Genomic DNA, 115,343 nt, shown 5'->3' with positions numbered 1-115,343 from the left:
GAAGCACATGCTTTGGTATCCCGTGCAGTATGAGGGGCAGGAATGTTCCCAAAACATCTTCTACACGGGCGCTGCGCCGAACCAACAGATTGAACCGGCCGTTGAGTGGCTGTTCAAAAACAAAGGTAAAGAATTCTTCCTGGTCGGTTCTGACTACGTTTTCCCGAGAACTGCCAACACGATCATCAAAGCCCAAGTGGAAAAGCTGGGCGGCAAAGTTGTTGGTGAGGATTACATTCCCCTGGGCGGCACGGAAGTTACGCCCATCATCACCAAGATTCGCAGCGCTCTACCCAACGGTGGTGTAATCTTCAACTCCTTGAATGGTGACAGTAATGTTGCATTCTTCAAGCAGTTGCAAGGGGCTGGTTTGGGCCCTGACAAATATCCTTCAATGTCCGTGAGTATTGCGGAAGAAGAAGTGAAAGCGATCGGGGTGGAATACCTGGAAGGCCACTACGCCGCTTGGAACTATTTCATGTCGGTGGATTCTCCGGCGAACAAGAAATTCGTGGATGCATTCAAGGCTAAATATGGCCCCGATCGCGTTACGAATGACCCCATGGAAGCGGCCTACATTGCTGTTTATCTGTGGAAGCAAGCCGTCGAAAAGGCGAAGACCGCCGATGACCTGGAAAAAGTGCGGGCGGCTGCCTATGGCCAAACCTTCGATGCCCCAGAAGGCATGGTGACCATGAACGCTAACCATCACCTGTCGAAGGTGGTGCGGATTGGCGAAATTGAAAAGAGCGGTCAATTCAAGGTCGTGTTTTCAACGGATAAGGCGATCGAGCCGGTGCCCTGGAACCAATTTGTGGCTGAAACCAAGGGCTTCGCTTGCGACTGGTCGGATTCGAAGAAGGGCGGCAAGTACAAGATCTAAGCCATTTGATCTTTGTAACCCTGATGATGCTTGGCGGGCAATAGCCACTGCATAGGCATCGGTTCTACAGCAGCCAAGGGGCAGTCGGCCAAGTCGTCACTGCCCCTTTGTTGTTGAAGGACTACGGTAATGAGGTTTATTTCACCCGCACACTCAACCCAGTTCTTGAGATGCTTGATGCCATTTTTAGCGGAATTAGCATTGGCTCCGTGTTGCTCATTGCAGCATTAGGCCTGGCGATTGTGTTTGGGCTAATGGGTGTGATTAATATGGCCCACGGCGAGCTGATGATGCTCGGAGCCTACACAACGTTTTTGGTTCAGAATCTGTTCAAATCCTTCGGAGAGGGGGCGTTTGAAATTTATATTTTCCCAGCGCTGATTGCTGCTTTTATTGTGACAGCGATCGCGGGGGTAATTTTGGAACGGGGGGTGGTGCGATTTCTCTACGGTCGCCCTCTGGAAACCCTGTTGGCCACCTGGGGGGTGAGCCTGATGTTGCAGCAGTTTGTGCGCAGCATTAATTGGGTGATGGCGATCGGGCTGGTGCTGTTTTGTGCACTCTTTTTTGGGGCTTGGGGGCTGTTGGGTAAACGCACCAATTGGGTGGCCATCAAAACCCAGGCCCTGAGCATTTTGTTGCCGGTTTCAGCGGGGATTTCGCTCGCCGTGGGCAGCCTGTTAGCTCAACAATTTAAGTTAACGGTCACCAAGCCCTGGTTCGGAGCCCAAAACGTGGACGTGACGGCTCCCCGGTGGTTGCGGGGCGGGATTCCGATCGGGGATTCGCAATTACCTTCCACCCGATTGTTCATCATTGCCCTAACGATTCTTTGCCTCTTTGGCCTGTATTGGTTCCTGAATCGATCGCTCTGGGGCCTGCGCATCCGTGCCGTCACCCAAAATCGCAGCATGAGCGCCTGCTTGGGCATTGCCACCAACACCGTCGATTCCTTGACCTTTGCCCTCGGTTCCGGGCTGGCGGGAATTGCGGGCAGCGCGATCGCCCTGTTGGGTTCCGTGGGGCCCAACACCGGCCAAAACTACATCGTTGATACCTTCATGGTGGTGGTGGTGGGTGGTGTTGGCAAACTGGTTGGCTCGATCGTCGCCGCGTTGGCCATTGGTACTGCGAGTTTCCTGATTGGTTCCGGAACCCTGGCCGCTGTGTTCGAGAAGATTCCACCCCTTGCGGAGTTCTTCAACTTCTTTGCCACCGCCAGCATGGCTAAGGTGATGGTTTTTGCCGCCATCATCGTCTTTTTGCAAGTGCGTCCAGGCGGTCTTTTCCCCCAAAAGGGACGGACGGTCGAGTCCTAAACAGCAATCTGGGAAATGTTTTGCGGCTTATCCATTTCTCCAGATTGTGCGTTTTGCCAGCTTTGATTCTTTAGTTTCGATTCTTCAGTTTCGATTCTCAAATTCCAATTCGAGAATTGCAGCAATTGCTAACGACAATCCTCATTGCGGGATGTGAGTATGGGATCTTTACCTTCAACCCGAAAACAGCGATCAATTCCCCTCAGTTCGGAGGATTGGGCAGCCATTGTTCTCCTCATTGTGGCGCTTTTGATCCCACTGTTGCTGTCGGATTTTCGCCTGAACCTTCTGGGTCGCTATCTATCCTTGGCGATCGTGGCCTTGGGCATTGACCTGATCTGGGGCTATACGGGTCTGTTGAGCTTGGGGCATGGGGTGTTTTTTACCCTGGGTGGCTATGCCTTGGCCATGCACCTGAAGCTAGTACAAATTCCGCCCGATGCCACGGTGAAATTGCCAGAATTTATGTCCCTGTATGGGGTGACGGAACTACCTTGGTTTTGGCAACCGTTCTATAACTTTCCGGTAACTTTGGTTGGCATGGTTGCCGTTCCCATGGTTGCCGCTAGTATTCTGGGCTATTTGGTGTTTCGGAACCGAATTCGAGGCGTTTATTTCTCCATTCTGACCCAGGCGGCGACCATTGTTTTCTTCAACTTTTTCAATGGTCAGCAAAAGTTAATTAACGGTACCAATGGGTTGACCAATTTTGGGCAATTTCTGGGCTTTGATATTTCATCCCCAGGAACCCAAAAAATCATCTATTTCATCACGGTTGGTGGATTGGTGGTTGCCTATTTAGTCTGTCGTTGGCTCATTTCTGGCCGCTTTGGGCGACTCCTGATCGCCATTCGGGATGATGAACCTCGGGTGCGTTTTTCTGGCTACAACCCCACGGGTTTTAAGGTGGTGGTGTTTGCGGTTTCTGCGGCCCTGGCGGGGTTGGCAGGGGCATTATTTACCCTGCAATCGGGAATTGTGTCGCCCAAAACCATGGATATTCCCTTCTCGATCGAGATGGTGATTTGGGTGGCCGTCGGCGGGCGTGCCACGCTCCTGGGCGCAATTGTGGGAGCGGTGTTGGTGAACTTTGCCAAAAGCCTTTTGAGTGAACAATTCTCAGCAATTTGGCTCTTTTTCCAAGGGGGCTTGTTCCTACTGGTGGTGATGGTGTTGCCCGACGGCATTGTTGGTTGGCTCAAGACCTCTGGCATGGATTTAATCAACCGATTGATCGGTCGATCGCCCCAGCCGGTTGCTACCTATCCCAGCTTGGAAACCGATCCCGAAGTTCAATTTGAGCGCGAAGAATTGCAGGATAAATCATGACCCATTCTTTGGATCTGCCGACGGCGGCGGCTCAGCCAATCCTCGCCATTCAAAACCTGACCGTCAACTTTGATGGATTCAAGGCCCTGAATAACCTAACCTTCAGCATGGCCCCCGGCGAATTGCGGGTGGTGATTGGGCCCAACGGTGCAGGAAAAACCACGTTTTTGGACACAATCACGGGCAAGGTCAAGCCCACCCAAGGGGATGTGTTGTTTAAGGGCCGCAGTCTCAAAGGGCGCAGTGAATACGAAATTGCGCGCTTGGGTATTGGTCGCAAATTCCAAACGCCTCGGGTTTATCAAAACTTGACCGTGGCCCAAAATTTGGAACTGTCGGGCAATCCCCAAAAAGGCGTGCTCCATAGTTTGTTTCGGAAACCCCTGCGATCGGAACGACAGTCCGTTGCCCAGCTCTTGGAAACCCTAGGACTCACCAGCAAAGCCCAATTACCGGCGGCCCTGCTCTCCCATGGGGAAAAACAACGGCTAGAAATTGGCATGTTGGTTGCTCAATCGCCCGATCTTTTGTTGGTGGATGAACCGGCGGCCGGTTTAACCGATGAAGAAACCTACCAACTGGGAGAATTATTGATTTCTTTGGCAGAAGTTCATTCGATCATTGTGATTGAGCATGATATGGAATTTGTGCGGCAAATTGCCCGTACAGTGACGGTTTTACATGAGGGATCATTGCTGTTTGAAGGCACGATGGATGAAGTGCAAAGCGATGAACGGGTGATTGAAGTCTATTTGGGCAAAGAAGACGAGGACTAGGGATCTGGCAATTGCCCCTAGAAAAGACCCAAGTAATTGAGATGGAGGACTGGGGATGTTGAAGGTTTCGGGCTTGAATGTTTATTACGGTGAAAGTCATATTCTGCGCGATGTGGATATGACCGTTCGCGAAGGGGAAATGACTTGCTTAATTGGTCGGAATGGGGTGGGAAAAACGACGCTTCTGAAAACCATTGTGGGACTGCTGCCGCCTCGGAGCGGTGCGATCGCCCTGGCTGATTCTCCGATCGCCCATTTGTCTCCCGATCGCCGAGCAAAGTTGGGCATTGGCTATGTGCCCCAAGGTCGCGATATCATTCCCCGGCTGACGGTGCGGGAAAACCTGTTGTTGGGTTTGGAAGCTTGCCGAGGAACCGATCGCGCCGGAGCAAATGCCAAAGACTTAACGATTCCTGAAGAAATTTTTGATCTATTTCCGGTGTTGAAAACCATGCTGAATCGGATGGGGGGCGACCTGTCCGGCGGTCAACAACAGCAACTGGCGATCGGGCGGGCTTTGATGGGCAAACCGAAACTTTTGGTGCTGGATGAACCCACGGAAGGGATTCAACCCTCGATCGTGTTGCAGATTGAAGAAGCGGTGCAACATATCATTCGATCGACCGGCATTGCGGTGTTGTTAGTGGAACAGCACTTGCACTTTGTGCGCAAGGCTAATCACTACTACGCCATGCAAAAAGGCTCAATGGTGGCCTCCGGTGACACGAGCGAACTCAGCAACGAAACCATCCAACAATTCCTGGCGGTTTAGGGAATTGGTGTAGGGCGTGAATGCCGGATTTCGCCAGTCCTATTGCGCTCTCATCACGTTCTTATTGCGGGGACTTCCCTCAACTTTCCAAAATCTTGCTCCCGATCGCGATCGCATTCAATTGAAGCGGTAGGATCGGGAGGTTTTGAGTTGAGGAAACCTCCCGTGGCCTTGGTGCGTGTTCGTGAGCATGTCAATCCCCTCAGTCGCCATTATGATCGGGCGATCGAACCCCCCAATTGGTCGCAACTGTTTCGCCAACTCGATCGGCCCCTTCATCTCGACATTGGCTGTGCGAAGGGGCATTTCATCTTAGCCATGGGGGCCCAAGAGCCAACCTGGAACTTTTTGGGCCTCGAAATTCGCGAACCCTTGGTGCATCAAGCCAACCGCTGGGCCGAAGAACGCGGCCTCGAAAATGTGCGGTATTTGCCTTGTAATGCCAATCGCTCAATCCGCCCTCTGTTGGCATCCTTGCCCCCAGGAACTGTGCAGCGGGTAACGATTCAATTTCCCGATCCTTGGTTCAAAAAACGCCACCAAAAGCGCCGGGTCGTGCAACCCAGCTTGGTCAAGGATTTGGCGGAGTTTTTACCCTTGGGGGCACAGGTTTTTGTGCAATCAGACATCGAAGAAGTGGCGATCGAAATGCGCGATCGCTTCTGTGAACATGCGGCTTTTCGGCTCACCCATTCCCTTCCTTGGTTGACGCAAAATCCGTTACCGATTCCCACCGAACGGGAAAAATCGGTTTTGGATCAAGGCTTGCCGGTTTATCGGGCCTTGTTCGATCGCATTTGATGGCGAAATCTAGCAATTCACCGAATCGATCGAATTAATTTCACCGAATTAATTCCACCAAATCAATTTCACCGAATTAATTCCACCAAATCAATAGGGGCAGGTTCCCAGAACCCACCCCTACGGATTGCGCCGAACTGAGCGCCAAATTCAGTTTGAACTCCCTTGCATTCCAGTCGATCGCGATGCTAGGAAAAATCCTAGCCGCGATATTTACGGAAGGCGAGCGTTACGTTGTGACCACCAAAGCCAAAGGAATTTGACAGGGCCACTTCCACCGGCATTTCCCTTGCTTGATTGGGCACATAGTCCAAATCGCAAGCGGGGTCAGGATCATCCAGGTTAATGGTTGGCGGAACCTTGTTATGGACGATCGCCATGACCGTCGCCACTGCTTCAATTCCACCGGAGCCACCCAGGAGGTGGCCAGTCATGGACTTGGTAGAGCTAATGGCCACCTTGGAAGCCACGTCCTCACCCAAAGCCGCTTTGATGGCCGCTGTTTCCGTGGAATCGTTGGCGGGGGTGCTGGTTCCGTGGGCGTTGATGTAGTTCACTTGGTTGGGAGTGATGCCTGCATCCTTCATGGCCAAGCGAATGGCTCGGGCTGCGCCTTCCCCGCCGGGAACTGGAGCCGTCATGTGGTACGCATCGCAGGTCATCCCGTAGCCGATGATTTCCGCGTAAATTTTGGCTCCCCGGCTGAGGGCGTGATCCAGTTCTTCAAGCAACAGAATCCCGGCTCCTTCGCCCATGACGAAGCCGTCGCGTCCTTGGTCAAAGGGACGGCTGGCGCGGGTGGGATCATCGTTGCGGGTGGACATGGCCTTCATGGCTGCGAAGCCGGCCATCCCCAGCGGTGTGATGGCTGCTTCTGAGCCGCCGCACACGATCGCCTGGGCATAGCCTCGCTGCACGAGCCGGAACGCATCCCCGATCGAGTTGGATCCGGCCGCGCAAGCTGTCACCGTGCAAGAGTTTGGCCCCTTGGCCCCCAGTTGGATTGCCGTCAGACCAGCGGCCATGTTGGCAATCATGGTGGGAATCATGAAGGGGCTGCATCGATCGGGCCCACGATGGAGTAGCACTTCCACCTGGTCTTCGAGAACCTTCAGTCCCCCAATGCCGGTTCCGATTAACACCCCAACCTGCTCAGCGTTCAGGTCGTTGATCACGAACTGGGCATCTGCAACGGCTTGCTTACTGGCACAAACCGCGATTTGCGTGAACCGATCCATCCGCTTGGCATCTTTGCGATCGATGTATTGCAGCGGATCAAAGTCCTTCAGTTCGCCGGCAATTCGGCAGTCGTGGCGTGAGGCATCAAACAGCGTAACCGGCCCAATGCCGTTACGCCCCGCCATTAGCCCATCCCAATATTCACTGAGGGTGTTGCCAATGGGGGTAATTGCGCCCAGACCGGTGACGACAACGCGCCGACGGGGTTCGTCAGCGGGGGCCGCACCGGCAGCGCTTGCCACAGGGGTGTCAACGCGGTTGGAACTGGTCATGGTGATAACAGTCTGGAGGTCTGCAAACCCAGCACGAGAGGTCTACGAGCCGTCAGTGGGCGATCGGGCTGCAATAACTAAGATTGTTGAGCGAGGATATAGTCAACCGCTTCTTGCACGGTGGTGATTTTCTCAGCCGCTTCGTCAGGAATTTCGATATCAAATTCTTCTTCGAGGGCCATGACTAACTCAACGGTGTCCAGGGAGTCTGCACCCAGGTCGTTGCTAAAGCTAGCTTCCGGTACGACCTTTTCATCCTCAACGCTGAGCTGATCGGCTACGATTTTTTTAACTTTTTCGAAAATTAGAGCTGACATGATGACTCCTATTGGACAGCCCCCCAAGCCGCCCAGGTTCTAGTCTGACGGGGTGAGGGTTATCGTCGCACAACGGGGGTGCAATGATCGATCCGACAACAGATCTGAGCCGTTGAAAACTCTGAAAATGCTGCGATCGAGAAGGTGAGCGGGCGGGCCTTGCATCCGGCTCAGTCGGCTTGCGTCTGAATAGACCGCAGCGAGGCAGTCGGCTGGCTCGAAGATGACGATAACCAGGCCGCGACCAAGGGGCATCGAGACGGGTCACCGATGAGGGCGCATCTAAGCATTCCTTCATCTTATCGGAAAGCGGCCGTTGCGGGTGAGATTCTACGGGCGATTGCTCCCCGCAGTCCAATGCGAGTCGGTGGGCGGTTTGGGTTGACTTGGCGGGGCAGAAATTCTGGGGTGGGATCAAGGTACAGATACTGAAACCAAGCAACTGGCTCAGAATGGAACAGAATCCAAAAGATTTGCCCTAAACCCCAGTCACGCCCTTTAAACTCAGAACCATCAACGCCATGACAGCGCCATGACTGAGTTGCCATGCCTTAGTTGCCGCGATTCGGCTGCCACGATTCGGCTGCCGCGATTCGGTTGTCATGTGTTGTCACGTAATCGATGGCTCATGATTCGGCAGTGGCCACGATCGGCAATGACGTGATTGGCAATGAAGTGAATGGGCGTTTGATTAACCCTTGGGAGTAATTTAACGATGGTTGTTGCCCAGAGTGGAACACCGACGACATCGCGATCGACCGGTTCTTTTCCCGATCGCCAGCCGCTACAGGGTCGATCGGGCAAGCTGAAATATGCCTATTACCCGGGCTGTGTGGCCAAGGGGGCCTGTGGCGAGTTGCACCAATCCACCACCGCGATCGCCCGTGTTTTAGGCATTGAACTGGTGGAATTGACGGCGGCCGCCTGTTGTGGGTCAGGCACGTTCAAGGAAGAATCCCAACTGCTTGAAGATACGGTCAATGCTCGCAACATTGCCCTGGCTGAGGCCTTGGATTTACCGATGCTGACCCATTGCAGCACCTGCCAAGGGGTGATTGGCCATGTGGATGAGCGACTCAAAACCGCCCGCGATCGACAACCGGACTATTTCCAACAGGTGAATGGCCTGCTGTCGGATCAGGGTTGCTTGCCCTATCGGGGTTCCACGGAGGTGAAGCATTTGCTCTGGGCCCTGGTGGCCGACTATGGCATTGAAGCGATCGCCCAGCGGGTGACTCGCCAACTGGCCGGCCTCAACTGCGCCGCCTTTTATGGTTGCTATTTACTGCGGGCCCAGTCGTTCAATCGTTACGACAACGCCGACAACCCCCGATCGATGGAGCAAATTTTTGCGGCCTTGGGCGCTGGGGCGATCGACTACCGTGGGCGCACCCAATGCTGCGGTTGGCCCCTGGCCAGCTATGCCACTGAGGCCTCCTTCCAGTTGGCGGGAACCCACCTTGCCGAGGCGATCGCAGCGGGGGCCGACTGCCTGGTCACGCCCTGTCCCCTTTGTCATCTCAACCTCGATTCCCGACAACCGGAAGTGGCAAAAGTGACCGGGCGATCGCTCAACATCCCGGTGCTGCATCTGCCGCAACTGATTGGCCTGGCATTGGGCCTGGCCCCGCGCGATTTGGGCCTCGATCGCCACATTGTTTCCACGCGCCCAGTGCTCCAAAAGCTGGGTCTGGCTTAGGCATCAGCCCCCGGCGACGGGCGATCGACCCCGGCGGGAATCGGCCCCCAAATGACCCACAATGACTGGCCCCCGCCGTCAAGCTTGGTTTACCAACTTTAAATTTTTGCAACCTTCAAGGAAGCCACCAAAACTCGCAAGATACACTGAACGGTGATTTCAACGGATTCTCGGCACGATCGCCGTTTACTTCAAACCAAGGAATCGAAGGGAGTATTGCTTCAATGTCTCATTCGGTAAAAATTTACGACACCTGCATTGGCTGCACCCAATGCGTGCGCGCTTGCCCCACCGACGTGCTGGAGATGGTTCCCTGGGATGGCTGCAAGGCCGCTCAGATTGCTTCCTCGCCCCGCACCGAGGATTGCGTGGGTTGCAAGCGTTGCGAAACCGCTTGCCCCACCGACTTCTTGAGCATCCGTGTTTATCTGGGCGGCGAAACCACCCGCAGCATGGGCTTGGCTTACTAAGCCACGGCTTTTGATGTTGGTTGAAGTTGGCTTGGCTGAATTAGCACATCTTTGCTGGTTGGCTAAGTTGTCTTGCCGGGAGTCTCGATCGCATCCCCCGCTGGGGTGGTGAACTTGGGACAACGTTGCAGGAATTTTTTAGATGATTTTAAGAGTACGCACCCTTTGCGTACTCTTTACTTTGCTGAACTTTGCTGAAGTTTGGTGGTTTTAGAATTTTGGCAATTTCCAATTAAACCGTTTTAAACCGTTGTGGCGGCCATGTCGTAGTGAATTCCAGCGGCAGCCAGGCGATCGAGCGCTTCACCCAATCGGGGCAAATCGCAAATCAAGCTGACCCGCACATAGCCTTCGCCCCCCGGGCCAAAAGCATTCCCCGGCGTAAAAACAACGCCCGTTTGCTCCAACACCGAAAGGGCAAAATCCGTAGAAGTCAGACCCGGCGGGCAGGGAACCCACAGGTACATGGTGGCGCGGGTGGGCTTCAGAGACCAACCCAATTGGTTAAACCGCTCCACTAGGAAATCCCGGCGCGATCGATAGCGTGTTTGCACCTCCGTCAGGTAGGTATCAGGCATCGAAAGGGCGGTTTCCGCCGCCTTTTGCAGGGCTGAAAAGATGCCGTAGTCCAAATTGGTTTTCAGGGTGCGCAACCCCTGGACAATCTCCGTGTTCCCCACCACAAAACCAACCCGCCAGCCGGCCATGTTGTAGGTTTTCGAGAGGGTGTGGAATTCCACGCCAATTTCCTTTGCGCCCGGAATTTCCAGCAAGCTGGTGGGTTGATAGCCATCAAAGGCCAGCTCGGCATAGCAGAGATCGTGAACCAGCAGAATCTCGTGCTTGCGGGCAAAGGCCACGGCTTCCTCGTAAAACTCGCGGGGGGCGGTGGCGGCGGTGGGGTTGCTGGGGTAGTTAAAGTAGAGAATTTTGGCGCGATCGGCCACGTCGTCCGGGATGGAACCAAAATCAATCAGCCAATCCTGTTCTGCCTTGAGCATGATCGTGTACAGATCAGCGCCGGCCAGCAGGGGCCCCCGGAAGTGGGGAGGATAGGCAGGGCTAGGAACAAGAATGGTATCGCCCGGATTGATGTAGGCCAGCGCCAGGTGGGTTAGACCCTCCTTGGAACCCAACAGGGGCAGCGCTTCGCTGTCGGAATTGAGCTTTACGCCATAGCGCCGCTCATACCAATCGGTGATGGCGCGTCGAAAGCTGGCGTTGCCCTCAAAGGGGGGGTAACCGTGGCCGTTGGGATTGTCGAGGGCTTCTTTGGCGGCGGCAATGACCGGGGCGGGCGCGGGGCCGTCGGGGTTGCCCATGCCCAAATCAATCAAATCTAGGCCCTGTTCCCGGGCGCGGGCTTTCAGTTCGTCAAGGCGAGCAAAAACGTATTGTGGTAGGACGCGCAGGCGATCGGCTGGTTGAATTTTCATGGCTGAGTGACCTCCTCTCCGGTGTAGATGGGGGCCGCGGCGATCGGCCCGCCATCGGGGCTGAAGCTGCTGCGGCAGGGGGCGAGGGTTGACACCAGGGCCGCCATCACTTGGTCGGCACTCACGGGGAAGGGGAGGTGATGAATATCCGATCGCTCATGGCAGGCCAACTCTGCGGCCTGTTTCAAATCCTGAAGTGTCATTTGCCCAAGGCCCAGGTCTTCCAGGCAGCGCGGCAACCCGATCGCCTCGTAAAAACTCAGCAATTGGGCCCGGGCAGCGGCGGCCAACTGACTGCCTTGGATCATTTCTTCGAGCCGCAGTTGGGCCAAAATTCCGAGGGCCACCTTTTCGCCATGCAGCGTGCCGTGGCTGGCGCTGATGTGGGTGAGACCGTTGTGGATCGCATGGGCGGCCACGGTGCGACATTGGGCCCCGCCCAAACCGCCAATCACCCCGGCCATCAGCACGGAAGCATCAACCACTTCTTGCCACAGGGGGCCACCGGGTTGGGCGATCGCCTCGGCGGATTTTTGCAATAGCAAATCTCGCAGCACGCGGGCCGATTGAACGGCGGCAACGATCGTGGTTTGCTCAGAGCGCCCGCTGCTGATGGCGGCTTCATACCATTTGGCGATCGCGTCACCGATGCCCGCCACCAGGGTGCGAGTGGGGGCCGTCAGCACCAGTTGATAATCCAAAATCAGCAAATCGGGGCAGCGATCGAGCGTCACGTCATACAAAAACGCTCCCGATTCGGAATAAACATTCGAGAGGGCTGTCCAGGCGGCGCAAGTGGCCCCGGAACTGGGAATCGTGGCGATCGGGATTTTTAGTTGATGGGCCACCAGCTTGGCCGCATCCAGGGCCTTGCCGCCGCCGGTGCCGATGATGTAGTCCGCTCGATGGGTCTTGGCCGCCACGCGCAGGCGTTCCAGGCTGCTTTCACAGCAATCGGGCAAATAATTGGCGGCGGTGCTTTTAGCCCCGATTTGCTCCAAAATCGGTTGCAAAGGGGGTAGCAGGGCCGCCAGGGAGCGATCGCCCCCGATGATCAAGGGTCGCTTGCCCAACCGGGCCAGTTCTGCTCCTGCCTGGGCGATCGCACCCCAACCGCGTGTCACCCTGGCCGGGGCGATCGTTAAGGCTGGAATTGGCACGGTCACGGCAATAGGAGCAGTCGGCATGGCAGTCACCCACTACGATTAGGAATTGACCAGAAAGTACACTTTACTCTATGGCGGGAATAGACAGCGCACGATCATTTTTTGGCTGTCGTTGGCTGTTGTTGGCTGTCGCCAATGGTGACCTTATCGAATGTTGTTGCGATCCAATTTTCAACTCTGGCGGTGGCGGGCGATCGCGGCGCGCTGCTCAAGCCTTGGCCTGCTCTCTCTACTCTTAGGTTGCGTCAGTGACTTGCCCAAGGCACAGTTACCGAGCGTTACAGAACTGCCCAACGATCGGGACACCCTGATCGTGACCACGGACATTAATAATCAAGGCCCCGACCCATCACGGTTGGCATTTTATACGGCCGACTTACAAACGGGCTTGGTGGCTCGCTGGCTGCTGCAAAACGACGTGGAGATTGAGCAGCCCAACAAAAATCAAGCCCTAATTGAAAATGGCCCGCCCGTTTTGTTGCGCGATGGCAGCGGGTTGATCTATCAAGGCGTATTTTCCGGGCGATCGAGTCCCTTTTTGATTACGCCCCAAGGGGGAGTGCGATCGCTCACCGTTCCCCCCGCCGCCCAAAGCTCCAATGGCCGGCGGGCCTGGAGTGCCGATGGCCGTTGGTTGGCCTATGAACGAATTGAGTCGCGTGGTGAAGCCACTTTTTCGGAAATTTACTTACTCGATCGGCAAACGGGCCAACAGCGCCTTTGGCTCGCGAACGATGATGCCGATCGGGAAATTCGCTGGATGAGCTGGTCTCCCGATAGTCAGCGCCTGGCCGTTGCCCGCTATCAACTGGGGCAAGAGGCGGTGGATCTGACCCTGCTGGATTTGCAAAAGCCGCCCCAAGTGCTGATTCGGGAAGGAGAAACCACGCCTTTTCAAGTGCCCGAAGTCGCCATGTACGACTTCCAATGGTTACCGGATAGTCAGCGGCTGAGCTTTTTAAATCACCGCAACCCGGCCGTGCGCGGCAACGACGATCCGCTTGATGAATTTTTGAGTTTTCAGTGGCTGTTTCCCCAATCGTCCGGGGTGAAATCCCAGTCCTCAATTTGGATTTTAGATACTCGATCGCGCCAATTTCAGGAATTGCCGCTGGTGACCCAAGGGGAGCGCCTGGGGGATTTATCGGCCTATACCTGGTCACCGGACGGCCAACAACTGGCTTTGGTGGCCGGCTTTGCGGGCCCCTGTCGGCGGCTGGTGACCGCTGGTCAGGTCACCTGTAGTGACCATATCTATGTGGCGAGTGCGGATGGTCGGCGGCTGCGGCAGTTAACCCAGGTGGAGCAGTGGCCGAGCTATCGGGTGTTGTGGTTTTCTCCCCAACGTCCTGCGGGGCCATCATTCTGAGGGCAACTGATTTGAGCCTGATTTAGGCCTGATTTGAACTTGATTTGAGCCTGAGTTCTGCTTGATTTGAGCCTGATTTGTATCTTAGTGGCCTCAAATTCCGTGGAAGTGAACGAGCCAGCGAAAGAGCGACGGGAGAATGGCCTTTAAATTGGAGAAAGTATACATACACTGAGCCTAGCTTCCCGTGACTCCGCAGAATTCTGAGCCTTGGCAGTTCTCGATTGATCGGCTGCGTTCCCTCACTCGATATCGCTGCCAAACCGCTTGGCAGGGGTGGCGAGGGGAATTGCGCCTAGATTGGGCCTTGGATCCCGATCGGTGGTCGCGTTGGCCGCAGATGGCGGTGAATGATAAGGGCCACATCCCTGTGGCGGCGGGGCGATCGACCCTGTGGTTGGCCCAACGGATTGTGATTCCGGAATATTTGGCAGAACCCTACCCGATCGCGGGGCTGACGCTGCGACTGGCCTTGGGTTGGTGGGCGGAAGTGGCGGAAATTTATCTGAATGGGCAATTTGTCCAAGCGGGCGATCTCTTCGATCCGGCCTGTCGGCGGTTGCTGAGCGCGGCGGCGGAACCGGGCATGGCGTTTGATTTGGCGATTCGATTGGTGTCACCCGGCCATGATCAAGGGGCGCTGGTGAAGGCAGAGCTGATTTTTGAGACGGCTTCTTTGGTCGATCGCCTGGATCCGGGAACGCTGGCCGATGAGTTGGCGGTGGTGGCTCAGTTTGCCACTTTGGAATCGCCCGATCGCCCCGATCGCGCCAGTTTGGATCAGGCGATCCGTCAAATTCACTGGGCGGCCTTAGCCGATCGGGTGGCCTTTGAAGCCTCCCTGCAACGGGCCCGCCAAACCCTGGTGGCCGCCGGTTGGGCCGACTGGCTCAAGCAGCGACAAATTCACGCCGTGGGCCATGCTCACCTGGATATGGCTTGGCTCTGGCCCGTGGCGGATACCTGGGATGCGGCCGATCGCACCTTTCGATCGGTCTTGCAGTTGCAAACGGAATTTCCTGACCTCACCTTCACCCATTCCAGCCCGGCCCTGTTTGAGTGGTTGGCGGCCGATCGCCCGGCCCTGATGGCTCAAGTGCGCGATCGGGTTGCGGAAGGGCGGTGGGAACTGGCGGCGGGCCTGTGGATTGAGCCGGACTTGAACTGCATCAGCGGCGAATCGATCGCCCGCCAAATTCTTTACGGTCAACAATTTGCCCTGAACCATCAAGGCCAGTGGGTGGCGGATCAACCGGCCCGGATTGCCTGGTTGCCCGATACCTTTGGGTTCTGCTGGCAATTGCCGCAACTGTTGCGGTTAGGGGGCATTGATATTTTTGCCACCCAAAAACTGCGCTGGAACGACACCACCCGCTTTCCCCACGAGGCCATCACCTGGGAAAGCCCCGATGGGTCGCAAGTGTTGGGCTGGATGTTGCCGCCCATTGGCACGGACGCGGATCCCCTGGCGATCGCTCGGTATGCCGTCGATTGGGAACAGGCCACCGGCCAACCCACCAGCCTTTGGTTGCCGGGGCTGGGGGATCGAGGAGGCGGCCCCACCCGGGAAATGCTGGAGCAGTGGCAGCGTTGGTCTGCTTCTCCCCTATTCCCGCAGCTAGGGTTTGGACGGGTGACCGACTTGGGTGCAAAACTCGCCGCGATCGACACCTGGCCCCGCTGGCGCGATGAACTGTATCTGGAGTTTCATCGTGGTTGCTACACCACCCACTTGGATCAAAAGCTGGCCAACCGTCGCTGTGAAGGACTGCTGTATGAAGCGGAGCTTTGGTGGTCTTTGGCGGAAATGGCAGGGCTGGTGACTTCCGAGTTGGCCACCGCTGCTTTTGCAGACTTAGAGCAGGCCTGGAAACGGGTGCTGTTTAACCAATTCCATGACATTTTGCCCGGTACTTCGATCCCCGAAGTCTACGAAACCGTGAATGGGGATTGGCAGGTGGCGGAAGCCGGAGCCTTGGCCGGGCGCGATCGCGCATTAAGTCACTGGTGCGCTGCGATCGACCTGACCCAACCGCCCGTGGCCGGAGCTTCCCCCGTGGTGATTTTTAACAGCCTCAGTTGGGAGCGATCGGGCGTGGTGGAACTGGCGTTGCCCCCGGGATCTTGGCGAGCGGTGAGTGGCGATGGGCAACCGTTGTTAACTCAGCGATCGGGGCCCCGGGGCGATCAGTTGTTGGTGCAGGTGAATGACTGTCCCGGCGTGGGTTATCAATGCCTGTGGTTAGTGCCCGATGCCGAACCCACGATGGTGGATTTGCAACATTTACCCAGCGAGCCGCCGATTTTGCAAAATCCCTGGTTACGGGTCACGATCGATCCGATTACCGGCAACATCAGCAGTTTGTTTGACATCATCCAAAATTGCGAAATCTTGTCCGGCCCCGGCAACGAGCTGCAAGCCTTTCGGGACGCGGGGCAATATTGGGACGCTTGGAATATTGATCCCGCCTACGAAACCAACGCGCTGCCTCCGGCTCAACTGTTGGATTGGCGATGGGAAGAGTCCGGCCCCGTGCGCCAAGTTCTGCGAGTGCGGCGACAGGTGGGGCAATCGGTGATCACTCAAGATTACGTTCTGGAGTCCCGATCGCCCCTGTTGCAAATTCGCACTACCGCCCAATGGCAAGAAACCCAAGTGCTTTTAAAAGCCGCCTTTCCCCTCAGTGACGAACCGGATCTCGCCACCTATGAAATTCCTTGCGGGGCAATTGTTCGCCCCACCCGACCCAGCACCGCCGCCGAACAAGCAAAGTGGGAAGTGCCCGCCCTGCGCTGGGCTGACCTGGCCGCCCGGTTAATTGCGGATCATCCTGCTGTGCCTGGGCGATCGACCCCCGATGCGACCCCTGACGCGACCCCCGATCGGACTCCCCAAATTGCGGATCCCACGCCGCAGGATGTGGCGGCCTGGGGGGTGAGTTTATTAACCACGGGGCCCCATGGGTTTGATGCCAAGCCGGGGCAATTGCGCCTGAGTTTGTTGCGATCGCCCTGTTGGCCCGATCCCCACAGCGATCGGGGTACCTGGGAATTCACCTACGCAATCTATCCCCACTTGGGCGGCTGGCAAGGGGCCCAGACGGTGCAGCGATCGGCCGAGTTGCAATCACCGCTCTTGGCCTGTTGGGTTCCTGTGCCCGTCACTGAGGAGCCGCCATTAGCCGAAGCTGCGGCCGATTCGGCGATCGCGCCCCAGTTGCCCACCCAAGCCACCTTGCTCAACTTGGGCTGTGACTATGCCCAACTGATGGCCCTCACACGCCATCCCCAACGGGCCGATCGCTGGGTGTTGCGGCTTTATGAAAGTGTCGGCCGATCGGGTCAGTTGCACCTGACTAGCGATTTGCCCTTGACCTGGGGCGATCGGGTCAATTTGTTGGGCGATCCCCTGCCGGACTCCACCCCAACGCCCACAGCAACAACCCCAGCAGACCCCGCCAGCACAAAGGCGATCAAGCCCTGGCAAATTTGTTGCCTGGAACTCGATCGCCTCAACTAATCGCTCCCAATTGAACTTATTTCCCAGACTGGCTGGGAACCACGGTCTCCGTTAGCCGCCTAGGATTCCCTTGAAGATTCGTGAGCCTCGCCCTCCGGAGCCGCGCTGCGTGGCCGCGGTTTCGATGGCTTTTGGTCTCCGCTCCGTTGGGGCCGTGGTGTGGCGGGCCGAGTCCCTTCGGGTCGATCCCCCGGCGGGCGATCGTTCCGATTAAACCGGCGACCTCCGCCGCCCCGAGGCTTGTGGTTACCCGTCGGCTTGCGGGGTTTGCGGGGGGGCATTCGTCGGATGGATGTGCCCTGCACGATCGTCAGCACATCCCCTTCCCGCTTCACCTCCACATCCCAGAAATGGCCCACGGCTCGCTCACCCAGCACGCCCTTCAAGTGGATCTTGAACGCCTTCGCCTTGTCATCGGGGCGACGCGGCGCTTGCTGGATGCGCATGGTTACCGCCTCTTGGTCGGCCCGATGGAACATCACCTCGCCTCGGATCGAGAAAAATTCTTGATCCACCACGGCTGGTTCTAAAACCGGCTCATCGGATCCTTCCGGCGGCTTGCGGTGCAAGGTTTCCGGCTCCCAAACGCCCACCACTTGCAAATGCAGGTGATTTTCACGGGTGCGCGGATAAACCACCCACAGGTGTTCCTTATCGAGGTCGATGTGGTTTTTGACAAGGCTCATGACCCGGCCCAGCAACACCGCATCGATCTGGATATCGTTTTCCACCACCAAAGCACCCTTGGTTAGGCGCTCTTCGGAAGGCAGGTAGCGACCTCGCACCAGCCCGATCGCCCGGTATTGCATGGGGTCACTGGGGGGTGGAATGGGATGCAGTCGCAAACCAAGGGTGCTGTCCTCTTCCGAGATGGGAGCGGCTTCCTCCGGTTCCACGGGTTCCGGCGCGGCGGTCGGTTCGGGGGTGGCGGTTGGGTCTCGCCGCACGGGCTTGGAAATACTAACGATTTTGGCGGACTCTTTTTCCGATTTAGCGGCTTCCTTGCGAGGGGCTTCTTCGGCTTGAGCGGCGGGTGGATTGGGACGGACGGGGGGCGGGTTTGGCCGCTTGGGCCCGTTGTTCGGTGTGGATGACTCGGCCGCAGGCGGCTCAGACGGGGGACACATAAGACCTCCTTGCAGGGGACGGAGACAGGAGCGAGGAACAGAGATCAGTTCGGCGATCGGTCAGCGATCGGTCAGCCCGGCGATCGGTGCATCACGGTGCGCGTGGCGATGTGTATGACACTGGATCAGCGCGAATCAGAAATGCAAATCAAAAATGCAAATCAGGGCGATCGCGCCACAGCCATTGAAGATCATTTGGCAAAAATCATTTGGCAAAGATCCTTCAGGGCCGGGCCTCAGCCAGCTTCCCGAGATGAGCCGAGAAATGAGCCAAGAGACCTCAGACGAAACTGATTCGGAACTGATATTGACGGGGCCAACCCAGGACTCACCCAACCCCCTGGAATGGCATTTTCCAGAGACCAATCACCCCATGGGTTCATGGGGAACCTGAAGGATCCGGCTCAAGGGCCAAGACCCGGGGGCTGTCAATCTGCCTATTCTACTGAATGCATGGATAGCCCAAGGGAGTCAGAAGATTTTTCTGGTTTTTTGGGAGTTCGGGGAAGCGTTGCCGATTTGGACTTGACCTCAAACCCTGATTTCATCATCATTTGAGCGAAATTAGGGATCGATCGCCGCATGGGATTTGCTCGGTTGCCGAAGGGATCGGATCCAAGAATTCCTGTCGGTTTAGAGCGTGTGGATGTCAAAATGTCGGGTTACGGCCCCCCAAGAGACTCCCCAGCCCGGGGCGGCTCTTCCGTCAGGCAAACGAGGCAAAAACTGTGACGAATCAAAAGCAAAACCGTTGGCTCACGAGCGCTGTGCTGTTTTTGGCGCTACTCGCTTTTGTTGGACTGTCGGTGCTGCCCTTGTTGGGAGGCCTACGCCAAACCCCCAATTCTGCCGCCAGCCCGGGAACTAGCCCGGCCAGCTCGGAGCGCGATCGACTCATGAATGAGGCCAAGGGCTATGAGTTGGTGCTGCAACGGGAGCCGGACAATCAAACGGCCCTGCGGGGGCTGTTGGAAGCCAAGCTGAAAATGGGCGATCGCAAGGGGGCGATCGCGCCGTTGGCCAAGCTAGCGGAGCTGAACCCTTCCGAACCGGACTACGGCATTCTGTTAGCCCAAGCCCAGAAAGAGGCGGGGGACTTGGAAGCGGCGGCAGCCACCTACCGCACCCTGCTCGATCGCCAGCCCAACAGCCTCAAGGCCCTGCAAGGATTGGCCACCCTGTTGGTGGAACAGCAGCGCCCCCAAGCGGCCGTGGGTTTGGTGCAGGAGTCGTTGGATCAGGCGATCGCGGCCAATAAAAGCAAGCCCAACAGCGCCGATGTGGTATCAATTCGGCTGCTCTTGGGCGAGGTTTACGTCAAGTTAGAGCGGTATGACGACGCGATCGCTGCGTTTGACAAGGCCCTAGAGGGCAATCCCAAGGATTTTCGACCGGTTTTGGCCAAGGCGATCGTGCTGCGCAACCAAGGCAAGACTCAACAGGCTGAGGAATTGTTTGCAACGGCTGCGGGGTTAGCACCCGATCGATTCAAAGATCAAATTCGCAAGCTGGCGGCCACGGAACCCGGCGCTGAACCAACCCCCGCCGCCAGCCCCAGTCCGTCGCCCGCACAGCCCTAGGCTCTGGTTGTCATTGCCTGAAATCCAGTGAAAGCGGTCGATCGATGCGTAGCCTAACGGCCCCAGACAAGGGGCTTAAGCCCCTTGCCCCAACGATCCGCGCCAACCAACCGGCCTAAGCGCCGCCCGGGCCATCCAAGTCTGCGAAGTCAATTTTGCCATGTACATGGTTGTGGCGAGCGGGGGTTGATTCCTCGCCTTCCATGATGCCGTTGACGGTTTCCGTGAGGGCTTTGGGATCCATAAAGATCACCTTGGAGTTGGGGCTTTCGCTAATGCGCTGGCTAGCGTCCACATAGCGCTGAGCCACCAGGAATTTCACCATTTGCTCCAAGACCCCCTTGTTTTGGGGACGATCCTGCATAGCGGCCGAAATGAGCTGCACCGCTTGCACAATCCCTTCCGCCTCAGAAACGGCGGCCCGCTTGCGCCCTTCCGCTTCGGCAATGGCTGCATCGCGCTTTCCTTCTGCCTCTTGAACGGCGGCTTGACGCTCCCGTTCGGCAATTCGGGCCCGCTCCATGGCGCGATCGATCTCTTCAGGGCGCTTGATGTTTTGGATGGCCACCCGCAGCACCTTGATGCCCCACTCAGTGGTAATGGTATCGAGGCGCTCCAGCAGGTAATTATTCAATTCTTCAATTTTGGAGAAGGTCTCCTCTAGATCAATTTGGCCGAATCGGGCGCGTAATTCCGTCAAAACCAGGTTTCTGAGGGAATCATCTAGATTATCAACGTTGTAGTAGGCGGCTTTTAAGTTAACGATGCGCCAAGAAACGAGGGCATCTACCTCGATCGCCAAGCCGTCTTTGGTGATGACTTGCTGGGGGGCGATATCCAGGTCGCGTTCCCGCACGGTTTCGACAATCAGCGAATCCACGAACGGAATCACAAAGTTCAATCCCGGATCGAGCGTGCGTTGATAGCGACCGAGGCGCTCAACCAATGCTTTATTTCCCTGTTCAATCACCCGAGCGGAGCTGGCAAAATAGCCCAAGCCCACGGCGAGAGAAACGAGTAGCCCCAACACTGCATCCACTTTGATTCACTCCATGCTTAGGTGCGACCGTTGGTTGACGCTGCAACCAATGCCGATATTTGGTCTTGCCACTTTGGTTTTGCCACTCTTAGGGGCATTTGACAAGCGGCCGGGCCCCCTGTGTGGTTGGGGGATGACAGCGATCGCCCCAGAAATCTCCTGGAAGGATCAAAAAATGAATTCAAGATAACCCAAAAAAGATAGTCAAAAAATAATCGAAATTGCTGATTGCGGGGCTTTTCGTGACTCTTGCTGGCTGCTTCAGGAATAGCAGCTTCAGGAATTATGGTCGCCGCCCAGAGCAACATCCTCCAGAAGGGGGGTGGCCGTTGGCCAAATATGCGCTTCAGCCCGCTCGGCTCGCAATCGATCGAGGGTTTCCACAAAATCCCGAATGCCCTGAAATTGCTGATATACCGAGGCAAAGCGCACGTAGGCCACTTCGCTGAGCAATCGCAACCGATCAAGCACCAGTTCGCCTAATTCATTGGTTTTCACTTCCCGAATCGATCGCTGTTGGACTTCCGCTTCAATTTCGTCCACGATCGATTCCAACTGTTCTACGCCAATGCCAGTTTTTTCACAGGCGCGAATTAACCCCCGCAGTAGCTTTGAGCGATCGAACGATTCCCGCCGCCCGTCTCGCTTGACCACCGCGATCGGCACAAATTCCACCCGTTCGTAGGTTGTGAAGCGCCGTAAACAAGCCAAACACTCGCGCCGCCGCCGAATGCTTTGTCCGCCTTCCGCCGCCCGCGATTCAAGCACCCGACTATCCGTGTGATGGCAGAACGGACACCGCACAGGCATCACCCCTCATAACAGAACCCGAGTGACAAACCGTGCGATCGAGTTGCCCCACAGACCCTCCATCCAAACGATTCATCACTCGGGTTGAACGGTGATCATGGTCGATCGAGCCACCGAAGGGCTAGCTCCCAACCCTAGATTGGGCGATCGGGCCAACGATCCAAATATCAATACAGCCGATATGGCCAATACAGCCCCTGGCGCTAATGTCGCCAAGCCGAATGTCGGGAAGCTCAATATCGTGAGGCTCCGTGCAATCAAGCTCAACGCAGCCCATGCGGCCAAGCCTTGCCTACTTGCCAATCCGAGGAGGCTCGCGGAAGGCAATTGCAAAAAACAACGTCCCGATCGCCAACGCCAAAATCAAAATGTAGGCAACGCTTTCCATCGTTCATTTCCTAACAACTTTTCCTCAGTCTATCAAGCAAGGGTCGAAAACGTTCAGTTTCCAAAATCCCGTCAAATCAGGATTTACAACCTGCAACAATCTTCTGAAAAGGAACTTCCGAAAAAGAACTTTCGAAAAAACCTGGGGCTGGCACTGAAGACAAGCTGCCCAGGGCGATCGGCCCCACTGCCCAACACCCCCAAAACACAGCGGGAGAGCCTGGAATCCCAGACTCTCCCGTTAATTTTTGGGCTACCAAGGAGTCAGAGTCTGACCCTTAGCACCCCAAAGCTAGAGTGACCAAAGCCAAGCCCTAGACCGACTCCTTACGGGTGGTCAAGTCGCCCAGTTTTTGGAACGCACCAAACTCGATTTGTTCGCCCAGGTCAGCTTCAATCCCAGCAAACACGTCGCGGAACAGCGTCCGAGCACCGTGCCAGATGTGACCAAAGAAGAACAGCAGCGCAAACGAAGCATGGGCGAAGGTGAACCAACCGCGAGGGCTGGTGCGGAACACGCCATCTGCATCGGTGGTGTCGAACTCAAACGGTTCGCCCAACTGCGAACGGCGAGCCAACCGCTTCACATCCGCCGGGTTGGTGAAGGTTTGGCCGCCCAGCGCACCGCCGTAGACCTTAGCCGTGACACCGCTTTGCTCAACACTCAGCCTCGATTCTGCACGACGGAACGGAATGTCCGCACGCACCACACCATCCGCATCGGTCATCACAACCGGGAAGGTTTCGAAGAAGTTCGGCAGACGGCGCACGTTCAGTTCGCGACCTTCAGCATCGGTGAACACCGCGTGACCCAGCCACTTCTTGGCCATGCCGTCGCCGCTGTTCATCTTGCCGACGCGGAACAGACCGCCCTTGGCGGGGCTATTGCCCACGTAGTCATAGAAAGCCAGCTTTTCGGGAATTGCCGACCAAGCTTCATCCAAGCTCTTGCCAGCCGCCACATCGGTTTGAACGCGACGTTGGATTTCCTGTTGGAAGTAGCCGCTATCCCACTGATAACGGGTGGGGCCAAACAGTTCGATCGGGGTGGTGGCGTTGCCGTACCACATGGTGCCCGCAACCACGAAGGCCGAGAAGAACACCGCAGCGATACTGCTCGACAGCACGGTTTCGATGTTCCCCATCCGCAGGGCCTTGTAGAGGCGCTCGGGCGGACGGACGCTCAGATGGAACAGACCGGCAATAATCCCGACAATCCCCGCAGCGATGTGGTGGGCCACAATCCCGCCGGGGTTAAAGGGGTTAAAGCCATCGGGACCCCACTCGGGCGCAACGGGCTGGACATGGCCAGTGATGCCATAGGGGTCAGACACCCACATCCCTGGTCCAAACAGACCCGTGAGGTGGAATGCACCGAAACCAAAGCAGAGAAGACCAGACAAGAACAGGTGGATGCCGAACATCTTCGGCAAGTCGAGGGCGGGTTCGCCCGTGCGGGGATCGGTGAACAGTTCCAAATCCCAGAACACCCAGTGCCAAACGGCTGCCAAGAACAGCAGACCCGAAAGGACGATGTGGGCAGTTGCTACGCCTTCAAAGCTCCAGAAGCCGACGTTGGTGGCAGTTTCACCCGTGACGCTCCAGCCGCCCCACGATTCGGTCACGCCCAAACGCGCCATGAAGGGCAGCACGAACATGCCTTGCCGCCACATGGGGTTCAGAACGGGATCGCTCGGATCGAAGTTGGATAGCTCAAACAGCGCCATGGAACCGGCCCAGCCGGCCACAAGCGCTGTGTGCATTAGGTGTACGGCAATCAGTCGGCCTGGGTCATTCAGGACGACTGTATGCACTCGATACCAGGGTAGTCCCATTGACTACGGCCTCCTCAATCGTTGGTGATACAGCAGTGCAGTAAATCGATCGCCTGTTATGGAAGTCGCGATGCAGTTTCTCGAAAGAATCCGTTAAGGCAGTTATCTAAAAAAGTGTATAGAGTCCACATACCGATCGCAAGCAAACGGGGAGGCCGATCGCCCTGTGATGGCGGCAATGGGTGATTGGCAGGGGAATGCGCCAGCCGTTGTTGACGGTTGGGGATCGAGACCGTGGCGATCGGGGAAACCCTAGAACTGGCCGGCTTTTTGGGTTTGAAAGTGGGCTTGGGCCAGGCTCAGCCGTTCGATTACCTGGTCGGCGCTGATTAAACGGGTGAGCAGCACTTGCCCGATCGGCTGATTGAAGTTGCCGTCACCCGTGGTGGTCGGTTCGGGCTTGACCTCGATGGTGACGATGCTGGACTCGGCCCGATACAGCCAGAGCACTTCGTCCTGCTGGGTGATGGAGAGGTGGGTGCGTTCAATGCGGGGCCCGCGTCGCCAAGCGATGGTACTCCAGGGGCCATCGGTGCTCCAAACGCGCCCAACAACCCACCCGTCCGCAAGAAAGAAATATTTCCAAGATTCAGTGCTGTTCATGGCTGTCCCCGGGGAGGCGATCGCAAGTCCGCGCTCAACTTATCACCAATTCACGGCGGGTTGTTGACAGCATCGGGAGTGATTGTCGAGGCTTGGCAGCCGTTGGGCAAGGGGAGGGGAGCGGCGGCCACAACGCGATCGCCCAAGTCCGCTTGGCGGGCCCAAAGAGTTGCGCCGCTGGCGAGAGAACTGTTGGGATTGCTGCGGCCCAGGGTACAGATTTTGAGTTCCACCCAGGTCAGTCCCGGTGGCGGCCCAGAGGGGCGATCACCGGTTGGCGGGTTGGTGATCGGGGTGGCCGTTGGGGCGGCTGTTGTGGGGACGGGGGCGATCGGCAAGGAAATGCGCAGAATTTGAATGGTGCTGTTGGGGGGTAACCAACCAACCAGGGTGGTTCGATCGGGCCCGTATAACCCCAGGGCGGCAGCTTGGGGCTTGATTTGCAGCACCTCGCCCACGTTCAGAGCCATCGGGCTGGGTACGGGGCTGGGTGTGGTGTTGATCCCACTGGGCGAGGCGATCGGGGTGGGGCTAGGAGCCGGGGTATTGGGGGCATTGGCATCGACCAGTTGCCGCACCAGGGGCATGATCACCAGGGCCAACAGCCCACCGCCGAAAATGACTAGGGCCAACAGGCTGAACCAGCGGCCAACCCAGGGCGATCGAACCAGGGGCGATCGGCCCTCAGGGGGAATTGGCGAGGGTTCCACCGAGGGGGTCACCAGTTCCGTTTGGGGCATTTTGGCCACCACCGAGGGCAACAGGTCATCCCCTTGGAAACTATTGGGGTGATTGGGGTTGGCGGCGGGCGAAACCTCCAATTCTCGATCGAGCGGTGGACTAGGAACCATCACGGGGCGGCGCAGGCGGGCTGGATCCGGCACGAGCTGGCGCGTGGCTCCAATTTGCACCAGGCTGATGGTGGCGTTGTCGTGGCCATTGTGTTGATTGGCGAGGGCGATCATTTGGGCCACGGTTTGACCGGGATCCCCTTGGCCCCAACGCACCGGGAACTGGTCACGCCACGATCGCTCGATCAGGTCAAAATCGCTCACCCCATCGGAGCAGAGGACGATCGCGCAATCCTCGTCCAGCACCATGCGGCGTACGCTGGGATAAAGTTGCTCAGAATTGCCCATGCCCAAGGCCTGTACCAGGGCCCCGGCTGCGCTGATTTGCAACAAATCTCGATAGAACCCGAGACCCAAACGGGTTTCGCGGGTAGCCAGGTCATCATCCAAGGTCAAGGCATAGCAGCCCGTGGGCGTGATTTGATAAGCGCGGCTATCGCCCACATGGGCAATGTACAGCCATCGATCGATCACCAGGGCCAAAACCACCGTGGTGCCCATCCGTTGGCGCTCGGCTCGCCCCTCCTGCACATTACGTTGGGTAATGACGGCATTGGCCAGCCCGATCGCCCGCAGCAGGGTGGCATTCACCAACTCAGGACTCGGGGGGGCTTGGGCGGCGGCTTCCACAAAGGGCACTAGCTCGGTGGTGAGCTGTTCGATCGCCCAACGGGAAGCCACGTCCCCGCCCTCATGGCCCCCTAGCCCATCGCAGACGATCGCCAAGCCCAACCGCTGCCCTCGGGTCTGATCTTGGCTGAAGGGATAGCAAGCATCTTCATTGCGCGATCGGCTCGGCCCCGGGTCGCTCAGGCTGGCCACGGCCAGCTCCACGGGCGCATCCTGGGCCGCCACTTGGGTGATGAGCTGCTCCAAATTCGCCACCAGAGTCGGCGGATCGCAATTACCCAACGCCACCTGTTGCAACAGGGGCGACACCAAAGATTCCAAGGCCGGATGGGGCCGCAGCCGTTGCACCCACCAGCGCCCCCACTCGGCCCAACTGGGCGATCGCCCCGCATTGTCCTTCAGGGCCAGCAACCGCACCCAGCCGCTCCCCACCCGCAACCGCTCCGGCTCCAACAGGGTGGCCGTAACTCCCGCGTCTTGCAAGGGTTCCCAGAGCCGCGCCACTTGCCACAGCCAATTCAGTTGGCGCAGGGGTGTGGCCTTGGCCCATTGGTCAACTAACTTTGGCAGCAGGGATCCATCGGGGCCGATCGGGGCCCCTTCAAGCAACAAAATGGCTTCCCGGCTAAAGTTCGACTGTTTGACAACGCCGTAAATTTGGGGCACTTGGGGCCGATGCTCCACCAGCCGCAAATAGCTGAGAAGCAGGCGCGTCACCTCCCCAGGCACTTCGGGTACTTGGCCTGGCTTGCCGTCCAAAAAGCGCCGATCGCCCAAGTAGTAGTAGCGATTGGCGAGCCAAGTGCCGGGAGCCAGCGACCGCAGGTCGGATCCAATCCCGTAGAGGTATAGATGCAGCAGCGGAGCACCACAGGCAGCACAGACCTTGGCCGAGGCGGGATTCCCGTGACCGCAGTGGGAATTACTGCATTCGATCGACCCGATCGGCACCGTCATAGCTCCTCAATTGCTGCTCCCTAACGGGCCGTTAAGGGCGCAAACTCCGTCAGAATGCCATACATTGCCCAAATGGCCATCGGTCGCAGGTAGGTACTGGCCCGGAAGGTGTTTTGAGCCGTGATAGCCTCCGGCGTTCGGAATTGCAAGCCCCCGCTATAGATTTGGTTCACAACGGCGGCGGCCACTTCCATGGCTTCCTGCTGGTAGCCCATTTGCAACCAAAAGGCCGCTAGCCCAAAGTTAATTCCTGTCCAGACTTCTAGGGGGTGGGTGGCCTTCGGGTTTTCGGGGGAACCATCGGGCAACACGCCGTTAGCTACCCCCAGGTTAGGCAGGTCGTGGGGAATGTTCCACCCCAGTTCCCGGGCCCGATCGCTCCGACAGAAGGCGTTGAACTTGACGAAACAGGAGTCATAAACCGTTTCGATCGTCCTGCGAACGGCGGCGCTGTCCACCACATCCGGCAGCCCCAGCAATCGGGCATAGAACTGACCACAAAGCTGATCCGCCATCACCACGTCGGAACCGCTGCCGGTGTCGAGGCGATAGGATTGCCCGTTCCAGAGGGCCAGATGATAAACCGATCGGGCTTGGGTGAGCCAGTCTTGGTAGGTGGCTAGGGTGGCCGCCAAGCGGGGGCGATCGAGGGCGGCGCGGGCCCGGTCTGATTCATAGGTTAAATCATCCAAATCCGCTTCCAGCAGCACTTGCCCGATCGCGATCGCCGCTTCCAAGGCCGCAATCCACAGGCCGCCGCAGTAGGCACTCACGCCCACCAGTCGCCAATCATCAAAGGTTTGGTCGGGTGCGCCGGAGTTTTCGGGAATGCCGTCGCCGTCTTGGTCAAAGGTTTTTAGGTAAGCGAGCGATCGCTCCACCGAATCCCAGCAGTCCACCAAGAATTGCCGATCGCTGGCTCCCGTGAGTTGATAGTCCCGGTAGACCTGCAACACGAAATCGCAGGGTAAATCCTTCCACAGGTTGCAATCCTGATAGCTGGTGTAGTTGGTGGCTTCCCAGGGATGTTCGTTCGGTGCGCCCAAATCATGGGGGGTGGCATCGGCAATCTTCCGAACCGCCGCCGCCCGGTTATAGCCAATAATTCGAGGGGTGGCATCGGCCGTGGGAATTGCCCGCGCAAAGGCTCGCATCACGGACTTTTCCAGCTCGGGCCACAGCAACAGCAGCCCAAAGGAACCATAGAGCCGCACATCTAAACTTTCATACCAGCGGTAATCCAGACATTCGGCCACGGCGAATTGGCCCTTGGGATCTCGCTCATCGGCGGCACTCCAAACGGTGGCCCCGGCCGTCAGGTCGTATAGCTCATTGAGAAGGCCCATTTTGAACCAATCGGGCCAGTCGGGGCGATCGAGTACGGGTTTTTGCCAGGCAATGATCCCTTCGCGCCAGGCATCGTAATGCTTCAGGGCGGTGCGGGCGATCGACCAGGCCCCTTGACCATTGCGCCCGAAAAAGTCCGTGTAGCGCCGATAGTAGGTCACGCCGGCCTTGAATTCCGTGGTGGGAAAGTCCCAAGCCAAAATGAAGGGAATTTTGCGGGTTTTGCCGGGTCGGAGGGTGAAGCGAACGGCGATCGCCGCGCCAATCCGTTCACCGGCCTTGGCGGGCCGATCGTCGCTTTCGTCGGACAGGTCACCCGATCGGGAAAAATCGCGCCACAGATCCGAACCATCGCCGGCCGGATTCCAGCGGGTGTGGTGAAACACCTCCACCGCCGGGTTTTGCACCGTCATCAAGGCCCATTGGCCCATCCCTTCGGCCAAAGGGCGATCGCCCGGATCAATCAAGCCTTCTAAGTTCAGGAGCGTGCAGCCCACCCGCGAGAAATCTTCAATCCAGCGGTTAAAGTTCCCTTCGCTCTCGCCCCAACGGGGTTGATATTCATACTCGGGGCTGCCGTCGTCCCGCACCGTAATTTCGGGATTCTTGAGGGCATTGGTGAACCAACCCACCGTGTTTTCCCAACTGAGCAAAATACTGACTGTAATGGGGCGATCGGTGGGGTTGTGGGCCGTCCACTCAAACACCGCCACGGGATAGCTGGTTTCTTGGTAGTTGCCCGCCAAAATCGGTGAAAACTGTTCGCAGGTGAGGTGGGTCTGCAACACGTTTTCGTAGGTGAACCAACTGCGCGGGTAGAGCGCCGAGTAAGTGCCCGTTGAGCGCTCGGCCGTGGAAGCGGGATACCAAGCCCAATCCCCCAGACTGCCATCGGCGGGTGGTTCGCTGCTGAGGGCATAGGTTCGGGGTAAGTCGCCCTCTGCTTGCTCAAAAACCGCAAACTGACAGCCGGGCAGGTTGGCAAACACATGCTCCCCGCCGTCCATGTGCCAAAAGTTAAATTCACCCCGAGGCGATCGACCCAAGGAGCCGGCCCCAAACCCACCCAAGGGCGCACCATGCCAGGGGCCATCGTCCAAATTGCTGGCATAGCGGACGGTGTAAGGACGTTCCCAACCAAGGCCGATCGGGCGGCTCCAAGCGCATGGGGGGATCGACCCGGCGGAGGGGTGACCGGTGGGGGGCGCGATCGGGGTCGCGGGGGAATTGTTTGTGGGATTTGCCTGAACCATGCCCAGAATTCTAAGGTCTTTTGTTCGATCGCGCCTAGGACTTTGGTTGAAGATTCGACGGTTAATCAGCGTCTGACGCGAAGATCACTTGACGAGAAGATCACCCCGATCCCCACCCCCATGCCCGATCGCCCGGTGGCTCCCACCTTGTGTCTGAGGTCTGTTCTCCAGTACAACGGGGATGGATGATTCTGCAACCAACATTCACCCATTCCCGATCGTCGTTCAACCAATCGCTGTTCAATCGATCGCGGTTGAATGACAAGAAAAATTCGAGTCGCTTAGCACTCCAGTCAGAGTCAAGAATTCAGTTTAAGAACTCAATCCACTTTTGATGAGCTTGCTATGGAAAGCTGGGCCTATTTGCACTATGCCCTGGCGTTAGAGGCGCTGGATGCCCCGGAACACCTGGAAGACCAAGATCAGGGAACTGATCAGGTCACCGATCGGGCAACGGGGCAGCTCAATCGAATCACCTCGGGCCGAATGCTTCTGGGGGCGATCGCCCTTGGGGTGTTGTCTTGGCCGCTTCTGGCCGAAGGGGCCCAGGCCTATAACAGCCTGCGATTTGGCGATCGGGGCTTGGCGGTTCAAAATCTTCAGCAACTGCTCAAGGGGGCCGGGCTGGAAGTGCCGATTACCGCTGAGTTTGACAGCGCCACGGAACTGGCCCTGCGCAATTACCAACGGCGCACCGGCAAGCTCACCCCCACGGGCGTGCTCGATCGCACCAGCACCATGATGTTGATGGCGGCCAACGGTGCGCCCGCCCGCCAAACGCCCGCCCCCTACTTGGTGCGCGGCGACCAGGGCCCTTCGGTGCAAGTTCTGCAATGGCGACTGCGACAGGCCAGCACCTTTAACCTGCCCCTGTTGGTGACTGGAACCTTTGACGAAGCCACCCGCACCGCCCTGTTGACCTATCAGGCCCAGCACCGATTGCCAGGAACCGGCGTGTTGGACTTGGAAACCCAAGCCAAGCTTGATGCGGAAACAGTGGAGCCACGCAATCCTTGGCGATCAGACGGCCGCGGCGACACGGGCAACACGAACGATCGGGGGAATCAGCCGGGTGGTTGGCAGCCGGTGATTAACCGTCCGCGCCCCGTGGCTCCGGTAGTGCTGCCCCCGAGCGCTCGCCCCAGCTCCGAGGTGAACACAGGAAGTTATGGAACCCTGACCGCGCCGATCTATGGGGGCGAAACGAGCGATCGCGTGGCCACCCTCCAAGGCAAGCTGCGCACCCTGGGCTTCCAAAAATCGCGCACCAATACGGGCCATTTTGGCAAAGTCACCCAAACGGCCCTGGTTGCCTTCCAGCGATCGCGTCGCATTCCCGCCACCGGCTACGTGGATGCAACCACGGTCAATGCCCTGGCCACCGTGCCCGTTTCCGGCCGCCGAGGCTCTCCCTATTTGCCCGTGAAGCGCCATGTGCGCCGGGCCCGAAACTGGGTGCGACCCGCGACCGATTCCAGTTGGCAGCCTGTTTATAATCCCTGTTGCGTGCGAATCTGTGGCTCTGGCTATGGCGGCTGGCAGTGATTCAGTAGTGATTCTAATTGCAGTTGAGTCTGTGCCCCCGGTTGCGGACGCTTCGGATTGCTTAGGTTCGGATTCTTTGGATTCTTAGGTTTGGCAAATTATCTATGGAAAGTCTTGGCTATCCCCACTTGGCAGCGGCCTACCGGTCTGATTTCCTGGAACTCCCGTCCCTAGAAGCGGCCCTCAGTCGGGCGATCGCCTGGGAGCGGCTGTCGTCCCAAGGTTGGTTGCGCTTTTTGTCGCTGCTGTTGACCGTCAGCATTCTGGGCGCGGCGATCGGCCCGGCCCTGGCCGCTGAGCAGGCGGGTGAAACCCTCCGCAGTGATGGCGGTGGCGGCGGCGTGGGCGACGGCCCCGCCTTCGTCAATCCCGATCGCCCCGTCACCAAGCCCCTGCCACCCATCACCGTTCGCCCTTGCCCCACCTTCAAAACCATCAGCAGCTACGTTTACCGCCCCCCTTATCTTCGCAATAGCGGCGGATGGGGCGCAGGAGCCGGCCCCTGCTATAGCTGTGTGGGCGGTCGCAACGTTAACACCAGTCGTTTGCAACAGCGGCTGAAAGACTTGGGCTATTTCCGCTTTCGGGTCACGGGGTATTACGGCCCGATCACCGAAGCGGCGGTCAAGCGATTCCAACGGGACTCTGGCTTAGTTCCTGACGGAGTAGCCGGGCCGCGCACCAAGGCGGCTCTGGGTCTGCTGGGCTAGGTTTGACGCGATCGCCCTAACCCAAATCCCGCTCCAGGGCGATCGCCCATTGGGCCGCGATATCAATTTGGGTGAAGGGAATTTTCATGGCTGGGCCGCTGTCCTTGCGCACCAGCTCCAAAATCACCTGCTTGGCTTGAGTGGGATATTTCTCGGGGTTGATCGCCTGGCCATCGGCCATGAGCACCACGCCCTGCACTTGCTCCAGGGAAAGCCGTTGCACCTCGATCGGCCCCTTGCGGTTGGGAATGCCCCAAACCAATTCACGACCCTTTTGGCCCAAGACGGCGTAAATGTCGTATTTGGCGCGATCGAACCCTTTTGCCCAAATTTTGTAAGCCTCTAGCCGTTGGTATTCATTCCAACCGGCATAGGCGAGACCAATAAACAGCCCCAGGAGGGGCAGCCACATCAAACCATGTTCCATAGGGCCGTTGCGGGGGTGCGAATTGGATAATTTGGGAGATGATCTTGCTGATTTTACGGGTCTTGTGGATGTTGTGGATCGCCTAGGTTTGAGTACCTCATGATTTTGATCTAAGGCTGCAACTCAAAATTCTTATCAAAATTTCACTTGAACGAATTAAAAATTTCTGAACTTAATCAATATTAAGTGTTAAGCAAGTTAAAATGATTAACCTAAAATAAAAGTCTTAACTTATTTTCTGAACCATGCCTTATTCACTTTCTAAAGTAGCCAAGCTTAAAAAAATAGGTTCAAAATGGGAATTTCAGTCGGAGGCAAACCTCGAAGACTTCCTGTATTTATGCTTAGATAAAATGCTAGGTGTTACTCCATTAAAAAGACAGTTTCCTATTGGTGGTCAGTTCTGCGACATCTTGGCTGTAGATTCTGATAAAAGACTACTCATTGTGGAACTTAAAAATCAAGAAGACCGATATGTTGTCAATCAAGTATCTCGATATTACGACGCTTTACTAGAAGAGAAGCCGTTGGCTGATTTTGTTGACTACTCTAAGCCTATTAAAATCTTAATAATCTCCCCTGTCTTTCACAGAGATAATCTAATTGACAGAAAGTATAGTTGTTTAGATATTCATTTTTTAACATTTGATTTGTCTATAAAATCTGAAAGTCTCATATTCACTCTCCACAATTTAGAAAATAATGAGTCATCTTCGATCACTGTCTCATATGAGCAGGAATCACAGGAGCGGTTAGTTCAAGAACCACCAAGACGACTGTTGAAATTACTGACTGATGTTGCAGAAACTGAACGACAATTCATTTTGAATGCAAGAGAACAAATACTCGGATTTCATCACCAAATGAAGGAGATACCTATTGGCAATAATATTTTGTATGGCTCTAGTAAAACCAGACCTTGCGCTGAATTGAGATATGATGAAAGCCGCAAAACACCAGCCTTGTTTCTGTGGCTACCGCATGTTACATCAAGAACAATGGGTGCCAGAAAAATTATTGCTAGGATGAAGATCTGGACAGATTGGCTATCAGTAACTTCATTAGGGCATGTTCCAAAGGGGAACGGAAGGATGGTGAGTTATGAAGAATTGTGGCTGGGATCAGTTCGACCTCTGAATAAATTACTACCTCCTAATTATGGGGTGTATTCTGTTGAGAGATACTTTACCGATAAGGATTATCGAGAGCAGTTTGTCGAAAAAAGATATAAGGATCAAACTCTAAATCCGCACTATAAGTCAGGTTTGGCAATGCCCATAAAAGGATATCTCTCCTTAATTAAGAACGAAGAAGAAATATCATCCCTGCAAGACTTAATAAACTTGGCACTAGAAGCTTGGCTAGAGAAAATTTAGTACTAGGTGATCTATCTTTGCGCTAGATTGCCACTAGTTTTGCTGTTGTTGGGTTTCGTACCTCAACCCAACCTACAAGATCACTTCTGTTTCCCTTATCCTGAACTGACGTTTAAAACTGCTCTACCACGCACTGTCAAGGTGCTCATTAGGCGAGGTAATTGCTATGACTAATTAACTCAATTACCAGTTAATTTAGTTTAATTTAGTCCAATGTGAGCGTTAACCAATCGCCCACTTGCAACATCCTAGATTCTTTGTTGACAGAGGCAGAATTGGGGTCGATCGCCGGAACTTGGGTATTGATGGCCAATCGGTAGAAGTGATTAAAACGCGATCGCTCGGCCCAAGGTGGCAGGGTGATTTGGCGCTGGGCCATGAAGGTTTTTTGAAATTGAGCCGTGGGTTCGCCGGTTTGGCTGTTTCGGGTGGGGACAATGCAGCGTTGACAGGGATTCGTGCCCAGAAATGGCACTGCGCCAACTTGAAACGGGATCCCGTTGCCAGCGGTGCTGTAGAGCTGTTCTTCCCAAAAAGGCTCCACCTCGTCAATTTCCAGGTTGGTTCGCAGCCGATCGCGTAGTTCCGCGACGGTCAAATCTGGAAACCAACTGGCCACCGCTGCGATCGACCCTGTGCTAATCAAGGTGGGGCCCCAAGCGGCCGGATCATCGGGAAAGCCGGCCTCGTGGTTTTGGGCAATGGTGACCGGTTGCTGAAAATAGTCGCTGAACCAGGTGGCTAATGCTGCCCGATCGCGATCTAAATGGAAGGTGGCGGCGGGTTGAGAGCCTGCTTGTAAGCGCAGGGTGACGAGACGTTGGGCTAGGTCAAAGGTCGATCGAATTTGGTGAATGGCGGCGTTGCGTTTGCCGTTAATGAACTTGCCTTGGGCATCGAGCAGGGCAAATTCCCGATCGCCCACTAAGGATCCAGCCGCCGTCAGGGCAACCCGATCGACCGCGACACCATCCAAGGACTTGATCGGAAACAGGGTGATGCGGGCCAGCCTCGGGTAGGTGGACATGGGGGAATAGAGGGGGGATCGATGGGGCAACTGGCACTAGCTGGCCTGGGCAGACTGCTGATCGTAGCCGTAAAAATCGATCCGATAGTCAGCGATCTTGACCCCCGTTTGGGCCTCGATTTGGGCAATCAGCTCCGGTGGCAGGGTCACATGCACGTCAACAATTCGGCCGCTGTCTAAGCAGTTGATGTGGCTGTGGGGGTCGCTGATGTTGCCGTACAGACGACCATCAGCCCGATCAATACATTCCACAATGCCGTTACGGGCCAAGGCTTCCAGGTTTTGGTAAACCGAGGTGTGGCCAATGTCTTTGCCCCGCCGATTCAGTCGGTCATAAATTTCCCGTGCCGATAGGTGCTCCTGATCGTCCCATAGCAGTTCCAAGATGAAGCGGCGCTGGCGACTGACGCGCATTCCCAGGGTTTGGCAGCGTTCTAGGGCATCATCAAGCGATCGAATGGGTTTCACGGGCGGCTTCTCAGCAGAACGGGTTAGACAACTGGGTTTGAGGGCAGGTTCAGGGACGGGCGAGAGCGCGGACGGTCTCTTGACAGCGGCGGGCCGTTCGATGCCGGGGGTGGCTGTCAGGGGTGTAAACCGCTGGGGGATGGGCGATCGGGGCTGGCGTTGTTGCGAGCCTCTACCACATCAGGGGGCTATCTCATACCCGGACTGATTTGATTTTAGCGCACCTCTTGGAAACAAGGGTTTGGTGCGAATGGAATGCTCCCATGGACTGTCTGGGCGGTTCAGTCGATCGCGCTGCTGATTAAACCGCCCATTGAGCCAAATCACTGGTGGTTAAGACTCCAGGGCACTGCCTGCGGGGCCGATCGCCGCCACGGCCGTTTCCAGGGCGATCGCCGCGTGGGTCCAGTGGGTTCCCCCTTGGAAATAGGCCACATAGGGCGCGCGCAAGGGCCCATCGGCCGACAGCTCTGAGGTGCTGCCTTCAATGAAGGTGCCCCCAGCCATCACCACTTGGTCTTCATAACCGGGCATCACGGCCGGCACGGGATCCACGTAGGAATCGATCGGGGAAGCCTGTTGCACTGCCCGGCAAAAGGCAATTACCTTTTCGGCACTGCCCAGCTTCAAGGCCTGGATGATGTCGCTTTGGGCTGCGTCCGGAGCCGGATTCACCGGATAGCCCAGGTTGGCAAACACCCGCGCTGCTAGGTAATTGCACTTGAGCGCTTCTCCCACCATTTGGGGAGCCAAGAACAAACCCTGATAGAGCAGTCGGTGTTGGTCGAAGGCCGCCCCGCCCTCGGAACCAATGCCGGGAGCCGTTAACCGACAGGCCGCTTGCTCCACAAGATCAGCCCGGCCGGCCACATAGCCGCCAGCGGTGACGATCGTGCCGCCGGGGTTTTTGATCAAGGAGCCGGCCATCAGGTCTGCGCCCACGGCGGTCGGTTCGTTGTCTTCCACAAATTCGCCGTAGCAGTTGTCCACAAAGCAAATCGTGTTCGGATTCTGGGCCTTCACGATCGCCACGATCCGGCCAATGTCGGCAACGGAGAGACTGGGTCGCCAGTCATAGCCACAGGATCGCTGGATCGTGACCATCTTTGTTTCTGGACGGATTGCTTGGGCCAGGGCTTCCCAATCGATCGTCCCGGCCGGAGTCAAATCCAATTCCCGGTAGGTGATCCCAAAATCCATCAGGGATCCTTGACCGCTGCCCCGCTTGCCAATCACCTCTTCCAGGGTGTCGTAGGGTTTGCCGGCTACGGACAGCAGCTCATCGCCGGGCCGCAGCACCCCAAAGAGGGCACAGGCGATCGCGTGGGTTCCCGACACAATTTGCACTCGCACGATCGCGGCTTCGGCCTGGAGGGCCCGGGCCATGACTCGATCGAGCGTGTCCCGACCCAAATCATCGTGGCCATAGCCCGAAACCCCCGCAAAATGGTGGGCCCCCACTCGTTCCGCCCGAAACGCATCCAGCACACGCTTCAGTTTGACCTGCACCGCGCGATCGATTTGCCCGAATCGGGGCCCCAACTCCTCCACCGCTTGTTGCACCACCGCCGCCGCATCCACCGTGACACCGCCCTTGGTGGCCTGATCCATCTGAATCCCCATGACCGAACTAACCCCAAATGGCTTGAATTTTCGTAATTGCGCCCAAAAAATTGCCAAAATTAGGCAAGCTTTCCAAAATACCGCTCCGGTGCTCAATCAAGATCACCAACAACCCAAAATTGAGGGGCAAAGATGCACTGATCAAGGTCAAAACACGACCAATCTGAGCCGGTTGATCGCCCGTGATCCCCAATGTTTTCAGGGATTCCTGACTTAGACTGGCGTTGATCCCCGGCTTGATCGCGATCGAAAGGTTTCGCGATCCCAAAAATTCCCTAAACCCCCGATCGCGATCGAGCCGCCCCTCTGCGGCTGCTGCCGATTCCTAGATTTCGCAGCGCCAACCCACACTACCGCTGAATTTCGGTCAACCTGGATGCTCAGTCCATTGTGAAGAAATTCAAATAGGAAATGATACGCTGATTTAGCGCATCGATGACATAGGTAATTGAATGACTGCCGCAACGTCCGCACAGAACTTGCGCCCAGACTGGGGCGTAATTATCTTTATGACGGCGATGCACATCGCAGCCGTCGTGGCATTTCTGCCGCAAAACTTTAGCTGGGCAGCCGTTGGCCTGATGATCTTCCTCCACTGGGTGACGGGCGGCCTCGGAATTACCCTTGGGTGGCATCGCCTCGTCACCCACCGCAGTTTCGAGGTTCCCAAGTGGTTGGAGTACTTCTTCGTGTTCTGTGGAACGCTCTCCTCCCAAGGTGGCCCCATCTGGTGGGTTGGTTTGCACCGCCACCACCACCTGCATTCGGACACCGATCCGGATCATCATGATTCGACCAAGGGTTTCCTCTGGAGCCACATCGGTTGGATGATGTACGAAGTGCCCGCCGAAAGCGAAATTCCCCGCTTCACCAAGGATATCGGCGACGATCCTTTCTATAAATTCCTCGATCGTTACTTCCTGCTGCTGCAAATTCCCCTCGCCGCCATTCTGTACCTGATGGGTGGATGGTCGTTTGTGCTCTGGGGCATCTGCGTGCGGATGGTTTCCCTGTGGCATTGCACTTGGCTGGTGAACAGCGCCACCCACAAGTTTGGCTATCGCACCTTTGAAGACTCAGGCGATCGCTCCACCAACTGCTGGTGGGTGGCGCTCCTGACCTACGGCGAAGGCTGGCACAACAACCACCATGCCCATCAATACTCCGCTCGCCATGGTTTGGCTTGGTGGGAAATTGATGCCACTTGGATGACGATCCAACTGTTGCAGTTCTTGGGCTTGGCGAAGAACGTCAAGTTGGTGAAGGCGGAATCGTAACTTGGAGTGAGCGGCCGTTCAGCCCTGATCGCTTGACAACGGTTTGAGGAAAATTCTGATTCAATCCCAGCTTGGCCCCAAAAGCTTCAAAGCTTGATTCAAGAATTGTCTTTAGTCGTTTTAACTCAACGATCTTTAAAACCAGTTGATTAGCCCTCTTTCGCTGTACGGTTGAAAATCCCTACCATTCAATTGCAAATTGATCGACGGGTTGGTTTATTTCTGTCGAACTCAACCCGCGATTAAGCTTTCAGTCTTAAAGCAGTACCCATGGGAGTGCTGCTTTTTTGTTGCCCATGAATTGGGTTGACATGAATTGGGTTGACATGAATTGGGTTGATGGGTTGTTTTGTTCATGAGGCCACCCTCAAAGGAACTCAACCAGCCGCCATGAGATCGCCGGAGATGAATAGCGCTGAAAATCCATAGCGCTGGCTTCTCACTGCCCAATTGAAAAGAAGGGGTTTGGGGATGAGGGTTTCTTGCGGATTTGTGCAAAAGATCCAGCGAAGCCAGCCCCTCCAGAATCACCGTTCATGCAAAATCGGCTGGAAACTAACTGCCTGTGGCATAGCTCCCAACCGATTTACTTTTGAGTTGGCCTGGGTTATGGAGGGATCGTTACACCTACAAGTTGGGTAACGATTCCCTGAACCATGCCCGGGACAAGGGTTGTGGGCGAGACTTAATAGTCGAAGTCGCCGCCGCCCATACCAGCGCCAGCGCCAGCAGCTTCCTTCGGTTCGGGCTTGTCAACCACAATGCACTCGGTGGTCAGCACCATCGCCGCGATCGAGGCAGCGTTTTGCAGGGCCGAGCGGGTCACCTTGGCGGGGTCAACGATCCCGGCTTCAAACATGTCTACGTATTCGCCGCTCGAAGCGTTGTAGCCCACGTTGAAGTCTTTTTCCATCACGCGCTCAGCGATCACCGCGCCGTTTTGACCGGCGTTTTCAGCAATCCGCTTCAGGGGAGCCGTCAGGGCACGAGCCACGATCAGTGCGCCGGTTAGCTCTTCATCCTTCAGGTTGGCATTTGCCCAATCGGTCAGACTAGGAGCCAGGTGTGCCAGGGTTGTACCACCACCGGGCACGATGCCTTCTTCAACGGCCGCCTTGGTGGCGTTGATCGCATCTTCCAGACGCAGCTTGCGATCCTTCATTTCGGTTTCGGTGGCCGCGCCAACCTTCACCACTGCCACACCGCCAGCCAGCTTGGCCAGACGCTCTTGCAGTTTTTCCTTGTCGTAGGAAGATTCAGTTTCTTCCATTTGACGGCGGATTTGCTCGCAACGGGCCTTCACTTCGGCTTCGTTGCCATCGGCCACGATCGTGGTGGTGTCCTTGGTGATCGTGATCCGGCGGGCTTGACCCAGTTGCTCCAGCTTGGTGCTGTCGATCTTCAAGCCAGCATCTTCGGTGATCAGTTGACCGCCGGTCAGGATGGCGATGTCTTCCAGCATGGCCTTGCGGCGATCACCGAAGCCAGGAGCCTTCACAGCGGCCACGTTCAGCACGCCACGCAGACGGTTCACCACCAAGGTGGCCAGGGCTTCCTTCTCGATGTCTTCAGCGATGATCAGCAGGGGCTTGCCAGCGCGAGCGGCTTGCTCCAGGATCGGCACCAGGTCTTGCACCAGGGTGATTTTCTTGTCAGTCAGCAGGATGAAGGGGTTATCCAGCACTGCTTCCATCCGCTCGGTGTCGGTAGCAAAGTAGGGCGAGATATAACCCTTGTCGAAGCGCATCCCTTCGGTGACTTCCAGCTCAGTCGTCATCGACTTGCCTTCTTCCAGGGAGATCACGCCTTCTTTGCCCACTTTGCTCATGGCATCGGCGATCATTTGGCCAACTTCTTCGTCGTTGCCGGCGGAGATGGCTGCCACTTGCGAGATGGCTTTGGAGTCGTTTTCGGGGACTTGGCGAGCGTGGGCCTTGATTTGATCCACCAGGTAAGCGACGGCCTTTTCAGTACCGCGCTTCAGGGTGATGGCGTTGGCACCGGCGGCCACGTTGCGCAGACCTTCTTTAACGATCGCGTGGGCCAACACGGTGGCGGTGGTGGTTCCGTCGCCCGCTGCGTCGTTGGTTTTGGAAGCGGCTTGGCGAATCAGGGCCACGCCGGTGTTTTCCACGTGATCTTCCAGTTCAATTTCTTTGGCGATCGTCACACCATCGTTGATGATTTGAGGTGCGCCAAATTTCTTTTCGAGCACGACGTTGCGACCCTTGGGACCCAAGGTGACGGCCACGGCTTCCGCCAGGATGTCCATACCGCGCTCAAGGGCACGACGGGCGTTTTCGTTGTAGATAATCTTCTTAGCCATGATCTGCCTGTTGGAGATTGAAGAATGAGGAGTTTTGCGAAACCCAGGATTGGGCTGGTTAGTCCGGTGTAGCGATAGCCGGTTTGGCGATCGGCTTAACCGGGGCGATCGAGCCGAGGAACCGTCAACCCTTGAAGAGCAGCCCTTAAAGAGCAGCGGTCGATCGGGACGGCTCGGGCCATGGCTTAATTAGCCAACAACCGCCAGGATGTCTTTTTCAGAGAGCAGGACGTAATCTTCGCCGCCCAGCTTGATATCCGTGCCAGCGTACTTGGAGTAGAGAACTTTGTTACCAGTGCTGACTTCGGGAGCTTGGCGGCTACCATCATCGTTGCGCTTGCCAGGGCCCACAGCGACGACTTCGCCAACTTGGGGCTTTTCTTTGGCGTTATCGGGCAGGAGAATACCGCCAGCGGTCTTTTCTTCAGCGGCGGCGACTTTGACCAATACGCGATCGCCCAAAGGAGTCACGGTCGATACGCTCAACGATACGGCTGCCATACAGAATCTGTCTCCAGAGGTTTGAAGTGAAAAGCTAGACCAATGGTGAAGCGGATAGGCGAAAGGCTGAAAACCCATGGTTACGCAGTGCTAACTGCGCGGTGCTGACAGGGTGTCTGTCGCAGCCTGACCAACGGCTTTTAGCACTCTCTCCATCCGAGTGCTAATTTACTGGAGACCATGGGGCCTGACAACAGACCCCTCTGTACGGGTTTCCGAACTGGCAACCAGGGCGTAACTTGGAAAGATCTCGATCGCCCCGCCCAGTACGTCACCCGCCGCCCGGCACACCTTGCCAACCACCCTCAGCCCCACTGCATTGCCCCATGGCAACCCCATTGCACTCTTCCCTTGCGAACCCAGAGGCCGATCGACCCGATCTCGATCCCGATGCCTCAACCCCTTGCCCTGCCGAGGCCCAAACCAATTCCCCCACCGAGGAGGCCCGATCGCTCCTGCCCGTGGTGCGGACATTGGGAATCGATCGCATCGAACGCCACGTTTTCATTTGTGCCGACCAAACCAAACCCCTTTGCTGCCCCAAGGATGCCAGCCTAGAATCCTGGGACTATCTGAAGCGCCGATTGCGAGAACTGGGTCTTGACGGAACCGGCCCAGGCAACCCCTCAGGTTCAGAATTTTCCCCATCCTCCGTGGTTTTTCGGACAAAAGCGAACTGTTTGCGGGTTTGCACGGAAGGGCCAATCCTGCTGGTTTATCCCGAAGGCGTGTGGTACCGACGCGCCACTCCAGCCGCGATTGAGCAGATCATTCAGGAACATCTCATTGGTGGGCGTGTTGTGCAGTCCTTGGCTTTCTTTGAGCGATCTTTGCCCCAAATGGCTCCCTGAGCGGCGGAACTGGGCAGCCGTTGCACTCGGGAATCAGGACTGCCTAGCGAAATTACTGGTAGCACTCAACACCAGCATTGCCCTAAACTAGGAGGCAGGTTAAAAAAATACCCATCAATCCTGTCCGTAGCTGGTTAACTTGTCCAGCCGTGGTTGGTTTTTCGGATTTCCTGCCCGTGGCCCAACGACCACGACCCTAAGTTCATCCTAGTCGTATGATTGCGGCGCATTCCTGCGGCGGATTGCGACAAAGTTTTGGTGAAATGTTGGTGAAATGGCAGTGAAGTGGTTGTGAACAATTGCGGTGAATTTAATTTTCCCCTTAAATTCCCGACCCGTAGGCTATGCAGTTCCTTGGGCTATGCAGCTCCTTGAGCAGCTCATTCAACGGGACTGAAATTAACCTGAGTGATTAAAAAGGTAGGCGATCGCACTCGATCGTGCTAACTTCCGCTCTTCCTAAAGATCTTTTCGCTTCCTATGAGAAGAAGCAATCTTGGTATTCAAAAACGAATCTTACTCATCGATGACGATCCAAATCTGATTTTGCTCGTCAAAGATTATTTGGAATTTCACGGATATGTGGTGATTCCGGCGAGCAACGGTCGCGAGGCCCTGGAACAGCTTGAGCAAGATTTGCCAGATATGATCATTTGCGATGTGATGATGCCGGAAATGGATGGCTACAGCCTGGTGAAATCCGTGCGCCAAGACCCGCGAACGAACTGGATTCCGGTGCTGTTACTGTCGGCAAAGGGTCAAAGCCAGGATCGAATTAAGGGGCTGACCACGGGGGCCGATATCTACATGACCAAGCCCTTTGAACCGGAAGAATTGGTGGCCCAAGTCGAGTCTTCTTTGAAACAGGCTTCCCGGTTAATTCGTTATCAAGCCAAGGGAGATCGATCGCCCAAATTCAAAGTGCCAAAAGACGTGGAACTGACCCCCACGGAGTCGCGGGTGGTGCAGTTGGTGGCGCGGGGCATGGCGAATCGGGAAATTGCTGAATTGATGAGTGTCAGCCAACGCACGATCGAAAGTCACGTTAGCAATATGTTAGGCAAAACGGGACTCAGCAACCGCACAGAACTGGCACGCTGGGCGATCGAAACTCGAATGGCGTTATAACCAAAAACTTAAGGAAAACACTAAGCAAAAAAATAGATCAGCGATAGACAAAATGCTTAAGCAAAAAATAAGTGAACAGCTTAAGCCAACAACTCAAAAGCAAAACCTCAAACAATCAAAAGCAAAACCTCAAACAAAAACTCAAACGAAACCTTAATAAAAAAAGATGAGCGATCGCCTGAATTGGCTAAAATCGCTCATCGTAATTGATATTGATTGAGTGGTGAGTGATGGTCTAGCTACTAGCGCGACAGGCTTAATGCATTGGGTCAAAGTTGCGGAGCCAGTCGTGGTAACAAGGGGCTTAAGCCCCTTGCTGCTTAACGATCAGGTGACGGTAACAGCCATGTCATTTAACCCAGCGGATTAAGGCAGCCACGCTACTACAGCAATCTTGATTGATGGCTTTGGGCGGGCGATCAATCTGCAATGATCGAAAATCGCCAGCCCATTGGCCACCCGAAAAATCCTAGACCGCAGCCAGCTCGCGAGTGGCGGGGTTCTTGCTGTTGCGGATCCCTTCGATCGCGGTGGCATAATCCGGCGCATTGAACACTGCCGAACCGGCCACGATCGCGTTTGCACCCGCTTCGAGCACTTGCCAGGTGTTGTCCACCTTCAGGCCGCCATCCACCTCAATCCAAGGATCGAGACCGCGCTCATCGCACATTTGACGCAGCTTGCGAATCTTCGGCAACACACCGGGGATGAACTTCTGGCCGCCAAAACCGGGGTTGACGCTCATGATCAACACCAGGTCGCACAGTTCCAGCGTGTATTCAATCAATTCCAGCGGGGTCGAAGGATTCAACACCACACCAGCCTTTGCACCGGCTTCCTTGATTTGGGCGAGGGTGCGGTGCAGGTGGGGCGAAGCGTTGTGCTCTGCGTGAACCGTGATGTGGTCAGCGCCGGCCTTGGCGAACGCATCCACATATTTTTCCGGCTCGACGATCATCAGGTGGACATCGAGGGGCTTTTGGGTGTGAGGACGCACGGCTTCAACGATCAGCGGGCCGATCGTGATGTTCGGCACGAAGCGACCATCCATGACATCAACGTGGATCCAATCAGCACCGGCAGCATCTACGGCCCGAATTTCTTCACCCAGGCGGCTGAAATCGGCGGATAGAATGGAAGGGGCGACGACGATGGGCTTTTGGCTCATGGTGGGTGCGTCCTCTGGGGGCGGGCAAGGGTAGAAATTGTATTTGTTTTAACAGAATATGAACAATATTTGTTAAAACTTGCAGGTTTTTCAGGGTTTCTTGACGAGCGATCGCGCTACAACCCAAACAGTATCCCCGATCTATCCACGATCAAGACAGGATCAGGATCTGTTCGCCCAAGGTTCGTCCAAAATTTGCCCAAAATCTGTTCGTTGCCTTAATTGAGCCAGCAATTTGGTCAGCTTTCATCAGCTATCAGTGAGGAGTTATGGGTCGATCGCGCCATTTGTTTTCCCTCCAATTTGATCGCCTCGGCCAAGCCCTGATTCGGACTGGGCGCTTGGTGTTGTTAGGGGCGATCGGCTGCTCGATCGCCACGACCGCCAGCGCCACTTTGCCCGCCGTGCTGTTGCCGCTGTCCACAGGGCCCGATGGCATCGATTCCGATCGACTGCACCAAGCGCCCTACAACATCACCGGCCGCAAAATTGGCATTGGCCAAGTGGAAATTGGTCGGCCCGGTCGTTTTGGCTACGACAAAGCGGTGGGGAACGCGGATGACTTTCGAACTGCGGGCCTGTTGGTTTTGGAAGAGCGGCCAGGGCCCGATGAATATGTGGATGGCCATGCCCACAGTGTGGCGGGGGTGATGATTGGGCGATCGGGGAAATTGGCGCGGGGCGTGGCTCCTGGGGCCATGCTCTATTCCGCAGCCACGGGCCCATCCGAAGGCAATGGCCAAATTGGGGAATGTTTAGCTAGCCAGTCCGTGGCCCTGCAAAACCATGGCGATGTGCGAGCCATTAACTTCAGTTTTGGCGAACCCCTCAGCCAGGATCAGCGACTGAACGCCATGTTGGATGGCAATTCCCTGCTCACCCTTTGTGTGGATTGGTCGGCGCGGGCCCATGAAGTGCTGTATCTGATTGCGGGCAATCAGGGCGATGGGGGCATTTCAATTCCCACGGACACCTTCAACGGCATCAATGTGGCCTTTACCCGGCGGTTTCGGGGGCAGTTTTCCAAGTTGGATTTTGCCAACCTGGGGAACGTGGTCACGGGGGTTGGTCGGCATTTGGTGGGCTTCGAAAGCAATGCGGGGTTGCGGCGGTCGATCGGGCTGGTGGCTCCGGGGGCCGATGTGGGGCTGTATGAACTGAGCGGCCAGGTGATCTATGCCAGCGGCACGAGTTTTGCCACTCCCCATGTCACCGCCACCGTGGCCCTGCTTCAGGAATGGGCCGAGCGGCAAATTGCCGGAAAGCAAGCCCGTTGGAGCAAAGATGCCCGTCGCCACCAGGTGATGAAAGCGGTGCTGATGAATTCCGCAGACAAGGCCAAGGACGCGGGAGATGGCAACCGGTTGGGCATGACCCGGGATGTGTGGCGCGAAGACGAGAAAACCTGGCTCGATTCCGATGCCTCCAGCGATCCGACGATTCCGCTCGATGAACAAATCGGTGCGGGTCAACTAAATGCCTACCGGGCCTATCAACAGTTTGCACCGGGTCAATGGCAGCCGGGCGAGGCTGTGCCCTTGGTGGGCTGGGCGTTCCAATCCTTGGCCCTGAAGGATGACCAACCGGCCGTTCACGACTACCCGATCGCCCAACCGCTCCAGGGCGGCAGCTTTGCGGCCTTGACCCTCACTTGGAGCCGCCATGTGGAATTGCTCGATCGCAATAACAATGGCCGGTTCGATCGGGGGGAAGGTTTTGTGAACAAAGGTCTGAGTGATTTTGATCTGTACCTGATTCCGGAAGGGGAAACCGTGGCCACCACCACCAACCCCTGTCGATCGATCAGCTCCGTGGACAGCGTGGAGCATGTGTTTTGTGAAGTGCCCAAAACCGGCCGCTATCGGGTGCGCGTGGCCCTGAAGGAGGCGGCTGTGGGTCAAAGTGATGAGTATGCCCTCGCTTGGTGGACGAAGGGAGCCAACTAAATGCACCAGCCGCCCGAGGATGTGCCGCCCCTGATCGATCGCACCGAGTTGGGGGTGCGCGATCGGGATCTCGACCCGATCGGCTCCCGGCTGCGCCTGTATCTCTACTATGCGCCGATCGCCGGTTGGTTGCCGGCCTTGCTGGCCCTGCGGCGATCGGGTTTGGATGAGCGGGAATTTGTGGCGGCCAAGCGATCGGTGCAGTTGGCGATCGGCTGGGCGATCGGGCTAGCCGTGGGCAATACCGTCAGCGAACAGCTCGCTAACCCCAGCCTCAGTTTTTTATTGCTGCAAAGCGCCTGGACAAGCACCTATTGCCTGATTTGTGTGGGGCTGATGGTGTCCGTGTGGCGGCGGCGCTCCTGGGCGCTCGGGCCGGGCCGGGGGCGATCGGGCGATCGGCCGGATTCTGACTGAGATCGATTGGGTTGATGTGCAAAAAACGGTAGCCCAACTTCTGCCAACTTGACGATTTTTCGTACCTCTCAACCTGATGCAGCCACTTAAAGTTTAGGATGTTAATTAAGGTTCAAAAAAGCCGTATTGTGCGACCCTATAAATGGGATAGGTATTGTTTTGCGCTATCCTAATCTCAGCCACTTGCGAGAACAAAGGCTCACTCAAACAGCAACCTTTGTTCTCGCCAGTATTCTCTGAATCTTTAAACCGATCTCAATTGGTTGGAAATCCCATGGCTCAATTGGATAGCAATCAGATCGCAGCTTGTCAGAATCTCCAGGAATCCGTTGAAGCCATTGTGCATCTGGTTGAGCAAGAGTCCACACTCCAGAATCAAGATATTACGTCAGTTCATACATCTCTGCGTAAGGCGATCGCCCCGACCTTTGAAGTGGCCTTTGTGGGGGCTTTCAGCGCTGGCAAATCAATGCTGATTAACGCCTTGCTCGGTCGAGAATTGCTCTACAGTGCCGAAGGTCACGCCACCGGCATTGAATGTTATATCGCCTATGCACCGAGCGATCGCGAACGGGTTGTATTGACCTTTGCCAGTGCGGCTGAAATCCACGAAGAAGTGCAGGTTTTGTTAGAGCGTCTGGGGGTTTCTTCTACAATTGATTTGAACCGAGAAGAGACGGTTTCAACCATTCTCACTGCTTGTGAAAAGATGGTTGAAAAAGAAGGCGGTGAATCTAAGTCTGAACGGGCTAAACAGGCAAAAGCGCTCAAGTTACTGATTGAAGGCTGGTGGGCTAATCGCGATCGCATTCATCCCACCAGCAACACCACCTACTCAATGGAGCAGTTCAATTTCACTAACCTCAAAGATGCTGCGGCCTATGCTCGCCGGGGTAGCAACAGCGCTGTGCTCAAACGGGTGGAATATTACTGCTATCATCCTTTGTTGGAAGATGGTAACGTCCTGGTTGATTTGCCAGGGATTGATGCACCAGTTAAAAAGGATGCCGCCCTCACCTACAGCAAAATTAGCAATGAAGATACATCCGCTGTGGTTGCAGTGCTGAAGCCAGCCGCAGCGGGTGACATGACGAAAGAGGAAACCGAACTCCTGGAAGCGATGCGCAGCAATTCGGGAATTCGCGATCGGGTCTTTTTTGTTTTCAATCGCATTGATGAAACTTGGTACAACGTTCAACTGCGGCAACGCCTAGAGTCTCTGATTTCCAGTCAGTTTCGAGATGGACAGCGGCTCTATAAAACCAGTGGGCTGCTGGGGTTCTATGGCAGCCAACTCCGAGAAACCAGTGCGGGCGATCGCTTCGGCCTCGACAGCATTTTTGCCAGCAGCATCAAAAGTGCAGAAATTGCCGAAGAAACACCGCAGTTTGTCTATGAATTCAATCGCTATTGCTCCAGTTCTGGCAAATTACCGGCCAATCGTTTTCGGATCTCGGTTAATAACTATGAAAGCCAAAACGAAAACTATGTTCGGATTTTGGGTGAATATGGTTCACCCCTGGTGGATCAACTGATTCATGACAGTGGCATTGAAGTATTTCGAGAGGGCATCACGCGCTATTTAACGGAAGAAAAGCGGCCGCAACTTTTCTCGACTTTGGCCAATGATTTACAGCCCCTTTGCGTGGCCCTGCGTCGGTTGTATAGCGATCGCTACCGAGAACTCGATAGCCAGCCCACGGAACTCGAAGGCATTAAAAGCAATCGGCTCGATCGACTCAACACCGATCTGAAGCGCCTAGCCGAAAATTTTGCAGATCATTTAAAGCGTGAAGTTAACGAGATTGTCACCAATCAATGTGTCAGCTTTGAAGACGATTTCCGCAATTTGCAGGTGCGGATGCAAGGACGGATGGGAGAGCTGCTGAATGGATTTTCCGTCAAGCAAGCTTATCAGCGAGCTACGTTGGCTCATCCACGCAATTCCACCGCTCCTTTGTTAGCAATTTTGGTTGAGGCGTTCTATTACTTAGCCAATGAACTAGAAGAAGTGCTAACTGCGGAAATTGATCGGGTGATTCGTCGGCTCTTTTCATTGTTGATGGATCGAATCCGCCATCAGGATTATTATCGGGAGCTATGCCGATTGGTGGGGGATGATGCGGGGCTAGAAGATCGATTGAAGGCGATCGAACAATCCGTGCAATTAGCCCTTCGCAGCGAGGCGAGCACTGAGTGCGATCGCTATGTGCGCGAAAGTCCCGATTTCTATCAGGAAGGCTCGGTTTCGCTCTATCAGTTTCGGGAAGTGTTGCGCCAAACTTCTGTGGGCTATGACTTTTTGCCAATGGTGGAAGCAGAACCCGCCATTCGCCAATTGTTAGAACTCGACTTTGCCCCCAAGGTCAAGCGCACCGTGACAAGCACCTTTCGCCAAGCGGTGAGCCAAACTCTGAAGTCGCAACTGTTGCCTGTGGCGGTGGAATACGAAGAGGTGATTTTGCAGCAATACACGATCGCCCGTAACCATTTGGAAAAAACGATCGAGAAGGAAGCCCAAGAGCAACTGGAGCAACTGGCTGAACAAAAAGCTGCTTTGCAGGAGCAAATTGCGACTTATAACCAAGCGGTGGAGGCGATCGATTCCTGTTTGCAATCCATGGGGTGCGATCGCTACCAACTCCCGATCGTTGAGTTGGTAAACTAGCCCCAACCGTGTTTGGCAGCAAGGGGCTTGAGCATCTTGTCTAGTGACAGAAATCAAGATTTTTGAGGCATTTTTGAATGACTGAGCCAATTGTTTATCGTCTTGATGCCGAGGATGTCATTCGATCGGATGATGGCAACTTGCCCTTTGTGGAAATTTCGACTTGCTTGGCTACGGATATGACTGCCAACTTGGAAGAAACCTACGATGAGGACTTAGAAAAGGCTGCTTTTTCGGATGGTTTTCCCTGTAGGGTTTTGCGTCCTGGTCAAAAACAATGGCTGTCAGGGAAGGTGCGTTTCTTTCTGGAAATTGAGCTTGATCCAGATCAAGAAGAAGAGATTACTAACCCCGAAGGATCCAACTCGACGTTGGATGAGCTACGTAAGCTGGCTGGGGAATAGGGTAGAAGTAGAACTGTAATCTTCAAGAGGTTATTCATCATGGATTTTTCTAAAATGCAAGAACTTTTGTCCAACGAAGTGGTCACGATGGAGTATGGCTACTATATCAATAATCGTCCCACTAGCCAGATCTCAGAAATTCAAAAAATTATCAATGATCGCCTTGGTGGGGATCTTAGAATTTTGTTCTCAGAAGAAGGAATGAAATGCCAAGTTTTAAGACTAGGCGCACCAAAATGGAAATCTGGACGACTGCGGCTAACATTGCTTTTTGAGCCAGATGAACCAGACGAAGTAGAGTCCTTGACTGGCAACCCTGATCAGCCTCTAGATGAAATTCGTAGATTGGCTGATGGATAAAGTTGATCCGGAGTCTTATCCTTAGTCAGGACTTGTTAAAACTATGCCCCAGGAATTTACATCTCTCAAACCACATGAAGTGATCTCATGCGAAATGAGATATCAAATTGGCTTAAAAAACCCAACCTCTACAGTTCAAGAATTCCTACAGGTTATTGCCAATGCACTGCAACACTATTCCGGCTATAACATATCCACTATTGAGTGGAACTCCAACCGCCGTTTATGGTTTTCTACAGAAGGCATCAGGGGAGAAGCTCTGCGATATGGAAAAAAAGGGTGGCAGTCGGGGCGGTTGAGGTTGTCGATCGAGTTTTGTCCTGATGAACCGGAGCCAGAACCAGAACCAGAAACGCCAGAATTGCCCTTATTAGAAGCCAGCATTGAACCGGCTGATTCTCCGTTAGATGAAATTCGGCGATTGGCAGAGGAATAGCAATGGCCAAAACACCTCGCACTAAAATTGACTCGTAGCGTGACAGTTACGAATTTGATTAATCTGTAAGTTGAGTTGTGGTGCAAAATTCAGCGCCAAAAAGATTCGTAAGAATCTAATTCTCTTGGCACTATATTTGGAGGTAGTCAGAGTGGAGAATCATCAATTAATGAAGCTAGGTGAGGTGATCTCCATCTCTACTGCTCAACACATCAGTATAACCAATGAAACCTGCACAGTTAAAGAGTTCATGAGAGGACTCTCTAGTGTGGTTGAGAATTATGTAAGGGGTTATGGCAACTATCGTTGGACTGAAGGGCGGGGGCAGTGGTTCACTGAAGAAGGCGTTGAAGGACAAGTGTTGAGGTTTGGGCAAAATGAGTGGGAGTCAGGAACTTTGCGATTAAGGATCGAGTTTTGTCCCGATGAACCAGAGCCAGAACTAGAAACGCCAGAATTGCCCTTATTAGAAGCCAGCATTGAACCGGCTGACTCTCCGTTAGATGAAATTCGGCGATTGGCAGAGGAATAGCAAATGGCCAAAACTCCCCGCATCAAAATCGATCCAGCCGTTCGACAATTTGTACTCGATCGCGACAATCACCAATGCCAAAGTTGCGGCTGCCGCGATCGCCTAGAAATTGACCACATCAAATCTCTTGCCGCTGGTGGCTCCAACGACATTAGTAACTTGCAAACCCTTTGTCGCAGTTGCAATGCCCGCAAGCGCGATCGCTTTGATTCGCGGTTCGATCGCCGGTTTAATTGGTAATAATTGCCATACTCCAATCACGGCGATCGGGCCCAGAGGATTGATCACAGGTCATGCGGATTTTGCTTGTGGAGGATGACGATCGGATCTTGCAGCCCCTGGCCGAGGCCCTGCGCGATCGCCACTACACCGTAGACCTGGCCAGCGATGGGCGATCGGGGCTGGAGTTGGCCCAATCCCTGGACTATGACTTGCTGATTTTGGATTGGATGCTGCCCCAACTCAGCGGGGTGGAACTCTGTCGGCAACTGCGAGCCGCTGGGCAAACCGTGCCGATCGTGCTGCTGACCGGGCGAGACACCAGCCGCGACAAGGTGGATGGTCTCGATGCGGGGGCCGATGATTATGTGGTGAAGCCCTTTGACTTGTCGGAATTTTTGGCGCGGGTGCGGGCCCTGTTGCGGCGGGGAACCGTGGCCACCAATCCGGTGCTGAGTTGGGGGGCGTTGGCGCTGGATCCGCGATCGTGCGAAGTCACCTACCGCCACCAGCCGATCGCCCTGTCACCGAAGGAATATGCCCTGTTGGAATTGTTCTTGCGCCATCCGGGCCGCACGTTCGATCGCGCCAGCATTCTCGATAACCTGTGGAACTTTGACGAGCCACCCACCGAAGAAGCGATCACCGCCCACATCCGCCGCCTGCGCCAAAAACTAACCGAAGCAGGCGCACCCAAAACAGCAATCGAAACGCGCTATGGCATGGGCTACCGACTTCATCCACAACTGCCGGAACTGGACGCGGGTTCTTAAGCGATCGCGCCCTGGAACTGCCCTGGCGGCCACGGAAGCCACCCAGTTTCGGGCCCTGCGACGGCGGTTGTTGCTGTCGTTTTTGGCGGTGATGACGACGGTGGTGGGGCTGGGGTCGATCGTGGCGATCGAGTTTTTGATCTATAGCCTCTATCAGCAGGTCGATCGACAGCTTTTGGTGTTGGCTCAAGCGGCCGGCCACAGTTTGAAGGCGATCGAGGAAGCCCACGAAGAGCAATTTGACGACGACAGCGACGACAGCGACGAGGACGATCGGCAGCAAGCAAAAGAGCGAGCAAAGCAGGAAAGAAAAGCCAAAAAAGAGCAAGCAAAGCAAGTGCAAAAAGAGCGAGCAAGAGAGCAAGAATCAGATGATGAAGACGACGATCAAGATGAGTATGAGGATGAAGATCAGGACAAAAATCAAGCGAATCAAAATCAGGCAAGAACCCTTAATACCGATCGCCCCAATGCTGCCAACTTTTTAGACGATCGCTTTTTTGAAGAACGGGAAGAACTGCGGCCGCGCCTGGATAACGATGGGGATTTGGATATTCCCTGGCAAAGTTTGCAGCAACTGGATCAGGGGGTGGAGTGGTTTGATGCGCGGGGCAAATTGTTGGCTCGCCAAGGTCGGATATTTCCCACCTGGCCCCTGGCCCCGATCGCTCATCCCCAAGGGGCGATCGCCCAAGATCAACAACTCCGCACTCTGACCACGCCGTTCTATGACGGGGAAAAGCAGCCCCCCAAACTCCGGGGCTATGTGCGGGTGACGGAATCGATCGACCCGATCAACAGCGCCATCCAGCAATTGGGAACGGGCCTGGCGATCGGCTCGGGCCTGGCGATCGGGCTGAGTACGATCGGGGGTCTGTGGCTGACCAGGCAATCCTTGCGGCCGATCGAAGCCAGCTTTCGGAAACTGCGGCAATTCACCGCCGATGCCTCCCATGAGTTGCGCGGGCCGCTGACGGCCATTCGCACCTCGGTGGAAGTGATGCAATCCCATCCCGAACGGATTGACCCGGCGGATGTGGCCAAGCTGGCGGCGATTCACAACGCCACCGGCCAAATGACTCAACTGGTGGAAGACCTATTGCTGTTGGCGCGTCAGGACACCCCCGGAGCTGCTGCCCACCCACGCCAATCGATCGACCTGCCCGAATTGCTGGAGTCTTTGATCGAAACCTACGCCGATCGGGCCGCCGTGCAGCAACTGGAGCTGACCGGTGAGCTGGCCCCCGCCGTTGTGTTGGGCGAGCCGCTGTTGCTGTGGCGGCTGTTTGGCAACCTTTTGGATAACGCCCTCAAATACACGCCAGCGGGCGGCCGGGTGCGGGTGGTGATTCTCCCGATCGGGCGCGATCGGCAAGTGCGGGTCGAAATTCACGACACGGGCATCGGCATCGCCCCGGCGGATTTGCCCCAAGTGTTCGATCGGCTCTGGCGGGCCGATCGGGTGCGATCGCACCGGGAAGGCGGTTCGGGGCTGGGCCTGTCGATCGCCCAGGCGATCGCCCGATCGCACCAGGGCCAAATCACCGTCCGCAGCCAACTGAACCAAGGCAGTTGCTTCACCGTCACCTTGCCGGTTGTTGTATCGAGCAGCCAAACTCAATTGCCCTAGCCCTGATGAGTCATTTTCACGATTAGTTAGTGGACGGAAATCAGACTGGCTGGGTCATGGCTGGTTGTCACTTTTTTGTCATCTTCTCTCCCTAGGCTGAAACCGTGATGACTTTAAAGTAGCTCCCACCACACATCATGAGCACCAACCTGAATCAGTCCAACGCATCCTTCAGTAGCCCTTTTACGATCGGTCAAGTTATTACAGGAACCGTGGCTGGATTTGTAGATCAAGGGGATGACTTTCTGCTGAATACTCCTAATGGTCAATGGCGCATTGATCCTGAAGATGTGCGAGCCGATCGCCTTGGTTTGAATCCTGGCGAAACCGTTCAAGTTCAGGTGTGGGACTGGGAATCGGATAATCCCCAAGAAATTGACACCCGCGCGATCGCCCGAACCAACGGAACTCCTGTTTTAGGTCAACTTTCCGCCACCGCCACCACGATTTCTCAAACCGATCGGCTGCAGAGCTTCACCAGTCGGCCGGGTTTGCAATGGGATCAACTCACCGGTCAGTGGTTTAGCCCCCAAGGCTACCTCACTCAGTTTCCCGATGTAGCCCGCAGCAACATTCCCGCCCTCAAGCATTTCGTGAACAATGGAGCCGTTGAAGGGCGTGCTCAAAATCTGTTCAACGAGCAATTCTATCTAGACCAAAATCCCGATGTTCGTCTGGCACGACAAGCAGGAACCGTGCGATCGGGCTGGGAACATTTTGTCTTCAATGGAGCTGCTGAAGGACGGTTGCCAGCTCCCAATGCAACCCCAGATTTAGTAAAGAGTATGGCTAACACCTTTCAACGGCTTCAAGTGGGTTTTTAGGTCAACCAGATCCCTTGTTCAGTCATTCGAGCACCATGGACTCAATTGAACTATCTCAGGCTTGCCATAGATGGTTCTTGAGTTTGATTCTCAAATCTGTTGCCTGAACTTCACATCACTGGAGAAATTCCATGTTTAACCTTAAGCAGCCTTTGCTTTTCCTCGCCCTAGGTAGCGTTGCACCTTTGATCATCATGACAGGTTCTGCCTTGGCCGAATCTCGCTCAGAGCCTTTGATTCAAATCACGCTGATTGGGGGGCAATCTATACCGGATCAAGGACGGCAAAATCAAAGGATTGAGGCATGGAATCGCTCCAAGGATGATGATAATGACTGGGATGATGACCCCATCATTCGCATTTCGGGCCGGGTGATTCGCTTTGGCGAGCGGGACGAAAATGAGTGGATTGTGGAGGCCAATGGCCGGCGATATCGCGTGGATGCGGGGCCGCGTTGGTGGCGCGATTTACCTGTTTCCGTGGGCGATCAGCTCACCGTTGAAGGCGAGTTGGATGATGGTGAATTGGATGCATTTTGGGTGCAATTAGCCAACGGAGAAACGGTGCAATTGCGAGGGCGATCGGGGCCGCCGCCTTGGGCGGGTGGTCGCCGTCGATCGCGCTAATAACCTTCTTCAAGAGAGACCCACAATCCCAACTCTGTGGCTGTCATGAGTTTGTCGTTTTTGTTGGTTACGGTTTAGGTAATCGCTGAAAACGCGAGTTTTGCAATCCCGATCGCCCAGCCGCTACCTCTCTTGGAGAATGTTCATGTCCTTGCTTCCCTTGGCTCGCTCATCTTCTGCACCGGCAAGAGTCCTGACCCGGGGGCGTTTGACCCTGGCCTTGGTTGCCGCCCTCAGCATTGTGACCAGCGCCGGTTGCAGTTCCCAAACCGCTGCCAACCCTGCGGCCAGCCCCGCCGAGTCGGCCGCCGCTAGCCCCGTTGCCAGTCCCGTTGAACCGGCCGCCAGCCCTGCCCCTAGTCCGGCGGCCGGCGGTGACCTCAGCGCATTGACCGCCGTGGTAACCAAAACCCGGGCGGCGGTGGAAGCAGGAGACGCAGCCAAGGCCAAAACGGAATTTGAGCAATTTGAAACCGCTTGGAAGCCCGTTGAAGATGGGATTAAGGAAAAAAATCCCAAGGCCTATGAGGCGATCGAGGAAGCGATGGACGGTGTGAGCGGGCAACTGGGCGGCAATTTGGATAAAGCCAAAGCCCTGACGGCTCTGAGCAGTTTGGAAGGGGCGATCGGGCAGGCGAAATAGGGCAAAATCAGCCAATTTCCTTGATTTTGATTGCTGGTGTTGTTGCTTGCAGATCAGGCCTGAACCGATCGCGTGATTTGCCAGGTTCAGGCAACTTGTTTCTAGAGGCTCGATCGCCCATGTTCAAAAATTTCCAAACATTCCAGAAATACCAACGCAAATATCATCGATTTCTGGCTCCCATTTTGCTGTTGCCCCTGATCTTGACGGTGATTACGGGCATGTTGGCCACCTTGGTGGAAGAATGGCATCTGCCCGGAATTAAACGCAGCCTCTTGATGGATATTCATACGGGTGAAATTTTCCATCTGGAAGCGATTTATCCTCTCTTGGATGGGTTGGGTTTGTTGGCTTTAATCCTGACGGGTATCTCGATGTTGGGATGGTTTAAACCAAAGCGCAGCCCAAAGCCGCTGGAATAGGCTAAGGGATCGTCGGGTTGCTTCTTGATGTCAGCACCCATCACCCGAAATTTATGACCGATCGCTCTCCTCAACAGCTTCCTAGCCTCAATCTAGATCACCTGCTGAATCGTCGATTTCACGGCACACCCTGGCAAGCTTTCTGGCAGGAATTTTTGGGCAACAGTGGCCACTTCCTGATTCTGAAAATTTTGTCTGATATCGCCAAAGATGGCTGGCATGCCTCCATCAATGACATTGCAGATTGGTCCTTGATTGGGGCTTTTACTGTGCAATCTTGGTTTCTCAGCCAACGCAAGATTCATCCATTTTGGGGCAACTTAATTGGCCCTAGTTGCTACACGCTGGTTGATTTACCGTTGGATGGTTGGGAATTTTTTGAAAATCCCAGTCATTGGATGCTTTGGGGGTTTTGCTCGTTGGTGGCCATTGCCCAGGGACTCAGGTTGGCCTGGAAGCCTGCTATCACTCGATATCTATTGCCCCTGGAAAGCATTGCCCGCACGGTGATGGTGTGGGTTGCCTATTTGATTACGACGGCGGCGTTGCACCAAGAGCCGGTGACGTTGACTTATATTCAAATCTTTTTTACGGGCGCAAGCCACGAATTTCTATTTTCAGCGCTGGTGTTTTTGGGGGTGTTGTTGGGGTTGCAATCGCTGCAACTGGCTCAGCAACAGCAACAAACTCAGGAAACTGCGGCCATTTTGCGCAATTTGGCCCAATGGGGCATGGGCAATCATGTGGTGACTTCAGCGATCGCCAATCCGTCGGCCCTGACCTTTCAGCGGGTGGAACGGGCGATCGTGTTTATGGATATTCGGGGGTTCACGACTTGGTGTGAGGCGGCGCGGCCGGAGCGGGTGGCGCAGGTGCTGAATTGTTACTACCAAGTGGTGGAACCGGTGGCGACGGTGCATCGGCCGCTGCGGGTCACGTTCACGGCGGATGAGGTGATGGTGATTTATGCAGATTTGCCCCAGGCGATGCGAGCGGCGGTGGCGATGCAGCGGGCGGCGCGATCGGTACTGTCGGCGGAAGGGTTGGGGGCGGGCTGTGGATTGCACTACGGCCCGGTGGTGGAAGGGTTGTTTGGTAGCGACGGGGTGCGCACTTACACGGCGATCGGGGACACGGTGAACACGGCCAAGCGGATTGAGGGAGCCACGCCTGCCCATCAACTTTATCTATCGGATGCGGCCTATCAACAACTCCCGATCGAGCTACAGATTCACTGCCAAGCATTGCCGTCGATTCAGGCGAAGGGCAAGCGTGTTCCTGTGGCGTTGTGGCACTGGCAGGGCCGCTTGGCTGATTTTGAGGGTTAATTAGGCGGGGCGATGGGCATTCGGGGCGGTGCTGTTTTCCACATCAATTCGATTTCTTCGGGAGTGAGTTGATAGGCTTGGTTCACCAAGTCCGAAAGCCGCTGTTCTCGTCGCAAAATTTCTGCATTGCGCTGTTGAATTGGGGTTGCATAATCGCTATAGGCAAGGTCAATTGATTTAACTTGCTTGGGGCCGATCGCGGTTCCTTTGGGGCAGCGTTTTTTCAGTTCAGCGCGAAATTCGTCGAGGCTGAGTTGGGCAAAGTCGGCTAATTTCTGGCCGGGTTTTTCGATGTTGAATTCAAAGGCAAGCCAGCCCATTACGTCGCGGGTTGCTTCTTGGTTGGCTTGGGTGAGTTCGATCAATTCGCTAACGAGATCTTCGGCTTCGTGGCGGATTGGTTCGGTAGGCGGGGCGATCGGTAATTTCTCCATCAAGAACCCAGCCGGTGTTAAAGCCTCATCTTTCATATGTGGTAAATATTGCCAGTTGTGCCACCAAATTACAGGAGAACACAGAGTTGCCAATAAGAACTTGGAGTCTGTTGGGATAATAAAACATTTATTATTTGTCAAATTGCCGGAATTATCCCAACAAAAAGAAGGATGATATTGTATTTCTTGATAAATTATCTTAGGTTCGTCAAAAATAGAAATATAGGAAATGGGATCTTGTATCTCATACCACTTGTATGATCCAGTCTTACGACCTTGCCATTTTCCCTGAGTTTGTGTATTCCAACCTTTCGGACAAGGCTCTAATTTATGCTTGTACTTAGCGAGATAATGAGAAATTCCAGGATATTCTTCAATATTGATTCCACGTCTAGTCAATATTAGCCATAAGTTTTCCCAACTCGGATACCAACGTTCAATATCTTGACCTCGTAAGTAGGGCTTGATGATTTCTGAGCATTTGGGATCTTCAGCAATCAGTTTTTGGCGCGTTTGATCGTCAATTAAAAAGGCTTCGTTAAAGCCCGTCTTAATTCCGTAATAGGGCTTGGTTCCTGCGAAATCGACGAGGGGAACACCAACGCTGCGGATTTTTTGCATTAGCGCATCGACCTGCGGATTTTCCAGACTCCAGGCCGCTTCAGACAGGCGCGATCGGGGGATTTCATAGCCCTCCCGCTCCACAAATTGCGCCAAATTGAGGCCCTCTAGCTGCTCCCGAGGAACCGCACAAACCAGCACCATTTGAGACTCATTCTGTACCCCAGATCCTAACAAGGGGCTTAAGCCCCTTGCTGCCAACGAGTCCGGTGATTGAGTAGTTAACGATCCCGACGCATCGGCATCTGGCAAATTTAGAGCAGCTTTTTGCAACACGATAATGCAAGGAAACGTGTCCGCATCGCGAAAAATTGGTGCATGGCCAAAATCGATAATTTGTTCAAAAATGGTTTGTTCTGCAAAGAACTTGCGTAACGGTTCGCCATAGCCCGATCGCAACCATTTGTTAGTGACAATGTAAGACAACATCCCACCCGGTTTCAGCAGCTTTACCCCGCGTTCATAGAAATAAACATAGAGATCCGCTACCCCGTCATAACAGGCATAATGGGTTTGCAAATAGGGCTTAAAGGGCGATAGCAACTCCTGGCGCACATAGGGCGGATTGCCCAACACCACATCAAAGCCCCCATCGGCCATCACTTCTGGAAATGCCCTTTCCCAATCAAACGCTCTGGGATCAACTGCCCGATCGGCAACAATTGAATTGCCTGCTTTGATGTTGTCATCCAAATTGGTGAGCGCTTGCCCCTTTTCAGCCGTTTGTAACCATAGGGAAAGCTTTGTGATTTCGACCGATTCGGAAGACAAATCAACCCCATAAAGGTTTTGATTGAGAATTGCTTTGTTCAGGTCAAAAATTTCCCGAATTCCGCCTTGTAAGTTAGCAATTTCCGTGTTGATTTTTTCGTATTGCCGCGCCAAAAAGTTAAAGGCCGCAATGAGAAAAGCGCCCGATCCACAGGCCGGATCCAAAACGCGAATGGTTTTGAGTTCTTCGCGCCAAGCTTTCAAATAAGCCAGTTCGGCTGCTTGTCGTTGCTTGGTGTTGCGTTCAGGAATGGCATCTAACTGAAGCCGATCGCGCAGCAATGCCGATCGCTTGGATAAATAGCCACCTAAGGCTGTTTCCACCATGTATTGCGTCACCCAAGTTGGGGTGTAAAAAACACCTTGGGTTTTGCGTTTTCCTTGCTTGACGTTGTAGGTTTCACCGGCCGCCAGCGATCGCAATTCCTCTAGATCTGTGACCGATTGCTCAAAAATTCGCCCCAGAACATCAACTGAAACTTCTGTGTCAAAGTCATAGGCCGTCAGGTTTTTGAGCCTGGTGCAAAGCCAATCGGGAACCTCAATCTCTTGATCAACGATCGGATCAAGCTTAAAAAGACCGCCGTTGTAGCCCGAAATGGGGGGTTGATCGTTGCCTTGGTCAACCCACCGAAAAATGGCTTTGAATCGCTGCCAAATGCTCGATCGGTTGTAAGGGTCATGAAAATCATGGGCCTCTTTGAGGCATTTGGCTGGCAATAGCTTTCGATCTTCGCAAAAGGCAATGAACAGGATTCGATCGAGCACTTTTTGGGCCGCTTCAATAAACTCCGCCTGTCGATCGCTCCAATCTTTGCTATACCGACCCTTAAAAAACTGCACCAACTGTTGGCGCACATCTTTGTAGTCTTGGTAGAGCTTTTCGGTGATCGCTTCTTCGGCTTCGTTGGACTCTGCCAACAACTCATCCAGCCGCGAGCGATCGCCCTCATGGGCGCTGGCGGGCAAAAAGTTTTCCCGACAAAGCAGAAAATAAAAGCGTTTGAATGCTTCCAAATCTGCTAAATCTTCTAAGAAAAATTGCTCACAGCAAGCAGGTGTTTTGTTGGTGTGATAAAGCCGCAATTCGCGATAGTTGGAAACAATTACCCAGCGACAACCCATGGTGTAGTTGGCATAGCGCCAGCCCTGTTCCACCGGGGATTCTTGTCCTTTGTGGCGTGTGTCGAGATCGGTTTTGGTTCCTTTCAGTTCAATGGGGGCCACCACACGGCCGGTGAGCTTTTGTTTGCCGCCGGAACCCGTAACCGCAGAAAACAGCCCGATCGCCCCATCCGCAAAGCCGCCACCGCCATCGATATGCTTTTCGGCGTGCAATTCCCAATGTTGTCCTTGGCCACCCACAATGCTGCGATAGCCCAAGGCATCCCGGAAAATATCGCCCAGGAAATCGCCATGCAACGAGGTTTCTTTGACGGCTTTTAAAGAGTTGCTTTTGAGCACTGTTGCCCAATTTTTAACGGGAGCATGGCGCGCCTCCAAATCTGCTGGAAATTCAAACGCTTTGAGGGCAGTTTGTAGGGTTTTGCCATGAAACAAAGCGGGAAAGGTGACGCGCACAACTCAAACTCCTAACTCCAACGGGCCAGAACAACCCTTTGTTCTAACCTATGACTAACTTTAGCTCACTTGAACGAAAGAACTGAAGCGAAAAACCTGAGCTGAGTTGCACCACAGCCTTTACTGGAAATAATTGGCACGCCATATCGCAGATGCCATGGAGCAATGATTCGGTGGGCACTGCCCACCCTACAGGCTAAGTTGAGTTGCCCGAAGTTGAATGGCTAGGCCTTGGGGCGAAACAGGGCAAAAACGGAGGTGTAACCGTGAATAAAGGTTGTGCCACCCACGGGGCCAATTTCACCGTTGCAGAAAAAGCCCGCCACGGGCATCAGACCCAAATATTTTTGCAACAGGCAGGAATCAAAATTGGCTTTGTTATAAAGCCCTTGGCCACGGCCCACACAGGCAAACATCAAGGCCCCGATCGGGTCGGGCTGTTCCGATGGGCGATCGCGCAAATACCGTTCCAACAGGGCGCGTAGGTCTTCGGCGGAGGTGTCCGCGTCTCGCAAATGAAACTGAATCCGTTGGCCCCGGCGGATTCGATCGCCGATCGCGATCGCGCCGCCGCTGGGATCCACCCCCAACAGGTTGCGAATCAGGAAATCGCCGGGTTCTAGGGTTTGGCGAAAGGCATCGCGGGCCAAACCCACAAAGAGGGAATATTGCGCCAGTTCGCGATCCTTGTCGCTGAGTTCCTCAATTAGTTGCCGCAGGGCCTTGAGGGGGGCTTGGGGTTTGTCGGCGATCGTGTCTTTGTCCATCTGAATCGACACTTGCATCACGATGTTGCGCTCGCATTCCGTGACCCACAGGGGCTGACCGATCGGGCGGCAGCCTTGAGCCACAATCGGCTCAATCACCACATCGCCGCTGAGGGCCACCCCCACCGCGCCCGATCGATAGGCCCGATAGTCCGCAAAGAGTTGCTTGGTTTCCCGAAAGGAGTCCCCGCTGGCCAAGCCGCCCACGGTCACGGAGCCAGGATAGGCATAGTCCAGCCCTTGCAGCAGGTCGTTCATTTGCACCAACCCCGGATCCGCAAAGACCAAAAAGTTAGGGTTCGTGGCGGGGTCTGCCCCGATCGCCTCAATCCAGGGTTGGGGCGGCCCATCCAAATCGGGCAGGGCCTCGCGATCGATGTGAAAGGTTTGGATGGTGACGTTGGGTAACCAAGCGGCCATCACGCAGAGGGCCGGATCATCTTCCACCTCTTCCACCTGTTGCGGATCCAGGTTGCCCACAACGCCGCTGCCCCCACAGCCCGCCATGGCCCGAGCAGGCAGGCGATCGCGCAGCAGGGGCATCAGCCGCGCATATTCGCTGCTAAAGGCCGATGAAATGAAGACCAGCAACAAATCTGGCGGTTGCCCCAAGGTGGCCAAAACACGCTGGCTGACCTCATCAATGGCCGCTTCTAGGGATGGTTGCTTGGAAACGGCGCTGACCCATTTCATTTGGTCACTCATGGGGGTTGTCCTCCTGCGGGCGCGGGTCGATCGCTCGGATCGAGTCGGATCAAGATCCTAACCCGGGAGCCTCTGGCCAAGGGCGATCGTGCAGCGAACTGTTGCAAATGAAGTGAGGAGCTATTTGGATTTACACGGAGGTGGTTTCCCGGACTAATTTGTCCCAACCCAACTCCTTCAGTGCGCCGTTACGACGCAAGGGGCGCGTCACCAATTCCAAAATGTCGCGAGTGCTGCCGAAGCCGTGAATTTGGGCAAAGGTAAACTCCACCGACCACTTGGTATTAATGCCGCGTGCTTCCAAGGGATTGGCGTGGGCCATGCCGGTAATCACCAAATCCGGCTGCAAATCATAGATGCGCTGAATTTGATTGTAGTTGTCCGGCTTTTCAACAATTCGGGGCAATTCCACCCCCATTTCCTGACAGGTTTTGGTTAACAAATCCAGCTCGGCTCCTTGGTAGCGCTTGTCCATGTAGGGAATGCCAATTTCCGGCACGGTTGCTCCACAACGAATCAGGAACCGCGCCATGGAAACTTCGAGCAAATTGTCACCCATGAAGAAAATCGACTTGCCGCGAATTAGTTGCACGTAGTCTTCCACGCTCTGCCAAATTTGTGCTTCCCGCTCGGCCAGTCCTTGGGGTTCAATGCCCAACACAGCACAGATTTTTTCGATCCAAGCGCGAGTGCCATCGGGCCCGATCGGAAAGGGTGCACCAATCAATTTGCACTTGCGCCGCCGCATGAAGGCCGTGGCCGTGCGCGAGAGGAATGGATTCACCCCGGATGCGTAGTAGCCTTCGGCCAAAGCGGGCAATTCTGTGTAGCGTTTGGCGGGCAACCAGCCGGCTAATTTAATCCCTTGGCGCTTCAGTTCGAGGGTCAATTGCGTGACGACCGGGTCAGGCACTGAGCCAAACAACACCAGCGGTTGATGGTTCACATAGCCCGCTTCGTCTTCCTGGATTTCTTCTTTCTTTTTGCCAAAGTTCAGCAACTTTTGAATGGCGTTGCGATCGTCTGCGGCGGCGGGCGTTTGTTGGGTGGCATCGGGACAGCGCTGCACCATGGCTGCCAGCACCGTATCTTCCCCTTGGGTAAAGGCATAATCCAGCCCATTGGCGCGGGCCACCACGATCGGGATGCCGATTTCTGCTTCCAGTTTGGGAGCGATTCCTTCCAGATCCATCTTGATGATTTCGGTGGTGCAAGTGCCAATCCAAACAATCACCGACGGGTTGCGATCGCGCTTGATATCTTCACAGAGTCGCTTCAGTTCTGCATAATCATTCAACTGAGCGGAAATATCCCCTTCTTCGAGTTCCGCCATGGCATAGCGTGGCTCGGCAAAAATCATCACACCCATGGCATTTTGCAAGAAATAGCCACAAGTTTTCGTGCCAATCACTAAGAAGAAACTATCTTCGATTTTTTGATACAGCCAAGCGACGCAACTGATCGGGCAAAAAGTGTGATAATTGCCCGTTTCGCAGTCGAATTGGAGGGCGGGGGTGTTGGGTTCGATCGTGGCGGTCATTGGCTGTTCCTCACAGGTAAAACGGTTGAGTGTTGGGGGATGAATCGGAGGGGCGTATGGCTGTACGTCCTGATCCAGAAGTTTGACTGCAACCCGCTACCCTGACCGCGATCGAACCCTGAATTTCGCTGAACTTAAAAGGTCGATCGCTCCCAAATGGGAATCAGCTCAGCATCGCGGGTGCGGCCATTGCAGTCGGTTTCCTCAAGCTGTTCGATCGGGGGTTGGGCAAACTCGATCGGCGCAGGATCGCTGGCGGGTAACAGGATGGCGGGACGGTTGCGGCGTTCGCGGGCGGCGGCCTTGGCGGCTAGCTCCAATTCCCGATCGGGGTCAAAGTCCAGCCCCAGCGCTTCGATCACCCGATCGGGATCGCTGCTGAGATCCACCAACAGCGGCATCAACTCCGTCACTCGTGGTTCCAGCACCGTCGCCGTCGCCAACAAAAAACTCGACAGGGGGCGGCGGTGGCCCAACTCGCTTTCTGTCCAAATGGCCATGCGGGCTAACCAGGAACGGTTATCGCGGTAATAGTCCAGCCACTTTTGACGGAGCGATCGGCGCAACTGTTCAACGTTCATAGGGCGGAAGATCGGTGGACTTTGGAGATATCAAACCTCGATCGAGCCTACCTGATTAATCCCTATCCGGGCGCAGCGGTTGCGGGGGAATTGTGGGGCCTTGGGCGGAGGGCGCACAGTGGTGCGCCCCTACGTTTTGCCCTGTTTTGGCCGATCGCCCAACCGATCGCCCGTCGTTGGGGGGCAAAGGGCTGAAGCCCCTTGTCTGGACTGGGGTTCCGCCCTTACACCATCATCAATTCGGGTTCGGGTTCCGTTGTCTTCGGTTCTTGCGGATTCAGATAGAAGTCCGACAGCATCGAGAACAACTCCCGATCGGGCGATCCATCGGGAACCACGCCTTCCGGCATCGCCAACAGTTGATCGGCAATGTTCAGGTAATAGTCACAAACCGGCAGCAACGACGGGTCAGACTCCGCCATCTCAAACAGCGTTTTGCCCTTCACCCGCGACACGCGAATATCTTCAATCAGCGGCAAAATTTCCAGCACCGGCATCGGCACGGCGCTGACATATTTATCAATCAGATCCCGCTTGGAAGTCCGGTTGCCAATCAAGCCCGCCAGCCGCAGCTTGTGCGTCCGCGCCTTTTCGCGCACCGAAGCCGCAATCCGATTGGCCGCAAACAGCGCATCAAAGCCGTTGTCCGTGACGATCACGCAGTAGTCCGCATAGTTCAAGGGAGCCGCAAAGCCACCGCAAACCACATCGCCCAGCACGTCAAACAAAATCACGTCGTACTCATCAAAGGCGTTCAGCTCCCGCAGCAGCTTCACCGTTTCGCCCACCACGTAGCCCCCGCAGCCTGCACCGGCTGGCGGCCCACCCGCTTCCACGCAATGCACACCGCCATAACCCTTGTGGATCACGTCATCGGGCCAAACGTCTTCGTAGTGATAGCTCTTGGCTTGCAGGGTGTCGATGATCGTGGGGATCAGATAGCCCGTGAGCGTGAAGGTGCTGTCGTGCTTCGGATCGCAGCCAATTTGCAGCACTTTTTTGCCACGACGGGCGAGGGCAACGGAGATGTTGCAACTGGTGGTGGATTTGCCGATGCCACCTTTGCCATAGACAGCGAGTTTCACGGGGGGAGTCCTCTGGGGAAATCTGGTTGGAACAGGACTAGAGCAGGAATGCAACGGGAATTTAGTCTCGGTCAAGCTCAATCAATCTCGGTCAAGCTCGATCAAGCTCAGTCAGGCGGGGTCAATCTCGCTTAGTCTTCGCCAATCTCGGTGAGCTGCCCGAGTCCTGAACCGGCAGACCGAGCGCGATCGAAATGAGCGAGATGGCAAAAATCAAAACCGGAGCATTGAAGCCTGAGCAGAGGGGCCGATCGGGAATGGGATTAATCGCGAATGAAGCTCAGCGGTAACGAAAATCGGGAATGCAGCCAAAAAACTGAGTTGGGGGTGGGCAGCCCTGGAGCGATCGCGGTTGGTTGCCCCACCGATGGCATTATCAGCAGATTTTTCCCGAAAGGAAAGCAAGGCTAATTTTGTCCGGCCGCGCCAGCAGCCTAAGAGCTGACCCTAAACTCAAAAAAGGATTTTAAAGCCTATCAAAATTAAATAAATGCGTTTTTAAGCCAAATTAATCAAATTTAGGGTCTAATTTATATAAAAATAAAAACAAAACCAAAACATAACTTCCTAGACCAGCCCGGCCCTTAACTCAAAACTTGCTCGACTCCCTCATCAGTTTGGGCTTTCCCAAAGGCGGATCCGAGGGCGATCGCACCCCAAAACAGTCGGGCGATCGGGAAATTTGGCGCTGTTTGTTAAGAATTCAATCAAAGCGGGGAGGGTTGGCAGAAAACCAGGCGACGGGATCGATCGATCAGCTCACCCTTAGCAGCGATCCCCGATCGGGAGTTGCGCCCACTCGTCAAGGAAGCCAGAATCGATCGGCCGCTGGCGAGTGGTTTGTGGCAAATTGGTGGCAGCATCGAGCCAGTTGTGTTACGCCATCTGGTGTTGCCCAATGGTGCAACGGCCCAAAACGCCTGCTGTTTTTGAAATCTCTCCGAGTCCTGTTGTTGCCGAGGGTTGCCCGTTATGTCTTTTGAGGTGTTGTTGATCCTGATCCTGGCGCTGATTTTTCTGTTGCAGTGGCTTGATGGACTCGATCGCGATCGACGCAAGGCAATTGAAGTGCGCCAAAAGGCTGAAGCGGATCTCCTCAATATGTTGATGTTGCGTAAATCCTTGGCAGATTTGTTGAAAAAATTGGCGGCGAACCCTGGCGACATGGGCTTGCAACAACAGGTTTTAGCCTCGATGCGAGTGCAGGAGGATGCCAAAGGAACCGGCCTGGGTTATGGCTCCCTGTTGGCGCTTTTTGAGGCGAACTCCGGTGATAAAACCCTGCGCAAAACGGTGCTAGAGGCGGGCCGAATTCACTACGGCAAGATTGCGGGCGGGGTGGCTTCGTTGGATGATGAACGCCGAGTCATGAACGATATTGCCGTTCGATCGTAGGAATGATCACACAGGTGCTGAAGGTTGCTCCTCCGGGCGATCGCGGGGTGAGTTTTCCCCTTGGAGATGTGGCAACAGCTTTTGGCAGTAATGTTTTTAAAGTTTGTTTTTAGGATTCGCCCAGTAGCTAGTAGGGTGGGCATCGCCCACCACCCTCTAGCCCAAGTAGTATCCAGCCCCAAAGTCACAACTCCCCTCTCCCCAGTAGTGACCGGATTCATTGGGTGATGCGTCGTAGGTGGGCAGTGCCCACCCTACAGGCTGAACTCATTCTTGGAACTGCCTCGGGCATCAGCCTTGAAAGTTTTGTTTGGGAAACTGTTTCTTCGATTCGCAAGCCGGGAAACCTGGTCTGAGCTGTTTATGGTTTTGTCAAACCCTGCCCTTAAATTGCCCGCTGCGATCGCCCTTGTCTGCGTTTTGACCGGTTGCGCCCAAAGCAAAGTGGCCCAATGCAAACAATTGGTGACCATTGCCAACTTGGCCAACGAAACGGCCCGGGAAGCCGCCACAGGCAAACCGGAGGCCATGCGCCGTGCTGCTGAATCGTTTGATCGAGCTGCCCAGGATTTGGGCAAGTTACCGCTCAGTGACACGCAATTAAAAGACCATCGATCGCGCTTGGCGGATATTTACACCGACACCAGTCGCAGCACCCGTGAATTTTTGAACGCCATTCAGCAAAAGGATCGCAACCTGGCTGAAATTGCGGTGCAATCGCTGGAACAGTCCGCCAACAATGAGCGCAACCTGATCCAAACCATTAATCAAACCTGTCAGGTGGCTGAATCTGCCGCCAGCAATCCGACCCAGCCGAGTCCCCCAGCGCCGTGAGATCCGTTCACCGCTGATTACTGCTGATCACCGCTAATTCCCGCTGAGACAACCCACAAAGCGCGGTTTTCTGGAGGTTGATCGTGGGGCCATCAGTCTCGCGATCGACCCTTGCATTAGAACCAGTCGTCCTCATCGTCCCAATTGTCGTTGTAGGTCGATCTCCGATCTCGCGGTTGGTTGCTACCGCCAAGGTTGTTGTTGCGGGCTTCCCGTCGATCGCCCGATCGCCCTGACCCATCTCGGGGGGTGGGCCGGCTGGGGCGATCGCTGGGGCCGCCATAGCCGCCGCCATAGCCCAAATCGTAGGGATCGCGCGATGCCGGGCGGCTGGGTTCCCGGCGGCGATCGCCCTGGCCGTTGGGTTCATTCCACCCGCGATCGCCTCGGCCCGGGTCGCCGCCTCGGCCCAGGTCGCCGCCCCGGCCGTAATTGCTGCGGCCATAGTCGTTGCGACCGTAATCATTCCGACCGTAGTTGTAGTCCCGATCATAGCGATCGCCGCCACCCAACACCGCGTCGCGTCCATCCTGGAAGGTGCGCCGAATGGAACCAAAGAAGTTGTCGTCATCTTCCTCGGCATAGCGATCGCGCACGTCCCGATTCAGGTTGTAGATCGCGTCTTGCAAGTCAGCCTGGGTGCGATCGATCTCGATGTCGTCGCTGGCGGCGATCGCCTCGCGCAGGGCCTTGACGGTTTTCTCGATCGCCCGCCGATGCACCTCCACAAACTGCATCCCAAAATCGAGGGTCGCCTCCCGCAGTTGCCGCTCCGCTTGGAAGGTGAGGGCTTCGGCCCGGTTGCGTTTTTCCACCCGATCGCGCTGCGATCGATCCTGGTCGGCGAACTGCTGGGCCTCCTCGATCGCCTTTTGCACCTCCGTCTCGTTCAGGGTCGAAGCATCCTGGATAATCACACTTTGCTCGCGGCCCGTGGTCATATCCAGCGCCGTCACCTGCAAAATGCCGTTCGCATCGATGTCAAAGGCCACCCGCACTTGGGGCACACCGCGCGGCGCGGGCGGCAAGCCCTTGAGGATAAATTTCCCCAGGGATTTGTTGTTGGCCGCCATTTCCCGCTCCCCTTGCAGGATATGGATTTCAACCTGGGTTTGGTTGTTTTCGCTGGTGGAAAACATGTCCGATCGCCGCACGGGAATCGTCGTGTTACGGGGAATCAGCTTTTTCATCACGCCGCCGGAGGTTTCCAGACCCAAGGACAGGGGAGTCACGTCCAGCAGCAAAATATCTTTGACCTCGCCGCCCAGGATCCCCGCCTGGATCGCCGCGCCCACGGCCACCACCTCATCGGGGTTGACGTTTTGGCTCGGTTCCTTGCCCACGAGCGATCGCACCACGTCCTGCACAAAGGGAATCCGCGTGGAGCCGCCTACCAACACCACTTCATCGATTTGGGACGGCCGCAAGCCCGCATCCACAAAGGCCCGCTTCAGGGGCGCGCGGATTCGTTCGATCAAGTCCGTGCAAAGGCCTTCAAACTGCGATCGGGTCAGGCGCGTTTCCAAATGCTTCGGCCCATCCTCCGTGGCGGTGATGAAGGGCAAATTAATTTCCGTCGCGCCCACGCCGGATAGCTCGATTTTGGCCTTTTCCGCCGCTTCCGTTAGTCGCTGCAAGGATTGGCGATCGCGCCGCAGATCCAGCCCCTCGGTTTCTAGGAACTGCTCCGCCAGCCAATCGACAATTTTGCGATCGAAATCATTCCCGCCCAACTGTGTATCGCCGCTGGTGGCCTTCACCTCAAAGACCCCATCGCCCACTTCCAGCAGGGACACATCAAACGTGCCGCCCCCCAGGTCAAACACCAACACCGTTTGGCTACTGGCGCGATCGAGACCGTAGGCCAGCGCCGCCGCCGTCGGTTCATTAATAATCCGCTTCACATCCAGCCCGGCAATCCGTCCCGCATCGCGCGTGGCCTGCCGCTGGGAATCGTTGAAATAGGCCGGAACCGTAATCACCGCGCCGGTCACGGGCTGGCCCAAATAGCGCTCGGCTTCGTCGGCCAGCTTCCGCAAAATCATCGCTGACAGTTCTTCCGCCGGAAAGTCGCGCTGCAACTTGGGGCACACCACCCGCACATTCCCCTCCTCATTGCGCCGAATCGTGTAGGGCACGCGCTTTGAAGAAGGCGATAGCTCATCGTATTTGCGGCCAATGAACCGCTTCAGACCATAAAAAGTGTTTTGCGGATTCAACACCGTTTGGCGGCGAGCCAGTTGCCCCACCACCTTTTCGCCATCTTTGTTGAACCCAACGACGGATGGGGTGGTTCTCATCCCTTCGGCATTGGCAATGACGACGGGTTTCCCGCCTTCCATGACGGCCACGACGGAGTTGGTCGTACCGAGATCGATGCCAACGACTTTTCCCATTGCTTGGTTGCTTGTCTCTTGTTGCGGCTGCGAGTGGCTGAGGGGGCGATCGGGAGGGCCGTTCAGCCGAGTTGGATGAATGAACCAGCCCAATGACTGGCGCTTGAGGTTGAGGGGCCCAGACAAGGGGCTTAAGCCCCTTGCCCCCCGGATCTCAAGGAATTTGCGGGGGACAGATTCAGCGCCCGATCGCGCGTTAAGAATCTTGTCGGCTTCATTCTATCCTGTGGCTTCCCATCCACCGAACCGAGGCGCGATCGAAACCGGGATCAACCTTGGCCAAAATCCTTTGCCAAAATGGAGACTGTTAGGCCGCAATGCCAGGAGCGTCGCCCCATGCTGCCATCCTTCCTAGAATCATTGCCCAACGCTGACGAACTCCCCGATTCTTGCGATATTCCCGTGGATAACGAAGACCAGAATTTTATTCCCAACGTCCTCTTGTTCCTGCTGGAATACATTTGGAAGCATCGGGAAGACTGGTTTTTTGCGGTTGATATGGGGGTTTACCACGCCACGGGGCCTCATCCGAAAGTGCCGGTGATTCCCGATGGCTTTTTGAGCCTGGGGGTCGATCGCCGCAAGAATGGTAAACCGCGCCGTAGCTACATCACCTGGACGGAAAACAACATCCCACCGATTTTGACTTTGGAGGTGGTTTCCTACACACCGGGTGAAGAGTATGACGAAAAAATGGCAATTTACGCCCGACTGGGGGTGTTGTATTACGTGATCTACAATCCCGAATTTTGGCGGCGGGATGGTCACTTGCCCTTAGAGGTTTACAAGCTGGTGGAGGGAACCTATCAACTTCAGGTGGGTGAACCCTGCTGGATGCCGGAAATTGGCTTGGGAATTGGGCGCGATCGGTTGGTGGATGACCCGTTCGATCGGGAAGTCCTGACTTGGTGCGACGCTCAGGGCCGACGCTATCGCAGCGAGGCGGAGGTGGAGCGCGATCGGGCGGCCGCCGAACGCCAACGGGCCGCAACCGAGGCCCAGCGAGCGGAACAGGCCCAGCAACGAGCCGATCGCCTGGCGGAGCGGCTGCGGGAGTTGGGCATTGATCCGGATGCGATCGAGTCGGATTGATGGGGTTATGGCGGGTCTGGGGTGATCCAATCCGTGAGCGATCGCCCCAGGTAGGCTTCCAAAAAGGCGCGGGCGGCGGCGGGTTCGATCGCTTCTAGGGCGGCCACGATGGCTGGAATTGCGTCGGCTTGGGGGTCTTGGGTTTCGTTGAACCAATAATGCACGGTCGATCGGGCAATGCCCATGGTGACGGCGAGCCGGTTTTGGCTGATGCCGTAGTCTTGCAAGGTTTGTTTGAGTGCTTTTCCTGCTCGCGCCATGCCCCCAATGGTCTCAAAGGGGGGCTGATGGGCGCAATGATGAGATGGTTGCGAAACGGTTGATTTGTTCTCCCATGCACCGTGTGGATTGATCGCCACCCAACCGATGGTTATCGTTTGATTGAAACGCGATCGGTACGGCAATTTCACGAAAAACCGTAGGGTGCATGGGAGCAATCTCAAATTGTCATGAAATGTGCGGCTTGATCTCCCATGCACCGTGGATTGTGGCAACACAATCGATCGAAGATTCTCGGTTTGTTGCGGTTATTTGCGGTGCATGGGAGGGGTGGGGGAAATGATCGTTTCACGCCAAACGTTCTCCCATGCACCCTACGGTTCTTGGATTAGGGCTTGGAAGCGGGGATCTTGGCGGATGGGGGCGAAGGCGCTGTTGGTTTTGGCCCAATCCCGAGCTTGGGAGTTTAGCTTGATTGCTTGTCGTAGGTGGTCGATCGCTTTATCCACTTGACCTTGTTTGACATAACAGACAGCTTTGCCATACCAAGGGTAGTGGGAGTCGGGTTTGAATTGGATGGCTTTGTCGTAGCTGGCGATCGCCTCTTCATACCGCCCAAGCTCGTTGAGCGCAACGCCTCGGCTGTGCCAGGCAACGTGGTCGTCGGGTTTGAATTGGATGGCTTTGTCGCAGCTGGCGATCGCCTCTTCATACCGCCCAAGCTCGTTTAGCGCAAGGCCTCGGTTGTGCCAGGCAATGTGGTAGTCGGGTTTGAATTGGATTGCTTTGTCGCAGCTGGCGATCGCCTCTTCATACCGCCCAAGCCAGTTCAGCGCAATGCCTCGGTTGTGCCAGGCAACGTGGTCGTCGGGTTTGAATTGGATGGCTTTGTCGCAGCTGGCGATCGCCTCTTCATACCGCCCAAGCTCGTTTAGCGCAAGGCCTCGGTTGTGCCAGGCAATGTGGTAGTCGGGTTTGAATTGGATGGCTTTGTCGCAGCTAGCGATCGCCTCTTCATACCGCCCGAGATGAAACAGTTCATTGCCTCGGTCGTTCCAGGTTACGTGGTCAGTCTGAACAAACTGCGATTGTTCCGAGTTATCCAACTCAGCCGTGAGGTCATCTACAAAATTAGAAAACCAACGACCAAGCCGCTTTCGCAATCCGGTGCGGGGGTGCGGGGGTGGACTTACCAACTCGGTTGGGGCTTCTCGCCAAGGCTGTTTGACCGGTTCTTGGGGACTGGGCGGGGGTGGTGGAACCGATCCCACCCGCACGGTGGGCGCTTGGGAACTCAGGAACATTTGCTGAATCGTCTCCCAAGCAGCCGCTGCATCGCTGTAACGTTCTCGCCAATCGGGAGCCGTCAGCTTGCCCAACACCGATTGCAGCCGATCGCTCACCTGCACCAACGGTTGATAGACAAACCTGCCCTGTCCGTCGCGCGGCAGCTTGAGAGCCGGTAGTCCCGTCAAGGCTTGCAGCGCAATAATCCCTACCGCGTAGAGATCGCTTTGCAATCGGGCCTCTCCAATGGACTGCTCCGGGGCAATATAACCCTTTGAACCCAAAAACAAACTGCGGGGATCTTGAATCAGTTGTGCTTGGCTATATTCCCCCGTTGCGACCTCTTTCACACCCCCAAAATCAATCAACACCAACTGGTCATCCGATCGCCGTCGAAGGATGTTATCGGGCTTGATATCTCGGTGAATCAAAGGATGCTGATGGACTACGGCTAATACCGACAGCAGATCAACCAAAAGTTGCACCACCGCCATTTCATCCCAGCGTTCTCCCTGGCCAATCTCCAAGCTGAGGGGTCGCCCATTGATGTGTTCCATCACAATAAAAAATTCGCCCCCTTCCTCAAACTTGGCAAACAAGGAGGGAATTCGATCATAGCGACCCAGGATCATCAGCTTGTCCGCTTCGCGATCAAAGTATTGTTTGGCAATCAATAAATCATCGGGCAGAATTCGGGAACCGTCGCGATCGAACTTGGGTTTGAAATGCTTCACCACACAATCGGGATGGCCGGGCAATTGCAAATCCTGGGCAATGTAGGTGTCACTAAAACCACCTTGCTTGCTCAGGAGTCGGTTAATCAGATAGCGATTTTGGAGGGTGCGGCCAATCATGAGGGGCAGTGAGCAGCGCTGGGAAAATGGTGGTCAGCCGCCTCTAATTTAGCCCCTAGTGTCAATGAAGCACCGATCGCCCCCGACGGCCGCCAGGGCTTGGCTACAATCCGATCGAGCTGATTGATCGCCCTGCTGATGGCTGCCTCATTTCTCTGCTGTGATCACCTGTAAATTGAGGGCCGCAACCGGGGGCGATCGCCACGAGGCGATCGGGTAAGACCCGAGGGCTTGAATTTTCTTAAGGGATGGCTGATCAGCGCGATCGCGTGGCTAGACTGAGCGGTGAGGATTTGGCTGGTTTGGACGAGGGAACTCCATGAGTGCGTTTGATTTTCAGCGATCGGGCGATCGCCCCCCCAAATTCAGCAAAGCGCCCAAGCCTCGGGAGTTGGGGTGGTCGGTTTTGTCTCCCTTGGACGATCGCGATCAGCACCCCTGTCCCATTTGTCGCCACGGACAAATTCAGCCGATGCCGATGATGGAGGATGCCTGGGCCTGCGATTTTTGTCGGCATCTGTTCACGCTGGATTTGCAATCTCGGATTTTGCGGGTGGAAGACAGCACCCAGCCCTTGCAGTGGCGTTGGTTGGGGCGATCGTGGCAACCGGTGCGCTACAGCAATGAAGCGCTCACACCGACCATTTGGCTGCTGGCGGTGATTTTGGCGATCGGGCCGGTGGGGTTGATTGGTTTGTCGCAATACCTCTTTCCCCCTTTGCCCAGCTCCCGATCGGTGGGATTTGGCCAAGGGTGGTTAATTTCAGCGGCGATCGGGCATTTCATTTTGGCCGCCTGGTTGGTGCTGGAACATTACCAGTGGCCGCTCTATGTGTCGTTGAAGTTGCGCTGGCAAGATTGGCGATCGAACCGCTGATTGTCCCGACTGATCATCTCGATTTAACTTGATCTAAGTTGATCTGAATCATGCGGATCGAATCGGCGCGATCGGCTGAAGCGCGATGCATAGGAGCGATTAACCAGGCTGGCCCCACCCGCGACCTAGGCCACCAATGAACCTTGACAGGTTTGGTCTGCCAATTCCCGTTCCCACTGCTGGGCCTCTTGAATCGCCTGGGCTACCACCGCTTGGCAACTGTGGCCCGTTTCCACCTGCTGGAGCCACTGCTGGGCGGCATTGCCTTCCCGCAAAATGCGTTGCAAGGGTGACAAGAAGCAGCTAAACCCGCGCTCTTTGGCGATCGGGCGTAATTCTGCATAAAGTTGAGCGATCCAATCCCTGGCCTTGATGGTGCGGCCATCCTGCCAATGGCGTAGGGATGCATCCAAGCTGTGGCGAGCGACGGCCATTTCGTTGGCCAGGGTCAACGACAATAAATCGTCATTGCGGGTGGTGGCCGGCAACAGGCTCGCAGTGAGTGGATCTAAGCTGGGATCGTCCATCAATTGGCACAGCCGAGCCTCCAGTAGGGCCGTGATCGCCAGCAGGGCCAATGGGTCAATCACCGGGTCACAAATCCGCATTTCCAATCGATTTAGGTTATAGGGTCGGCAATCGCCGTTGGGCCGCACAGAACTCCAGAGGTGGCGGACATTTTGCATAGTTCCCAGTTCTAATTGCTCCTCCGTCCAGCGAATGAAGTGCGCGTGGCTTTCAAACAGGGGCACTCGATCGGGCGTTTGGGGAAACAGATGCCAGCGGGTGGAATGGAATCCGGTTGGTTCGCCATCCAAGAAAGGAGAGGAAGCACTCAGGGCCAGGTAAAGCGGCGCTTCCACCCGCACCAGCCGACAGGCCCGCATCAGCAGTTCTGGATCGGCAATGCCAATGTTGATGTGAACGCTGGCGGTGACGACTTTGGTTCCGTAGGTGCGTTCAATGTAGGCGTGGTAAGGGTTGGCCGGGTCAGATCGGTAAAAGCGATCGCTCCCGCCGAGGGCTAATGTGCCGCCGGGCACTAGGGTGTAGGGGCCCAGGGTTTTCAGGTATTGGCGCAGGCGCAACCGAGGAACGAGCAAATCGCACAGCAACCGCTCATAGCTGCACAGGGGAGCGGTGGTGTATTCCACGTTGCGGCTGTCGGGTTCGCGCACAAAGCCATCGAGGTTGGCGGTAATTCGATCGGACAGGCCCACAATTTGCCCATCGTGGGTTCCGGTATAGATTTCAATTTCAAAGCCTTTGGACAGCATCATAGGGAGTTGTGAAGCAATTGTGCGCGTCGGTCTGCTCTGCCAGCCCGATTTCTATTGTCGCCTGCGGCGCGATCGCCCGAGGGCTGTTCTGCCGTTGCTGGGATTTTTTGGGTCTTGAAAGGGGCGATCGCCCGGCGGCCGTTCTGTCGGGTTCTGGCCTGGTTTTGTTGGATCTAGTTTTTGTTGGATCTGGTTTTGTCTGGCCGGTGGGCGATATGTTGCGCGATCGCCCTTGCTGAGCATCAGTGGCCCAGAAACCGTAGCAGCTCAGAGACCGTAGCACTGGGCGACCTGAGCCGCTGCTCGGTGGATGAGGGCATGGCGATCGACCAGGGCCGCCAAATCATCGCAGTAGCCGCCGCCGATCGTGCAGGCCACGGGATAGCCCGCCGCCACACAGGTAGTCAGCACCTGCATATCCCGCCGAAACAAGCCAGAATCGGTGAGGGCGAGCTTGCCCAACCGATCGCCTCCGTGGGGATCCACCCCCGCATCGTAAATCACCAGATCGGGCCGCACTTGGGCGAGCAAATCTGGCAGGAAGCGATCGAGCGTTTGTAAATAGTCATCATCTTCCATGCCCTCTGGCAATGCCACATCCAAATCGCTGGCCTGTTTGCGGGCGGGAAAATTTGCCTCGCAATGCATGGAAAAGGTGAAGACCTGCGGTTCGTTGCGGAAAATCCAGGCGGTTCCATCCCCTTGATGCACATCCAAGTCCACAATCAAAACCCGATCGACCAAGCCTTCGGCCTGCAAAACCCTGGTAGCGATCGCCAAATCGTTGAAGATGCAAAACCCGGAGCCAAAATCGGGGAAGGCATGGTGCGTGCCGCCCGCCAAATTGCAAGCCAGCCCATGGCGCAGGGCCAGCCGAGCCGTCAGCACCGTGCCACCAGCCGCCACGCAGGTGCGATTGGCCAAGGCTGGTGACCAGGGCAACCCGATTCGGTGCTGGGCTTTTGGATCCAAAGTGCCTTGGCAATAGGCTTCCACATAGGCGCGATCGTGCACCAGCTCAATCCAGTCCTGGGGCGGCCGATCGGGTTGGTGAAACTGTTCTGGGGTTGCCGTGCCATCGCTGCGTAACCGGTCATAGAGCCTTGCAAACTTTTGCATCGGGAACCGGTGGCCGGGTGGCAACGGCGCGACATAATCGGGGTGATAAACTAGCGGCACATTCATCGCAATCTTGGCTCCGCAATTTTGGCTCCTGGGGCCGACCTGCGGTGGGTCGCCGGTTCATCGCTGGTTAAAGTTGGGTTAACAAGCCTGGGATGGCGGGGCGATCGACCCGGTTCCCAGCTTGGGGCTATGGGGCTAATCAACGGTTGATTGCTCCGGTTGATGATTCCCCCATGATTGTCCCCAAACGTCTTCCTAGGGTAACGCTCTCGCCTTCGTTGTGCGATTTGGGCGATTCGGATGATTTAGCGATTTGGGTAATCTGGGCGATCGCCCCCCAACGGTTTAATGAACTGAAACTAATGAATTGAAAATAATTGAAAGATTAATTGTTCAATTAGTTCATGGGATTTTGAAACGGGATTTTGTCCGTGCAACCTTTCAGCGCAACTTGGCTTTACGGCAGCAACGATCCGGAGAATGCTGCTTATTTTGAAACGATCCGCCAATGGTGGGTGAGCTTGGCAGGCAAGTCCGTGACCTGGCGACAGCGCTTGCTCGATCGCGCCACGGATCCCCAGACCCTCGATTGGGACGCGGAGCGCTTCGACGATGAATTCACCATCCAAAGGCCAGAAGTGCGGGGCATCACGTTCTATTACAAAAAGCTGGGCAGCGACTTGGAACGCAACAGCACGCCCCAATCCTTGAAGCTGTCAGCCAATGGGCAATATCTCTACATCTACCCCCAATCTCAAAATGATGTGGTGATTCGGGTGGGGCAGCCGGAAGCTCGCTTGGAAACGATCGCCCTCAACAATCCCACCGCCACGGTCAAAACCGGTGGTGGCCAATGCATTCTCACGTTGATCGATCGCCCAGCGGGCCAAGCTGTGGAAGTGACGCTGAATGCAGAATCCCTGCTGGCCCTCAAAAAGCTGTTGCCCTAGATCTTGTGCCGAGATCTTGATCAGCGAGGGGCCCGTGCCATGAGCCAATGCCGCCGAGGGCGATCGCCCCTGCAACAGCTTTGGATCGCCAGTTGGGCGATCGGGTTGGTGGGTTGCGCCAGTGGTCGCACCCTCAGTTTCCCTTTCGATGCGGCCGGAGCCAACCCCAACAGCCTCAACAGCGCCTTTTCGGAAACCAGCCCGGCCGTGGCGGGGCGCTTTTTGGTGTTTGTGTCCGATCGTCGGGGCAGCCAGGATGTGTTGCTCTATGACCTTCAGGAACGACGGGCGATCGAGCTGCCAGAGCTAAACGCCTTTGACACGATCGCCGCCAGCCCCAGCATTTCCAGTGATGGCCGTTGGATTGCCTTTTCTGCCAGTCGCCAAGGCCGCACCGACATTTACCTGTACGATCGCACCACTAACCAGCTCCGCAACCTGACCCAAACCCTGCAACTGGAAACCCGCAACCCGCAACTGAGCGCCGACGGCAGCCGCATCGCCTTTGAAATTGAACGGAGTGGCCAGTGGGATATCGCAATTTACACCCGCGACGGCCAGCCCATTAATATTCCCTAACTAATTTTCTCTGCCTAATCGTGTAATTTTACCCCTGACTAAAACCAATCATCGAAGTTTGGTTTTATGAATTTTGATAATGGATAATTTCTTTTGATTTAAAGAATTTTGCGTCTTTTTTTCAGGATTTCAGGTTTTTAATTGATTTTCTTGAATTTAAAAATGAATCAATTAGTTCTTTGATGAAGAACTTTGACAAAAAATCAGCCTCTATCAAAAATATAAAGCTGATGTTTTGATTGCTCCATGAACTGACGAGCAAACTTATAACTGAAATAGTACTGACGAATTATATAGTTCCTTTATTTCATTCGGAGAAATGGCAATGACGAATGAGAACCAAAGAGTTTACAAGGTGGTGGTTAACCATGCGCAGCAGTATTCCATCTGGCCTGTGGAGCGAGGAAATCCCTGGGGATGGCGGGATGCAGGCAAAGAAGGGCTGAAGAGTGAATGCCTGAAATATATTCAAGAAGTATGGACTTAATGGACTTATTAGTGTCTTGTTGCATGGACGCAATCAGGATGTTGGGATGCATGGGCAGTCAATGGGTGGCCATTGGATAGGCGGCCATTTTGGGTATGCGGCCATTGGGTATGCAGTCATTTGGGGTTCGCCATGTGGCGGTGCCATTCCGTGGAGGGGTTTGCCAGTCGATCTGGTCTGGTCGATCTGGTCTGATCGAGAGGTTTCAAGCCTCTGATCTGTCCTAGCTCCGTATTTTTGCGGTATGGGCTAAATCGGTGGTCGGGGGACGATCGTTGATAGCATGGTGGTAGTATTTTGCTCCCTTCATTCGATTTCACGATCGCCCTGCGACCCGATGGCTGAACAATATTTGCTCGATAAGCTGCAATCCGTTGAGCAAACCTTTAATGAGTTAACCCGCCGCCTTGCGGATCCTGATGTGGCCACGGATCCGACGGAATTTCAGCGCGTGGCCAAGGCGCGATCGTCCTTGGAAGAAACGGTGGCGACCTATGATGCATGGAAAACGGCCGTCAGCGACCTGGAAGGGGCCCGCGAAATCCTGAAGGAGTCGGGCGATGACCCGGAGTTGCGGGAAATGGCGCAACTGGAAGTTGAAGAGCTGAACGATCGGGTCGCCCAGTTGGAATATCAACTGAAAATTTTGTTGCTGCCCCGCGACCCCAACGACGACAAAAACATCATGTTGGAAATTCGGGCCGGCACGGGTGGCGATGAGGCCTGTATTTGGGCGGGCGATTTGCTGCGGATGTATTCCCGCTATGCCACCACTCAGGGTTGGAAGGTGGCGTTGGCGAGCGAGTCGCTGTCGGAGGCGGGCGGCTTTAAGGAAGTGATCCTGGAAGTGCAGGGCGATCGGGTTTATAGCAAGCTGAAATATGAAGCGGGTGTTCACCGGGTGCAGCGCGTGCCGGCCACGGAAGCGGGTGGTCGGGTACATACTTCCACCGCCACGGTGGCGATTATGCCGGAGGTGGATGAAGTGGAAGTTCACATTGACCCGAAGGACATTGAGCTAACCACGGCGCGATCGGGCGGGGCTGGTGGCCAAAACGTGAACAAGGTGGAAACCGCCGCCGACCTGTACCACAAACCGACGGGCATTCGGGTGTTTTGTACGGAGGAGCGATCGCAGCTCAAGAACAAGGAGCGGGCGATGCAAATTTTGCGGGCCAAGCTCTACGAAATGAAGATGCGAGAGCAACAGGAGGCGGTGACTTCTGCCCGGCGATCGCAGGTGGGGAGCGGTTCCCGATCGGAAAAAATTCGCACCTATAACTACAAAGACAATCGCGTGACCGATCACCGTTTGGGCCAAAACTTCACCCTCACGGCGGCCCTCGAAGGTGACATTGACGAGATGATTCAGTCTTGCATCACCCAAGATCAACAGGCCCAATTGGAAGAACTGGCAGCCCAGGTTGGTTAACGTTATCCGTTGTTTGCACCCCTAACCATGTCCTGGCAACGTCCCGACGGTCGATCGCCCGACCAGCTCCGCCCCGTTCAGTTTCAGCGAAATTTCACCAAATATTCCGCCGGGTCTGTGTTGGCCTGTTGTGGTGACACGCAGGTGATTTGCACCGTGTACGTGCAGTCCGGTGTGCCGCGCTGGCTGGCCGATTCGGGCCAAGGCTGGCTGACGGCGGAATATCGGATGATGCCGGGAGCCACGCCCGATCGGCAGTCGCGGGAAACCTTCAAGCTGTCCGGGCGCACCCAGGAAATTCAACGGTTAATTGGCCGGAGTTTGCGGGCGGCGGTGGATTTACGGGGCTTGGGGGAACGCACCCTGACGATCGATGCGGATGTGTTGCAGGCCGATGCGGGCACACGCACCACGGCGATCACGGGTTGCTATGTGGCGTTGGTGGATGCGTTGCAATCGCTGGTGGCCGCTGGGGAGTTGGCAACGTTGCCGATCGCCTCGCCGGTCGCTGCTGTTTCCGTGGGGTTGATCGAGGGAGCCGCTTATCTGGATTTGAACTACCCGGAAGACGTGGCCGCCGATGTGGACTTCAACGTGGTGATGAACGGCGAGGGTAATTTAATTGAAGTGCAGGGGACGGCGGAATCGGGCAGCTATAGCCGATCGCAACTGAATGCGCTGCTGGATTTAGCCGAAAAAGGTATCGGTGAATTGATGGCGGCCCAAGCGGCTGCTCTGACCGACTCAAATGGTTAGAAATCGCAGTTTTTAGGCGATCGCATAGCCTGAAAAACGGCGGAAATGAGGTGGATGAAACCCAATCACAATATCTTCTTTGGGAATACCTCGTTCAACCAAATTTTGAGCAATATCCAGTTCGGTATTGTTGACCTGAATCCAGATTTTTCCTTGCTTTAGGTCAAGGTGCATTGAGCAACCATAAATTCTTTGTTTGTTGTACCAGCCGATCGCCAAAACCTGGTAGTGGTCATGCTTGCTGTCAAACAAGGTTTGAACTTCAATATCACCATAGGATGGCTTGTAAGCTGCATAGTCTGTTAGAAGCTGCTTAATGACAGCTCGATAGGCTTGCAGTTTTTCTGTTTCCGAATTTAAGGCTGTCATCGGGTAATTAACCTCACTCAAAATAATTGAAATTCCATGATAAATCACTTGAAAACCAGAATTAACCAACGGCAAATCCGTTATATTGACGCATAAATGGCGAGTGATAAGCTAATACGATATCTGTTTTGGGAATGCCTTTTTCTAGGAGTTCATTGGCCACGCCTACTTCTGTTCCATCATATTGAATCCAAACCTTTTCCCCCTTGAGATCGATATGAATTAGAACGCCATAGACTCGTTGTTTTTGAAGCCAACCCGACCGCATGACTTGATAGTGATCGCGTTCATGGTCAAATATGGCTGCCATTTCAATCTCGCCATAGGCTGGCTGAATTTGGCTGTGCTCAAGCAAAATTTCTTGAATGACTTGGCGATATTGATTTAGTTTTTCCATGACAGCCACTCTCTCATCTTTAACATTTTAGATCCTCCAACACTGTCGTTAATGATCTTCCGGTGGTGGGGGCAGGGGGTTTAAACCCCTTGTCTGTTGATGATGTCGCGGGGCGTGGGTGGATGCTGTGGCTGGCTGGTCAGTGGAACAATAGAAACCTGTTCGCGATCGCTGAGGACTTATGGCGCAGGTTTTGGTGCTGACGAATGATGACGGGTACGATGCGCCGGGGATTGCCGCGCTCGATCGCGCCGTTACGGAATTGCAGTTGGGTTCAGTGCGGTGGGTTGCGCCCGCAACGGAACAGTCGGGCTGTGGCCACCAGATTACTAACCATCGTGCGCTGGCGGTGCAGGAGCGCGATCGCGGGTTTTCGGTGGCGGGCACACCGGCTGACTGTGTGCGGTTGGCGGTGAGCGAGCTGGTTCCCGAGGTGAGCCTGGTGCTGTCGGGAATTAACGCGGGCGGTAACCTGGGCACGGATGTCTATAACTCGGGTACGGTGGCGGCCGCTCGGGAAGCAACGCTGCAAGGCCGACGGGCGATCGCCCTGTCGCACTGGATCCGACGGCCCTTGGAAATCGATTGGGACTGGGCAGCTCAGCAGGCAGCGCGGGTGTTGCCCCTGTTGCTCGATCGCCCCTGGGAACCGGGCAGTTTTTGGAATGTGAATTTCCCGCACCTTGACCCCGGCGCTCCCGATCCCGAAATCGTGTTTTGTGAGCTGTCTCGTGACCCAGTTCCACCGATCTATCGGCGTACAGAGGAGGGCTATCAGTACAACGGCATCTATGGGGGTCGTCCCTACAAACCCGGAACCGATGTGGCCATTTGCTTTGGTGGCGCGATCGCTGTTACGCAGTTGCGGGTTTAGGGAGCCGATCGCGGGCGATCGCTAGAATTGAATCAGTTTGTCTCCCCTGCAAGGCTGGTTATGGTGCTTGCTGTCTCCCGCGATCGGGCCCTGTCGCTGGCTGAGTTTCTCGCATTGCCCGAAACTCAACCGGCCAGCGAATACATCAACGGCCAGGTTCATCAGAAGCCAATGCCACTTTGAATTGAAATGGCTCAGGCAATCCATTGAAAATTAATAGGAAAACGACCTAATTTTTGGATGCTTCTAATTCTGCTTTCATGCGCTCCAAGGTGATGTGCATCTGATCAAACATCATTTGAGGAGTCATCCCAAATTGCGAGAGGTGGGTTTTCAGTTGTTCCACCTGCATTTTGGCCATGAAATCATCTGACAATTCAAATCGCTTCATGAAAATTCGATAGCGATCGAGCACGGTTTCCATCTGTTCGATGTAAAGTCGCTTCCCTTCGCGATCGAACTTGCCGTAGTCGCCCCCAAGCTGCACTAGGGATTGATAAGTGCCAAAAATTTCCTTGGCTTCCTGTTGGACAATTTCAGAATCAAAAATGCTCATGTTTTATGCCTGGGTCATTGTTAACACCCATTTGTCTTTGATCTTAGCCGATTCTCCTCTGAGGCAAAACGCCCACCCAGTCGGGAGATCCGAACTTGAACGATCGGACTTTGCGCAGAGAAATTAGGGCAATGAACAGGGGCGATCGAGGGCTGGTTTGCTCGGTCTGCGGTTCAATGGGTGTTCAATGGGTGTAACCGATGTTGCTTTGGCGCGCGCCGCCCCTCGACCCGCCAATTTGCCAACTATCATGAACAATGGGCGCAACATCGCTGCCACCAACTCAGCCAAGGGAGTTCCAGACCGGTGCTGAGTCCCCAGAGTAGCCGAGGCTTGGCAACGGTCAATGCTCTATTGTTCGCCTGTTTTGCCTTGCTTTTTCTATGTTTCGTTGCTGAATCCGTTGTCTAACGAGTAACTTCCATTGCCAGCCAGTTAACTGAGGAGAGAACCATGACGGAAGTGGCAGGAACCTTAACCCGACCACGCAAGCGAACGATGGCCGTGGCCCTGGCCCTCACCTGTTTTGTGGTTCCCTTTGCATCGGGGTTGCACAAGTTTTATTTGCGGCAACGATGGTGGGGCGTGGCTTATTTTCTGTTTTTTTGGACAATGATTCCGCAAATTGCCAGTGCGATCGAGGCAATTTGGTATCTTTCCCAAGACCAAGAAGAGTTCGATCGCAACTTTAATAAAGAGCTACCGTCCGCCCAACGAACGGTCACGGTTACTGTGCAACCGGAGCGGGTAAATGCGGTGGGAGATGCCCTGCGAGAATTGGATCGACTTCGCCAAGAGGGATTAATTTCTGAGGCAGAGTTTGAACAAAAGCGCCGTCTGCTACTCGACCAAATTTAGATTGGCTGTCATCAATCTAAGTTTGAAAGATTAAAAGATTTGACCTTGGTTGCTGAGCGAACCATGACCTGATCTCAACTTTTTAGCACTGATTCAGATCTTGATCTAAGTTGGATCAAAATCTAGTAGCCACTCAGGTTTAGCTTAACCGAAATTCAGTTAGCTAGAAGCTTCCAGTTAGTTAAATCACCATAATTTTGTTGACTTCTGTGCCTCAGTTCTCTTCTCAAAATCCGTTATTCAGTTGGCTTCAAGCTCCCTTTCAGCCTGCAAACCCGGCTTTGAAAGCAGCTCGCAGCAAAATTGCGCGTGATCCATTTTGTCGGCTTAATTCTGCGTTGGAAGTGGCGGTGGCGGCCGAAATGGGCATTGCAATTGATGCTAATCGCGCCAGCATTGACGATTGGTTACGATTGCCAGGGCTATCGATTCGGCAAGCCACCTTGCTGACTCAATTGAGTGCGAGTGGAGTGGTGTTTTATGGATTAGAAGATTTGGCTGCTGCTTTAGGGGTAACGGTGGCACAGTTGGAGCCTTGGACACCGGTTTTACGGTTTTATTTTTACGATCCGGAGGCGGCTTCTTTTCAACGAACCTTGGATGCTAATCACGCCACAGTTGATGAACTGGAGCGGCTGCCGGGGGTCGATCGCGCCTTAGCAGAAAGAATGATTCGCGATCGCCAAGAGCGGGGTGCTTTCCGCAGTTTAATTGATTTAAAACGCCGCTTGAATTTATCTGGTGAACTGCTCGGAGAATTAATGCACTATTTACGATTCCCAACGTCTTAGATGATACGCATTGCAGGAAATTTAATAAAAATGTTATTGATATCAAATCTTTAAAAGAAAAATGTATCAGATGAGATTGATGAAATGAACTTAATTGATGATTGGCCAAAAACGACAGAAGCCGCCAAAGAAATTCAAAATCAACTGCGCGATCGAGTGATCTTGCAGGATCAATTCTCTGCCCCAAAATTGATTGGGGGAGCTGATGTGGGGTTTGAAGAAAATGGCGCGATCGCCCGTGCAGCCGTTGTGGTTTTGAGCTTTCCTGGCTTGGAGCGACTCGAATTTGCGATCGCTCGAATTCCCACTCCTTTTCCCTATGTGCCGGGATTTTTATCCTTTCGAGAAGTGCCAGTGATTTTGCAAGCTTTTGATCAGCTTCAACAAAAACCAGATCTGGTTTTATGTGATGGTCAAGGCTATGCTCACCCGCGTCGGTTTGGGTTAGCTTGCCACTTGGGATTGTTGTTGAACCTGCCAACCATTGGTGTGGCAAAATCCCACTTGATTGGAACCCACGAGCCGCTAGATTTGGCGAAGGGAAGTTGGCAACCTTTGATCGATCGCGAAGAAACTATTGGCGCAATTGTCCGATCGCGCCACAATTGTCGGCCGCTTTATGTTTCCTCGGGGCATCGAGTGAGTTTGCCCACGGCGATCGAGTTGGTTTTGAATTGCACCCCGCGCTACAGACTGCCAGAAACTACCCGCTGGGCCGACGCGATCGCCTCTCAACGGGGGGCTTTCAAGAACACTGAGCCTGGTAAGGTCAACCCATAGCTCAGCAATGGCCAATCAACCCTGATTCGATCCTGACTCAAGATATTGCTGCGATGCCAATCTGTTGCTTAGGTGTTGTTTTAGGCGCTTTTTGCAGTGATGGACTGGCGATGAACGCAAGGGGCTTGCTTAGCGCTTTTTGAATTTCTGAGTCTAAACTTCAAACTAAACCTCAAACTAAATCTCGAATTTCAGTTCTCGTAAAGTTTGGCGAATTCGCTCCGCTTCCGGTGACTGCTGTTGATCATATAATTCAACGGCTGTCTTAAAGGCTTTCAGACTTTCGGGCACATTGCCACCTTTCAAGAAAGCTGCGCCTAAATTTTGGTGAAATTCGGGCTTTGCCGGATCGAGTTCAATAGCTTTTTGATAATGTTCGATCGCCTCCAAAGTACGGTTCATTGCTCGCAGGTTTGAACCTAAATTGTAATGGGCGATCGCAAAGTTGGGATCAATGATCACTGCTTGACGATAGCTCTCATAGGCCGCCTGTAGGTTTCCTTTTTGGCGGTAAAGATTACCTAAATTGATCAAAGAACCTAATTTCAAAATTGGCAGAACTGGTTGGCGCAAAGCCGCACGATAATGGGCTTGGGCTAAATCGAGGTTCTGTTGTTGATTATAAAAAATTGCCAAGTGATAGTGTAGCTCATATAAAACTTCGGTCATTTTCTCTTGTTCTGCCCGCTTGAGACCGGTTTTCAAGAGTGCGATCCCTTGTTCAGGTTCTCCTAAGTCGATGAGCAGGGCCCCCAACTTGCTACAGACGTAGGGATCCTCTGGATTTGCTTTCCAAAAAACTTCCATGGCAGCCTTGGCCCGATCGGCTTTGGAAGCACTGGCAATCCGATCGAGCCGATAGCCATCATGATCGATGGCCGGCATCGAAAGGGACACAATTTTCCAGTGGGATTCCTGTTGCAAAAGCCGCACCACACTGTCATCAATAATGGCGTGGTAGGGGCGATCGAACTGAATTTCAGGATGCCGCCGAAACAAGCGCGAGACCAAAGAATAGGGAGATTGCACTGCGCCCAATTCTCGACGCACCAAATTCACCACCAAATGCTCTGGATAGCTAACCGCTTCGCGAATCGGTTCGATCGCTTCCGGCAGCAACCACTCATCCGCATCCAACACCAACACCCAATCGCTCTCGATTTGGGCCAAAGCTGCGTTTCGGGCGGCCGCAAAATCATTGCACCAATCGAAAAAAGCCACCCGCGCCCCGTGTGATCGGGCCCGCTCAACGGTGTCATCGGTGGAACCCGTATCTAACACTAAAATTTCATCCACACAGTCGCGCACACTGTTGAGGCAGCGATCGATCTGATGGGCTTCATTTTTGACAATGAGCGATAAACAGATACTCATGGCCGAAACACCGAGTGTAAATCTGAAGGGTAGATAATGCCGTTAAAATAACGAGATGATCGTTTGATCTTCGTCAATCTGAGCGCTGATCTGATGCTGATCTGATATTGATCGATTCCGGCTTGAACCAGATCTTAATCAGTCCTTAAATTGCGGTTTGTTCGCAATTCCCAATCACAACCTCCCGCTTTCATACTGGCTAAATCGTTTCCTAAATTTTCTCATCCTATGCCCCAAGACGTTCCACTCGGCTCAGTCATTCAAGGTTCCCTTAGCGAAGGGCTGGAGGTGCGGCTCCATGCCGATGTTTCCGTGGAAGAGATGCGAGTGGGCAAATTTTTGGTGGTGCGGGGGCGGCGATCGCACTTTTTTTGCATGTTAACCGATGTGGCTTTGGGAACCTCCAGCCAACGAATTACGATCGATCCGCCCCATCCCGATGATGATTTTTTGCGCGATGTGCTGGCCGGTAGTGGCACGTTTGGGACGATCGAACTCGCTCCCATGCTGATGTTTGTGCCCCAGGCAGAGATGGACTGGGAAAACCTGCCTTTACCCGATCGCTTGGCTCCAGAACCTGCCCAATCGGCCCGCAAAAACGGCAAAGCCAAGGACAAAAACGGCAACCAAGCATCCAGTAATTTAGCCTCCTTTGCTGCTAACCGCGATGCCAATTTGGAATTGTTACCCGTGAAAACCATTCCTAGTCACTTTTCGCAGGTCTATGAAGCGAGCGATCGGGACTTTCGGATCGTGTTTGGTTGGGAAGACGATCCCCAGCGACGCAATTTTGCGATTGGAATGCCGATCGATACCGATGTGCCCGTTTGCATTGACCTCGATCGATTCGTGGAGCGCAGTAACGGCGTTTTTGGGAAATCGGGAACCGGGAAATCATTCCTCACCCGTCTGCTGTTGGCGGGCACAATTCGCAAGCAAGTGGCGGTGAACTTAATCTTTGATATGCATTCGGAATATGGCTGGGAAGCCATGCGCGAAGGCAAAGGAATCAACACCGTCAAAGGGTTGCGACAACTTTTCCCGGGGCAAGTGGAAATTTACACCCTGGACGCGGAATCCACTAAGCGCCGAGGCGTGCGCGATGCCCGAGAACTCTACATCAGCTATGACCAAATTGATGTGGAAGATTTGATGCTGGTGAGTGCGGAGCTGAATCTTTCCGAAGCCAGCGTTGAAAATGCAATTATTTTGCAAAATGAATTTGGTAAATCTTGGATTTCACGGCTCCTCAGCATGACCAATGAGGAAATTCAGGATTTTTGCGAAACCAAAATGGGCAGTAAATCTTCGATCATGGCGCTGCAACGAAAGTTGAATCGTCTTGATCAAATCAAATATATGAGAAATGCTGGCTCGGATTATATCAAGCAAATTTTGGACTCCTTGGAAGCTGGAAAACACGTCATTATCGAATTCGGTTCCCAATCAAACATGTTGGCTTATATGCTAGCTACTAATATTATTTCTCGTCGGATTCATGGCATTTACGTGCGCAAAGCTGAGCGCTTTTTGCAAACCAAGGATCCCAACGACAAGCCCCGCCAATTGATGATCACGATTGAGGAAGCACACCGCTTCCTGGATCCCGCCACCGCCAAGCAAACTATTTTCGGCACGATCGCCCGTGAAATGCGGAAATATTTTGTCACCTTGCTGGTGGTTGATCAGCGTCCCTCGGGGATTGATAACGAGGTCATGTCGCAAATTGGAACCAGAATTACAGCCCTGTTGAATGACGAAAAAGATATTGAAGCTATCTTTACCGGTGTGGCAGGAGGACAAAGCCTGCGATCGGTTTTGGCCAAGTTGGATTCCAAGCAACAGGCCCTAGTTTTGGGCCATGCTGTGCCCATGCCTGTAGTGGTTAGAACTCGTCCCTATGATGAGAAGTTCTATGCGGAAATTGGCGACACTTTTTGGGAAGAACTGCCCGATGAAATCGCGATCGCGGAAGGGGACAAAGCCAAGGCTGATTTGGGATTTTAAAACGTGCTCATAGAACGTTGATGGGTTGGGTTATGGGGCAGGCGATTGATCGGGCGATCGCCCGCAGGATCTTGAGCACCTGAAACTTGATTGCCCGAACTCTCTACAACAGTCATGATTTTTCCTCAACCCCCAAGCGACCAGTTATGGCCGCGTCCATGGTTGCGACTACGGCGATCAGGGGCGATCGCGCGGGCCCGCAAGGCTTAACAGTGGTGTGACAAAAACTTCGTATGACTGCCATGGCAATGTCGCACCCGCTGGCTATACCTAGACCATGATGCTGATCCTCGGAAGCGGCTGAAGGGGTTTCCAAAACCCCAACCCAGCGCACCAACCAAGCGCAGGGCGGGATACCAATCTTTCAGGTTCGGTTATTGCTCCCCAGTCTGTCGTACCCAATTCCAACTTTTGCGATCACTATGGAAAAAGAGTCGCGCTCAGAAACCTGAAAAAGCCTGATTCTTCATTCAAGTTTGTGGAGTGAATAACAGCCCAATTTCAGTGCTTCGGTATTTGTTTCGACTCTTAACGTTACCGATCGAGCTGAAATCTTGCTTCCGGGAGATTCACCAATGAACTTCAAGGAAACTGAATGCCCATAACTCCCTTCGTGATCACACTCCAATCCTTCTTGAATGGTTGATTTCCAGTGCATTTCTGGCTGATTCTGAACTGGTTTTGATCGATTCTGGCTGATTTTCGGTTGATTTTTGATAGATTTCTGGTTGACTTCTGGTTGGTTGCTGAATTTTCAGTTGTGACCGAATTTGACTAACTGAGTTTTGGCTGACTTTGGTTGCGTTTTTCGTGGTTTTGCGAAATTGTCGCCTAATGGCTCGCCGTAACTCTGCTGGGAACTGTTGCCCAAGGTTAATTTAATGAACTTTTTGCAATCCAAGACCGTCTAATTCTTTGTCCCTTTGAGTGTTGCCAGGTGGGTTTTGGCCGCTCTTGGTTTGTGGACTCTTGACCTTTGGATCTTCAGTGTAGATCCGAATTTGGAATTTGTGGGACTCGTTTCCCAGGGCGTTTTTTGAAACAGACTTGCTCATCAATGAACGCCGATAACGCTGACGAATAACGCCGACCCGCAAGCTCTTGTGCTCGCGTCTTTGTGATTGAAAATAGGATGCTGACCATGCCGACCGCTATGATTCGCCCCCAAACGCAGCGATCCAAGTCGCGAGAAGGTGACAGTGCCGATTTGGTTCGCGCCTATTTGCACGAAATTGGCCGAGTTCCGTTGCTGACTGATGAACAGGAAATTATTCTGGGCAAACAAGTGCAGCAAATGATGCGGCTCTTGGACATCCAGGAGAAGCTGATGGGCGAGTTGGATCGATCGCCCACGGAGCAAGAATGGGCCGCCGCCGCCCAGCTTTCGGTGGAAGATCTGCGCCAGCAGTTGCGGGTGGGCGATCGGGCAAAGAAAAAAATGATTGAAGCCAACCTGCGTCTTGTGGTTTCGATCGCCAAGAAATACCAAAAACGCAACCTAGAACTCTTAGACCTGATCCAAGAAGGCAGCTTGGGTTTGGAGCGTGGGGTGGAGAAGTTTGACCCCATGATGGGCTACAAATTTTCAACCTATGCCTACTGGTGGATTCGCCAAGCGATCACGCGGGCGATCGCCCAGCAATCACGCGCCATTCGCCTGCCGATTCACATCACCGAAAAGCTGAATAAGGTGAAGCGGGTGCAGCGGGAATTAACCCAAAAACTGGGTCGATCGCCCAAGCTCTCGGAAGTGGCGGCCGAGCTGGAATTGGAACCGGCCCAAGTGCGGGAATTCATGCTGATTTCGCGGCAACCGGTTTCCCTGGAGTTGCGAGTGGGCGACAACCAAGACACGGAACTTCAGGACTTGCTGGAAGATGAAGGCGATCTGCCGGAAGATTACGCCAGCCGCGAGGCCCTGCGCTTGGATTTGCAAGCCCTGTTGGCGGAGCTGACTCCTCAACAACGGGATGTGATTACCCTGCGTTTTGGTCTCGAAGATGGTCGGGAACTGTCTTTGGCCAAGGTGGGCGATCGACTCAACATCAGCCGTGAGCGGGTGCGTCAGTTGGAACACCAAGCCCTGAAGCAACTGCGCCGTCGCACCGATGTGCGGGAATATTTGGCGAGCTAACGGCCGCCTTAATCCGCCTGCAACAAACCGATTGCGACCGACTAATTTCAACAAACGAATTGCAACAAAAAGCGGCGTTCCCGATCGGGTCGCCGCTTTCCAGTTCTAGTTGCGTCGTTTTAGTGCATCCGAGGAAACGGAAAATCTGTCGTGAGGCAAGCCGCGTCTCCCAAAACGCGATTGCATCAGGAATTCAATCTTCGCAGTGTGGTATCCGGTCGGATTTGCTTCGACCTGATTGTAGCTGAAGATACGAAAAATTTTGTAACATTTTTTTGCAAAATCTGGCAAAGATTCTGTAAAGAATTTGCAAAATCTCAAAATACCTGCTGCATTCCTCGCGCCTCCCAAAGCACCGGTAACGGCGATGGCCCTTGAAAGATGACTCTCCAACTCTCCCGATCGCTCCTGGAGCAACTGTGTCGAGCAGCGGAAGCGGCTTTGCCCTATGAATGTTGCGGCCTGTTGCTGGGCCGGCAAGTGCGCACCCCAGTTGAATTACCGGTTGAATCACCGGTTGAATTACCGATTGAGTCACCAGTCGGCCCAAGGAATCCAGCCCCCGCAGGTTCCATGGGGGCGATCGAGGCGATCGCGGCGATTGTCTATGAGCTGTGGCCCGCCAATAACGATTGGGAGCAACTCACCGATGAACCCTTTCGCACCTTGGATCCGATCCCCGCTGGCGAAACCAGTCCTGAGCGTCGCTATGCGATCGCCCCGGCCACGATGTTGGCGGCCATGCGGGCCGGTCGTGCCCGTAACCTTGATATCATTGGGGTTTATCATTCACACCCGCAACATCCGGCCGTTCCATCCGAGTTCGATCGCGCCTGTGCTTGGCCTGACTACTCGTACCTGATCCTGTCGGTAAAAGGCGATCAAACCGTGGACTGGCAAAGCTGGCGACTCAATCTCGATCGCCAGTTTCAGCCCGAGTCGATCGTTCTTTGTGGATCCTGATTGTTGATCTCAACTGCCCCTGGCGCGCCCGGTTGCTTAGCCACTGCGATTCGTTGATTCCCCCCAAGGCCGATCGCCCCCCAAGGTGATGCCTGGACGGGAAACCCCTCACAGCGATCGAAGGCGCGATCGCCCCCCCGCGATCGGGCATCGAACCCAAACCACCTCGCAACCTATGCTGAATATCGATACCAGCAACACACAACTCCTAAAAGAAGAGTACGAACGCTACTCTCGACACCTCATCCTGCCCGAAGTGGGACTGGAAGGCCAAAAGCGTCTGAAAGCCGCCAGCGTGCTCTGCATTGGCAGCGGCGGTTTGGGTTCGCCCCTGCTGCTCTACCTCGCCGCCGCCGGCATTGGCCGGATTGGCTTGGTGGACTTTGACGTGGTGGACTACTCCAACCTGCAACGCCAAGTTATCCACGGCACATCCTGGGTTGGCAAACCCAAAATCGAATCCGCCAAAAATCGGATCCTCGAAATTAACCCCTACTGCCAAGTGGATTTGTACGAGGCGCGGCTCAGTTCTGAAAACGCCCTTGATATCTTCCGCCCCTACGACATCGTGGTAGACGGAACGGACAACTTCCCCACCCGCTACCTGGTGAACGACGCTTGCGTTCTGCTCGACAAGCCCAACGTTTACGGTTCCATTTTCCGGTTTGAGGGCCAAGCCACCGTCTTTAATTACGAAGGCGGCCCCAACTACCGCGACCTCTATCCCGAACCCCCGCCGCCGGGCATGGTTCCTTCCTGCGCCGAAGGTGGCGTGTTGGGAATTTTGCCGGGGATCATTGGCGTAATCCAAGCCACGGAAACCGTCAAAATCATCTTGGGCAAGGGCACGACCCTGAATGGTCGCCTGTTGCTGTACAACGCCTTGGATATGAAGTTCCGGGAACTGAAGTTGCGGCCCAACCCCGAACGTCCCGTCATTGAAAAGTTGATTGACTATCAACAATTCTGTGGGTTACCGCCCGTGGGCCAAGCCGAAGAAAAACCCGACGTGGCCGAAATGAGCGTCACGGACTTGAAATCTTTGATCGACAGCGGCGAAGACTTCCTGCTGTTGGATGTGCGCAACCCCAACGAGTTTGAAATCGGCCGCATTCCGGGATCGGTGTTGGTGCCGTTGCCAGATATCGAAAGCGGCAGCGGGGTTGGGAAGGTGAAAGACCTGCTCAAGGGCCGCAAGTTGGTGGTTCACTGCAAGATGGGCGGGCGATCGGCCAAGGCCCTCGGGATCCTGCAAAAGTCTGGCATTGACGGCATCAACGTCAAGGGCGGGATCAATGCTTGGAGCCAAGAAGTGGATCCTTCGGTTCCCCAATACTAGTTCTTGATCCCAGCTCAAAATCCCAGCTTGTAATCCCACTGATTTGCGCGAATCTGGTTGGCGCAGATCTGGTTGGTGAAAATCTGGTTGGTGCAAAGCGGCGGTTAATCTTCATGAAGAGGGCCGCCGCTTTTGCATGGCTCAGTTTCCTGAGATCCTTAGGCAGAGGGCGATCGCCCGTTCCGGGACATGGGGTCGCCTAGACTTTTCAACCCCTTTGGATACAATGGAAATTGAACGGTTCAGTAAAAATTCCTAACTTCCATCGCTCGATTCGTCCATCGAGGGTGCGATCGTTCGGTGCTTTGGCCCTCCGGTCAGCATTGCCCAATCCCTTAACTTTCTTGGGCTAATTGGCTGTCCCTGCCTCAGTTCCGCTCGGTATTTCTGGTCGTCCAAATGCTCTGTCTCCAGTTGTGATGGCCCCCACAGTTCGCCAAGAAAAACATCAGTGGCGCAAGCTGAGTTTCCCTTCAACGCTGCATTTGTGCCCTGTTCTGGATTTGTTAGTGGAAGATGTCCCGGAGCCTTGGCGCTTTGAAGTGCGCCTTGGGTTACAGGAGGCTTTGGTCAATGCGGTGAAGCATGGTAATGGCCTTGATCCGGGAAAACGAGTGTGTGTTCACTTTTCTGCTCGCAGCCACCGCTACTGGTGGATGATTGCCGATCGGGGGGGAGGATTTAAGCCCCCTTGTTGTTGCCATGCGCCGCCGTTGCCACCTGTGGCCATGGATGCGGATCTGGATGATGTGACCATGGATTTGGATGCGGTGGAAGACCTGCTGCCGGGTAACGAGGGGGAATGCGGCCGCGGTTTGTTCATCCTGCATCAAGTGTTCGATCGGGTGGAGTGGCAAGAAGGCGGCCGCGTGTTGCATCTGTACAAGGAAACGGATCCGATCCGGGTCTCGAAACGGCAGCGCTTGGCCCAAGCGGCCCAAGGTTTGCGGGCCAGTTTGCGAGAACGCTATGTGGCGCTAGTGCGTTAGCGGCCATGATCCGGGCAGGGCGGGGCGCTCACGGTGCGATCGAGCCATCCCGCCGCCTGCTGCAAATGCTCTAGGGCCATTTGGGGTTGGTCGCGCAACAGGGCCACCAAGGCCGCCGCCGCCTGTTCCCGGGCCCGGATCGATCGATTGCCCTTTTGTCGATGCCAATCCCCGTTGCCCAGCGCCAAACGCGATGCGAGCACCTGCGCCAGTTCTAAATCGGTCAGCTCTTGACAGGACTTGGCTTCCAGGGGGTTGGTAATCGGCTGGTGGGCAAAAAGGGAAGGTTTCATGGGTTGCTCGATCGCCCAATTGAAGCTGGGGGCAAGAAATCAAGAAATATTGCCTTCAGTGTGGCGACCTTTCCCAAAAAAATCAAATCTAATTACTGATCCCAACTATTGGATCCAAACCATTTGTCCAAGCTACCAGAGACAAGGGGCTTAGGGCCTGTCGTCAAATCGCCCAAAACCCTGACGATCTCATCCTCCCAACCGATCAGTCGTAGGGGCGGGGTCTCCCCGCCCAGTCCCCGCCCAGTCCCCGCCCAGCCCCCGCCCAGCCCCCGCGATCCTTGGGTGTTCCCAGGGGTGGATGGGGTTGTAGCGATCGCCCGGGTTAGGGTTGGGAGACCCAACCCCTACGGCGATGGAAATATGGAAAAGGCGATATCCCCTAAGCTCCTTGCCCCTGATCGCGAAATGATCGGCAATTTCGAGGTGACGATCGGCTCAGGTTGCTGGTTGCGCAATTACGATTCCACGATCGTTAATTCACCATCCCGAAAATGGCCGCGAAACTTCCCTTCAAATTGCACCAGAAAAGGAAAGTTGGCGCTGACGGGGCGGCCCTGGTGCTCGGTGACGATCGCAATGATTTCCCCTTCCTTGCCTTCCAAGTTGTAGGGTTTGCCCCGATGCTCCGGGTAGTGGTAGACCTCTACGGTGGTGCTGACACGCACGCGATCGCCGACTTTCATAACCTCTGACAGCTCGCTAATAAACTTGGGTGGTTGAGCACGATCTGGAATGCCCAGAACGCAGGATTACCTACGTGGCGTTCGGTTCCAGTCGCGATTTTGGTCGTGATTCTGGATTTTCCCACACAAACCGCAGCGGAAACGGGTGATTAAGAGATCAATAACTGGCCATCAAAAAAAATGGCCATCAAAAAACTAGCCATCAAAAAATTCACGGGCTAAGGGCCGGGAACGGGGAGTTCTTCGGTGGTGGTGTTGGGCGCAGGCGTGCCCGGCTGTGTGGAGCGGGTGGGTGCGGAGGGCGTACGGTCGGGATCGGGTCGATCGCCCCCGGAGGGACGCAGGGTGAGGGCCAGGGCGATCGCCCCCAAAATGACCAAGGCGATCGCGCCCAGCCCTATCCACTGGGGTTTGCTCAGGCCCGGGTGCGATCGGCGGCGACGCTGGGAACGGGGCGGACGGCTGGTGGTTTGCAACAGGGCTTGGGACGCTTCGGACATTTCCGATTCCCAGGTGGCCGGAGCCAAGGCCACGGCTTCGGGGGCCGCCGTCCAGGGATCGGGAATGCCCACGTTCAGGGGACTGAGACGACAAAGCAGGGCCACAGCGGTGGTGTTGTCGCTGCCATTGGTGGCGACGGCGGCGGCCACCCAGGCCTTGAGGGTTTCGTTGAGCGATCGCGTGCCGGTCACAATTCCCAATCCATATTCCCGCCAGCTTTGTTCCACCCAACCCTGATCGCTGAACCCATCGGAACAAAGCAACAGCAGCCCATCCTCATCCACAATCCAGCGCTGAACATGGGGTTGCAGATTGTCCGCTTCCTTCGCTCCCAAGGCCTGGGCGATCGCGCTGCCATTGGGTTGGTTTAGGGCTTCGCGATAGGAACGGAAACCGGTTTCTGCTTCGCGGCCCGCCAGGTCGTCATCCACCGTCAAGGGAATGCAGCCGCCCATGGAAATCCAATAGGCTCGGCAGTCGCCCACGTGAGCAATGTAGAGATCGCGGGCAATGGTGGTTTGCTCCACGAAGGGGGGCCGCAGGGGTTGGGGCAGGGCGATCGCCAGGGCGGCGGTGGTGGCCATCCGCTGGCGGGCTTCCCGGCCTTGGCTGTCGTTTTGGGTGGCAATCAGATTGTTGGCCACCCGCAGCATGGCCCGAATCTGTTCCGTGGCGATCGGGGCTTCGATCGATTCGCCACTTGTAATCGCCTCGGAAATCAAAGCTTGGGCCTGCAATTGCAACGACTGCATGGCCATTTGGCTGGCCACTTCGCCCCGTTCGCGCCCACCCAACCCATCGCAAACAATCGCCACGCCGGGATCGATCGCCCCCACGGGCGGCAAGGGCGAAAAGGTGTCGGGATAGCAGGTGTCCTCGTTGTTCGATCGCTGGCGACCCGGATCCGTGAGGCCCGCTGCGATCACCGTCAAATCGTATTGGGCTTGGGTTTCTTGGATCAGGCGATCGAGCAGGGTGGCCGCTCCGGCCGGATTCAACGCGCCTTGGCGAATTTGGGTACACCAGTCCTGAAGCCGAACCCCCAGCAGGGCATCATTTTCCGTCGAGACCTGCGGCAACCAACCGGTAAGCCAAGCAAACCACAAATCCCCCAGCCGCCGAAAATTCCCTTCCCGATCGGCCTCATCGGCCATCAACTCCCGTAGCCACAAACGCCCCCCCTGAATCCGCACGTTTTGCAACGAAAGCAGGCTGGCTGTCACCCCTTCCGCTGCCAGGGCGGGCCATAGGTCTAACAGTTGCCGCAACCAGTGGAGCCGCCGCAGATTCCGGGCCCCACCCCAAGCCTCATTAATGCTCGGGTAAGGTTGCCCCTGGTCGTTCAGGGGAGCGTTTTCCAGCAGGATCGTATCGGGTGACTGATCACCCATTAAGCAAAGACCATAAAACTGAGGCAAGTGGCGGGCCCAGCGATGGAGCCGCAGATAGGGCAGGGATCGATCGGGCAGTTGGGGCGGCACATCGGGCGATCGGGCCGGTTCCGTCTCCAGCCACACGGACGGTGCTTGCACGTAATAGCGCCCGGCCACCATGTTGCCCACCGGAATCGCTGCCGCCACTTCTCCCACGGCCCACAGGTAGCGATAGAGCAGCGGTGTTTGGCACTCGCTACAGCGCTCCCGCCCGATCGCATTGCGAGGTTGGGCACAACTTGGATTTACGCAGTAGATGGGCGGCTCAAGTCCGTTCATTGCTGGCAAGCACAGTAGCGGATACCGCTCGATTGTATCCCTGGAATCTTCCGGATCCCGCCGATCCACGGATCCCAATTGATGAATCACCTGGATGACTTCATTAACAGGACAGCCCAAAACCCGAAAGCTAGAATGGCCTCAGACCGGTCGGCTCTTGCCACCCCTCCCTTCTGAACAGCCGGTTCCTATGTCCTTAACCACCCTTTGGATCCTGCTCGGTGCAGGGTTGTGTTTAGCAGAACTGTTTGTGCCCACGGCCTTTGTGGCGGCGGTGATGGGAGTCAGTGCGCTGGTGGTGGCTCTGGTGTCGGTAGTGTTGCCCAGTGCGCCCCTGCAAGTGGGGCTGTGGTTGGGGTTGTCGGTGGTGATGATTCGGGCGGCCCGGCAATGGCTCGATCGCCCCGCCCCGAAGCAACATTGGGACGCGATCGAGGGGCAAACCCTCACCGCGATCGCCCCCGGCCAACCCGGCCGCGTCCTCTATGAAGGACAATCCTGGGCCGCCCGTTGCCAAGACACCAGCCAGGCGATCGCCCCGCAAACCCCTGTGTATATCGTTGGCCGCCAGGGGACAACCCTGTGGGTGCTACCGATCGAGCATTGGCCAGACAACCTAGAACCAGAGGCATAATGAGCACTTTCCTGATCCTTGCCCTCGCCCTGGGCGGCACAGCCCTCTCGGGCATCAAAATCATCAACCAGGGTGATGAAGCCTTGGTGGAGCAGTTGGGAAAATACAAGGGAAAACGCCTGGAACCGGGCATTAACTACGTGATTCCCGTGCTGGAGCGTGTGGCCTATCGGCAAACCTTGCGGGAACGGGTGATTGATATTCCGCCCCAGCAATGCATCACCAGGGACAACGTGAGCATTACGGCCGATGCCGTGGTCTATTGGCGAGTGGTGGATCTCGAGAAATCCTTTTATAAGGTTGAAAATCTGCAAATGGCCATGACGAATTTGGTGTTGACCCAAATTCGATCGGAAATGGGCAAGTTGGAACTGGATGAAACCTTCACCGCCCGGGAACGGGTTAACGAAGTTCTGCTTCAGGATCTGGACATCGCCACGGATCCTTGGGGTGTGAAGGTAACCCGGGTGGAACTACGCGACATCATTCCCTCCAAGGCCGTGCAGGAATCGATGGAGTTGCAAATGTCCGCCGAGCGGCGCAAACGGGCGGCCATTCTCACCTCGGAAGGGGAGCGAGAATCGGCGGTGAACTCCGCCCGCGGCCAAGCGGAGGCCCAAGTGCTGGAGGCGGAAGCTCGGCAAAAGGCGGCGATTTTGGCGGCGGAGGGGGAACGTCAGGCGATCGTGCTGAAGGCCCGGGCTGACCAAGAGCGGCAGGTGCTGCAAGCCCAGGCCACGGCGCAGGCCCTGAAAATTGTGGCCCAGTCACTTCAGCAAGATCCCAAGGCAGCGGAGGCCCTGCAATTTCTGATCGCCCAAAGCTATTTGGCGACGGGCCAAGCGATCGGCAGCAGCAACAGCAGCAAGGTGATGTTCATGGATCCGCGCAATATTTTGTCCACCCTCGAAAGCCTGAAGACATTGACGGGCGATTAAGCATAGGGGGCGATCGGGCGGCGGCTCCAATGCGCGATCGAGCCAATCCCTCAGCCCTTACCACTCATCAACGGTTCATCAACTTGCACCAGTGGTCTCAGGCGCTTGGGCAATCTTCCGGCCCTGCGCTTAAATGGGGGCGGGACTTGCGGCGCTCGGCCTTGGATCGATCGGAATGGATCGGGATCGGTCAGGATCAATCGGGACTGGATGGATTCTGGGTTTGGATCTGGACTCGGATCGAGTCGATCGAGCCGTTGCGACCATTTCCCAATCAGCTTCCCCGGGACTCAGCGAGGCATTGACCCAACCATGAAGTACGGAATCGACATTGGCCACAACGCCCCTCCCGACACGGGGGCACGCGGCATCCGGTTTGAAGACGAGCTGACCATGGCCGTTGGCACAAGGGTAATCAACAAGTTGCGGGCCTTGGGGCATACGGTGGTGAATTGCACCCCCCGTAGCGCCTCCAGCGTCACCAACTCCCTTTGGCAGCGCTGTAATGTGGCAAATCTCAACCGGGTTGATGCGTTTGTGTCGATTCACTTCAACTCCTTCAACACGGTGGTGAGTGGTACGGAAGTTTTTGCGGCCAGTGCCACAGGTGAACGGTTGGCGGCTCCCGTGCTGCGCGAAATTGTGGCCCTGGGGTTCAACAGCCGTGGGGTCAAAAATGGCGCACATTTATACGTGATTCGCAACACGTCTGCGCCGGCCATCTTGGTGGAATGCTGTTTTTGCGATTCCCGTCGGGACATGGATTTGTTTGATCCCGAAAAGATGGCTAACGCGATCGTGAAGGGGTTAACGGGACAATTACCCAAGCCGGAGCCAACCCCAACCCCGGTGCAGTCCAGTGCCCAGGTTTTGGAATTGCAGCGCACCTTGAACCGGCTCCGAATTTTGGATCGCAACAACCAGCGCCTAGCCGAAGATGGGTTCATTGGCCCGTCCACCACATCGGCCACCCAACGATTGCAGGCGATTTTGGGTTTGGTGACGGATGGGGTGGCGGGCGATCGCACCTGGGTGAACATTCGGCAAATTTTGGCCAAGCCGATTTTGCGGCCCAACCAAACCTCCGGCCCCGCTGTGCGCTACTTGCAATTTCGGGTGGGCGTGGCGATCGATGGCATCTATGGCCCCGGAACTCTGGATGCGGTGCGCCGTTTCCAAACCCAAAACCGCCTGACGGTGGATGGCATTGTGGGGCCGCAGGCTTGGGCTGCCCTGATTGGCTAGCGGAATGGGCCTCAAGGCCTGAGTAATCACGATCGCCCGCTCATGCACTAGAAAACATAAAGAGGCCGATCAATTGCCCATGAATAGCAATCGATCGGCCTGGCTAAGGGCTTGGGTTTCCCAACCTTTGCTCGGTTTTTGAGCAGTCGCCGAGACTGAATCCCAGCATTCAAGCCCGAAACTTCAAAATTGCAACGTCAAGGCCGGCCCTCGATTCAGCGGCCGGCTCCAAGCCGGCCACGATTGAAACCTTGGTGGCAGCTAAACCTTGGTGCGATCGGTCAAAATCTCAAAGCCATCCTCCGTCACCAGCACCGTATGCTCCCACTGGGCTGACCAGGAGCGATCGACCGTTACGGCCGTCCACTTGTCACTCAAAATTTTGGTTTTCTTGGAACCCGCATTCAAAATCGGCTCGATCGCCAGGGTCATCCCCGCCCGCAGCCGCACATTCGGCAGCTCACGGGTTCGGAAATTAAACACCGCCGGTTCTTCGTGCAGGTTGCGCCCCACGCCGTGACCGGTGAAATCTTCCACCACCGAGTAGCCATTGGCCTTCACCACGTCCTCGATCGCCCCGGCAATGTCCAGCAGCGTTCCACCGGGTTTCACCTGATGAATTCCGGCAAACAAGGCTTCTTCAGCAACTCGTGCCAGGCGATCGGCCTCCGGAGAGACCTGCCCCACCCGCACCGTCACACAGGAATCGCCATGGAACCCGTTGAAATAGGCTCCCGTGTCTACCTTCACAAGGTCACCACTTTGGATCGTCTTTTTCGAGTTGGGAATTCCATGCACCACTTCATTATTAATGGAGGCGCAAATGGAAGCTGGGAACCCGTGATAGCCCTTGAAGCTGGGCACAGCTCCCATTTCACGAATTCGCTTTTCTGCGTGGCGATCGAGGTCAGCCGTGGTCATGCCCGGTTCTGCCAACTCCAGAATTTCCTTCAGCACCGTTGCCACGATCGCCGAAGCCTGCCGCATGATCTCGATCTCGCGCTTCGATTTGATTTCAATACCCCGGCGATTTTTTTGAATGCGCGGGCCCGTTTGCGAGTCGGCAGGCTTGGACTTGGGCAGCAGGTCGGCAAAAACGTTCATGGTGTTAGCAGGTGGTGTTAGCGATCGAAGCGACAGTGGGGAAGGCAATGTCCCTCTAGAGCTTATCAAAAAACTTTACAAGCCTGGGGGACTCTGGCCGGGGCTGGGTAACAGCCGGGTGCTTGCCCAACCGCAAGCGGCGATCGCCCGTCAAAGCCCCGGGGAGGTCAAGGCTCCCTACTGAATCAAAATTTCGCCGGTCATGCCCGCCGCCTGGTGGCCAGGCACGGTGCAACGGAGGGTATATTTGCCCGATCGCACCGGCACAAACACCCAATCGGCCACCGTGTTAGGGCGCAACTCCAACTCATGGATCGCGCCCTTCACCTCCACGTTGCCCGCATCGACCTTCTGCGACCAAATGGCATCGGCAAAATCTTTGGCCGTGAAATAGTGTTTGGTGGGGCTGTTGTTGCTCAGGCGCAGTTTGTAGCGCTTGCCGGCCTCGAAGGTCAATTGATTGGGCACAAAGCGCAATTCTCCAGAAGTGGTTCCCAGTTCCACGGCCACTTCCACGGGGGGTTGCTGACTTAAGGCCACGGCCGGAGCGGCCCAAGCCGGTGCGCACCCAATTCCCGTCAGCCACAGCCCAGCAATCAGCAATGGCATCAGGATCGATATCAGGATCGATCGCCCGATCGCTCGTTTGGCTGTTTTGAACCCCAGTTGCGTCTTAGCAAGTAAGGTTGTCCTTGTTGACGCATGGGAATCGATCGGAAAAAATGTCAATTTCCGTAAGTTCTGAATTTTCATACTCCTAATTTCCCAATTCTCGAAAAGGTGATTCAATCAAACTGGGTTACCTCGCCATTTTCTTGATCTTTGATTAATCAACAAATCAATAACCCATTCAATGATTGAGAAACAGTCAAAAACATCTTTCAAAACAAGACAAAAAAGCCCGGAGCTCGATTTTGGTAATGAATTGGATCGATTACCCCACGGCCCTAATTGTCCTAAATCTAGTGTAGGACGGGTTGGTGGCTTCACAAATGGTGAATCACTGCACAGGAGTGCGGTTACTGACTAAAAAACAAGATTGGAAAACCACGTGCGAGATCGATATTGGTGGATCGATCTCGCCAGGGTAAGGCATACTCAAAGTGACCCTTGACCATGCCACTTCTCCCGAACAGCCGCCCTGTGCTCTGAACAGTCTGCAAGAGCACAGCGTTTGTTGTCTAATTCCTGATGTAATGGAGGAGATTTGCATGATTGGCGGTAATCAACGGACTGTTGCGCTCATTGCCCTGGATGATGCTGATGCTGCCAAAAGCGACTGGTAAGCTCCCGTTATCGCCCTGGTTCGACTGCGATCGACTCAATTTGGGTGCAGCCCGATTTCCTCTCCCTGGACTCTCGCGTTTTGACCCCTTGGCCCTATGAGCGATATTCCCTCCATCCTCCAAGACCTCGCACGGGAGTTAGAACGCGACCCAGAAATTGTTCGCATTAAAAAACTGCTGCTGTTGGCTTGTACGGGCCACTGGGAAGGCGATAACCAGAAAATTGCCCTGCTCGATACGGGGCGGTTGCTGCAACGGCTGCAATCCTTGTCGCCCACGATGAATCATCTAACGACTCGGTTAAACCGGGCAGCAGCTCACCTGAATAAGCCTCAGGTGTATGGGGTAATTGCCAGTCGCATTAGCCAGCGGTTGGGAAATCTTTGTCATGATCCGGACGGGGAAGCTACCCTCACCAGCACGGAACCGCGTTTGCCGGTGGAGTCTGGAGACGAGCGGACGGTGCTATCTTTCCAAGGCCCCAGCCAAAGCGCAGAACCGGCGATTGTGGCTCGGGATCCATCCCAGGACACCATGACCAACCGGCCGGTGGTGAATTTGGCGGCCTACGATTGGTTTGCGGTGCGATTTGAATTATTGCGGGCCACCAACCCGTTGCGGGTGAAGATTCTCAGCTTTTTCACGCTGGATCCCCAAACCAGTTTCAATGCCTACACTTGGGCTTCTATTAAGTCGGAATTGCTCGATCGCCTGTTGTATCGGCTCTGCGAAGCTTGTCCAACCCTGGATGATTTGGAAGAACGCTTGCAAAGCACGGTGAATCGTTTCCCGGAAGTGGAAGAATATGCCCAGGCTGCGGAGTCAATGATTCGCGTGCTCGATCGAGCCATCTATTCAGCGGATCCGGAACCGAAACCCCTGGCCCAAGAATCCTTCGGTGCGACGGGACGTTTTCCGGGCTTTGAAATGTTTGGCGAGGCGGCGGAAAAAACGCAACTTAGCTCTGGCTTACCCATGGAAGCTGAGGATGAGGATGATGAGACAGAACGATCGATGTTTGCGATCGAAAATGTCTTTACTCGATCGCATCCCTAGGCACACTGAGGCTGGCCTGAGCGATCGCCCTTGGCCCGGCTCCGTGCGCGGCCTGCAAAATTCCCTGTCTTCTTTCCTGGAAGCCCAACAGACCCATGGACGCACAAGCCATCTTGCAACGCTACAAAGCAGGTGAGACCAACTTCAGTGGCCTCAACCTGAGCGGCTGCAAACTGATTCGCGCGGATCTTGTGGGTGTGAATTTCACCGGAGCCGACCTCAGCCACGCCAATTTGATTTTGTCTTACCTCAATCGGGCGGTGTTGCGAGGGGCCAACTTAACCCACATCAAACTGAGCGGGGCCAACCTCGATCGCGCCAACCTGAGTGCGGCAAACTTGCGGGATGCGGACTTGCACGGGGCCCGGCTGGAAGCGGCCGATCTGCGCAACGTGAACCTTTCCCTGTCGATTTTGACCGATGCCAACCTGGTGGAGGCGGATTTGCGCAACGCCAACCTCAGCGGCATCAATGCCCGAGGAGCCTGCCTGCGGGGGGCCAATCTGCGCGAAGAAAAGCGGGTCTATCAAGGGGCCAACCTTCGGGGAGCCGATTTGAGCTTTGCAGACCTGCAAGGGGCGGATTTGTCTGGGGCGGATCTGACCCGTGCGAATTTGACGGGGGCCAATTTGCGGGAAACCGTCCTGCGCGGGGTGAACCTGATGGAAGCCAACCTGAGCGGAGCCATTTTGTGTAATGCGGCCCTCAGTGACAGCAACTTGGAGCGGGCCACGCTACTTCAGGCAAATCTCACGAGTGTGCGGGCCGAGCGAACCATTTTCAATGAATGTAATCTCAACGGCAGTGTTTGTCAGATGGCGCTGTTTGCGGATGCTAAATTTGCCCATGCCAAGATGTTGCAGTCGGATTTTTCCTATGCACGCTTAACTCGGGCTGATTTGCGCCGGGCGGATATGACCCGATCGAACCTGTCCCAGGCGGATTTGGTGGACTCGTTCTTGACGCGCACCAATTTGCGAGATGCCAACATGACCAAGGTGCTGTTAAATCGGGCGGAAATGAGCAGTGCAAACCTCAACGGCGCAAACTTGACCAACGCCACCATGCCCGACGGCCAAATTTATTATCAAAACTACTAGAATCCCTCAACCGACGACAGGCCCTAGGCCACCTGAGCCAGGGCCGATCGCAGCGCATCCAAATAGCCCCCCACGTTGTAAGTGTTGAGGCGGTAGCTCACCGGGTGGGCAATGAGTCGGGCTGTGCTTTCAAACAACACCTCAATTTCCACCAAGCCGTTTTCCTTGAGGGTGCGCCCCGTGGCCACCAAGTCCACGATCGCCTCAGACATACCCGTGATCGGCCCCAATTCCACGGAGCCGTAAAGGGGCACAATCTCCACCGGTAGATCCAACGACTGGAAATATTCGCGGGCACAGCGCACAAACTTGGAAGCAATGCGGCTATGGGCCGGCAGGTCGATCGCCCGTTGATAGGGCCCATCCGCCTGGACTGCCACCGACATGCGACAGCCTCCAAAGCCCAAATCCAGCACGTTGGCAACGTTGGGCGCTTTTTCTCGCAGCACGTCGTAGCCCACAATGCCCAACTGCGCTTGGCCGCATTCCACATAAACCGGCACATCGCCATTGCGCACCAGCATGGCCCGCGCCGTGCCGGTGGGGTCGGTCACTTGCAGTTGGCGGTTACTTTTGTCGAGCAGAACGCTGAAGTCTAGGCCCGCAGCGGCTAGCAATTGCACGCTATCGGCCAGAAGGGAGCCTTTGGGAATGGCGATGGTCAGCACAGGGCGATCGGGGGGTGGGATGGGGCAAGGTTTCGCCCGCCTATTGTATAGATCTATTTCCCGCGTGGCGCATCTTTTGTTTGGGTGTTTGTGTTTGTTTGGGTGTTTATTTGGGTGCTCGTGTCCTTTGGGCTTCATTGCGGCCCAAGCTGGCGCTAACGTCGCTGACTCGATCGACCGCTGGGCAACAGGGGAAACAGACCCGCCACCACCACGCCCGCCCCAAAGCCCGTTGCCAACAGAAAACCAAAGGGCATTTGCACGGTGCGAGATCCAAACCACTGCATGGAAACAAGGGTGGCGTTTTGGACGGAAATGAGAGCGATTCCGATCGTTCCTGTGGCCACAATCAGAGCGATCGTCAGATTGGCTAATTTGCCCATTTTTTACCTAATTTTTGACCTATTGTTTTGACTGAATTCGGTATTTGCCATCGCGTGATTAAACAATTGCTTGAATTGCTTTCAATTAAGCAATTGCTTAAAAAAACTGCCTGGAAAGCTACCAATCTGCCTTAAAAATTACCAAGTGCTGAAGGGGCGATCGGCTAAGGCAGAATTGCGATAGCGGGGATCGTGAGACACTTCTTCACCAATCCAGTCTGGTAATTGCACCGGTTGATCGGGGCGATCGAGTTCAATTTCCGCCACGATGAGTCCTGCATTGCTGCCAAAAAATTCATCGATTTCCCAGCAACCTTCCGCACAGGGTAACCGATAGCGAACTTTGTCGATCGGGGGTGAAACACAGAGTGTTGCCAACATTTCCGTGGCATCAATAACGGGAATTTCGTATTCGTATTCCGATCGCGCCAGGCCATCGGTTTGGCCTTTGATGGTTAGAAATGCCCGATCGCCCGCAATGCGTGCCCGTACGGTGCGCACGGGATCCGACCACAGATAGCCCTGTTGGTAGCGTTTGCCCGGCTGGACAAGATCGCGCCAACGGTTCGATCGCACCAAAAATTTCCGCTCAATCTCGATCGCCATGGGAAGTAGCTGCTGATCAGGATATTGAGTCTGAATGCTCAGGTTTGAATATTCGAGCTGGAATATCTAGCCTTGAATATCTAGCGTTGAATATTTAGCCTTGAGTATTTGGCTTTGAATATCCAGGGTTGGGGTTTCAGATCTCTCCTAAATTTTCAGGGATCCCTTCAACCGTTTGGGTTTATTTTTAAGTTTATTGTTAGTTTGCTGTTCCTGGGGGAACGGGATGGAGCTAAGCGGATTCGAACCGCTGACCCCTTCAATGCCATTGAAGTGCTCTACCAACTGAGCTATAGCCCCGTTCAGCGAAGTTAATAATCGCCTAAAAGTTTGGATTCGTCAACCCAAGCGACCAAATTTTTTTTCGGCGGGATTGGGATCAGGTGCGCTAAGGTAGCACTGCTTCTGTAAAGAACCATTACGAAATTAATCCTCCCGTCGATCGCGCCAGTCCGACTAGCCAATGGCACGAGCCATCGAGTCTTTCGGGGCGATCGGCTCCGGCAGAACTGCTCCACAGCTTTAACTGCTCCCATCAACTGATCGACCCATGAATAACCTTTCAGTTCCTCCAACGGTGTCCTTTGGGTTGCCGATCGGCTTGGATCGATCGCCCCAAAGGCGGTCTCGATCGGGTCGCTGTAATCACCGCCCTGGCCTTTTTGCAAAGCTTGGGTTTGAAACCGAGCCTGAAACGAATTCCCGCGTCAGGCTCGGTTTCATGCCCGTGACGCGGGGGCAACGACAATTTGGCCCACAGTCCACCCGGCGGCGGTGGCTCAGTGGCCTCTGTGGCTTGGCCCTGTTGGCCAGCGGTTGCCAAAACGCCATTCCCCCCAGCGATGCCCAACCGGCCCCGCCGGGAGCCGCCGATCGAGCGGGGCCGCCTTCGGTGGATGTGGCCTTGGCCAAAACCGCCACTCAGCAAACCACCCAGGACTATAGCGGGACGACTCAGCCCTTTCGAGAAGTGGCCGTGCGATCGCGGGTGGAAGGCTACGTGCTAGACATGCGATCGGACGTGGGGCAACCGGTGCGCCAAGGACAATTGTTGGCGCGGGTGGATGCACGGTTGTTGACCTCCGAGGCCGTGGAAGCCCAAGCGGAGGTTTCTGCCCGGGAGCTGGAAGTGGCCAGCAGCCAAGCCCAAATTGGCGAAGCCCAGGCCCGAGTGGGCGAAGCAGAACTGCAACTGCAACAGGCTAAGTCTGATCTCGATCGCTTAGAGCGATTGTTTCGGGAAGGGGCGATCGCGGAGCAAAGCGTGGAAAATGCCCGCACGGCCGTGGGAACTGCCGCCAAAGCCCTCCAGGCCGCCCGCCAACAGGTGAAAACCCGCCAGCAAACCGTGGCCGTAGCCCGGCGCAGGGTGGCTGCCCAACAGGCGATCGCCGATCAGGCTCGCCAACGTCAGGATTTTGCCCTGGTGCGATCGCCCCTCAGTGGTCTTGTGCTGGCCAAGCTGCTGGAACCCGGCAGCCTGGCCCAACCGGGCAGTGAAATTATCCGCATTGGTGACTTTAGCCAGCTCAAGATTCTGGTGCGCCTGTCCGATCGGGCCCTGGCGGGTGTGCGGCTGGGGCAAGGGGCCCGAGTGCGGCTGGATGCCTTGCCGGGTCAAGAATTTACCGGGCGGGTCACGGCCATCTCTCCCTTGGGCGACGCGGTGGCTCGGCAAGTGCCCGTAGAAATCACCATTCCTAACCCCGATGGGCGCTTGGGGAGTGGGCTGTTGGCCCGGGTGAGCTTTGCCCAGGCGGCCACCGCCCGAGTCACCATTCCCGAGCGGGCCTTGGCGGTGGCCGATCTGGCCGATCGCGCTCCCGGTGGGCCGGGGGGACGAGGGGGGCGTTCTGCCGGAGCTGGGCAATCCGCCGCCAACGCGCCGGCTCCCACCCAAGGCACGGTATTTGTGGTGCAAGGGGAAGGAGAAGCCGTAACCGTTGCACCAAGGGTGGTGCAGTTGGGATCCCGGTTTGATGGCCAGGTGCAGGTGCTCTCGGGTCTGCAACCGGGCGATCGTTATGTCCTGCGCAGTAGCGGCCCCCTGGCCGCAGGCGATCGGGTGCGACTGAGTGCAATTTCTGAACCCGCGAGGTAAGGCAAATGTTTGATTCGCGGCCCACGGGCTTTAGTCTCAGCGCCCTGTCGATTCGTCGTCACATTGCCACCCTGATGTTGGCAGTGGCGGCGATCGTCCTCGGGGGCTTCTTCGTCAGCACCATGCAAGTGGACTTGCTGCCCTCCATTACCTATCCCCGGATTGGTTTACGGGCCGATGCACCGGGCGTGTCGCCGGAAGTGGCGATCGATGAAATCACCCGTCCGCTGGAGGAGGCCCTTTCAGCCACCGAAGGCGTGGTGCAGGTGTATTCCCAAACGCGAGAGGGCAGCATCAGTCTAGATTTATATTTCCAGCCGGGCGGCAACTTAGATCAGGCCCTGAATGATGCAACGGCGGCCTTTAACCGGGCCCGGGGCCGACTGCCGGACGCGGTGGAAAATGCGCGGCTGTTTAAATTTGACCCTTCCCAGTTACCGGTTTATGAGTTGGCGGTGACCTCCCCTGCCCAATCCCCTGCTCAGTTGCGGGTGTTTGCCGATGAGGAACTCTCGCGCGAGCTGAATGTGGTGGATGGGGTGGCCTCGGTGGATGTGTCCGGCGGGGTGGAAGAAGAGGTGCGGGTCACGCTGGATCTGCAACGGCTCCAGGCGATCGGGCTGGATCTGCAAACGGTGTTGGATGGCTTGAGCGATCGCAACCAAGACATTTCCGGTGGCCGAATCTATGCCCCCGATGGGGAACCCCTGACCCGGGCCACGGGCCGGTTTCGCAGTGCGGCTGAGTTAGCCCAATTGCCCTTTGTGGTGCGGAATGGCAACGGCAGCGCCCCCACCCAAACCGTAACCCTCAGCGACTTTGCCACGGTGGTGGATGGCACGGCGGAGCAGCGGGTGGAAGTGCGCTTGAATGGTCAGCCGTCGGTGAAGCTGAGTGTGCAAAAGCAGCCCGATGCCAACTCGATCGCCGTGGTGGCCGCCGTCAAACAGCGGCTTCAGGAACTGGCGGCCAATGGCACGATTCCGGCAGATGTGACCCTGTTGCCTACCCTAGATGAGTCGGTGTTTATTCAAAACGCTGTCTCCAACGTGATTTCCTCAGGCTTAATGGGGACAGGGTTGGCGGCCTTTGCGGTCTTTGTCTTTTTGGGATCCCTGCGCCAAACCCTGATTGTGTCGATTTCGATTCCGCTGGCCACCTTGGCGGCGGTGATTTTGATGCGGTTTTGGGGCCTGACGATCAACGTTTTCAGCTTGGGTGGTTTGGCCCTCGGTGTGGGGATTGTGGTGGATAACTCGATCGTGATGATGGAAGCGATCGTGGAAGGAACCCGCGCCAATGGCCGAGAGGTGGAGCCAGCGGAAGTGGTCGATCGGGCGATCGCCAGCAGCCAAGCGGTGGAGTCGGCTCTGTTGGCTTCCACAAGCACCAACCTGGTGGCCGTGTTGCCCTTTTTGTTCATTGGCGGGTTCATTGCCCTGCTGTTTAATGAACTGATTTTGACCATTAGCTTTGCGGTGGCGGCCTCAATTTTGGTGGCGGCCACGGTGGTGCCAGCCATGGCGGCGCGGTTGCTGGCGGTGCGTTGGTCGAGCGGGGTGGGTCGTTGGTGGCCCCTGCGGGCGTTCGATCGCTGGATGGATGGGGTGATGGTCAACTATGGCCGGCTACTGGGCGGGCTAATGCGGGTGCGGCTGTTGGTGGTGTTGGTCATTGCCACGGCCCTCACGGTCAGCAGCCTGTCCGTGATTGGTTACATTCCCCAAGAAATCCTGCCGCGCATTGCCACGGGCCAGGCGCAATTGGTGGCGATCTTTCCACCCAGCACCACCCTGGAAACCAATCGCCAGGTGATGGAACGGGTTGACCAAATCCTGCGCCAACAGCCGGAAACGGAATACGCCTTCACCACGATCGGGGGATCCCTCTTTGGCAGCAACACCAACGAAAATCCCCTGCGCAGCACCAGCACCATCACCCTGAAACCGGGGGCTGATGTGGAAGCCTATGTGGAGCGGGTGAATCGGCAACTGCAAAAGCTGAATTTGGTGGATATTCGCCTGCGGTTGCGGCCCGGGGAAGTGCGGGGCTTGATTTTGAATAACTCGCCCGTGCGGGGGGCTGAGTTGGATGTGATTTTGCAGGGCAATGATCCGGCAGCCCTGGCACGGGCCGGGCGGCAGGTGTTGACAGCCCTTGATGAGCAAGCCACGCTGGCGGCCTTTCGTCCCGATGGCGATCGCCCGCAGCCGGAGGTGCAAATTCGCCCGGATCCCACCCGCTTGGCCGATCTGGATCTGGACATCACGGACATTGGCCGGGCGATCGAAACAGCGATCCAAGGTTCCGTGCCCACCCAATTGCAGCGGGGGAACCGGTTGGTTGATGTGCGCGTGCGGCTCGATCGCGCTGCCATCAGCAACCCCTCCCAACTGCTAGACCTGCCCCTGTTTGCTGGGGCCGATCGGCTCGTGCGTCTGGGCGAAGTGGCCAGCCTCGACAGCGCCCAAGCCCCCAGCGAAATTCAGCGGATTAACCAGCGATCGGTGTTTTTGGTGGCCGGGAACCTGAATCCCGGAGCCAGCCTCAGCGATGCCCTGGCGGAAGTGGATCAAATCCTCAGCAAGCTGGAGTTGCCTGCGGGGGTGACCCGGTTGCCCAGCCCCGCCGCCGAAAGCAATCGCCAAATCCAAGGAGCCTTGCCCCTGTTGGGTGGTTTGGCGGCCTTCCTGGTGTTTGTGGTGATGGCGGTGCAATACAACTCCCTAATTGACCCGCTGGTGATCATGTTTGCGATTCCCCTGGCGGTGGCCGGCGGGATTCTCGGTCTCTATTGGACCCAAACGGCGATCGGGGCCACGGTGGTGGTGGGCGCGGTGCTGTTGGTGGGGATCGTGGTGAACAACGCCATCATCATGGTGGAGCTGGCGAACCAACTGCGCGAACAATACCAACTCACCCGCAAAGCCGCGATCGTCCAGGCCGCACCCCAGCGGCTCCGCCCGATCCTGATGACCACGATCACCACGGTTTTGGGGATGTTGCCCATGGCCCTGGGCATGGGGGCTGGCGGAGAATTTCTGCAACCCTTGGGGATTGTGGTGTTTTCGGGGTTGTCTCTGGCTACGTTGCTGACCCTGTTCTTGATCCCCTGCCTTTATGTGTTGATGCATGAGTGGGTGACTTGGCCGGCGGCCTTGCTGAACCGCCGACCCCGGGCGATCTCCCCGGTGCTGGAAGGGCCCCTGGATGGCGAGCCAGAATTGGATCCGGTGACCGTTCCGATCGAACCGTCCGAAGCCGCCACAGCCGGAGATCGGCCGCCGGACTACACCCGTTAAACTCAGAGACCAACGGCGATTGCAACAGCATTCTCTGGAGATCTCGTCTATGCCCACTTCCCTGCGCCGATCGCCCCCATTGCGATTTGGCCAGGCCCAGTCGATCGGGGCCGCGGCCGCGGCGGCCCTGATTGTGCTTGTGGCAACCAGTGTGTTGGTCGGTTCCGAAAACCGCCAATTTCGCAGCCAGGAACGGGCCACGGTACTCAGCAAACTCAGCACGGTTCGCGCCAAACTCGAAGGCTATATCAACTCCCAACTGCTGCTGGCCGAGTCTCTGGCGGCCTATGTGGCGGCCAATCCCCAAGTGACTCAGGCGGAATTTGCCCGCATGGGTACGGTGCTGCTGGAAAAAAACAACGGCATCCGCAGTGTCAACTTGGCTAAAAACTCCGTCATTAGCCATATCTACCCCTTGCAGGGGAATGAGCTGGCCCTGGGATTGAACTTGGTGGCCAAACCGGAGCAACGGGCCGCCGTGGAACGCGCCATTCAACAAAAGCGCTCCACCATTGCCGGCCCCGTGAAGTTGGTGCAAGGGGGAGTCGCTTTCATTAACCGCACCCCGGCTTTTGTGGTGGATCAACCGGGCTTGAACGCGTCACCGACCTACTGGGGCCTGGCCAGTGTAGTGGTGGATGAAATGGCGATCTATGAAGCGGCGGATTTGCCAAAGGTGAGCCAGCAATTAGCGCTTACCATTCGGGGCAAGGACGGCCTGGGAGAGCGGGGCGATGTGTTTTGGGGCCAGGCTCAGGTTTTTCAACAGGATCCGGTGTTGGTGGGGGTGGCGATTCCCAATGGCACTTGGCAGTTGGCGGCGATTCCCCGATCGGGCTGGCGCGATCGATCCCCGATCGCGGGGGTGATTTGGCTGCTGGGCGGTGCGCTGTCGATCGGGGTGGGGGCAGTGGTTTGGAAGCTGATGGGCGAACCGACCCGCCTGCAACGGGCCGTTGACCAAGCCACGGCGGAGTTGCAAACGGCCTTGCAGGATTTGCGCCAGGAAATGGACAACCGCCAGCAGGTGGAAGCGGCCTTGAGCAACAGCCAATTAGCCTTAACCAAAACCCAAGCGGAGTTAGAAATTGCCCATCGCTTACACAAAATGTTGCTGCCGCCCAAGAGTGAACTGGCGGCGATCGAATCGTTAGAAATTGCCAGCTTCACGGCGGCCGCGGCGGAAGTGAGCGGTGATTATTACGATGTGATTTGTCAGGGCGATCACATCAAAATTGGCATCGGTGATGTGACGGGCCATGGCCTAGAAAGTGGCCTCTTAATGCTGATGATTCAGATGGCGGCTCGCACCCTGTTGGCGGCCTGTGAGCATAATTCGGCCCGCTTTTTAAACACGATTAATCGTGCAATTTATGAAAACCTACAGCGCATGAACTTGCACAAACATGCCACCCTGGCGCTGTTGGATTATCAAGGGGGGCGGCTGTGTTTAACGGGGCAGCATGAGGAGGTGATTGTGGTTCGATCGAGCGGCGCGATCGAACGATTTGACACGATGGATTTGGGTTTCCCGATCGGGATTGAGCCAGATATTGCCCATTGGGTGCAGAAAGCTACCCTGGAACTACAAGCGGGTGATGTGGTGGTGCTTTACACGGATGGCATCACGGAAGCCCAGGGCGATCGGCAGACAGCCTATGGATTAGAGCGGCTTTGTTGGGTGGCTTGTCAACAGCGCGATCGCCCAGCAGCGGAAATTATCGAGGCGATTGTTGCGGATTTACGAAGTCATCTCAATCACCAGCAGCCTGAGGATGATATGACCCTGTTGGTGCTGAAACAACGCTAGGATTCCTGTGAATAATCCAAACCTGAAATTCAGTCCTAAAAATCCACGCCGCGCTTCAGATCCATGCCTTTTTCCGCATAGTGCTTGTGGCAAATCATCTCCGAATAAACGCTGGCTAGGTTGAAATAAGCCGGTGGATTCAAACAACGGCCGGTGATGATGATTTCGGTATCTTTGGGTTTGCGTAATAGGTCGCGGGCGATCGCCTCCCCATCCAGCAATTCCAAATCAACGGTGGGGTTTAGCTCATCCAGAACGATCGTTTTATATAACCCCGAGGCGATCGCCGCGCGGGCCAGCTCCCAACCGCGCTCCGCTTCGATGTAGTCCAGTTCCTGTTGTTGGCCGCGCCAGACGATCGCGTCGCGCCCAAACCGCAGATGATCCACCAGGCTGGGATAGCTCTGTTGCAAGGCGGCGATCGCGGCATCTTCGGTGTAGCCGCTGCCACCTTTCAGCCATTGGGCAATCAGCACCCGGTGGGAACTGTCCCGGCCAATGCCCCGCCCGATCGCCTGGAGCGCTTTGCCGAGGGCGCTAGTGGATTTGCCCTTGCCCGCGCCCGTGTAAATTTCAATGCCTTCAATGCCTTCCAAGTTCAGGTTGGGATCCAATTCCCGAGGGCGCATTTCCGAGTGCAAATCGGCAATATCCAGCAGGGCCGTGGGGGCGCTGCGGCCTGTGGCAATAATTTCCAACTCCGATGGCTTGTTTTTCAGGGTGCTGATCACTTCATCGAGATCCAGCAACCCCAAGTCCAACACAGGGTTAATTTCATCCAACACGACGACGGAATATAGCCCCGAGGCGATCGCCCCCTTGGCCACATCCCAACCCCGCTGGGCTTCCAGGCGATCGAACTTGGTCACGCCTTCGGGCCCGAAATATTCCGATCGCCCTGTGCGTACCTGGTCAATCAGGTGGGGAAAGCCGCGCTGCAAGGCTGCGATCGCCGCGTCTTCGTCGTAGGGGCGATCGGGCCCCTTCAAAAACCGCAACAGTAAAACTCGGGTTTGCCAGTCGCTGTGGATGCCCAAGCCAATCGATCGCAACACAACGCCCAAGGCCGCTTGCGATTTGCCCTTACCCGCGCCATCGTAGACGTGGATTTGCCCCAATTCCCGATCGTCGCGGGTCTGGGCTGTGCGAATACCAATGCCGTTTCGTGGTGCGGTTCTCATGCCGATGCTACAAACGTTGCTGAAGGTTACTGAAAAACCGGAATCTGAGCCATTGCTCAGGGGCCTGTGTCTAGTGCCGCTCGGGTCGTCAACGGGACAGGGAACAAGGCATCGCCCCAGGCTCCGGCCGCCGCTTTTCCCGCAGCGCCAGCGATGCAAAATGCAGGGCCAATGCAGGGTCATAATCCCAATGCCGCGCCCTCAGGATCTTAGACC

General features: G+C 55.5%; 105 protein-coding genes, 1 tRNA gene and 1 pseudogene (1 of these 107 only partly in view). 62 read left to right on the top strand and 45 right to left on the bottom strand.

What is annotated here, in order from left to right:
• The 6 genes from urtA to trmB form a co-directional block, all read left to right on the top strand.
• Nucleotides 1–883, top strand: partial view of an urea ABC transporter substrate-binding protein gene (urtA, locus tag H6G53_RS09550; RefSeq protein ID WP_190532343.1) — the 3' portion only. 440 nt of this gene lie to the left of the window's left edge; 883 of the gene's 1,323 nt are visible here — the last part of the coding sequence; its start codon lies off the left edge, out of view; it ends in the stop codon at nt 881–883.
• Nucleotides 884–1,053: 170 nt separating this feature from the next.
• Nucleotides 1,054–2,202 (top strand): branched-chain amino acid ABC transporter permease, encoded by a 1,149-nt coding sequence (locus H6G53_RS09545; RefSeq protein WP_190532341.1) that lies wholly within the window; start codon nt 1,054–1,056, stop codon nt 2,200–2,202.
• A 159-nt stretch (nt 2,203–2,361) separates the two neighbouring features.
• Entirely contained in the window at nt 2,362–3,531 is a 1,170-nt protein-coding gene (gene urtC, locus H6G53_RS09540) for an urea ABC transporter permease subunit UrtC (RefSeq protein ID WP_099532336.1), read from the top strand.
• The gene (gene urtD / locus H6G53_RS09535; RefSeq protein ID WP_099532335.1) at nt 3,528–4,307 is read left to right on the top strand and encodes an urea ABC transporter ATP-binding protein UrtD; all 780 of its coding nucleotides are present in this window, start codon (nt 3,528–3,530) and stop codon (nt 4,305–4,307) included. The genes urtC and urtD overlap by 4 nt, the downstream gene beginning before the upstream one ends.
• A gap of 55 nt (nt 4,308–4,362) precedes the next feature.
• Nucleotides 4,363–5,079 carry an urea ABC transporter ATP-binding subunit UrtE gene (gene urtE / locus H6G53_RS09530; RefSeq protein WP_190354631.1) on the top strand — a complete coding sequence of 239 codons (717 nt, stop codon included), beginning with the start codon at nt 4,363–4,365 and terminating at the stop codon, nt 5,077–5,079.
• A 150-nt stretch (nt 5,080–5,229) separates the two neighbouring features.
• Nucleotides 5,230–5,880, top strand: coding sequence for a tRNA (guanosine(46)-N7)-methyltransferase TrmB (gene trmB / locus H6G53_RS09525; RefSeq protein WP_242030838.1), 651 nt, complete (start codon nt 5,230–5,232; stop codon nt 5,878–5,880).
• Between the two features lie 200 nt (nt 5,881–6,080).
• Here the strand turns inward: trmB and fabF are convergent, their stop codons facing one another.
• Complete coding sequence (fabF, locus tag H6G53_RS09520) at nt 6,081–7,391, bottom strand: beta-ketoacyl-ACP synthase II (RefSeq protein ID WP_099532332.1); 1,311 nt, start codon at nt 7,389–7,391, stop codon at nt 6,081–6,083.
• 77 nt (nt 7,392–7,468) lie between these two features.
• Nucleotides 7,469–7,711, bottom strand: a complete 243-nt coding sequence (gene acpP / locus H6G53_RS09515; RefSeq protein WP_099532356.1) for an acyl carrier protein — start codon at nt 7,709–7,711, stop codon at nt 7,469–7,471.
• A 712-nt stretch (nt 7,712–8,423) separates the two neighbouring features.
• Here acpP and H6G53_RS09510 point away from each other — a divergent pair.
• Nucleotides 8,424–9,407: a CoB--CoM heterodisulfide reductase iron-sulfur subunit B family protein gene (locus H6G53_RS09510; RefSeq protein WP_190527924.1), complete on the top strand. Its 984-nt coding sequence runs from the start codon at nt 8,424–8,426 to the stop codon at nt 9,405–9,407.
• A 224-nt stretch (nt 9,408–9,631) separates the two neighbouring features.
• Complete coding sequence (gene psaC / locus H6G53_RS09505; RefSeq protein ID WP_099532330.1) at nt 9,632–9,877, top strand: photosystem I iron-sulfur center protein PsaC; 246 nt, start codon at nt 9,632–9,634, stop codon at nt 9,875–9,877.
• Nucleotides 9,878–10,119: 242 nt separating this feature from the next.
• On the opposite strand, the gene H6G53_RS09500 is transcribed toward psaC, so the two are convergent.
• Both H6G53_RS09500 and H6G53_RS09495 read right to left on the bottom strand, forming a co-directional pair.
• On the bottom strand, nt 10,120–11,313 hold the full coding sequence (locus tag H6G53_RS09500) for an aspartate aminotransferase (RefSeq protein ID WP_099532329.1): 1,194 nt from the start codon (nt 11,311–11,313) through the stop codon (nt 10,120–10,122).
• Nucleotides 11,310–12,500, bottom strand: a complete 1,191-nt coding sequence (locus H6G53_RS09495; protein WP_190532319.1) for an iron-containing alcohol dehydrogenase family protein — start codon at nt 12,498–12,500, stop codon at nt 11,310–11,312. The genes H6G53_RS09500 and H6G53_RS09495 overlap by 4 nt, the downstream gene beginning before the upstream one ends.
• Nucleotides 12,501–12,630: 130 nt before the next feature.
• On the opposite strand from H6G53_RS09495, the gene H6G53_RS09490 reads away from it, so the two are divergent.
• Nucleotides 12,631–13,848 carry a PD40 domain-containing protein gene (locus H6G53_RS09490; protein WP_190532316.1) on the top strand — a complete coding sequence of 406 codons (1,218 nt, stop codon included), beginning with the start codon at nt 12,631–12,633 and terminating at the stop codon, nt 13,846–13,848.
• 187 nt (nt 13,849–14,035) lie between these two features.
• A complete protein-coding gene (locus H6G53_RS09485) occupies nt 14,036–17,368 on the top strand; it encodes an alpha-mannosidase (protein ID WP_190532314.1) in 3,333 nt (1,110 codons plus the stop codon).
• Between the two features lie 59 nt (nt 17,369–17,427).
• Here the strand turns inward: H6G53_RS09485 and H6G53_RS09480 are convergent, their stop codons facing one another.
• Entirely contained in the window at nt 17,428–18,495 is a 1,068-nt protein-coding gene (locus tag H6G53_RS09480) for a hypothetical protein (RefSeq protein ID WP_099532325.1), read from the bottom strand.
• 728 nt (nt 18,496–19,223) lie between these two features.
• On the opposite strand from H6G53_RS09480, the gene H6G53_RS09475 reads away from it, so the two are divergent.
• On the top strand, nt 19,224–20,075 hold the full coding sequence (locus H6G53_RS09475) for a lipopolysaccharide assembly protein LapB (protein ID WP_099532323.1): 852 nt from the start codon (nt 19,224–19,226) through the stop codon (nt 20,073–20,075).
• 115 nt (nt 20,076–20,190) lie between these two features.
• Here H6G53_RS09475 and H6G53_RS09470 read toward each other — a convergent pair whose 3' ends face one another.
• The 7 genes from H6G53_RS09470 to H6G53_RS09440 form a co-directional block, all read right to left on the bottom strand.
• Nucleotides 20,191–21,114 (bottom strand): SPFH domain-containing protein, encoded by a 924-nt coding sequence (locus tag H6G53_RS09470; RefSeq protein ID WP_190532311.1) that lies wholly within the window; start codon nt 21,112–21,114, stop codon nt 20,191–20,193.
• Nucleotides 21,115–21,390: 276 nt separating this feature from the next.
• The gene (gene nrdR / locus H6G53_RS09465) at nt 21,391–21,918 is read right to left on the bottom strand and encodes a transcriptional regulator NrdR (protein WP_099532355.1); all 528 of its coding nucleotides are present in this window, start codon (nt 21,916–21,918) and stop codon (nt 21,391–21,393) included.
• A 298-nt stretch (nt 21,919–22,216) separates the two neighbouring features.
• Complete coding sequence (locus H6G53_RS09460) at nt 22,217–22,312, bottom strand: photosystem II reaction center protein T (RefSeq protein WP_037216787.1); 96 nt, start codon at nt 22,310–22,312, stop codon at nt 22,217–22,219.
• A gap of 313 nt (nt 22,313–22,625) precedes the next feature.
• The gene (gene psbB / locus H6G53_RS09455; RefSeq protein ID WP_190532308.1) at nt 22,626–24,146 is read right to left on the bottom strand and encodes a photosystem II chlorophyll-binding protein CP47; all 1,521 of its coding nucleotides are present in this window, start codon (nt 24,144–24,146) and stop codon (nt 22,626–22,628) included.
• A 252-nt stretch (nt 24,147–24,398) separates the two neighbouring features.
• Nucleotides 24,399–24,749: a hypothetical protein gene (locus H6G53_RS09450; protein ID WP_099532320.1), complete on the bottom strand. Its 351-nt coding sequence runs from the start codon at nt 24,747–24,749 to the stop codon at nt 24,399–24,401.
• 50 nt (nt 24,750–24,799) lie between these two features.
• Nucleotides 24,800–27,187, bottom strand: coding sequence for a protein phosphatase 2C domain-containing protein (locus H6G53_RS09445; protein ID WP_190532306.1), 2,388 nt, complete (start codon nt 27,185–27,187; stop codon nt 24,800–24,802).
• 20 nt (nt 27,188–27,207) lie between these two features.
• On the bottom strand, nt 27,208–29,787 hold the full coding sequence (locus H6G53_RS09440) for a GH116 family glycosyl hydrolase (protein WP_190532303.1): 2,580 nt from the start codon (nt 29,785–29,787) through the stop codon (nt 27,208–27,210).
• Nucleotides 29,788–30,132: 345 nt separating this feature from the next.
• Here H6G53_RS09440 and H6G53_RS09435 point away from each other — a divergent pair, with 345 nt between their 5' ends.
• Together H6G53_RS09435 and H6G53_RS09430 are read left to right on the top strand one after the other, a co-directional pair.
• Nucleotides 30,133–31,332, top strand: a complete 1,200-nt coding sequence (locus H6G53_RS09435; protein WP_190532299.1) for a peptidoglycan-binding protein — start codon at nt 30,133–30,135, stop codon at nt 31,330–31,332.
• A 104-nt stretch (nt 31,333–31,436) separates the two neighbouring features.
• A complete protein-coding gene (locus H6G53_RS09430) occupies nt 31,437–32,042 on the top strand; it encodes a peptidoglycan-binding protein (RefSeq protein WP_190532296.1) in 606 nt (201 codons plus the stop codon).
• A 16-nt stretch (nt 32,043–32,058) separates the two neighbouring features.
• Here the strand turns inward: H6G53_RS09430 and H6G53_RS09425 are convergent, their stop codons facing one another.
• Entirely contained in the window at nt 32,059–32,469 is a 411-nt protein-coding gene (locus tag H6G53_RS09425) for a hypothetical protein (protein ID WP_099533734.1), read from the bottom strand.
• 245 nt (nt 32,470–32,714) lie between these two features.
• Between H6G53_RS09425 and H6G53_RS09420 the strand changes: the two genes are divergently transcribed.
• A complete protein-coding gene (locus H6G53_RS09420) occupies nt 32,715–33,845 on the top strand; it encodes an endonuclease NucS domain-containing protein (RefSeq protein WP_190532293.1) in 1,131 nt (376 codons plus the stop codon).
• A 205-nt stretch (nt 33,846–34,050) separates the two neighbouring features.
• Here H6G53_RS09420 and H6G53_RS09415 read toward each other — a convergent pair whose 3' ends face one another.
• The 4 genes from H6G53_RS09415 to H6G53_RS09400 all read right to left on the bottom strand — a co-directional run bounded on the left by H6G53_RS09415 (nt 34,051) and on the right by H6G53_RS09400 (nt 37,231).
• Nucleotides 34,051–34,872 (bottom strand): MOSC domain-containing protein, encoded by an 822-nt coding sequence (locus H6G53_RS09415; RefSeq protein WP_190532290.1) that lies wholly within the window; start codon nt 34,870–34,872, stop codon nt 34,051–34,053.
• Nucleotides 34,873–34,908: 36 nt separating this feature from the next.
• On the bottom strand, nt 34,909–35,340 hold the full coding sequence (locus tag H6G53_RS09410; protein WP_347278305.1) for a Fur family transcriptional regulator: 432 nt from the start codon (nt 35,338–35,340) through the stop codon (nt 34,909–34,911).
• A 333-nt stretch (nt 35,341–35,673) separates the two neighbouring features.
• A complete protein-coding gene (locus H6G53_RS09405) occupies nt 35,674–36,921 on the bottom strand; it encodes a methionine gamma-lyase family protein (protein WP_190532403.1) in 1,248 nt (415 codons plus the stop codon).
• A gap of 49 nt (nt 36,922–36,970) precedes the next feature.
• Entirely contained in the window at nt 36,971–37,231 is a 261-nt protein-coding gene (locus H6G53_RS09400; protein WP_190532287.1) for a hypothetical protein, read from the bottom strand.
• Between the two features lie 184 nt (nt 37,232–37,415).
• On the opposite strand from H6G53_RS09400, the gene H6G53_RS09395 reads away from it, so the two are divergent.
• A complete protein-coding gene (locus H6G53_RS09395; RefSeq protein ID WP_190532284.1) occupies nt 37,416–38,240 on the top strand; it encodes an acyl-CoA desaturase in 825 nt (274 codons plus the stop codon).
• A 685-nt stretch (nt 38,241–38,925) separates the two neighbouring features.
• Here the strand turns inward: H6G53_RS09395 and groL are convergent.
• The gene (gene groL, locus H6G53_RS09390; protein WP_099533724.1) at nt 38,926–40,566 is read right to left on the bottom strand and encodes a chaperonin GroEL; all 1,641 of its coding nucleotides are present in this window, start codon (nt 40,564–40,566) and stop codon (nt 38,926–38,928) included.
• 189 nt (nt 40,567–40,755) lie between these two features.
• Entirely contained in the window at nt 40,756–41,067 is a 312-nt protein-coding gene (gene groES / locus H6G53_RS09385; protein ID WP_099533722.1) for a co-chaperone GroES, read from the bottom strand.
• Between the two features lie 326 nt (nt 41,068–41,393).
• Here groES and H6G53_RS09380 point away from each other — a divergent pair, with 326 nt between their 5' ends.
• Nucleotides 41,394–41,918, top strand: a complete 525-nt coding sequence (locus H6G53_RS09380) for a ferredoxin (RefSeq protein WP_242027882.1) — start codon at nt 41,394–41,396, stop codon at nt 41,916–41,918.
• Nucleotides 41,919–42,398: 480 nt separating this feature from the next.
• A complete protein-coding gene (locus tag H6G53_RS09375) occupies nt 42,399–43,046 on the top strand; it encodes a response regulator transcription factor (protein WP_099533721.1) in 648 nt (215 codons plus the stop codon).
• 469 nt (nt 43,047–43,515) lie between these two features.
• Here the strand turns inward: H6G53_RS09375 and rpe are convergent, their stop codons facing one another.
• Nucleotides 43,516–44,214: a ribulose-phosphate 3-epimerase gene (gene rpe / locus H6G53_RS09370; RefSeq protein WP_099533719.1), complete on the bottom strand. Its 699-nt coding sequence runs from the start codon at nt 44,212–44,214 to the stop codon at nt 43,516–43,518.
• Between the two features lie 269 nt (nt 44,215–44,483).
• Here rpe and H6G53_RS09365 point away from each other — a divergent pair, with 269 nt between their 5' ends.
• From H6G53_RS09365 to H6G53_RS09295, 15 genes are all read left to right on the top strand, one after another.
• Nucleotides 44,484–46,160 (top strand): S8 family serine peptidase, encoded by a 1,677-nt coding sequence (locus H6G53_RS09365; protein ID WP_190532281.1) that lies wholly within the window; start codon nt 44,484–44,486, stop codon nt 46,158–46,160.
• Nucleotides 46,161–46,577, top strand: coding sequence for a hypothetical protein (locus H6G53_RS09360; protein ID WP_190532278.1), 417 nt, complete (start codon nt 46,161–46,163; stop codon nt 46,575–46,577).
• A gap of 274 nt (nt 46,578–46,851) precedes the next feature.
• Nucleotides 46,852–49,245 carry a dynamin-like GTPase family protein gene (locus tag H6G53_RS09355; RefSeq protein WP_190532275.1) on the top strand — a complete coding sequence of 798 codons (2,394 nt, stop codon included), beginning with the start codon at nt 46,852–46,854 and terminating at the stop codon, nt 49,243–49,245.
• A 77-nt stretch (nt 49,246–49,322) separates the two neighbouring features.
• Entirely contained in the window at nt 49,323–49,649 is a 327-nt protein-coding gene (locus H6G53_RS09350) for a KGK domain-containing protein (protein WP_099533710.1), read from the top strand.
• A gap of 39 nt (nt 49,650–49,688) precedes the next feature.
• Complete coding sequence (locus tag H6G53_RS09345) at nt 49,689–50,009, top strand: KGK domain-containing protein (protein ID WP_190532272.1); 321 nt, start codon at nt 49,689–49,691, stop codon at nt 50,007–50,009.
• A 43-nt stretch (nt 50,010–50,052) separates the two neighbouring features.
• On the top strand, nt 50,053–50,445 hold the full coding sequence (locus tag H6G53_RS09340) for a KGK domain-containing protein (RefSeq protein WP_099533707.1): 393 nt from the start codon (nt 50,053–50,055) through the stop codon (nt 50,443–50,445).
• Between the two features lie 151 nt (nt 50,446–50,596).
• Nucleotides 50,597–50,977: a KGK domain-containing protein gene (locus H6G53_RS09335; protein WP_190532268.1), complete on the top strand. Its 381-nt coding sequence runs from the start codon at nt 50,597–50,599 to the stop codon at nt 50,975–50,977.
• A 3-nt stretch (nt 50,978–50,980) separates the two neighbouring features.
• Nucleotides 50,981–51,217, top strand: coding sequence for an HNH endonuclease (locus H6G53_RS09330; protein WP_190532265.1), 237 nt, complete (start codon nt 50,981–50,983; stop codon nt 51,215–51,217).
• Nucleotides 51,218–51,270: 53 nt separating this feature from the next.
• Nucleotides 51,271–51,969, top strand: a complete 699-nt coding sequence (locus H6G53_RS09325) for a response regulator transcription factor (RefSeq protein WP_099533701.1) — start codon at nt 51,271–51,273, stop codon at nt 51,967–51,969.
• Nucleotides 51,914–53,599 (top strand): cell wall metabolism sensor histidine kinase WalK, encoded by a 1,686-nt coding sequence (locus tag H6G53_RS09320; RefSeq protein WP_190532262.1) that lies wholly within the window; start codon nt 51,914–51,916, stop codon nt 53,597–53,599. The genes H6G53_RS09325 and H6G53_RS09320 overlap by 56 nt, the downstream gene beginning before the upstream one ends.
• A gap of 137 nt (nt 53,600–53,736) precedes the next feature.
• Nucleotides 53,737–54,423 carry a hypothetical protein gene (locus H6G53_RS09315; RefSeq protein ID WP_190532259.1) on the top strand — a complete coding sequence of 229 codons (687 nt, stop codon included), beginning with the start codon at nt 53,737–53,739 and terminating at the stop codon, nt 54,421–54,423.
• Between the two features lie 194 nt (nt 54,424–54,617).
• Nucleotides 54,618–55,049 (top strand): hypothetical protein, encoded by a 432-nt coding sequence (locus tag H6G53_RS09310; RefSeq protein ID WP_190532256.1) that lies wholly within the window; start codon nt 54,618–54,620, stop codon nt 55,047–55,049.
• A gap of 145 nt (nt 55,050–55,194) precedes the next feature.
• Nucleotides 55,195–55,692 carry a DUF4363 domain-containing protein gene (locus tag H6G53_RS09305; RefSeq protein ID WP_190532253.1) on the top strand — a complete coding sequence of 166 codons (498 nt, stop codon included), beginning with the start codon at nt 55,195–55,197 and terminating at the stop codon, nt 55,690–55,692.
• Between the two features lie 119 nt (nt 55,693–55,811).
• Nucleotides 55,812–56,114, top strand: a complete 303-nt coding sequence (locus tag H6G53_RS09300; RefSeq protein WP_099533749.1) for a peptidase — start codon at nt 55,812–55,814, stop codon at nt 56,112–56,114.
• Between the two features lie 53 nt (nt 56,115–56,167).
• Nucleotides 56,168–57,442, top strand: a complete 1,275-nt coding sequence (locus tag H6G53_RS09295) for an adenylate/guanylate cyclase domain-containing protein (protein WP_190532250.1) — start codon at nt 56,168–56,170, stop codon at nt 57,440–57,442.
• Here H6G53_RS09295 and H6G53_RS09290 read toward each other — a convergent pair.
• The 4 genes from H6G53_RS09290 to H6G53_RS09275 all read right to left on the bottom strand — a co-directional run bounded on the left by H6G53_RS09290 (nt 57,439) and on the right by H6G53_RS09275 (nt 64,442).
• Nucleotides 57,439–60,849, bottom strand: coding sequence for a DNA methyltransferase (locus H6G53_RS09290; protein ID WP_190532246.1), 3,411 nt, complete (start codon nt 60,847–60,849; stop codon nt 57,439–57,441). The two genes, H6G53_RS09295 and H6G53_RS09290, sit on opposite strands and share 4 nt — an antisense overlap.
• A gap of 224 nt (nt 60,850–61,073) precedes the next feature.
• Nucleotides 61,074–62,321, bottom strand: a complete 1,248-nt coding sequence (locus H6G53_RS09285; protein WP_242030836.1) for an FIST N-terminal domain-containing protein — start codon at nt 62,319–62,321, stop codon at nt 61,074–61,076.
• Nucleotides 62,322–62,451: 130 nt separating this feature from the next.
• Entirely contained in the window at nt 62,452–63,861 is a 1,410-nt protein-coding gene (locus H6G53_RS09280; protein WP_190532243.1) for a ferredoxin:protochlorophyllide reductase (ATP-dependent) subunit N, read from the bottom strand.
• Nucleotides 63,862–63,995: 134 nt separating this feature from the next.
• Nucleotides 63,996–64,442, bottom strand: a complete 447-nt coding sequence (locus H6G53_RS09275) for a DUF5331 domain-containing protein (protein ID WP_190354603.1) — start codon at nt 64,440–64,442, stop codon at nt 63,996–63,998.
• Between the two features lie 21 nt (nt 64,443–64,463).
• On the opposite strand from H6G53_RS09275, the gene H6G53_RS09270 reads away from it, so the two are divergent.
• On the top strand, nt 64,464–64,637 hold the full coding sequence (locus H6G53_RS09270; RefSeq protein ID WP_190532240.1) for a hypothetical protein: 174 nt from the start codon (nt 64,464–64,466) through the stop codon (nt 64,635–64,637).
• A gap of 29 nt (nt 64,638–64,666) precedes the next feature.
• On the opposite strand, the gene bchL is transcribed toward H6G53_RS09270, so the two are convergent.
• Nucleotides 64,667–65,527 (bottom strand): ferredoxin:protochlorophyllide reductase (ATP-dependent) iron-sulfur ATP-binding protein, encoded by an 861-nt coding sequence (bchL, locus tag H6G53_RS09265; protein ID WP_099533688.1) that lies wholly within the window; start codon nt 65,525–65,527, stop codon nt 64,667–64,669.
• Between the two features lie 596 nt (nt 65,528–66,123).
• Between bchL and H6G53_RS09260 the strand changes: the two genes are divergently transcribed.
• The 3 genes from H6G53_RS09260 to H6G53_RS09250 all read left to right on the top strand — a co-directional run bounded on the left by H6G53_RS09260 (nt 66,124) and on the right by H6G53_RS09250 (nt 67,756).
• The gene (locus tag H6G53_RS09260) at nt 66,124–66,510 is read left to right on the top strand and encodes a hypothetical protein (protein WP_190532238.1); all 387 of its coding nucleotides are present in this window, start codon (nt 66,124–66,126) and stop codon (nt 66,508–66,510) included.
• On the top strand, nt 66,491–66,922 hold the full coding sequence (locus H6G53_RS09255; protein ID WP_158234457.1) for a hypothetical protein: 432 nt from the start codon (nt 66,491–66,493) through the stop codon (nt 66,920–66,922). Before H6G53_RS09260 ends, H6G53_RS09255 begins: the two co-directional genes overlap by 20 nt.
• A gap of 363 nt (nt 66,923–67,285) precedes the next feature.
• A complete protein-coding gene (locus H6G53_RS09250) occupies nt 67,286–67,756 on the top strand; it encodes a hypothetical protein (RefSeq protein WP_190354600.1) in 471 nt (156 codons plus the stop codon).
• A 116-nt stretch (nt 67,757–67,872) separates the two neighbouring features.
• Here H6G53_RS09250 and dnaK read toward each other — a convergent pair whose 3' ends face one another.
• Nucleotides 67,873–70,152: a molecular chaperone DnaK gene (dnaK, locus tag H6G53_RS09245; protein ID WP_190532235.1), complete on the bottom strand. Its 2,280-nt coding sequence runs from the start codon at nt 70,150–70,152 to the stop codon at nt 67,873–67,875.
• 336 nt (nt 70,153–70,488) lie between these two features.
• Here dnaK and H6G53_RS09240 point away from each other — a divergent pair, with 336 nt between their 5' ends.
• Nucleotides 70,489–71,244: a Uma2 family endonuclease gene (locus H6G53_RS09240; protein WP_190532231.1), complete on the top strand. Its 756-nt coding sequence runs from the start codon at nt 70,489–70,491 to the stop codon at nt 71,242–71,244.
• A 5-nt stretch (nt 71,245–71,249) separates the two neighbouring features.
• On the opposite strand, the gene H6G53_RS09235 is transcribed toward H6G53_RS09240, so the two are convergent.
• Together H6G53_RS09235 and H6G53_RS09230 are read right to left on the bottom strand one after the other, a co-directional pair.
• Nucleotides 71,250–71,504: a helix-turn-helix transcriptional regulator gene (locus H6G53_RS09235; RefSeq protein ID WP_099533679.1), complete on the bottom strand. Its 255-nt coding sequence runs from the start codon at nt 71,502–71,504 to the stop codon at nt 71,250–71,252.
• Between the two features lie 333 nt (nt 71,505–71,837).
• Nucleotides 71,838–73,604, bottom strand: coding sequence for a tetratricopeptide repeat protein (locus H6G53_RS09230; protein ID WP_190532228.1), 1,767 nt, complete (start codon nt 73,602–73,604; stop codon nt 71,838–71,840).
• Nucleotides 73,605–73,923: 319 nt separating this feature from the next.
• On the opposite strand from H6G53_RS09230, the gene H6G53_RS09225 reads away from it, so the two are divergent.
• Nucleotides 73,924–74,481 (top strand): hypothetical protein, encoded by a 558-nt coding sequence (locus H6G53_RS09225; RefSeq protein ID WP_190532225.1) that lies wholly within the window; start codon nt 73,924–73,926, stop codon nt 74,479–74,481.
• Between the two features lie 125 nt (nt 74,482–74,606).
• Here H6G53_RS09225 and gshA read toward each other — a convergent pair whose 3' ends face one another.
• Nucleotides 74,607–75,761, bottom strand: coding sequence for a glutamate--cysteine ligase (gene gshA / locus H6G53_RS09220; protein WP_190532221.1), 1,155 nt, complete (start codon nt 75,759–75,761; stop codon nt 74,607–74,609).
• Nucleotides 75,762–75,769: 8 nt separating this feature from the next.
• On the opposite strand from gshA, the gene H6G53_RS09215 reads away from it, so the two are divergent.
• A complete protein-coding gene (locus H6G53_RS09215; protein WP_190532218.1) occupies nt 75,770–76,000 on the top strand; it encodes a hypothetical protein in 231 nt (76 codons plus the stop codon).
• A gap of 28 nt (nt 76,001–76,028) precedes the next feature.
• Here the strand turns inward: H6G53_RS09215 and H6G53_RS09210 are convergent, their stop codons facing one another.
• Nucleotides 76,029–76,946: a histone deacetylase gene (locus H6G53_RS09210; protein ID WP_190532215.1), complete on the bottom strand. Its 918-nt coding sequence runs from the start codon at nt 76,944–76,946 to the stop codon at nt 76,029–76,031.
• Between the two features lie 371 nt (nt 76,947–77,317).
• Here H6G53_RS09210 and H6G53_RS09205 point away from each other — a divergent pair, with 371 nt between their 5' ends.
• From H6G53_RS09205 to rph, 5 genes are all read left to right on the top strand, one after another.
• A complete protein-coding gene (locus tag H6G53_RS09205) occupies nt 77,318–77,836 on the top strand; it encodes a hypothetical protein (protein ID WP_190532212.1) in 519 nt (172 codons plus the stop codon).
• 39 nt (nt 77,837–77,875) lie between these two features.
• Nucleotides 77,876–78,415, top strand: a complete 540-nt coding sequence (locus tag H6G53_RS09200; protein WP_190532210.1) for a PD40 domain-containing protein — start codon at nt 77,876–77,878, stop codon at nt 78,413–78,415.
• 319 nt (nt 78,416–78,734) lie between these two features.
• Nucleotides 78,735–78,902, top strand: coding sequence for an MbtH family protein (locus tag H6G53_RS19245; protein ID WP_199309192.1), 168 nt, complete (start codon nt 78,735–78,737; stop codon nt 78,900–78,902).
• A 337-nt stretch (nt 78,903–79,239) separates the two neighbouring features.
• Nucleotides 79,240–80,334, top strand: a complete 1,095-nt coding sequence (gene prfA, locus H6G53_RS09190) for a peptide chain release factor 1 (protein WP_099533664.1) — start codon at nt 79,240–79,242, stop codon at nt 80,332–80,334.
• 27 nt (nt 80,335–80,361) lie between these two features.
• Nucleotides 80,362–81,090 (top strand): ribonuclease PH, encoded by a 729-nt coding sequence (rph, locus tag H6G53_RS09185; protein WP_190532204.1) that lies wholly within the window; start codon nt 80,362–80,364, stop codon nt 81,088–81,090.
• 12 nt (nt 81,091–81,102) lie between these two features.
• Here rph and H6G53_RS09180 read toward each other — a convergent pair whose 3' ends face one another.
• Together H6G53_RS09180 and H6G53_RS09175 are read right to left on the bottom strand one after the other, a co-directional pair.
• A complete protein-coding gene (locus H6G53_RS09180) occupies nt 81,103–81,528 on the bottom strand; it encodes a XisI protein (RefSeq protein WP_347343127.1) in 426 nt (141 codons plus the stop codon).
• On the bottom strand, nt 81,521–81,856 hold the full coding sequence (locus tag H6G53_RS09175) for a XisI protein (protein WP_190532201.1): 336 nt from the start codon (nt 81,854–81,856) through the stop codon (nt 81,521–81,523). The genes H6G53_RS09180 and H6G53_RS09175 overlap by 8 nt, the downstream gene beginning before the upstream one ends.
• Nucleotides 81,857–82,037: 181 nt before the next feature.
• Between H6G53_RS09175 and surE the strand changes: the two genes are divergently transcribed.
• Both surE and H6G53_RS18695 read left to right on the top strand, forming a co-directional pair.
• A complete protein-coding gene (gene surE / locus H6G53_RS09170; protein ID WP_190532198.1) occupies nt 82,038–82,730 on the top strand; it encodes a 5'/3'-nucleotidase SurE in 693 nt (230 codons plus the stop codon).
• A 60-nt stretch (nt 82,731–82,790) separates the two neighbouring features.
• A pseudogene (locus H6G53_RS18695) lies at nt 82,791–82,907 on the top strand (Uma2 family endonuclease); the annotation flags it as partial.
• A 52-nt stretch (nt 82,908–82,959) separates the two neighbouring features.
• On the opposite strand, the gene H6G53_RS09165 reads toward H6G53_RS18695, so the two are convergent.
• Nucleotides 82,960–83,286, bottom strand: a complete 327-nt coding sequence (locus tag H6G53_RS09165) for a DUF1825 family protein (protein WP_099533655.1) — start codon at nt 83,284–83,286, stop codon at nt 82,960–82,962.
• Nucleotides 83,287–83,739: 453 nt separating this feature from the next.
• On the opposite strand from H6G53_RS09165, the gene H6G53_RS09160 reads away from it, so the two are divergent.
• The 3 genes from H6G53_RS09160 to nfi all read left to right on the top strand — a co-directional run bounded on the left by H6G53_RS09160 (nt 83,740) and on the right by nfi (nt 85,715).
• On the top strand, nt 83,740–84,144 hold the full coding sequence (locus H6G53_RS09160; protein ID WP_190532195.1) for an NINE protein: 405 nt from the start codon (nt 83,740–83,742) through the stop codon (nt 84,142–84,144).
• Nucleotides 84,145–84,425: 281 nt separating this feature from the next.
• Nucleotides 84,426–84,935, top strand: coding sequence for a ComEA family DNA-binding protein (locus H6G53_RS09155; protein ID WP_242030835.1), 510 nt, complete (start codon nt 84,426–84,428; stop codon nt 84,933–84,935).
• 84 nt (nt 84,936–85,019) lie between these two features.
• Nucleotides 85,020–85,715, top strand: a complete 696-nt coding sequence (nfi, locus tag H6G53_RS09150) for a deoxyribonuclease V (protein WP_190532192.1) — start codon at nt 85,020–85,022, stop codon at nt 85,713–85,715.
• Between the two features lie 177 nt (nt 85,716–85,892).
• On the opposite strand, the gene H6G53_RS09145 is transcribed toward nfi, so the two are convergent.
• A complete protein-coding gene (locus tag H6G53_RS09145; RefSeq protein WP_099533650.1) occupies nt 85,893–87,089 on the bottom strand; it encodes a tetratricopeptide repeat protein in 1,197 nt (398 codons plus the stop codon).
• Nucleotides 87,090–87,317: 228 nt separating this feature from the next.
• Between H6G53_RS09145 and H6G53_RS09140 the strand changes: the two genes are divergently transcribed.
• The 5 genes from H6G53_RS09140 to H6G53_RS09120 all read left to right on the top strand — a co-directional run bounded on the left by H6G53_RS09140 (nt 87,318) and on the right by H6G53_RS09120 (nt 94,521).
• Nucleotides 87,318–89,096, top strand: coding sequence for a helicase HerA domain-containing protein (locus tag H6G53_RS09140; RefSeq protein ID WP_190532189.1), 1,779 nt, complete (start codon nt 87,318–87,320; stop codon nt 89,094–89,096).
• A gap of 1,141 nt (nt 89,097–90,237) precedes the next feature.
• Nucleotides 90,238–91,230, top strand: coding sequence for an RNA polymerase sigma factor, RpoD/SigA family (locus H6G53_RS09135; protein ID WP_099533740.1), 993 nt, complete (start codon nt 90,238–90,240; stop codon nt 91,228–91,230).
• Between the two features lie 381 nt (nt 91,231–91,611).
• Nucleotides 91,612–92,193, top strand: a complete 582-nt coding sequence (locus H6G53_RS09130; protein ID WP_190532186.1) for a M67 family metallopeptidase — start codon at nt 91,612–91,614, stop codon at nt 92,191–92,193.
• 175 nt (nt 92,194–92,368) lie between these two features.
• Nucleotides 92,369–93,532, top strand: a complete 1,164-nt coding sequence (gene moeB, locus H6G53_RS09125; protein ID WP_099533643.1) for a molybdopterin-synthase adenylyltransferase MoeB — start codon at nt 92,369–92,371, stop codon at nt 93,530–93,532.
• A gap of 419 nt (nt 93,533–93,951) precedes the next feature.
• The gene (locus H6G53_RS09120; protein ID WP_099533641.1) at nt 93,952–94,521 is read left to right on the top strand and encodes an ATP-binding protein; all 570 of its coding nucleotides are present in this window, start codon (nt 93,952–93,954) and stop codon (nt 94,519–94,521) included.
• On the opposite strand, the gene H6G53_RS09115 is transcribed toward H6G53_RS09120, so the two are convergent.
• From H6G53_RS09115 to H6G53_RS09105, 3 genes are all read right to left on the bottom strand, one after another.
• On the bottom strand, nt 94,518–94,814 hold the full coding sequence (locus H6G53_RS09115; protein WP_199291485.1) for a DUF6439 family protein: 297 nt from the start codon (nt 94,812–94,814) through the stop codon (nt 94,518–94,520). The two genes, H6G53_RS09120 and H6G53_RS09115, sit on opposite strands and share 4 nt — an antisense overlap.
• A gap of 458 nt (nt 94,815–95,272) precedes the next feature.
• The gene (locus H6G53_RS09110) at nt 95,273–95,500 is read right to left on the bottom strand and encodes a ferredoxin-thioredoxin reductase variable chain (RefSeq protein WP_099535277.1); all 228 of its coding nucleotides are present in this window, start codon (nt 95,498–95,500) and stop codon (nt 95,273–95,275) included.
• Between the two features lie 218 nt (nt 95,501–95,718).
• On the bottom strand, nt 95,719–97,713 hold the full coding sequence (locus tag H6G53_RS09105; RefSeq protein WP_190532183.1) for a PP2C family serine/threonine-protein phosphatase: 1,995 nt from the start codon (nt 97,711–97,713) through the stop codon (nt 95,719–95,721).
• Between the two features lie 190 nt (nt 97,714–97,903).
• Between H6G53_RS09105 and H6G53_RS09100 the strand changes: the two genes are divergently transcribed.
• The 3 genes from H6G53_RS09100 (at nt 97,904) to H6G53_RS18580 (ending at nt 100,530) form a co-directional block, all read left to right on the top strand.
• Nucleotides 97,904–98,347, top strand: a complete 444-nt coding sequence (locus H6G53_RS09100; RefSeq protein WP_190354579.1) for an NfeD family protein — start codon at nt 97,904–97,906, stop codon at nt 98,345–98,347.
• The gene (locus H6G53_RS09095) at nt 98,347–99,285 is read left to right on the top strand and encodes an SPFH domain-containing protein (protein ID WP_199291484.1); all 939 of its coding nucleotides are present in this window, start codon (nt 98,347–98,349) and stop codon (nt 99,283–99,285) included. Before H6G53_RS09100 ends, H6G53_RS09095 begins: the two co-directional genes overlap by 1 nt.
• 312 nt (nt 99,286–99,597) lie before the next feature.
• A complete protein-coding gene (locus H6G53_RS18580; RefSeq protein ID WP_190532180.1) occupies nt 99,598–100,530 on the top strand; it encodes an N-acetylmuramoyl-L-alanine amidase in 933 nt (310 codons plus the stop codon).
• 261 nt (nt 100,531–100,791) lie between these two features.
• On the opposite strand, the gene map is transcribed toward H6G53_RS18580, so the two are convergent.
• On the bottom strand, nt 100,792–101,634 hold the full coding sequence (map, locus tag H6G53_RS09085) for a type I methionyl aminopeptidase (protein WP_099535267.1): 843 nt from the start codon (nt 101,632–101,634) through the stop codon (nt 100,792–100,794).
• Between the two features lie 177 nt (nt 101,635–101,811).
• The gene (locus H6G53_RS09080; RefSeq protein WP_190532178.1) at nt 101,812–102,243 is read right to left on the bottom strand and encodes a plastocyanin/azurin family copper-binding protein; all 432 of its coding nucleotides are present in this window, start codon (nt 102,241–102,243) and stop codon (nt 101,812–101,814) included.
• Between the two features lie 773 nt (nt 102,244–103,016).
• On the opposite strand from H6G53_RS09080, the gene H6G53_RS09075 reads away from it, so the two are divergent.
• The gene (locus tag H6G53_RS09075) at nt 103,017–103,976 is read left to right on the top strand and encodes a hypothetical protein (protein ID WP_099535259.1); all 960 of its coding nucleotides are present in this window, start codon (nt 103,017–103,019) and stop codon (nt 103,974–103,976) included.
• On the opposite strand, the gene H6G53_RS18970 is transcribed toward H6G53_RS09075, so the two are convergent.
• On the bottom strand, nt 103,957–104,088 hold the full coding sequence (locus tag H6G53_RS18970; protein ID WP_255512352.1) for a hypothetical protein: 132 nt from the start codon (nt 104,086–104,088) through the stop codon (nt 103,957–103,959). The two genes, H6G53_RS09075 and H6G53_RS18970, sit on opposite strands and share 20 nt — an antisense overlap.
• Between H6G53_RS18970 and H6G53_RS09070 the strand changes: the two genes are divergently transcribed.
• Nucleotides 104,072–105,076, top strand: coding sequence for a pentapeptide repeat-containing protein (locus H6G53_RS09070; RefSeq protein ID WP_099535257.1), 1,005 nt, complete (start codon nt 104,072–104,074; stop codon nt 105,074–105,076). The two genes, H6G53_RS18970 and H6G53_RS09070, sit on opposite strands and share 17 nt — an antisense overlap.
• 23 nt (nt 105,077–105,099) lie before the next feature.
• Here the strand turns inward: H6G53_RS09070 and hisG are convergent, their stop codons facing one another.
• The 4 genes from hisG to H6G53_RS09050 all read right to left on the bottom strand — a co-directional run bounded on the left by hisG (nt 105,100) and on the right by H6G53_RS09050 (nt 107,033).
• Nucleotides 105,100–105,744, bottom strand: coding sequence for an ATP phosphoribosyltransferase (gene hisG, locus H6G53_RS09065; protein ID WP_099535255.1), 645 nt, complete (start codon nt 105,742–105,744; stop codon nt 105,100–105,102).
• Between the two features lie 155 nt (nt 105,745–105,899).
• The gene (locus H6G53_RS09060) at nt 105,900–106,127 is read right to left on the bottom strand and encodes a DUF1049 domain-containing protein (protein WP_190354575.1); all 228 of its coding nucleotides are present in this window, start codon (nt 106,125–106,127) and stop codon (nt 105,900–105,902) included.
• Nucleotides 106,128–106,265: 138 nt separating this feature from the next.
• Nucleotides 106,266–106,733: a CYTH domain-containing protein gene (locus H6G53_RS09055; protein ID WP_099535251.1), complete on the bottom strand. Its 468-nt coding sequence runs from the start codon at nt 106,731–106,733 to the stop codon at nt 106,266–106,268.
• Nucleotides 106,734–106,960: 227 nt separating this feature from the next.
• Nucleotides 106,961–107,033: transfer RNA gene (locus H6G53_RS09050), tRNA-Ala, on the bottom strand.
• Between the two features lie 250 nt (nt 107,034–107,283).
• Between H6G53_RS09050 and H6G53_RS09045 the strand changes: the two genes are divergently transcribed.
• From H6G53_RS09045 to H6G53_RS09035, 3 genes are read left to right on the top strand one after another with little or no spacing between them, the layout of a single operon-like run.
• Complete coding sequence (locus H6G53_RS09045) at nt 107,284–108,834, top strand: efflux RND transporter periplasmic adaptor subunit (protein WP_242030834.1); 1,551 nt, start codon at nt 107,284–107,286, stop codon at nt 108,832–108,834.
• 5 nt (nt 108,835–108,839) lie between these two features.
• Nucleotides 108,840–112,136, top strand: coding sequence for an efflux RND transporter permease subunit (locus H6G53_RS09040; RefSeq protein WP_190532175.1), 3,297 nt, complete (start codon nt 108,840–108,842; stop codon nt 112,134–112,136).
• A gap of 49 nt (nt 112,137–112,185) precedes the next feature.
• Nucleotides 112,186–113,946 (top strand): SpoIIE family protein phosphatase, encoded by a 1,761-nt coding sequence (locus H6G53_RS09035; RefSeq protein ID WP_190532172.1) that lies wholly within the window; start codon nt 112,186–112,188, stop codon nt 113,944–113,946.
• A gap of 35 nt (nt 113,947–113,981) precedes the next feature.
• Here the strand turns inward: H6G53_RS09035 and H6G53_RS09030 are convergent, their stop codons facing one another.
• Nucleotides 113,982–115,127: a cob(I)yrinic acid a,c-diamide adenosyltransferase gene (locus H6G53_RS09030; protein WP_099535242.1), complete on the bottom strand. Its 1,146-nt coding sequence runs from the start codon at nt 115,125–115,127 to the stop codon at nt 113,982–113,984.
• Between the last annotated feature and the right edge of the window lie 216 nt (nt 115,128–115,343).

It is taken from the genome of Limnothrix sp. FACHB-406, assembly GCF_014698235.1.
Taxonomy (GTDB): Bacteria; Cyanobacteriota; Cyanobacteriia; order CACIAM-69d; family CACIAM-69d; genus CACIAM-69d.
The sequence above is the reverse complement of the archived record's forward strand: the minus strand, read 5'-3'. Positions and strand labels throughout refer to the sequence as shown.

Coding starts and splice junctions, on each gene's coding strand:
- H6G53_RS09440 (WP_190532303.1), bottom strand. CDS start 29,787: ATGGTTCAGGCAAATCCCACAAACAATTCCCCCGCGACCCCGATCGCG.
- psaC (WP_099532330.1), top strand. CDS start 9,632: ATGTCTCATTCGGTAAAAATTTACGACACCTGCATTGGCTGCACCCAA.
- rpe (WP_099533719.1), bottom strand. CDS start 44,214: ATGAGCCAAAAGCCCATCGTCGTCGCCCCTTCCATTCTATCCGCCGAT.
- H6G53_RS09480 (WP_099532325.1), bottom strand. CDS start 18,495: ATGTGTCCCCCGTCTGAGCCGCCTGCGGCCGAGTCATCCACACCGAAC.
- H6G53_RS09145 (WP_099533650.1), bottom strand. CDS start 87,089: ATGAGTATCTGTTTATCGCTCATTGTCAAAAATGAAGCCCATCAGATC.
- H6G53_RS09365 (WP_190532281.1), top strand. CDS start 44,484: ATGGGTCGATCGCGCCATTTGTTTTCCCTCCAATTTGATCGCCTCGGC.
- H6G53_RS09275 (WP_190354603.1), bottom strand. CDS start 64,442: ATGAACGTTGAACAGTTGCGCCGATCGCTCCGTCAAAAGTGGCTGGAC.
- H6G53_RS09045 (WP_242030834.1), top strand. CDS start 107,284: ATGAATAACCTTTCAGTTCCTCCAACGGTGTCCTTTGGGTTGCCGATC.
- groL (WP_099533724.1), bottom strand. CDS start 40,566: ATGGCTAAGAAGATTATCTACAACGAAAACGCCCGTCGTGCCCTTGAG.
- H6G53_RS09130 (WP_190532186.1), top strand. CDS start 91,612: ATGACTCTCCAACTCTCCCGATCGCTCCTGGAGCAACTGTGTCGAGCA.
- H6G53_RS09500 (WP_099532329.1), bottom strand. CDS start 11,313: ATGAAAATTCAACCAGCCGATCGCCTGCGCGTCCTACCACAATACGTT.
- H6G53_RS09115 (WP_199291485.1), bottom strand. CDS start 94,814: ATGAAACCTTCCCTTTTTGCCCACCAGCCGATTACCAACCCCCTGGAA.
- H6G53_RS18580 (WP_190532180.1), top strand. CDS start 99,598: ATGAAGTACGGAATCGACATTGGCCACAACGCCCCTCCCGACACGGGG.
- fabF (WP_099532332.1), bottom strand. CDS start 7,391: ATGACCAGTTCCAACCGCGTTGACACCCCTGTGGCAAGCGCTGCCGGT.
- H6G53_RS09035 (WP_190532172.1), top strand. CDS start 112,186: ATGCCCACTTCCCTGCGCCGATCGCCCCCATTGCGATTTGGCCAGGCC.
- H6G53_RS09325 (WP_099533701.1), top strand. CDS start 51,271: ATGCGGATTTTGCTTGTGGAGGATGACGATCGGATCTTGCAGCCCCTG.
- H6G53_RS09060 (WP_190354575.1), bottom strand. CDS start 106,127: ATGGGCAAATTAGCCAATCTGACGATCGCTCTGATTGTGGCCACAGGA.
- H6G53_RS09175 (WP_190532201.1), bottom strand. CDS start 81,856: ATGGAAAAACTAAATCAATATCGCCAAGTCATTCAAGAAATTTTGCTT.
- H6G53_RS09490 (WP_190532316.1), top strand. CDS start 12,631: ATGTTGTTGCGATCCAATTTTCAACTCTGGCGGTGGCGGGCGATCGCG.
- H6G53_RS09450 (WP_099532320.1), bottom strand. CDS start 24,749: ATGAACAGCACTGAATCTTGGAAATATTTCTTTCTTGCGGACGGGTGG.
- H6G53_RS09240 (WP_190532231.1), top strand. CDS start 70,489: ATGCTGCCATCCTTCCTAGAATCATTGCCCAACGCTGACGAACTCCCC.
- H6G53_RS09495 (WP_190532319.1), bottom strand. CDS start 12,500: ATGCCGACTGCTCCTATTGCCGTGACCGTGCCAATTCCAGCCTTAACG.
- H6G53_RS09140 (WP_190532189.1), top strand. CDS start 87,318: ATGCCCCAAGACGTTCCACTCGGCTCAGTCATTCAAGGTTCCCTTAGC.
- urtE (WP_190354631.1), top strand. CDS start 4,363: ATGTTGAAGGTTTCGGGCTTGAATGTTTATTACGGTGAAAGTCATATT.
- H6G53_RS09460 (WP_037216787.1), bottom strand. CDS start 22,312: ATGGAAAGCGTTGCCTACATTTTGATTTTGGCGTTGGCGATCGGGACG.
- groES (WP_099533722.1), bottom strand. CDS start 41,067: ATGGCAGCCGTATCGTTGAGCGTATCGACCGTGACTCCTTTGGGCGAT.
- H6G53_RS09445 (WP_190532306.1), bottom strand. CDS start 27,187: ATGACGGTGCCGATCGGGTCGATCGAATGCAGTAATTCCCACTGCGGT.
- H6G53_RS09425 (WP_099533734.1), bottom strand. CDS start 32,469: ATGGAACATGGTTTGATGTGGCTGCCCCTCCTGGGGCTGTTTATTGGT.
- H6G53_RS09120 (WP_099533641.1), top strand. CDS start 93,952: ATGGCCCCCACAGTTCGCCAAGAAAAACATCAGTGGCGCAAGCTGAGT.
- H6G53_RS09030 (WP_099535242.1), bottom strand. CDS start 115,127: ATGAGAACCGCACCACGAAACGGCATTGGTATTCGCACAGCCCAGACC.
- H6G53_RS09105 (WP_190532183.1), bottom strand. CDS start 97,713: ATGAACGGACTTGAGCCGCCCATCTACTGCGTAAATCCAAGTTGTGCC.
- H6G53_RS09210 (WP_190532215.1), bottom strand. CDS start 76,946: ATGAATGTGCCGCTAGTTTATCACCCCGATTATGTCGCGCCGTTGCCA.
- H6G53_RS09135 (WP_099533740.1), top strand. CDS start 90,238: ATGCCGACCGCTATGATTCGCCCCCAAACGCAGCGATCCAAGTCGCGA.
- H6G53_RS09250 (WP_190354600.1), top strand. CDS start 67,286: ATGGTTTTGTCAAACCCTGCCCTTAAATTGCCCGCTGCGATCGCCCTT.
- H6G53_RS09285 (WP_242030836.1), bottom strand. CDS start 62,321: ATGAGTGACCAAATGAAATGGGTCAGCGCCGTTTCCAAGCAACCATCC.
- H6G53_RS09380 (WP_242027882.1), top strand. CDS start 41,394: ATGGCAACCCCATTGCACTCTTCCCTTGCGAACCCAGAGGCCGATCGA.
- H6G53_RS09160 (WP_190532195.1), top strand. CDS start 83,740: ATGACGGAAGTGGCAGGAACCTTAACCCGACCACGCAAGCGAACGATG.
- H6G53_RS09430 (WP_190532296.1), top strand. CDS start 31,437: ATGGAAAGTCTTGGCTATCCCCACTTGGCAGCGGCCTACCGGTCTGAT.
- H6G53_RS09230 (WP_190532228.1), bottom strand. CDS start 73,604: ATGATTGGCCGCACCCTCCAAAATCGCTATCTGATTAACCGACTCCTG.
- moeB (WP_099533643.1), top strand. CDS start 92,369: ATGCTGAATATCGATACCAGCAACACACAACTCCTAAAAGAAGAGTAC.
- psbB (WP_190532308.1), bottom strand. CDS start 24,146: ATGGGACTACCCTGGTATCGAGTGCATACAGTCGTCCTGAATGACCCA.
- H6G53_RS09345 (WP_190532272.1), top strand. CDS start 49,689: ATGGATTTTTCTAAAATGCAAGAACTTTTGTCCAACGAAGTGGTCACG.
- prfA (WP_099533664.1), top strand. CDS start 79,240: ATGGCTGAACAATATTTGCTCGATAAGCTGCAATCCGTTGAGCAAACC.
- H6G53_RS09305 (WP_190532253.1), top strand. CDS start 55,195: ATGTCCTTGCTTCCCTTGGCTCGCTCATCTTCTGCACCGGCAAGAGTC.
- H6G53_RS09110 (WP_099535277.1), bottom strand. CDS start 95,500: ATGAAAGTCGGCGATCGCGTGCGTGTCAGCACCACCGTAGAGGTCTAC.
- H6G53_RS09435 (WP_190532299.1), top strand. CDS start 30,133: ATGGAAAGCTGGGCCTATTTGCACTATGCCCTGGCGTTAGAGGCGCTG.
- H6G53_RS09360 (WP_190532278.1), top strand. CDS start 46,161: ATGCACCAGCCGCCCGAGGATGTGCCGCCCCTGATCGATCGCACCGAG.
- H6G53_RS09340 (WP_099533707.1), top strand. CDS start 50,053: ATGCCCCAGGAATTTACATCTCTCAAACCACATGAAGTGATCTCATGC.
- H6G53_RS09075 (WP_099535259.1), top strand. CDS start 103,017: ATGAGCGATATTCCCTCCATCCTCCAAGACCTCGCACGGGAGTTAGAA.
- H6G53_RS09320 (WP_190532262.1), top strand. CDS start 51,914: ATGGCATGGGCTACCGACTTCATCCACAACTGCCGGAACTGGACGCGG.
- H6G53_RS09070 (WP_099535257.1), top strand. CDS start 104,072: ATGGACGCACAAGCCATCTTGCAACGCTACAAAGCAGGTGAGACCAAC.
- H6G53_RS09310 (WP_190532256.1), top strand. CDS start 54,618: ATGACAGGTTCTGCCTTGGCCGAATCTCGCTCAGAGCCTTTGATTCAA.
- H6G53_RS09100 (WP_190354579.1), top strand. CDS start 97,904: ATGTCCTTAACCACCCTTTGGATCCTGCTCGGTGCAGGGTTGTGTTTA.
- map (WP_099535267.1), bottom strand. CDS start 101,634: ATGAACGTTTTTGCCGACCTGCTGCCCAAGTCCAAGCCTGCCGACTCG.
- H6G53_RS09165 (WP_099533655.1), bottom strand. CDS start 83,286: ATGAGCATTTTTGATTCTGAAATTGTCCAACAGGAAGCCAAGGAAATT.
- H6G53_RS09300 (WP_099533749.1), top strand. CDS start 55,812: ATGTTCAAAAATTTCCAAACATTCCAGAAATACCAACGCAAATATCAT.
- H6G53_RS09315 (WP_190532259.1), top strand. CDS start 53,737: ATGAGCACCAACCTGAATCAGTCCAACGCATCCTTCAGTAGCCCTTTT.
- H6G53_RS09295 (WP_190532250.1), top strand. CDS start 56,168: ATGACCGATCGCTCTCCTCAACAGCTTCCTAGCCTCAATCTAGATCAC.
- H6G53_RS09545 (WP_190532341.1), top strand. CDS start 1,054: ATGCTTGATGCCATTTTTAGCGGAATTAGCATTGGCTCCGTGTTGCTC.
- H6G53_RS09420 (WP_190532293.1), top strand. CDS start 32,715: ATGCCTTATTCACTTTCTAAAGTAGCCAAGCTTAAAAAAATAGGTTCA.
- H6G53_RS09095 (WP_199291484.1), top strand. CDS start 98,347: ATGAGCACTTTCCTGATCCTTGCCCTCGCCCTGGGCGGCACAGCCCTC.
- H6G53_RS09395 (WP_190532284.1), top strand. CDS start 37,416: ATGACTGCCGCAACGTCCGCACAGAACTTGCGCCCAGACTGGGGCGTA.
- gshA (WP_190532221.1), bottom strand. CDS start 75,761: ATGATGCTGTCCAAAGGCTTTGAAATTGAAATCTATACCGGAACCCAC.
- H6G53_RS09510 (WP_190527924.1), top strand. CDS start 8,424: ATGGTTGTTGCCCAGAGTGGAACACCGACGACATCGCGATCGACCGGT.
- H6G53_RS09225 (WP_190532225.1), top strand. CDS start 73,924: ATGAGTGCGTTTGATTTTCAGCGATCGGGCGATCGCCCCCCCAAATTC.
- H6G53_RS19245 (WP_199309192.1), top strand. CDS start 78,735: ATGGCAATGACGAATGAGAACCAAAGAGTTTACAAGGTGGTGGTTAAC.
- H6G53_RS09200 (WP_190532210.1), top strand. CDS start 77,876: ATGAGCCAATGCCGCCGAGGGCGATCGCCCCTGCAACAGCTTTGGATC.
- H6G53_RS09415 (WP_190532290.1), bottom strand. CDS start 34,872: ATGTCCACCTACCCGAGGCTGGCCCGCATCACCCTGTTTCCGATCAAG.
- H6G53_RS09350 (WP_099533710.1), top strand. CDS start 49,323: ATGACTGAGCCAATTGTTTATCGTCTTGATGCCGAGGATGTCATTCGA.
- surE (WP_190532198.1), top strand. CDS start 82,038: ATGGCGCAGGTTTTGGTGCTGACGAATGATGACGGGTACGATGCGCCG.
- H6G53_RS09080 (WP_190532178.1), bottom strand. CDS start 102,243: ATGCCATTGCTGATTGCTGGGCTGTGGCTGACGGGAATTGGGTGCGCA.
- H6G53_RS09280 (WP_190532243.1), bottom strand. CDS start 63,861: ATGACCGCCACGATCGAACCCAACACCCCCGCCCTCCAATTCGACTGC.
- H6G53_RS09235 (WP_099533679.1), bottom strand. CDS start 71,504: ATGGCGCGAGCAGGAAAAGCACTCAAACAAACCTTGCAAGACTACGGC.
- nfi (WP_190532192.1), top strand. CDS start 85,020: ATGAACTTAATTGATGATTGGCCAAAAACGACAGAAGCCGCCAAAGAA.
- H6G53_RS09330 (WP_190532265.1), top strand. CDS start 50,981: ATGGCCAAAACTCCCCGCATCAAAATCGATCCAGCCGTTCGACAATTT.
- H6G53_RS09040 (WP_190532175.1), top strand. CDS start 108,840: ATGTTTGATTCGCGGCCCACGGGCTTTAGTCTCAGCGCCCTGTCGATT.
- H6G53_RS09055 (WP_099535251.1), bottom strand. CDS start 106,733: ATGGCGATCGAGATTGAGCGGAAATTTTTGGTGCGATCGAACCGTTGG.
- urtD (WP_099532335.1), top strand. CDS start 3,528: ATGACCCATTCTTTGGATCTGCCGACGGCGGCGGCTCAGCCAATCCTC.
- H6G53_RS09355 (WP_190532275.1), top strand. CDS start 46,852: ATGGCTCAATTGGATAGCAATCAGATCGCAGCTTGTCAGAATCTCCAG.
- rph (WP_190532204.1), top strand. CDS start 80,362: ATGTCCTGGCAACGTCCCGACGGTCGATCGCCCGACCAGCTCCGCCCC.
- dnaK (WP_190532235.1), bottom strand. CDS start 70,152: ATGGGAAAAGTCGTTGGCATCGATCTCGGTACGACCAACTCCGTCGTG.
- H6G53_RS09375 (WP_099533721.1), top strand. CDS start 42,399: ATGAGAAGAAGCAATCTTGGTATTCAAAAACGAATCTTACTCATCGAT.
- urtC (WP_099532336.1), top strand. CDS start 2,362: ATGGGATCTTTACCTTCAACCCGAAAACAGCGATCAATTCCCCTCAGT.
- H6G53_RS18970 (WP_255512352.1), bottom strand. CDS start 104,088: ATGGCTTGTGCGTCCATGGGTCTGTTGGGCTTCCAGGAAAGAAGACAG.